117 protein-coding genes, 1 tRNA gene and 2 pseudogenes (2 of these 120 running past the window's edge) are annotated in these 112270 nt (G+C 63.5%); 82 read left to right on the top strand and 38 right to left on the bottom strand.

Annotated features, from left to right (window positions below):
* Positions 1-477: the final stretch of an HWE histidine kinase domain-containing protein gene (locus CK224_RS09880; RefSeq protein ID WP_245425863.1), read on the top strand. It extends 1512 nt beyond the left edge of the window; 477 of the gene's 1989 nt are visible here — the last part of the coding sequence; its start codon lies off the left edge, out of view; its stop codon occupies positions 475-477.
* 36 nt (positions 478-513) lie between these two features.
* On the opposite strand, the gene CK224_RS09875 is transcribed toward CK224_RS09880, so the two are convergent.
* The 3 genes and pseudogenes from CK224_RS09875 to CK224_RS09870 form a co-directional block, all read right to left on the bottom strand.
* Entirely contained in the window at positions 514-831 is a 318-nt protein-coding gene (locus CK224_RS09875) for a YMGG-like glycine zipper-containing protein (protein ID WP_095781635.1), read from the bottom strand.
* A gap of 162 nt (positions 832-993) precedes the next feature.
* A complete protein-coding gene (locus CK224_RS31245) occupies positions 994-1140 on the bottom strand; it encodes a hypothetical protein (protein ID WP_176477899.1) in 147 nt (48 codons plus the stop codon).
* 527 nt (positions 1141-1667) lie between these two features.
* Positions 1668-1874: pseudogene (locus tag CK224_RS09870) on the bottom strand (type II toxin-antitoxin system HicB family antitoxin); the annotation flags it as partial.
* A gap of 117 nt (positions 1875-1991) precedes the next feature.
* Between CK224_RS09870 and CK224_RS09865 the strand changes: the two are divergent.
* From CK224_RS09865 to CK224_RS09845, 4 genes are all read left to right on the top strand, one after another.
* The gene (locus tag CK224_RS09865) at positions 1992-3554 is read left to right on the top strand and encodes a recombinase family protein (protein WP_095781634.1); all 1563 of its coding nucleotides are present in this window, start codon (positions 1992-1994) and stop codon (positions 3552-3554) included.
* On the top strand, positions 3551-4408 hold the full coding sequence (locus CK224_RS09860; RefSeq protein WP_095781633.1) for a plasmid partitioning protein RepB C-terminal domain-containing protein: 858 nt from the start codon (positions 3551-3553) through the stop codon (positions 4406-4408). The genes CK224_RS09865 and CK224_RS09860 overlap by 4 nt, the downstream gene beginning before the upstream one ends.
* 148 nt (positions 4409-4556) lie before the next feature.
* On the top strand, positions 4557-5312 hold the full coding sequence (locus tag CK224_RS31920; protein ID WP_245425861.1) for a hypothetical protein: 756 nt from the start codon (positions 4557-4559) through the stop codon (positions 5310-5312).
* A 92-nt stretch (positions 5313-5404) separates the two neighbouring features.
* Complete coding sequence (locus CK224_RS09845; protein WP_245425859.1) at positions 5405-6166, top strand: thermonuclease family protein; 762 nt, start codon at positions 5405-5407, stop codon at positions 6164-6166.
* A 307-nt stretch (positions 6167-6473) separates the two neighbouring features.
* Here the strand turns inward: CK224_RS09845 and CK224_RS09840 are convergent, their stop codons facing one another.
* Entirely contained in the window at positions 6474-7166 is a 693-nt protein-coding gene (locus tag CK224_RS09840) for a hypothetical protein (RefSeq protein WP_141245802.1), read from the bottom strand.
* 494 nt (positions 7167-7660) lie between these two features.
* Between CK224_RS09840 and CK224_RS09830 the strand changes: the two genes are divergently transcribed.
* A complete protein-coding gene (locus CK224_RS09830) occupies positions 7661-8062 on the top strand; it encodes a hypothetical protein (RefSeq protein ID WP_095781628.1) in 402 nt (133 codons plus the stop codon).
* A gap of 823 nt (positions 8063-8885) precedes the next feature.
* Positions 8886-9692 carry a hypothetical protein gene (locus CK224_RS09820; RefSeq protein WP_095781626.1) on the top strand — a complete coding sequence of 269 codons (807 nt, stop codon included), beginning with the start codon at positions 8886-8888 and terminating at the stop codon, positions 9690-9692.
* A gap of 15 nt (positions 9693-9707) precedes the next feature.
* On the opposite strand, the gene CK224_RS09815 is transcribed toward CK224_RS09820, so the two are convergent.
* A complete protein-coding gene (locus CK224_RS09815) occupies positions 9708-10412 on the bottom strand; it encodes a helix-turn-helix domain-containing protein (protein ID WP_095781625.1) in 705 nt (234 codons plus the stop codon).
* 83 nt (positions 10413-10495) lie between these two features.
* On the opposite strand from CK224_RS09815, the gene CK224_RS09810 reads away from it, so the two are divergent.
* The 36 genes from CK224_RS09810 to CK224_RS09640 all read left to right on the top strand — a co-directional run bounded on the left by CK224_RS09810 (position 10496) and on the right by CK224_RS09640 (position 42482).
* Positions 10496-10744, top strand: a complete 249-nt coding sequence (locus CK224_RS09810) for a Cro/CI family transcriptional regulator (protein WP_095781624.1) — start codon at positions 10496-10498, stop codon at positions 10742-10744.
* On the top strand, positions 10741-11031 hold the full coding sequence (locus tag CK224_RS09805) for a hypothetical protein (protein ID WP_095781623.1): 291 nt from the start codon (positions 10741-10743) through the stop codon (positions 11029-11031). Before CK224_RS09810 ends, CK224_RS09805 begins: the two co-directional genes overlap by 4 nt.
* Positions 11009-11296 carry a hypothetical protein gene (locus CK224_RS09800; protein ID WP_095781622.1) on the top strand — a complete coding sequence of 96 codons (288 nt, stop codon included), beginning with the start codon at positions 11009-11011 and terminating at the stop codon, positions 11294-11296. The genes CK224_RS09805 and CK224_RS09800 overlap by 23 nt, the downstream gene beginning before the upstream one ends.
* A complete protein-coding gene (locus tag CK224_RS09795) occupies positions 11286-11525 on the top strand; it encodes a hypothetical protein (RefSeq protein ID WP_095781621.1) in 240 nt (79 codons plus the stop codon). Before CK224_RS09800 ends, CK224_RS09795 begins: the two co-directional genes overlap by 11 nt.
* A complete protein-coding gene (locus CK224_RS09790) occupies positions 11522-12283 on the top strand; it encodes a DNA methyltransferase (protein WP_210199653.1) in 762 nt (253 codons plus the stop codon). Before CK224_RS09795 ends, CK224_RS09790 begins: the two co-directional genes overlap by 4 nt.
* A complete protein-coding gene (locus tag CK224_RS09785; protein WP_095781620.1) occupies positions 12280-13533 on the top strand; it encodes a P4 alpha zinc-binding domain-containing protein in 1254 nt (417 codons plus the stop codon). Before CK224_RS09790 ends, CK224_RS09785 begins: the two co-directional genes overlap by 4 nt.
* A complete protein-coding gene (locus tag CK224_RS09780; RefSeq protein WP_245425857.1) occupies positions 13530-15341 on the top strand; it encodes a phage/plasmid primase, P4 family in 1812 nt (603 codons plus the stop codon). The genes CK224_RS09785 and CK224_RS09780 overlap by 4 nt, the downstream gene beginning before the upstream one ends.
* A gap of 345 nt (positions 15342-15686) precedes the next feature.
* Positions 15687-16523 (top strand): hypothetical protein, encoded by an 837-nt coding sequence (locus CK224_RS09775; protein WP_095781619.1) that lies wholly within the window; start codon positions 15687-15689, stop codon positions 16521-16523.
* A 96-nt stretch (positions 16524-16619) separates the two neighbouring features.
* A complete protein-coding gene (locus CK224_RS09770; RefSeq protein WP_095781618.1) occupies positions 16620-17216 on the top strand; it encodes a phage tail protein in 597 nt (198 codons plus the stop codon).
* 156 nt (positions 17217-17372) lie between these two features.
* Positions 17373-17963, top strand: a complete 591-nt coding sequence (locus CK224_RS09765; protein WP_141245801.1) for a hypothetical protein — start codon at positions 17373-17375, stop codon at positions 17961-17963.
* Positions 17960-19960, top strand: coding sequence for a terminase gpA endonuclease subunit (locus CK224_RS09760; RefSeq protein ID WP_245425855.1), 2001 nt, complete (start codon positions 17960-17962; stop codon positions 19958-19960). Before CK224_RS09765 ends, CK224_RS09760 begins: the two co-directional genes overlap by 4 nt.
* Complete coding sequence (locus CK224_RS09755; RefSeq protein ID WP_210199652.1) at positions 19957-21561, top strand: phage portal protein; 1605 nt, start codon at positions 19957-19959, stop codon at positions 21559-21561. Before CK224_RS09760 ends, CK224_RS09755 begins: the two co-directional genes overlap by 4 nt.
* Positions 21561-21833, top strand: coding sequence for a hypothetical protein (locus tag CK224_RS09750; RefSeq protein ID WP_095781615.1), 273 nt, complete (start codon positions 21561-21563; stop codon positions 21831-21833). The genes CK224_RS09755 and CK224_RS09750 overlap by 1 nt, the downstream gene beginning before the upstream one ends.
* A gap of 8 nt (positions 21834-21841) precedes the next feature.
* On the top strand, positions 21842-23176 hold the full coding sequence (locus CK224_RS09745; RefSeq protein ID WP_095781614.1) for a S49 family peptidase: 1335 nt from the start codon (positions 21842-21844) through the stop codon (positions 23174-23176).
* Positions 23177-23222: 46 nt separating this feature from the next.
* The gene (locus CK224_RS31240; RefSeq protein ID WP_176477898.1) at positions 23223-23999 is read left to right on the top strand and encodes a hypothetical protein; all 777 of its coding nucleotides are present in this window, start codon (positions 23223-23225) and stop codon (positions 23997-23999) included.
* A 64-nt stretch (positions 24000-24063) separates the two neighbouring features.
* Entirely contained in the window at positions 24064-25119 is a 1056-nt protein-coding gene (locus tag CK224_RS09740; protein ID WP_176477897.1) for a major capsid protein, read from the top strand.
* A gap of 55 nt (positions 25120-25174) precedes the next feature.
* Entirely contained in the window at positions 25175-25411 is a 237-nt protein-coding gene (locus CK224_RS09735) for a hypothetical protein (protein ID WP_095781612.1), read from the top strand.
* Between the two features lie 24 nt (positions 25412-25435).
* A complete protein-coding gene (locus tag CK224_RS09730; protein WP_141245800.1) occupies positions 25436-25828 on the top strand; it encodes a hypothetical protein in 393 nt (130 codons plus the stop codon).
* Positions 25829-25925: 97 nt separating this feature from the next.
* Positions 25926-26735: a hypothetical protein gene (locus CK224_RS09725; RefSeq protein WP_095781610.1), complete on the top strand. Its 810-nt coding sequence runs from the start codon at positions 25926-25928 to the stop codon at positions 26733-26735.
* On the top strand, positions 26735-27280 hold the full coding sequence (locus tag CK224_RS09720; RefSeq protein ID WP_095781609.1) for a phage baseplate assembly protein V: 546 nt from the start codon (positions 26735-26737) through the stop codon (positions 27278-27280). Before CK224_RS09725 ends, CK224_RS09720 begins: the two co-directional genes overlap by 1 nt.
* Before the next feature lie 9 nt (positions 27281-27289).
* Positions 27290-27478, top strand: a complete 189-nt coding sequence (locus CK224_RS09715; RefSeq protein ID WP_095781608.1) for a hypothetical protein — start codon at positions 27290-27292, stop codon at positions 27476-27478.
* Complete coding sequence (locus CK224_RS09710; RefSeq protein ID WP_095781607.1) at positions 27475-27867, top strand: GPW/gp25 family protein; 393 nt, start codon at positions 27475-27477, stop codon at positions 27865-27867. Before CK224_RS09715 ends, CK224_RS09710 begins: the two co-directional genes overlap by 4 nt.
* Positions 27868-27870: 3 nt before the next feature.
* Complete coding sequence (locus CK224_RS09705) at positions 27871-28734, top strand: baseplate J/gp47 family protein (RefSeq protein WP_095781606.1); 864 nt, start codon at positions 27871-27873, stop codon at positions 28732-28734.
* Positions 28731-29858 carry a phage tail protein gene (locus CK224_RS09700; RefSeq protein ID WP_095781605.1) on the top strand — a complete coding sequence of 376 codons (1128 nt, stop codon included), beginning with the start codon at positions 28731-28733 and terminating at the stop codon, positions 29856-29858. The genes CK224_RS09705 and CK224_RS09700 overlap by 4 nt, the downstream gene beginning before the upstream one ends.
* A gap of 43 nt (positions 29859-29901) precedes the next feature.
* Positions 29902-33144: a DUF4815 domain-containing protein gene (locus CK224_RS09695; RefSeq protein WP_095781604.1), complete on the top strand. Its 3243-nt coding sequence runs from the start codon at positions 29902-29904 to the stop codon at positions 33142-33144.
* A gap of 20 nt (positions 33145-33164) precedes the next feature.
* Positions 33165-34115, top strand: coding sequence for a hypothetical protein (locus CK224_RS09690; RefSeq protein WP_095781603.1), 951 nt, complete (start codon positions 33165-33167; stop codon positions 34113-34115).
* Positions 34116-34117: 2 nt separating this feature from the next.
* Positions 34118-34861 (top strand): hypothetical protein, encoded by a 744-nt coding sequence (locus CK224_RS09685; protein WP_095781602.1) that lies wholly within the window; start codon positions 34118-34120, stop codon positions 34859-34861.
* A gap of 239 nt (positions 34862-35100) precedes the next feature.
* Positions 35101-35649, top strand: a complete 549-nt coding sequence (locus CK224_RS09680; protein WP_176477896.1) for a DUF4376 domain-containing protein — start codon at positions 35101-35103, stop codon at positions 35647-35649.
* Between the two features lie 59 nt (positions 35650-35708).
* Positions 35709-37241 (top strand): phage tail protein, encoded by a 1533-nt coding sequence (locus CK224_RS09675; protein ID WP_095781600.1) that lies wholly within the window; start codon positions 35709-35711, stop codon positions 37239-37241.
* A gap of 131 nt (positions 37242-37372) precedes the next feature.
* Positions 37373-37906, top strand: a complete 534-nt coding sequence (locus CK224_RS09670; RefSeq protein WP_095781599.1) for a phage major tail tube protein — start codon at positions 37373-37375, stop codon at positions 37904-37906.
* A gap of 29 nt (positions 37907-37935) precedes the next feature.
* Complete coding sequence (locus CK224_RS09665) at positions 37936-38286, top strand: phage tail assembly protein (protein ID WP_176477895.1); 351 nt, start codon at positions 37936-37938, stop codon at positions 38284-38286.
* Entirely contained in the window at positions 38286-40235 is a 1950-nt protein-coding gene (locus CK224_RS09660) for a phage tail tape measure protein (RefSeq protein WP_095781597.1), read from the top strand. Before CK224_RS09665 ends, CK224_RS09660 begins: the two co-directional genes overlap by 1 nt.
* On the top strand, positions 40235-40654 hold the full coding sequence (locus CK224_RS09655) for a phage tail protein (RefSeq protein WP_095781596.1): 420 nt from the start codon (positions 40235-40237) through the stop codon (positions 40652-40654). The genes CK224_RS09660 and CK224_RS09655 overlap by 1 nt, the downstream gene beginning before the upstream one ends.
* A gap of 80 nt (positions 40655-40734) precedes the next feature.
* Positions 40735-41124, top strand: a complete 390-nt coding sequence (locus CK224_RS09650; RefSeq protein ID WP_095781595.1) for a response regulator — start codon at positions 40735-40737, stop codon at positions 41122-41124.
* Between the two features lie 29 nt (positions 41125-41153).
* Positions 41154-41384: a tail protein X gene (locus CK224_RS09645; RefSeq protein WP_095781594.1), complete on the top strand. Its 231-nt coding sequence runs from the start codon at positions 41154-41156 to the stop codon at positions 41382-41384.
* A gap of 81 nt (positions 41385-41465) precedes the next feature.
* Positions 41466-42482 (top strand): contractile injection system protein, VgrG/Pvc8 family, encoded by a 1017-nt coding sequence (locus CK224_RS09640; protein ID WP_095781593.1) that lies wholly within the window; start codon positions 41466-41468, stop codon positions 42480-42482.
* On the opposite strand, the gene CK224_RS09635 is transcribed toward CK224_RS09640, so the two are convergent.
* Complete coding sequence (locus tag CK224_RS09635; RefSeq protein WP_245425853.1) at positions 42479-42724, bottom strand: hypothetical protein; 246 nt, start codon at positions 42722-42724, stop codon at positions 42479-42481. The two genes, CK224_RS09640 and CK224_RS09635, sit on opposite strands and share 4 nt — an antisense overlap.
* A 74-nt stretch (positions 42725-42798) precedes the next feature.
* Here CK224_RS09635 and CK224_RS09630 point away from each other — a divergent pair, with 74 nt between their 5' ends.
* The 3 genes from CK224_RS09630 (at position 42799) to CK224_RS09620 (ending at position 44569) form a co-directional block, all read left to right on the top strand.
* A complete protein-coding gene (locus CK224_RS09630) occupies positions 42799-43650 on the top strand; it encodes a glycoside hydrolase family 108 protein (RefSeq protein WP_095781592.1) in 852 nt (283 codons plus the stop codon).
* 284 nt (positions 43651-43934) lie between these two features.
* Positions 43935-44210 carry a hypothetical protein gene (locus tag CK224_RS30720; protein WP_176477894.1) on the top strand — a complete coding sequence of 92 codons (276 nt, stop codon included), beginning with the start codon at positions 43935-43937 and terminating at the stop codon, positions 44208-44210.
* The gene (locus tag CK224_RS09620) at positions 44207-44569 is read left to right on the top strand and encodes a hypothetical protein (protein ID WP_095781590.1); all 363 of its coding nucleotides are present in this window, start codon (positions 44207-44209) and stop codon (positions 44567-44569) included. Before CK224_RS30720 ends, CK224_RS09620 begins: the two co-directional genes overlap by 4 nt.
* Before the next feature lie 486 nt (positions 44570-45055).
* Here the strand turns inward: CK224_RS09620 and CK224_RS09610 are convergent, their stop codons facing one another.
* The gene (locus CK224_RS09610; RefSeq protein WP_095781588.1) at positions 45056-45241 is read right to left on the bottom strand and encodes a DUF3606 domain-containing protein; all 186 of its coding nucleotides are present in this window, start codon (positions 45239-45241) and stop codon (positions 45056-45058) included.
* Between the two features lie 256 nt (positions 45242-45497).
* On the opposite strand from CK224_RS09610, the gene CK224_RS09605 reads away from it, so the two are divergent.
* The 3 genes from CK224_RS09605 to CK224_RS09595 all read left to right on the top strand — a co-directional run bounded on the left by CK224_RS09605 (position 45498) and on the right by CK224_RS09595 (position 47100).
* Entirely contained in the window at positions 45498-46385 is an 888-nt protein-coding gene (locus CK224_RS09605; RefSeq protein ID WP_095781587.1) for an RNA ligase family protein, read from the top strand.
* The gene (locus tag CK224_RS09600; protein WP_095781586.1) at positions 46385-46840 is read left to right on the top strand and encodes a hypothetical protein; all 456 of its coding nucleotides are present in this window, start codon (positions 46385-46387) and stop codon (positions 46838-46840) included. The genes CK224_RS09605 and CK224_RS09600 overlap by 1 nt, the downstream gene beginning before the upstream one ends.
* Positions 46841-46914: 74 nt before the next feature.
* Entirely contained in the window at positions 46915-47100 is a 186-nt protein-coding gene (locus tag CK224_RS09595; protein ID WP_245425849.1) for a hypothetical protein, read from the top strand.
* 98 nt (positions 47101-47198) lie between these two features.
* Here CK224_RS09595 and CK224_RS09590 read toward each other — a convergent pair whose 3' ends face one another.
* Positions 47199-47429, bottom strand: coding sequence for a hypothetical protein (locus tag CK224_RS09590; RefSeq protein ID WP_095781584.1), 231 nt, complete (start codon positions 47427-47429; stop codon positions 47199-47201).
* Positions 47430-48541: 1112 nt separating this feature from the next.
* Here CK224_RS09590 and CK224_RS09580 point away from each other — a divergent pair.
* Positions 48542-48742, top strand: a complete 201-nt coding sequence (locus tag CK224_RS09580) for a hypothetical protein (protein ID WP_141245798.1) — start codon at positions 48542-48544, stop codon at positions 48740-48742.
* A gap of 444 nt (positions 48743-49186) precedes the next feature.
* Complete coding sequence (locus CK224_RS09575; RefSeq protein ID WP_095781581.1) at positions 49187-49378, top strand: hypothetical protein; 192 nt, start codon at positions 49187-49189, stop codon at positions 49376-49378.
* Between the two features lie 57 nt (positions 49379-49435).
* Here the strand turns inward: CK224_RS09575 and CK224_RS09570 are convergent, their stop codons facing one another.
* The 3 genes from CK224_RS09570 to CK224_RS09560 form a co-directional block, all read right to left on the bottom strand.
* Complete coding sequence (locus CK224_RS09570; protein ID WP_082953730.1) at positions 49436-49657, bottom strand: hypothetical protein; 222 nt, start codon at positions 49655-49657, stop codon at positions 49436-49438.
* Between the two features lie 104 nt (positions 49658-49761).
* Positions 49762-49971: a cold-shock protein gene (locus CK224_RS09565; protein WP_067320803.1), complete on the bottom strand. Its 210-nt coding sequence runs from the start codon at positions 49969-49971 to the stop codon at positions 49762-49764.
* A 971-nt stretch (positions 49972-50942) separates the two neighbouring features.
* Positions 50943-51164 carry a hypothetical protein gene (locus CK224_RS09560; protein ID WP_141245797.1) on the bottom strand — a complete coding sequence of 74 codons (222 nt, stop codon included), beginning with the start codon at positions 51162-51164 and terminating at the stop codon, positions 50943-50945.
* A gap of 326 nt (positions 51165-51490) precedes the next feature.
* Between CK224_RS09560 and CK224_RS09555 the strand changes: the two genes are divergently transcribed.
* On the top strand, positions 51491-52084 hold the full coding sequence (locus CK224_RS09555; RefSeq protein ID WP_095781579.1) for an SOS response-associated peptidase: 594 nt from the start codon (positions 51491-51493) through the stop codon (positions 52082-52084).
* Positions 52085-52188: 104 nt separating this feature from the next.
* On the opposite strand, the gene CK224_RS31915 is transcribed toward CK224_RS09555, so the two are convergent.
* A complete protein-coding gene (locus CK224_RS31915) occupies positions 52189-52509 on the bottom strand; it encodes a hypothetical protein (RefSeq protein WP_245425846.1) in 321 nt (106 codons plus the stop codon).
* A gap of 19 nt (positions 52510-52528) precedes the next feature.
* A complete protein-coding gene (locus tag CK224_RS31910; protein WP_245425844.1) occupies positions 52529-52738 on the bottom strand; it encodes a DnaJ domain-containing protein in 210 nt (69 codons plus the stop codon).
* 403 nt (positions 52739-53141) lie between these two features.
* On the opposite strand from CK224_RS31910, the gene CK224_RS09545 reads away from it, so the two are divergent.
* Together CK224_RS09545 and CK224_RS09540 are read left to right on the top strand one after the other, a co-directional pair.
* Positions 53142-53462 carry a hypothetical protein gene (locus tag CK224_RS09545; protein WP_095781578.1) on the top strand — a complete coding sequence of 107 codons (321 nt, stop codon included), beginning with the start codon at positions 53142-53144 and terminating at the stop codon, positions 53460-53462.
* Positions 53459-53644, top strand: a complete 186-nt coding sequence (locus CK224_RS09540) for a hypothetical protein (protein WP_095781577.1) — start codon at positions 53459-53461, stop codon at positions 53642-53644. The genes CK224_RS09545 and CK224_RS09540 overlap by 4 nt, the downstream gene beginning before the upstream one ends.
* A gap of 89 nt (positions 53645-53733) precedes the next feature.
* On the opposite strand, the gene CK224_RS09535 is transcribed toward CK224_RS09540, so the two are convergent.
* Positions 53734-53810 (bottom strand) — tRNA-Pro (locus CK224_RS09535).
* Positions 53811-54010: 200 nt separating this feature from the next.
* On the opposite strand from CK224_RS09535, the gene CK224_RS09530 reads away from it, so the two are divergent.
* A complete protein-coding gene (locus CK224_RS09530; RefSeq protein WP_095781576.1) occupies positions 54011-55531 on the top strand; it encodes a phosphomannomutase/phosphoglucomutase in 1521 nt (506 codons plus the stop codon).
* 10 nt (positions 55532-55541) lie between these two features.
* Complete coding sequence (locus CK224_RS09525) at positions 55542-57779, top strand: AGE family epimerase/isomerase (protein WP_066997730.1); 2238 nt, start codon at positions 55542-55544, stop codon at positions 57777-57779.
* A gap of 71 nt (positions 57780-57850) precedes the next feature.
* On the opposite strand, the gene betB is transcribed toward CK224_RS09525, so the two are convergent.
* Genes betB through betI form a run of 5 tightly spaced genes read right to left on the bottom strand, consistent with a single transcriptional unit; the run spans position 57851 to position 64132 of the window.
* Positions 57851-59314 carry a betaine-aldehyde dehydrogenase gene (betB, locus tag CK224_RS09520; protein ID WP_095781575.1) on the bottom strand — a complete coding sequence of 488 codons (1464 nt, stop codon included), beginning with the start codon at positions 59312-59314 and terminating at the stop codon, positions 57851-57853.
* 55 nt (positions 59315-59369) lie between these two features.
* Positions 59370-61022, bottom strand: a complete 1653-nt coding sequence (gene betA, locus CK224_RS09515) for a choline dehydrogenase (RefSeq protein WP_066997725.1) — start codon at positions 61020-61022, stop codon at positions 59370-59372.
* The gene (locus CK224_RS09510; RefSeq protein ID WP_176477893.1) at positions 61015-62019 is read right to left on the bottom strand and encodes a pyridoxal-phosphate dependent enzyme; all 1005 of its coding nucleotides are present in this window, start codon (positions 62017-62019) and stop codon (positions 61015-61017) included. Before CK224_RS09510 ends, betA begins: the two co-directional genes overlap by 8 nt.
* Positions 62016-63545: a choline-sulfatase gene (betC, locus tag CK224_RS09505; protein WP_095781574.1), complete on the bottom strand. Its 1530-nt coding sequence runs from the start codon at positions 63543-63545 to the stop codon at positions 62016-62018. Before betC ends, CK224_RS09510 begins: the two co-directional genes overlap by 4 nt.
* Positions 63542-64132 carry a transcriptional regulator BetI gene (betI, locus tag CK224_RS09500; RefSeq protein WP_066997716.1) on the bottom strand — a complete coding sequence of 197 codons (591 nt, stop codon included), beginning with the start codon at positions 64130-64132 and terminating at the stop codon, positions 63542-63544. The genes betC and betI overlap by 4 nt, the downstream gene beginning before the upstream one ends.
* Before the next feature lie 188 nt (positions 64133-64320).
* Here betI and CK224_RS09495 point away from each other — a divergent pair, with 188 nt between their 5' ends.
* Together CK224_RS09495 and CK224_RS09490 are read left to right on the top strand one after the other, a co-directional pair.
* Positions 64321-65487 (top strand): acetyl-CoA acetyltransferase, encoded by a 1167-nt coding sequence (locus tag CK224_RS09495; RefSeq protein ID WP_095781573.1) that lies wholly within the window; start codon positions 64321-64323, stop codon positions 65485-65487.
* Between the two features lie 49 nt (positions 65488-65536).
* Positions 65537-66541 (top strand): asparaginase, encoded by a 1005-nt coding sequence (locus tag CK224_RS09490; RefSeq protein ID WP_066997713.1) that lies wholly within the window; start codon positions 65537-65539, stop codon positions 66539-66541.
* Here the strand turns inward: CK224_RS09490 and CK224_RS09485 are convergent.
* Positions 66538-67914, bottom strand: coding sequence for a TIGR03808 family TAT-translocated repetitive protein (locus CK224_RS09485; RefSeq protein WP_095781572.1), 1377 nt, complete (start codon positions 67912-67914; stop codon positions 66538-66540). The genes CK224_RS09490 and CK224_RS09485 overlap by 4 nt on opposite strands.
* Before the next feature lie 106 nt (positions 67915-68020).
* Between CK224_RS09485 and greA the strand changes: the two genes are divergently transcribed.
* Positions 68021-68503 carry a transcription elongation factor GreA gene (greA, locus tag CK224_RS09480; protein ID WP_066997710.1) on the top strand — a complete coding sequence of 161 codons (483 nt, stop codon included), beginning with the start codon at positions 68021-68023 and terminating at the stop codon, positions 68501-68503.
* An 87-nt stretch (positions 68504-68590) separates the two neighbouring features.
* Here greA and CK224_RS32485 read toward each other — a convergent pair whose 3' ends face one another.
* The 3 genes from CK224_RS32485 to CK224_RS09465 are packed head-to-tail and all read right to left on the bottom strand — an operon-like array spanning position 68591 to position 72269.
* Positions 68591-68692: a hypothetical protein gene (locus CK224_RS32485; protein ID WP_348628384.1), complete on the bottom strand. Its 102-nt coding sequence runs from the start codon at positions 68690-68692 to the stop codon at positions 68591-68593.
* A gap of 14 nt (positions 68693-68706) precedes the next feature.
* Positions 68707-70830 (bottom strand): methylmalonyl-CoA mutase, encoded by a 2124-nt coding sequence (gene scpA / locus CK224_RS09470; protein ID WP_095781571.1) that lies wholly within the window; start codon positions 70828-70830, stop codon positions 68707-68709.
* Positions 70827-72269: a methylmalonyl-CoA mutase subunit beta gene (locus CK224_RS09465; RefSeq protein ID WP_095781570.1), complete on the bottom strand. Its 1443-nt coding sequence runs from the start codon at positions 72267-72269 to the stop codon at positions 70827-70829. The genes scpA and CK224_RS09465 overlap by 4 nt, the downstream gene beginning before the upstream one ends.
* Before the next feature lie 267 nt (positions 72270-72536).
* On the opposite strand from CK224_RS09465, the gene CK224_RS09460 reads away from it, so the two are divergent.
* The gene (locus CK224_RS09460) at positions 72537-74060 is read left to right on the top strand and encodes a helicase HerA-like C-terminal domain-containing protein (RefSeq protein WP_095781569.1); all 1524 of its coding nucleotides are present in this window, start codon (positions 72537-72539) and stop codon (positions 74058-74060) included.
* A 21-nt stretch (positions 74061-74081) separates the two neighbouring features.
* On the opposite strand, the gene CK224_RS09455 is transcribed toward CK224_RS09460, so the two are convergent.
* Together CK224_RS09455 and CK224_RS09450 are read right to left on the bottom strand one after the other, a co-directional pair.
* On the bottom strand, positions 74082-74732 hold the full coding sequence (locus CK224_RS09455; protein ID WP_095781568.1) for a LysE family translocator: 651 nt from the start codon (positions 74730-74732) through the stop codon (positions 74082-74084).
* A gap of 34 nt (positions 74733-74766) precedes the next feature.
* The gene (locus CK224_RS09450; RefSeq protein WP_095777910.1) at positions 74767-75390 is read right to left on the bottom strand and encodes an FMN-binding negative transcriptional regulator; all 624 of its coding nucleotides are present in this window, start codon (positions 75388-75390) and stop codon (positions 74767-74769) included.
* Between the two features lie 29 nt (positions 75391-75419).
* Between CK224_RS09450 and CK224_RS09445 the strand changes: the two genes are divergently transcribed.
* A complete protein-coding gene (locus tag CK224_RS09445; RefSeq protein WP_348628380.1) occupies positions 75420-76895 on the top strand; it encodes a PLP-dependent aminotransferase family protein in 1476 nt (491 codons plus the stop codon).
* 11 nt (positions 76896-76906) lie between these two features.
* On the opposite strand, the gene CK224_RS09440 is transcribed toward CK224_RS09445, so the two are convergent.
* A complete protein-coding gene (locus CK224_RS09440; protein WP_095781567.1) occupies positions 76907-77725 on the bottom strand; it encodes a L,D-transpeptidase in 819 nt (272 codons plus the stop codon).
* Between the two features lie 169 nt (positions 77726-77894).
* Positions 77895-78557 carry a haloacid dehalogenase type II gene (locus CK224_RS09435; protein WP_067320889.1) on the bottom strand — a complete coding sequence of 221 codons (663 nt, stop codon included), beginning with the start codon at positions 78555-78557 and terminating at the stop codon, positions 77895-77897.
* 251 nt (positions 78558-78808) lie between these two features.
* Here CK224_RS09435 and CK224_RS09430 point away from each other — a divergent pair, with 251 nt between their 5' ends.
* The 5 genes from CK224_RS09430 (at position 78809) to CK224_RS09410 (ending at position 84675) form a co-directional block, all read left to right on the top strand.
* Positions 78809-79687, top strand: a complete 879-nt coding sequence (locus CK224_RS09430) for a branched-chain amino acid aminotransferase (protein ID WP_095777908.1) — start codon at positions 78809-78811, stop codon at positions 79685-79687.
* A 107-nt stretch (positions 79688-79794) separates the two neighbouring features.
* Entirely contained in the window at positions 79795-80397 is a 603-nt protein-coding gene (locus tag CK224_RS09425; RefSeq protein WP_066997682.1) for a superoxide dismutase, read from the top strand.
* 160 nt (positions 80398-80557) lie between these two features.
* Positions 80558-80995, top strand: a complete 438-nt coding sequence (locus tag CK224_RS09420; protein WP_066997679.1) for a cytochrome c — start codon at positions 80558-80560, stop codon at positions 80993-80995.
* Positions 80996-81004: 9 nt separating this feature from the next.
* The gene (locus CK224_RS09415) at positions 81005-81949 is read left to right on the top strand and encodes a cytochrome c (protein ID WP_095777906.1); all 945 of its coding nucleotides are present in this window, start codon (positions 81005-81007) and stop codon (positions 81947-81949) included.
* A 131-nt stretch (positions 81950-82080) separates the two neighbouring features.
* Positions 82081-84675 carry an AMP-binding protein gene (locus CK224_RS09410; RefSeq protein ID WP_095781566.1) on the top strand — a complete coding sequence of 865 codons (2595 nt, stop codon included), beginning with the start codon at positions 82081-82083 and terminating at the stop codon, positions 84673-84675.
* A 25-nt stretch (positions 84676-84700) separates the two neighbouring features.
* Here the strand turns inward: CK224_RS09410 and CK224_RS09405 are convergent, their stop codons facing one another.
* Entirely contained in the window at positions 84701-85090 is a 390-nt protein-coding gene (locus tag CK224_RS09405; RefSeq protein WP_066998147.1) for an SET domain-containing protein-lysine N-methyltransferase, read from the bottom strand.
* A 100-nt stretch (positions 85091-85190) separates the two neighbouring features.
* Positions 85191-87290 carry a S9 family peptidase gene (locus CK224_RS09400; protein ID WP_095781565.1) on the bottom strand — a complete coding sequence of 700 codons (2100 nt, stop codon included), beginning with the start codon at positions 87288-87290 and terminating at the stop codon, positions 85191-85193.
* Positions 87291-87410: 120 nt separating this feature from the next.
* Between CK224_RS09400 and CK224_RS09395 the strand changes: the two genes are divergently transcribed.
* Together CK224_RS09395 and CK224_RS09390 are read left to right on the top strand one after the other, a co-directional pair.
* The gene (locus CK224_RS09395; RefSeq protein ID WP_066997667.1) at positions 87411-87779 is read left to right on the top strand and encodes a hypothetical protein; all 369 of its coding nucleotides are present in this window, start codon (positions 87411-87413) and stop codon (positions 87777-87779) included.
* Positions 87780-88190: 411 nt separating this feature from the next.
* Entirely contained in the window at positions 88191-88619 is a 429-nt protein-coding gene (locus CK224_RS09390) for a MucR family transcriptional regulator (protein WP_067320912.1), read from the top strand.
* Between the two features lie 130 nt (positions 88620-88749).
* Here CK224_RS09390 and CK224_RS09385 read toward each other — a convergent pair whose 3' ends face one another.
* Together CK224_RS09385 and CK224_RS09380 are read right to left on the bottom strand one after the other, a co-directional pair.
* On the bottom strand, positions 88750-89178 hold the full coding sequence (locus tag CK224_RS09385) for a SufE family protein (RefSeq protein ID WP_066997661.1): 429 nt from the start codon (positions 89176-89178) through the stop codon (positions 88750-88752).
* A gap of 111 nt (positions 89179-89289) precedes the next feature.
* Positions 89290-89682 (bottom strand): DUF5330 domain-containing protein, encoded by a 393-nt coding sequence (locus tag CK224_RS09380; protein ID WP_095781564.1) that lies wholly within the window; start codon positions 89680-89682, stop codon positions 89290-89292.
* A 533-nt stretch (positions 89683-90215) separates the two neighbouring features.
* Here CK224_RS09380 and CK224_RS09375 point away from each other — a divergent pair.
* The 3 genes from CK224_RS09375 (at position 90216) to CK224_RS09365 (ending at position 93131) form a co-directional block, all read left to right on the top strand.
* Positions 90216-91958: a HAMP domain-containing sensor histidine kinase gene (locus CK224_RS09375; RefSeq protein ID WP_095781563.1), complete on the top strand. Its 1743-nt coding sequence runs from the start codon at positions 90216-90218 to the stop codon at positions 91956-91958.
* A complete protein-coding gene (locus CK224_RS09370; protein WP_066997651.1) occupies positions 91933-92715 on the top strand; it encodes a peptidoglycan-binding protein in 783 nt (260 codons plus the stop codon). The genes CK224_RS09375 and CK224_RS09370 overlap by 26 nt, the downstream gene beginning before the upstream one ends.
* 68 nt (positions 92716-92783) lie before the next feature.
* Entirely contained in the window at positions 92784-93131 is a 348-nt protein-coding gene (locus CK224_RS09365; protein ID WP_066997648.1) for a DUF1491 family protein, read from the top strand.
* A gap of 60 nt (positions 93132-93191) precedes the next feature.
* On the opposite strand, the gene CK224_RS09360 is transcribed toward CK224_RS09365, so the two are convergent.
* The 3 genes from CK224_RS09360 to CK224_RS09345 all read right to left on the bottom strand — a co-directional run bounded on the left by CK224_RS09360 (position 93192) and on the right by CK224_RS09345 (position 95692).
* Positions 93192-94187 carry a DUF2336 domain-containing protein gene (locus CK224_RS09360; RefSeq protein WP_095781562.1) on the bottom strand — a complete coding sequence of 332 codons (996 nt, stop codon included), beginning with the start codon at positions 94185-94187 and terminating at the stop codon, positions 93192-93194.
* 379 nt (positions 94188-94566) lie between these two features.
* Positions 94567-95115: a DUF1254 domain-containing protein gene (locus CK224_RS09350; protein ID WP_095777898.1), complete on the bottom strand. Its 549-nt coding sequence runs from the start codon at positions 95113-95115 to the stop codon at positions 94567-94569.
* Positions 95108-95692, bottom strand: a complete 585-nt coding sequence (locus CK224_RS09345) for a DUF1214 domain-containing protein (protein WP_095777897.1) — start codon at positions 95690-95692, stop codon at positions 95108-95110. The genes CK224_RS09350 and CK224_RS09345 overlap by 8 nt, the downstream gene beginning before the upstream one ends.
* Before the next feature lie 273 nt (positions 95693-95965).
* Here CK224_RS09345 and CK224_RS09340 point away from each other — a divergent pair, with 273 nt between their 5' ends.
* The gene (locus CK224_RS09340; protein ID WP_095781561.1) at positions 95966-97159 is read left to right on the top strand and encodes a DUF930 domain-containing protein; all 1194 of its coding nucleotides are present in this window, start codon (positions 95966-95968) and stop codon (positions 97157-97159) included.
* A gap of 56 nt (positions 97160-97215) precedes the next feature.
* On the opposite strand, the gene CK224_RS09335 is transcribed toward CK224_RS09340, so the two are convergent.
* Together CK224_RS09335 and CK224_RS09330 are read right to left on the bottom strand one after the other, a co-directional pair.
* Positions 97216-99372 (bottom strand): penicillin-binding protein 1A, encoded by a 2157-nt coding sequence (locus CK224_RS09335; protein WP_095777896.1) that lies wholly within the window; start codon positions 99370-99372, stop codon positions 97216-97218.
* 168 nt (positions 99373-99540) lie between these two features.
* On the bottom strand, positions 99541-100179 hold the full coding sequence (locus CK224_RS09330) for a TetR/AcrR family transcriptional regulator (protein WP_095777895.1): 639 nt from the start codon (positions 100177-100179) through the stop codon (positions 99541-99543).
* A 113-nt stretch (positions 100180-100292) separates the two neighbouring features.
* On the opposite strand from CK224_RS09330, the gene CK224_RS09325 reads away from it, so the two are divergent.
* Both CK224_RS09325 and CK224_RS09320 read left to right on the top strand, forming a co-directional pair.
* Positions 100293-102704 (top strand): FAD-dependent oxidoreductase, encoded by a 2412-nt coding sequence (locus CK224_RS09325; protein WP_095781560.1) that lies wholly within the window; start codon positions 100293-100295, stop codon positions 102702-102704.
* 12 nt (positions 102705-102716) lie between these two features.
* Positions 102717-104270: pseudogene (locus CK224_RS09320) on the top strand (trimethylamine methyltransferase family protein).
* Between the two features lie 2 nt (positions 104271-104272).
* Here CK224_RS09320 and CK224_RS09315 read toward each other — a convergent pair.
* The gene (locus tag CK224_RS09315) at positions 104273-105091 is read right to left on the bottom strand and encodes an NAD(P)H-binding protein (protein WP_095781559.1); all 819 of its coding nucleotides are present in this window, start codon (positions 105089-105091) and stop codon (positions 104273-104275) included.
* A gap of 260 nt (positions 105092-105351) precedes the next feature.
* Between CK224_RS09315 and CK224_RS09310 the strand changes: the two genes are divergently transcribed.
* Entirely contained in the window at positions 105352-105759 is a 408-nt protein-coding gene (locus CK224_RS09310) for a DUF3168 domain-containing protein (protein ID WP_095781558.1), read from the top strand.
* Positions 105760-105876: 117 nt separating this feature from the next.
* Here CK224_RS09310 and CK224_RS09305 read toward each other — a convergent pair whose 3' ends face one another.
* Complete coding sequence (locus tag CK224_RS09305; RefSeq protein WP_095781557.1) at positions 105877-106263, bottom strand: ester cyclase; 387 nt, start codon at positions 106261-106263, stop codon at positions 105877-105879.
* Between the two features lie 231 nt (positions 106264-106494).
* Here CK224_RS09305 and CK224_RS09295 point away from each other — a divergent pair, with 231 nt between their 5' ends.
* The 7 genes from CK224_RS09295 to CK224_RS09265 all read left to right on the top strand — a co-directional run.
* A complete protein-coding gene (locus CK224_RS09295) occupies positions 106495-106794 on the top strand; it encodes a hypothetical protein (RefSeq protein ID WP_095777890.1) in 300 nt (99 codons plus the stop codon).
* Between the two features lie 81 nt (positions 106795-106875).
* Entirely contained in the window at positions 106876-107541 is a 666-nt protein-coding gene (locus CK224_RS09290; RefSeq protein WP_067320964.1) for a response regulator transcription factor, read from the top strand.
* 22 nt (positions 107542-107563) lie between these two features.
* Complete coding sequence (locus tag CK224_RS09285; RefSeq protein ID WP_095781555.1) at positions 107564-108952, top strand: ATP-binding protein; 1389 nt, start codon at positions 107564-107566, stop codon at positions 108950-108952.
* A gap of 163 nt (positions 108953-109115) precedes the next feature.
* Positions 109116-109553 carry a hypothetical protein gene (locus tag CK224_RS09280; RefSeq protein WP_095781554.1) on the top strand — a complete coding sequence of 146 codons (438 nt, stop codon included), beginning with the start codon at positions 109116-109118 and terminating at the stop codon, positions 109551-109553.
* A 116-nt stretch (positions 109554-109669) separates the two neighbouring features.
* On the top strand, positions 109670-110806 hold the full coding sequence (gene ccmI, locus CK224_RS09275; RefSeq protein WP_095781553.1) for a c-type cytochrome biogenesis protein CcmI: 1137 nt from the start codon (positions 109670-109672) through the stop codon (positions 110804-110806).
* 3 nt (positions 110807-110809) lie between these two features.
* On the top strand, positions 110810-111253 hold the full coding sequence (ccmE, locus tag CK224_RS09270) for a cytochrome c maturation protein CcmE (protein ID WP_066997599.1): 444 nt from the start codon (positions 110810-110812) through the stop codon (positions 111251-111253).
* Positions 111253-112270 carry the 5' portion of a heme lyase CcmF/NrfE family subunit gene (locus CK224_RS09265; protein WP_095781552.1) on the top strand. The gene runs 974 nt beyond the window's last position, so only the first 1018 of its 1992 coding nucleotides appear in the window; its start codon is at positions 111253-111255; its stop codon lies beyond the right edge, outside the window. Before ccmE ends, CK224_RS09265 begins: the two co-directional genes overlap by 1 nt.

Here is a 112270-nt window from a genome sequence, read left to right as displayed (position 1 = left end):
GCCAAGGCACACGATCTCCTTACTCGGGAGAACTGGAGCGGCGCCGATCTCCAAACCCTCATTGCCGCCTCGATCGAGCCCCACGCACCGCTTGCCCGGTTCGATCTCTGCGGCGAGGAGGTTTGGCTGGCTGCGAATATAGCGCTCTCCCTCGCGCTGGCCCTTCATGAGCTCACGACCAACGCCATCAAATATGGAGCACTGTCGAATTCGACGGGATCGATCTCGATCTCATGGAAGGTCGTGGAAGGTGAGATGAGCCGGATCCTTGAACTGGATTGGCATGAGAGAGGTGGCCCGCCCGCCTCGCTTGGCAAGCGCGGGTTTGGCACGGAGCTATTGCAAAGGTTATTCGAGTATGAGACCGCCGGTGGCGTTGCCTTGAACTACGAACGGTCAGGTCTGCATTGCGCTTTTCGAGTAAGTCTCCTTCCTGAAAGGGAGACTTCTCCACCCGAGACCGACCCTGCCGGCTGATCTCCCCAGATGAGAAGATCAGCCGATGGGGCGATATCAATAATCGCCGCGGTAATACCGATCGTCGCAAGGCGCGGTGTAGATTTGGCCGTAGCGATCCCGATAGCGGCAGAGCTGCTCGCCGCGGCGCTGCGGGGTCGTGGCGCTGCCGACGACGGCGCCGAGCAGCGCGCCGCTTGCCGCGCCAATCACCGTCGACTTGGTGTTGCCGCCGATTGCCTGGCCGACCAGTGCGCCGCCGGCGCCGCCGATCAGCGCGCCGGTGGTGGCACGCTGCTGGCCCTCCGTTTGGGTCTCGCATCCGGCCAGTGCCGCGGTCATCAGCACCGCTAAGAAAACCTTCTTGATCATCATCTCCAGAACTCCTTCAAGCCCCAAAGACCAACTAAAACAGGGGCGTACCTGGCCGAAGTGGGCTCGCATTGCGGCGGAACGGCGGCGGAGCCCGCTCACGAACTGAGTCATGGTTTCCCGGCTGTTGAACAGAATGCTTTCCAAACAGGAAAGATGCGGGAGCTACATTTGCCCTTCCAGCCATTCCCGCAAATCGCGTTCCTGCTCGGTTTCGGAAAGCGGCGGCGACGGGCGCTTCCATACCTGCCAGACCATCGCCAACACTCCGGCTGCCCACAGGCCGGAGAAAACATGACTCAGGAAATTCATCCGACGATCCCGGACAGAGAAATGGAAGTTTAGCCGTGATGAATTTAGCAATCACTAAGATAATGGCAAGGCTGCGGTGACATTTGCATCCTCGCGTCGGGCGACGTGCCAGTGTCGGTCAACCCAGCGCGCAGACAATGGCTGTAAGCCACCCCTGCTTTAGAAAAACCTTAATTGCCCTATCGTAATGTTTGCAGACGGCTAGCGGGGGCCAGCCGACGTTGGGTTTGCGGCGTTGCAACGCCGGTGGGTCGGGTAACATGGAACTGGCGTTTTCCGAAGGCGAGTGCCAAGGGTGCGGCGGCACCGGCACGATGTTCGAATGTCCGAGATGGCGCAGCTCGAACGGCCATTGCTGCCCGGCAGGAACGCATCAACACAGATGTCCCGGCGTGAGCGTGCGTTGCGTGCAGTGCGACGGGACGGGCTCAGCGATGCCGAGAGACATGCGACCTTCTTCTCGGCCGACCTGCTGACCGTGTCGCAGGCTTCAGAGGCACCGAGAAAGTGGCGAGTACGTCGGTTTTCGCTGCTACCTGTTCGAGCGGCGTCGGCTCCGGAATCGACACGCCATCTTCTATGAGCCCCTCGATGTGAAAGGCGAGCGCCTCCTCGGCGAGCCGACGCACTCCGGCAATTGTCCTGCCGGCGGTGACGACGCCCGGGAAATCGGGAAAAGATAGCCCGAAGTCGCTGTCATTGTCCTTGTGGATCACCCCAACGTATCGGCGCATGCCATTCTCTACCTTGTCAGCCACGCCAGCGGGTCTATTTCCAGGGTTCCACCCTGGCCCACTGCCCTTATGTGGCGAAGTCACTGGGCTAGGAAATCGGTACGACGGCGCGAAGCGATGGACAAGTCTGCAGCGGTCCGCAGCGTTCCTCCAGGGAGGCCAAGGATCCGTGCGGCCCAGTATCTGCGCATGTCCACAGACAGGCAGATCTACTCGATCGACAACCAGAGAGATGCGATCCGCAATTATGCGAAGGTCATGGGTTACGACATTGTCGCGACCTATGAGGATCCCGGGCGAAGTGGCCTCAGCCTCGTGGGGCGCCCAGGCTTGCAGCAGCTGTTGGAAGATGTCGAAAGCCGGCGAGCCGACTTCGAGACCGTCGTTGTCTACGACGTGAGCCGTTGGGGGCGCTTCCAGAATACCGATGAAAGCGCCACCTATGAATACCGGTGCCAGATAGCCGGAGTGCGGATCGAGTTCTGCGCCGAGCTATTCGTCAACGATGGGAGCATCGGGTCCGACGTTCTGAAGGCGATCAAACGCAGCATGGCCGCGGAGTACAGCCGCATGCTGTCGAACAGGGTCTTCGCCGGTCAAAGCCGCATCGTCAAACTGGGTTTCAGCGGCGGTGGCCCCGCCGGCTATGGCTTCAGGCGCCTTCTTGTTGACGGCTCCGGAAATCCCAAGGCAATGCTTCATCGCAACGAGCGAAAAGGGCTGGCAAGCGATCGCGTCATTCTAGTGCCGGGGCCGAAAGAGGAGGTCTCCACCGTAAGATGGATGTTCAATCAATTCGTGAAGGGAAAAACGGAAGCCGAAATTGCGACTGCATTAAACGCTCGCGGCCTGGTTACTGAACGCGGCCGACCATGGACCAAAGCATGCGTGGGCACGATACTGACGAGCGAGAAGTATATCGGTAACAATGTCTGGAATCGAATATCCCATAGGCTTCTACACGACCGGGTAAGAAATCCGCCAAGCGCATTTGTTCGCGCCGACAATGTCATCGAGCCGCTCGTGACCCGGGCGCTTTTCGATCGTGCGCAAGCTATCAGGCGCGCGCGCGCTTACCTTAAGCCCGATGAGGAGCTGCTTGCCGATCTGACCAAGCTGCTGAAAGAGCGGGGGAGGCTGTCGAGCCCAATCATCGACGCCGCCCCCTTCTGTCATTCAGCCTCCATTTACGCGCACCGATTTGGAAGCATGAAGGCCGCCTACCAGTTGATCGGATACGACGCCTCGGCGAACTATCGGAAACTCGATGTCAGCAACCGGCTCAAACAGATCCGGCAACAAGTCGTCGAGGAATTGATGTCGAACATTGACAAGGTCGGTGGTTCGGCACTGTACGATCCCAAAACAAAGCTTTTGCGCGTCAATGAGGAATTCTCCATCGCGATATGGATCGCGCGCTATCGGATTATCGTCACCGGTTATCCACGCTGGATATTTTGGAACCGCGGTCTCGTTGGGCCAGATGTGACGATTTTGATCAGAATGGAGCCTGATCATCAAACTGTTCGTGACTTCCTCATTGCGCCCGCGCATGAAGCGCAATCCGCCCTTCGCATGCTCAACGCAAACAACGGCGTGCGCCTTGATGCCTTCCTCTTCGCTTCGCTCGATCCTGTCGTGGAGATGGCGAGACGAGAATCGATTTCGGCGATCCCGTGACAGTAACCAAGGCCGAGCTTCGTCGCTTCGTCGAGAACAACCGGCATGCCACCCGTCTTACGAGCAATTTGCAGGCGCCGCAGAATCCATTGCGTGGCCCGGCATTCTTGCGGACCTACAAGCGCCAATTCGATCGGATGCAGGATTTCATCAGAGAAGCCGTCGCAGCGCGGCATCAACTGGAAGTCGTCGTCAATGCCACCGGTCAGATCCTGGCCAACGCGTCGTTCCGCGCCTTGCTGCAGGCGCATGATCTCGCAACGCTGCCTTCTATCTTGACGCAAGGTTCGCCAAGCGGCGGACCGAATTCCCGTTCTGAGGATCAGCAAGCCTCGTTGTGCACAGCCGAGCCGCAGCTTGTCGGCGGTGTTTGTCTCGAGGCTCTCGACCTCCTGAACGATTTCGGCGCCCCCTTGAAGATTTTCCCCTTGTTGCGAGAGGTCGTGCCGAGCCGGCAGGTTGAAATCGTGCGTCTCATGCTAGCGTTGGACCGGGTGCAATTTCGGGTGGCGAGAGTGTTGATCGCGCTCACACCACGATCGCGGCTCACCGATCCCTTTGCGCCCAGAAAGCAATATGAGGGCATCTCCCCGACGCAATTGGCTGACATGCAAACTGACCTGGCCAAGGTCAGCCATGAATATCTGAGCGCCGCCAGAACCCATGGCGCAACAGTGCTCAACCTGATCGGCGTTACCGGTTATATTGACAGATTGCTGAACAACCCCACGCTGGTGCGGTTTATGGCGCGCAATTTTGCCGGGCACCTTGAGGTGTATCAGGAATTGCTCGACTTTCGCCAAAGTGGGTTTCAGAAACGTGCACCGATCGCTGAACGAAGCGCGTGGATTTGAGCTCTCCAATCCCCGCGAGACGATGCCGGCGTTCTAAACTCAACTCGCTTGCTACGGCTAGAACTTCAGGCCGATGCCGACGCGGAAGTCGTGAGCCTGTGCCTTGTGCTCGAGGACGCAACCGCCACCGCAATACTCGAAGCTCTTCTTGCCGAAGACGCAATCACGTCTTAGGCGGTCCGCAGCGTCCCTTCAGAACGGCTATTTCGGTTTCGTGGTCGCCACCAGACATAGACGAGACCGGGACGCCGATAAGGAACACACCCAAAGCATCGCCGGTCGCGGCCTTGTTCTGCTGATTGGTCAGAACCGCCAGACGCTCTTTGTCCGCCTGAGTGCAAGGACCAGCATTCGGCACGCCTGCTATTTTGTCCGGTGGCGTGGCGCAGCCCGCAATGCAAGCGAAAGCAGCGACGGTCAAACCAAACCGCTTCATAGTCCCCCCAATATGTCCGACCCGCTGCCAACGTTGCTTAGCCTGGCGCGAATGGCAAGCCGTCAAAGCGGGATTCGACAACAAAATGCAAATGGAGCATTATGTCAGCCGGTGTCGGGGGATGCCTCAGTGGATTTGCGATCGTATTTTGCCGCAGCGAGTGTGGTGCTGTTGTCGGGCTGTGCTGCCGACCATTTGAACAATTACGATACGATGACGCTTGCGTCCGGCGACGCAAACAATACCAATTCGCTTCTGCAAACGGTCGATCCGTTCAATCCGAACAGCAACAACACGCATATTGAACGCGACGGGCAACGCAGCGTGGCTGTGATCCAACGCTATAGATCGCCTGCATCAGGCGGAGGCGGCTACACCGGCAATTGTCCGACCGACGAAAGCAGGGCGGCGGATGGATCGCGCTGCGGCGGCCGCTCGGCCGAGAGCCGCCCGGGCGGCGCGCCGTGATCGGCATAGACAGGTCCCGTTACGACAATCGCTCTGACCAGTGGCGAGGGCGCGCAGGTTCCAAGCGCTCACGATCCGGGCGATGGGCAAGCGTGCCGCTTCGTCTTGTGCTCGTGACGGTGGCTGCGTTTTCTGCCTTGGTCACGCAATTCGTCATGCACAACAGCGGATCGCTACCGGAAATCAACCTGCAGAACATCATCAAGCCGAGGCCGGCATCAATCGCCGGCGTTGCATCGGTGATCGATGGAGACACGGTCGAGATCCACGGTGAGCGTGTGCGCTTCAACGGCATCGATGCGCCGGAGAGCCGGCAATATTGCGATGATGCCAAAGGCTTCGAATATCCTTGCGGCCGCCGCGCGGCCGAGGCGCTGGACAAATTCCTTGCGGCCTCCAAGCCGGTGCAATGCTCGTTCGTCACATGGGACCGATATGGGCGCTTTGTCGGCAACTGCACACACGCCGACGGGGCCGACGTGGCCGCATGGATGGTCGAGCACGGGCAAGCGCTGGACTGGCCGAAATACAGCGGCGGCGCCTACGCGGCGCAACAGGCCAAGGCTCAGGCGGCGAAGCTCGGCTTATGGGTGGGCAACTTCGAAGCGCCTTGGGACTGGCGGGCACAGCACAGCGACGATGTGCAGGCGCCGGCGACGCCAACCTTCGCGCTCGGCAGCGGCAGCGCCGGCTGCAACATCAAGGGCAACATTTCGGCAGAAGGCGAGCGCATCTATCACGTGCCCGGCCAGAGATATTACAGCGTCACCACCATCAACCAGGCCAAAGGGGAAAGGTGGTTCTGCTCGGAAGGCGAAGCCGTTGCTGCAGGTTGGCGGCGGTCGAAGCGATAGCACCCTGCACCATACCCTGTTAGGAAAAGTCGGCTCTGCCCAACACTGAATGTTTGCTGCTCTTTCCTGCATCAAAGGGTACGTCGCCGCTTACTTTTTGACAGATGGAAAGATTTTGACTCCCAAAACGCCGGGATGAGAGTTCAGCATGTCAAAAATCGTTGCAAGGAGCGATTCCGATAGTTGGGCGCTGAATTTCACAAGAACCTCGTTGCCGAAAGTATAAACTGCCGCTTTCCGCTCATAGGTATTAACGACCTTCTCTATTGATCCAACGATGTTTTTCTTCGTGTCTTCGCTGTAATTTCTAGAGAGGTCCACAACGAGCGCGGTACCGGTGGGCGGGTACCGCCTTAGGAAATTCGACTCCACCGGAACTGTCGCCGTATCTTAGCATCGACAGCGTCGGGCTATTCTCCACGGCGGAAAGCCTTCTGAGTATTTCGCTCAGCTGCTGCTGCAATATGGCAGTTTCCGGCGCAGCGCTTTCGACCAATTTCACCACGCCGCGGGCTCGGATAACGGGATTATCTGGTTTGTAGTCAGGCTTGAGCACAGTCTCCAAAGTTCGACGTAGATCACTTCGCGCTATCCTCAAATCGTTCGGATCTGCATAGTCATAAGTGATTGCCCTAAACAGCTTCACATCGAATGGGATCGCGTCTCCCTTCTTAACCATGTGAACGATTGGCAACTCCTTCATGTGCCTTATGCCAATTTCATAGAAAACGTTTGGATTTAACTCGGTCATGTCTGCGATTACCAAATCATCGTCCAAAAGATGACTGATAATCTGCGCGTCAATCATTCCGGGCTGGTCGATCTTGTCGGCGCGCACAAGCTCGAACTGATCATGGAAATTTGCGTCAAGGACATGCTCGATTATCTCATGCAGCAACCAGTCGGCGTGCCGCCTGGTCGGACTTGCTTCCGGACCAATGGGGCACACGACAAAACAGGACTTTTTCACCGCTGGCGTGGTTGTCTTCGTATCTGGCATTTCACCCCGTCCCTACTCCACAAATGTGCTAAGCTCGCTCGTCGCCTTTCGAAATACAACTGGTGTGGAGTTCCGTACACAGCAAAGCGATACACGGCGAACTTGCGCCGGTCGAGCAAAGATGATCTTCTGCGATCCCGAGTCGGAGGGGTCCCTTGCTGAAAACGATGTTGTCAACGCCAGCCAGCGTATTTCGGTTGGTCTGTGTTGCTGTCGTGATTCTGTCGCTGCTAGCCGTACTGCCGTGGCCATACGGCTACTATCAATTGCTCCGCGTGATTGTATTCTTCGCTGCGGTCTACTGCGCGATGTACGTGAGATCGACTGGCGGGGACGGTAAGTCGCTGGTCTGGTCCCTGTTTGCCGCCGCGTTGATTTTCAATCCATTCTTGCCCATACATTTGCCGAGGGAAATCTGGGCAATATTTAATATCGCTGCTGCCGGCCTATTCGGGTTCGCTGCGTATCGGACAAATGGTAAGTAGGGGCAACTAATGGAAGCTGCGCAGGGTTCGAAAGGTTCGCTGCTGCTACAGACTGTCGTAGCAATGGTGCTGGCTTTAGTCGTCTATCTGATCGTGGCCACAATTGCTGGCATGATTATCTATTTCACCCAGACTCTGCTTACGGTTGTCCGTCCGGGCATTATCGAGTTTTTCGCAGTGACCATCGGATCGTTCGTCGGCATGATGGCAGCGAGACGTGCATGTGACACCGTGCTACGAAGTTATTCTGGCAAAGCGGTTTTTCTTATGTTCGCTCTACTTACTGCAGCGGCGTTGGCAACGGAAATTTTCCTAGTTCCAATGCAGCTCAACCAAATAAACAGCCTAGGCCAACTGGCATCAGGCATGTTCGCGGCGTTTATTTACTTTTGGAAGAATGAAGCGCTCTGAGCTCGGGAACAAGCGTGTTGCTTTCCCGAGGACGCGCTGCCGCCATTTCACCTCTGCAAATACCCCTGCGTCCATTCGCGATCGTTCATGCCCACCAGACGCTTTGATGATCGCTTCCTCGTCGGCGCGCTCTTTGGGTGGGTGTGGAAGAACACGGCGTCCGAATCGCGTGCCGGCTGCAGATGTGGATTCACCGGGTGATGGAGCGGCTGCCTGAGCTCGCCGCGCTTCTAAAGACCGATGTCGCCTGGCTGCCCGATGGCGTCGCCCCGGCCAACAGGCGAGGATCATGAACCGCGCCAGCTGGTCAATCGTAGTTCGGGAAAGCTCTGTCCCGTTCGAACGATCGTTTGGTTTCGGCATTCGTTCAAACCACCGTTGACAACCTATAGGTTCGGATGCCGTCTTTGGATTGCGAAGGTTGGACCTAGGAAACTCTATTTTGACCGCCAAGACGCTCGAAAAGATATTGGACTCTCCCGGCTGGAAGACGCTTTTTGGAGTAGTAGTTCCTATAGCCGCCGGTGTTCTCTCAGGCACATTTATAGCGGAAATCTTCTGCAGGAGACGTGCTCTGGTCATACGTTTATATCTCAAAGAGCTTCTGTGGTCTGGTGTTGTTGTCGGCAATTACGTTCCTCTATCATCGCGCTCTTTATATCCATGAGCGCAAAATTGAGGTGTTTTTGAGTAATGATTATTGTCGCGCGTATATGAGGAGTAAGTGTCTCCCTGAGGCTGCCGACAGATACAGGGAGCTCATTCGTAGCGGGAACGTAGGCGAGCTGACGAGCGCTATGGAAGAATTCGAGAGGATCATGAAGTGAGGTTTGTCGTAACCCCCGAGTTTACCACCAAACTTACCCAAGTTTCCCCTAGCGGGCTTCGGGAACTAGGAGCTGTAATCGAGCTCATCGAGACGAGGGAAAAATCGGACATTCTTGTTGGATCTGATGGCGTCAGGGTCCGCACCCTAAGCGAGCGATTTATAACCTTCGAGGTGGGCGAGTACACCGTTTTCACGAGTCTGGAAAGCGACCAGCAGGGGGAATACCTTCTCCTGCTTGACCTTTCGTCCGAGGAATCCGAGGCAGGCCAAGCGACCGGCTTTCCCACCGCCAATGATCCAAGACGAAACATGATGCTCGACCCCAATAAGAACGTGTCGATCGATCCCCGCCGGAACATGCTGGTCGATCCAAACCGGAACATGATGATCGACCCCAATCGGAATATGATGATCGATCCAAACCGAAACATGATGATCGATCCAAACCGGAACATGATGATCGACCCCAACCGGAACATGATGATCGATCCAAACCGGAATATGTCGATCGATCCTCGTAGAAACATGATGATCGATCCGCGACGCAATCGGTATTATGGCGGCCCGTTCGTGTATGACACGAAGCTAAATCAAGAGGGATTTCTTGTTCGCGCCAATGATGAAGTGTCTCTGATTTTTGATATGTCGGGAAAGTTTGCAAAATTCATCGTCAAGAATGGCAGCGATGGAGCAAACGTTTTCGATACAAAGCGAAAATGGGTAGAATTCCTCATCAAGCCAGAAGCAGAGCTTTTCCTGAGATTCGGCCTTAACCGGAGGTGGCTGGGGATCGTGGTATGAGCCCAGTTGGCAGTGTTATCTCGCGTTATACTTTCCCACCACCCGATGACAGATCGGCCAGTCGACCCGGCTCTCTGTAAACGTCTTTGCCGGGCGGTACTGCTCCAGTGTCCACTCCCGATCGTTCATGCCGACCAGGCGCTTGATGATCGCTTCCTCGTCGCCACGTTCCTTGGGCGGGGTATGGAAGAACACGGCGTCCGAATCCCGCGCCGGCTGCAGATGCGGGTTCACCAGCGCGGTGTCGCCCGGCCAATAGGCGGGGATCATGGATTCGCCCCGCACCAGAATGCCGTAGCCGCCGCGCACATTCTGCAGCACCGCCGGTCGTTTAACCCAGTCGATCGCCTCGAAGGTGACGATCATGTGGCCTTCACCGCCCATGGCGGCGGCGTAGATCGGCAGGTCGCGGCCGCCGACCAGCTCGTGGCCGGGAATGATCGGCGTGCGCGAGGCTTTCGGCTTCGGCTCGCGCACGATCGGCACCGGTGCGGCGCCTGAAGCGTCGAGCAGCCAGGCGACATCGGTCTTGAGCAGCGCGGCGAGCTCGGGCAGGCGCTCCATCGAGGGGCGGGTGGTGTCCGCCTCCCATTGGGTGACGGAGACACGCTTGATGCCGAAGTGATCGGCGACGTCGTTCTGCGTCAGGCCTGCAGCCTCGCGGGCCTGGCGCAGGCGCTGTCCGAGTGTCGTCGAGTCGGTGCGTATGGTCGCGATCATGCCGCAGCATAGTAATTATTGCTTACTTTTTTGCAAGCGATTGCCTGTTGACAGAGTAGGTAGGTAATACCTACCATCCGCCCATGATCGAAATCGTCAGAATCGCAGCCGCCAAGGTTGGCGGATTGGGCGCGCTCGCGTCGCATCTCGGCATCCGCCACCAGGCTTTCTACTCATGGAAGCGGGTGCCTGCCGAACGCGTGCTCGACATCGAGCGCGCCACCGGCATCTCGCGCCATGCGCAGCGCCCGGACCTCTTCGGTCCCGATATTCTTGCCGGTCGCGTATCCTCCCAAGCCGTGACCGGCAGCGGCGAGGAGGCGCCGCGATGAGCCGCGCCTCCTCGATCAAAGTGCCGGAAAACGGCCGAGAAGGCCAGAAAACATCGGTCGATTTCACGCTCTTTGCGCTCTTCCTCGAAGCCCGGCGCATCCATCGCGGCAAGTCGCCGACGCGGGTTGCACGGGAGGCTGAGGTCGAGGTCGACGCGGTCTTTCGCGCCGCGCGTGGCCGCGATCCGGGCGCTGACGAGTTCCTGGCGCTCTGCGCGTGGATAGGCGAGGAGCCGGCGCTGTTTGTCAAAAAGGAGGCCAGGCATGGTCAGGCTCGCTGCCTATGATTATCGCGAGCTCGGCAAGCTCTTGCGGGCGAAGCTCGAGGAAGACGGCCGCGGCTGGCGGGCATGCGCCGGCGACATCGGGGTAAGCGCTTCCGACCTTTCCCGCATCTGCAACGGCCAGGGCGTCTCGGCGCCCAAGGTCATCGCGGTCTGCGATTGGCTGAGGCTTTCCTTCCGCGCCTTCTACCTGCCGCCCCTGCGCGATGCCGGCGCGATGTTTCACGGGAAGAGCACTGAAACAGGGAGCACCTGCGATGCTGGATAGACCTGCAAAAGCGATCTTCGGAACGCCCGGCAGCATCGACGCGGCGACGCTGTTCAAGCTGCCTGTGCCGATGCAGGCCGAAGGCGTGCGGCTGCTGTTCGAAATGGGCCAGACCGCCGAGCAGGTGCGCGCGCGCCTGGGGCTATCCGCCCGGCAGGTGCGGGCGCTGGTCGCAGCCGAAGGTCACTTCTCGCGCGGCGGCGAGGGCATCGGAAATGAGTGCGAATGAACCAGCGCGAACAGATCATAGGCGCTTGCCGTCTGATCCTTGGTGATTGCGCTGAGGCGTTACCACGCCTGCGGAGCGTTCACGCCGTCATTACCGACCCGCCTTGCGAGAAGGAGGCCCACGCCCCCGTCCGCCGAACGCAAAGAAGCATTCGCGATAACGTTCCTGCACAGTTGAACTTCGCACCAATTACAGAACAGGTTCGCCGCTACGTCCCAAATTGGGCTGCCAGCAACTGCAGCGGATGGATGCTCGCTTTCTGCCAAGTGGAGGCTGTCGCTTCTTGGCGAGATGCCATGGAAGTGGCGGGCCTGAAATACAAAAGAGGCATGGCCTGGGTGAAGCCCGACTCCTCGCCCCAATTCAACGGACAGATGCCGGCTCAAGGCTACGAGTGCATCGCTGCAGCCTGGTGTGGAACCGGTCGAAGCAATTGGAATGGCGGAGGTCGCAGGGGTGTATTCACCCATCTGACCAATCAGCCCGACCGTGATGGGCGCCACCCAACCGAGAAGCCCGTCCCCTTGATGCGCGAACTGCTTAGTTTGTTCACGAGTTCGGGTGAGACGGTGCTCGACCCATTCATGGGCAGCGGAAGCACAGGAGTCGCTTGCGCGAAGCTTGGCCGCCCCTTCATCGGCATCGAAATTGATGCCGGTTATTTCGAGATCGCCTGCGAGCGGATCCGAAAGGCCTGTGCGCAGCCAGACATGTTTGTCGAAGCACCAGCTGAGCCGAAACAGGACTCGCTGTTTTGAGCGCGCAGTCTGGCAGCTCCGTCATTGAACAGTTCGTCGAAGACGCCCGCGCCGTCTCGATCGAGGACGCTGCCAAACGGCTCGGCCTGAAATTCACCGGCCGCCGGCACGAGCACCCGCAGCCATGCCCGCACTGCGGCGGAACGGACACCTTTGCGTTCAACACCGCCAAGAACAAATGGAACTGCCGGTCTGGCAGCGCCGGCGGCAATGACGGCATCGGCATGGCTGCCCACTGCGAAGGCCTCGACCTGCATCGTCGCTCGGCGTTGCTGGAGGCGTGCTCCATTGTGCTCCAGCAGCCGATTCCCTGCGAGGCGGGCCAGGAAGAGGCCGAAGCCATCGCTCGCCGCAGCCGCCTTGAAGAGCGCCGGCGGCTGAATGAAACATGGGCGGCTGAACGCGCCACACGGCAGATCGGCTATCGTGAGCGCGAACGGCAAAATGCCCGGTCTATTTACGGGGCCGCCGCATCCGTCGGCCGATTCGGGCGGCTGGTCATCGACTATCTCGAGGCACGCGGCTGCGGGCGCATTGGCGCCTCGCAATGGCTGCGCTGCGCTTCGGAACTGGCCTACTGGCACGGCAACGATCAGCACGGTCGGCCGACCGAGCTCCACACTGGGCCGGCAATGGTCGCGCCCTTCATCAATGCCGACCTGAATGCGATCGGCTGCCACATCACCTGGATCGATCTCGGCTGCTCGCCGAAGTGCCGGCCGCTGCTCACCGATCCGGCGACGGGCGAGGCCCTGCCGACCAAGAAAATGCGGGGCTCGAAGAAGGGAGGGCTGATCCCGCTTTTCGGCGATCCTTCCGCCGCACGCTGGGTCGGCGGCGAGGGTATCGAGAACGGGGCGGCCTTTGCGTGTTGGGAGAGCTGGCGCGAGGACACGTTCTATTTCGCCGCCGGCGATCTCGGCAATCTTGCCGGCCCGGCCGATTCCGCCTCGCGGTTCGCCCATCCGGAATTGAAGAAGCCGGATTCGAAAGGCGTGCCGCGACCGGTGATGATTGCCGGCCCGATTCCTCGACCTGGTCAGGACCCCGAGGACGCCATGTGGATGGGCGAACAGGTCACCGAGCTCGTGCTGCTCGCCGATGGCGACTCCGAGCGCGTTATGACCGCGGCGGCGATGGCGCGCGCCCGTGCCCGGCATGCGCGGCCGGGAAGGGCAATCCCCATCGTCTGGCCGCGGCCTGGCTGCGACTTCGCCTCCATGGCTGCCGAAGCCGCGAGGGTGGCGTGAGCAGCAAGAAGCCCGCCATGCCGGACCAGGTGGCCGCCGTGCTCGAGGAAGCCCAGCGCCAGGCCGCCGCCTATGCCAAAGAGCCCCGATCCCCCTTTCCCGGCGCGAGTGAACCTCGGCGGCGGCCGCCCGAACAGCCCGACGAGCAGTCGGTGCTGAGCGACTGCGCCTCGGAACCGGAAACGGATATCGGCAATGGGCGCCGTTTTCTGATCCGCCACGGCTCGCGCGTGCTGCATGTGGCGCGCGTTGGCTGGCATGGCTTCGATGGCATGCGGTGGAAAGAGGACGAAGATGGCTCGGTGGTCCGGCCGCTGGCCCAGAAAACCGCCGAGTTGATCTCGGCCGAGGCCGCGCTGCTGAGCGCGACCGAGGATGAGGAAAGGGCCCTGGAGGCCGGCCGGAACGCCCGCCTGGAGCGCAAGCGCTTAGGCGCGCCGAGGAAGGACTGGGACGCTGAGAAGCTCGGCCGGCTCATGGAGCTGGAAGAGATCATCGACGCTGCCGATGAGGCGCGGAAGAGCGCCAATGCGAGGAAATCGTCGCGGCATCGTCATGCGAAAAGCTCGGCCGGTTCCTCCAAGCTGGACAACATGATGAAGGAGGCGCTGCCGCATGTTGCCAGGATGGTGGGCGACCTCAACAGGGACGTCTACGCTTTCAACTGCCGCTCAGGCACGCTGCGCTTCGTGCGGATGGAGCACGAGGAATCCGACCCGCAGGATCCTGTCTATGAGTGGCAACCGCGCCTCGACCTTCACAACCCGGTCGACCTGATCTCGAAGAGTGGCGAGGCCAAGTATCGACCGGAAGCTGCGGCTCCGGTCTTCGACGCCTTCCTGAAGGAGGTGCAGCCGGATTCCGAGATCAGGGGCTTCCTGCAACGCTTTGCAGGTTATTGCCTTCTCGGCCTCACCGTCGAGCAATGCCTGGTGTTCTTCTACGGCGCCGGTTCGAACGGCAAGTCGACCTTCGTCGACTTGCTCTGCTCGATTTTCGGCGATTTCGCCGTGACGCTGTCGATCGACAGTTTCGCCGGCGACACCAGGCGAGGGGGCAACGAGGCCACGCCGGACCTCGCGCGCCTGCCGGGGGCACGGCTGGTGGCCGCATCGGAACCCGAAATGGGCGTGAAGCTCAAGGACGCGCTGATCAAGACGCTGACCGGCGGCGAGAAGATCGCGGTGCGGCGGCTGCACCAGGATTTCTTCGAGGTGGTGCCGCAGTTCAAGATCCTGCTTTCGGGCAACCACAAGCCGCGCATCGACGACACCTCCGACGGGATCTGGCGCCGCGTCTACCTCGTGCCGTGGGAAGTCCAGATCTCGAAGGAGAGGATCGATCGTGATTTGCCCAAGAAGCTGCGCGCCGAAGCCGACGGCGTCTTCGCCTGGCTGGTGCGGGGAACGCTCGACTATTTGAACTATGGGTTGCGACCGCCGGAAAGCGTGCTTGCCGCGACCCGCGAATATCGGGAAGAGAGCGATCCGATCGGTGCTTTCCTGCGGAACGCCTGCATCGTGACGGGCAAGGAAGAGGACGAGACCTCGCCGGGTGACCTGCATCTCGGCTATGCCAATTGGGCAGCTCGCGAGGGTGCGGCCGAGTTCAAGTCGTCGACCTTCTCGCGCAAGCTCCCCGATTACACGCGGCTGACATGGCGATCGCCTGAAGGCGCGATGAAGCGCTTCTGGAAGGCGAAAAGCGGCACCACAATTTACCGGGGCATCAGGGTCAAGGACGAGTTCGTGCGGCCGCCAGGGCGCGATCCCGGCGCTTCGCCGGAGGCATGCGGCTTTGAGGGCTGACCCTTTCCCCTTTTGGGCGCCAAGGCCGCGAGGGACGGTAGATTGCGAGTTGGGGAAGGGAGCCGGACGCAAAGGGTTTGGGAAAGCAGCAGGTTAGGACGCGAGGGACGCTAGGGACGATTGTGTCGGTTTGCGCGTGCGCGCGATGAGGTCACCTCGAAAGAAATCACCGGATGGCGAGGTGTCCTCATATATGGCGCGAGATTCATCGTCCCTTGCGCCCCTTCCTTCCCGGCGCCCCGCCCATCCTGCTGATTTTGCTAGGCTCTGCATTTTGTCAGCTTGGGACGAAGAGCGGCGAGTTGGGTTGATAAGAGTGAGATAGGGACGAAGGAGAAAGTTCGGATGAAGACGGTGAACATAGAAGAGCTGTTGACCTGGGCTTTCGTCCATGAGCTGCCGAAGGGCGGTGGCGTGGAAGGTCTGGAAAATCCGCATTCGGCCTGGCGCGTGCTGCAGGCTTCCTCATGGGGCAAGATCACCAGCTTTGGCGAGTTCGGCGCGCTGATAGACGGCGGCCGCAAGGACTACGAGAATTTCTGGATCGAGCAGGGCGAGCCGCACGAGGATGCGGTGACGGTCGGCCGGGCGGTGGCCGCGCTGGCCGCTTGCGAGGTCATCATCCCGCAGGGCTGGAATGGCTTGGCCGATTGGCCGGATACGCACGGTTTGGCCGAGCTGTACGTTGCGCGGGCGGTTGAGCGCTATAGCGCCCGTTCGCACGCGCAACGCGGCGAAGGCATTGTTAGCCTGGTCGTCGGAACCGCGATCCTCGGGCGGGAGCCGGACTGGACCGCGGAGCCTGCCAGGGTTCGGCTGGCGGAGCGCGGCGGCAAGCCGGCCTGGTTCGTCATGAAGCGCGTCATCGACAATAACGGCCAGGCCTACGATATCGAGGTGCATGGCTATGACGAGCGCCTCAAGCGGCCGACGAAGGGCGCTTACCGAAAGTACGAGTTCGCGACCGATCCGAGCGGCGACATCATGGGACGCCTCGACTACCAGATCTGGGTCGCGGCGTTGCGCTGGCTCGAGGCCGAGCTCGGGCCGCAGCTGATCGCGCATCGGCTGGTGTCTTCCGACCGCTCGATGACGCCCTGGCTTGAAGAGGACAGGCCGGGCGTATGGCTCGCAGGGAGCACGGCTAACCAGCGCGCGAAAAAAATTGCCTCCGTCCGTTGACGGGCGGCAGAAACTTGACATAGACCTGATCACGGTAAGAAAGAACTCGCCCCGGCGCTCCTCGCGACCGGGGCTTTTCATTTTCGGAGTGCGAGTGTGGACGGCCTGCTGACAATCAGGTGGGCCGATCTCTCCGGGCTCAGGCGGCTCGACAACGCCCTGGGCTGCTTGAGCGAGATGCAGCGCAGTTTTGTGCTGGCGCGAGCCATCAATCATGTCGGCGATCGGTTGCGCACCAAGCTGACGCGGACGCTCGCGAATCAGACGGGCCTGCCGTACCGGACGATCCGTAGGGCGATCAAGGTCGAGCGGGCCAACTATGGCGAGCTCGCCTATGCCATGCGCACGCAGGGCGGCGACATCTCGCTCAAATACTTCAAGCCGCGCGAGACGCGGGCTGGCGTGACCGCTTCGCCTTTCGGCACGCGGCGGCTGTTTGCCGGAAATTTCACCAAGGCAGGCCGGTTCCCAAATCGCGTCAAAGTCAAGGGCTTGGGCGGCCACGTCTACGCGCCGGACCGCTCCTCGAGGAGGTGGGGCCGGCCCGTCTCATTCGTGGATTCAGGGGTCATCATCCCGGCCGAGATGGTGAAGGGCAACACGGCGCAAGAGTTCACAGCCTTCGCCAACCGAGAGCTGCCGCCGAGGGTCATGAATGAGATCAGCTTCATGCTCCCCGGCTTCTTCGACTGACCTGGCAAGGCAGCCGCGCCGCCGCCCAAGGTTATAGGGACCGTATCCCACTCCTCGACCTCGGACGGGCAGACCGGCCCCTGGATTTTCTCCAGTCGGACCATCGAAAAAGTTGGGTTGTCAGGGTTGTCAGCGGCTCGAAGGGAAGTTGTCTGGATGGCGTCTGAAGAAAACGTGATGGCGACGCCGGCCGACGTTGCGGCGCGCGATGGCGTCACGAAGCAGGCCGTGACCAAACTTGTGCGGCGACTGGTCGACGTGCATGACCTTCCGGTCGAGCGCGACGCTCGCGACCGGATCATCCGGTTCTCGCTGGCGCACTACGATCACTACCGCGGCGAGTTCGCCAGCTCCGAGAAGATTGCGGCCGCCGCTCGCAAGGACGCGCCGTCGGCGCCGTCGGCCAACTCCAGCACGTCGCGCGACGAAGCGCTTCGGCAGGAAGCCTGGCTCAAAGTCGGACGCGAGAAGCTGCGTCGGCAGGAGCATATCGGCCAGTTGGTTCGTGCCGACCGGATGCGTGAAGCCCTGACCGTCTGCGGCCGGGAGATCCAATCGAGCATCGCCCGCCTGCAGAACAAGGCCGACGACATGGCTTTGGCAGTTTCCAGAGAAGGCGCTCATGGGCTGCGCGTGCTGTTGCGCAGCATCGCTTTCGAGCTGAACACCGAGATTGCCGATCGGCTTGGCGCCATCGTCGAGAAAGCCGCCGAGCATGACGACGTGCTCGAGGACGAAGAGTTGTGAGCATCCATGTCGGGCCTGGCCATCCGGGGGCGCTCCGCCTAGCCGGCGTAGCACTGGCGGAGGCGATCAGGCCGCGCCCGCCGGCGCGCTTTCGTGACTGGCTGCCCGACAACATCGTGCTGGTCGACGGGCCTAAGAAGGGTGAACTCTGGGCGCTCGAAGACGCGCCATATCTGGGCGAGATCGCCGACTGCCTGTCGCTCGAGCATCCCTGCAATCTGGTGACGGTGCGCAAATCGCAACAGACGGGCGTCTCGATCCTCGCCCTTGCCTGGTCGCTCTACATCGCCGACACGGCGCCGGACAACACCATCTACGGCCTGCCGTCGATCGACTTCCTGCAGGACATGAACAGCCAGAAGCTGCAGCCGCTTATCGAGGCCTGGCAGGCGAAGACTGGCAAGCAGGTCATCTTTCCGGCCGTAAGCCGGTCCGGCTCGGGCTCGACCATCTACGAGAAGCGCTTCGCCGGCGGATCACTGATGCTGGCCAACGCCAACGTGGCGACGGACCTCTCGGGCAAAACGACGCGCTACGGCGTCAAGGACGAGGTCTCCAAGTGGCAGACCCATGTCAGCGGCGACGATCCGGAAACGCTCTTCTTCGGTCGCTTCACCGCCTTCCGACGCACGAAGGCTTTCAAGATCTTCGAGCTGTCGACGCCGGAGATCGACACCGGCGACGACCTGGGCGACCTGCCGGGGCATTGCCGGATCGACCGCTCCTTCAAGCGCTCCGACCAGCGTTTCTGGAACATTGCCTGCGTTGAATGTGGCGGAGAGTTCGTTCAAAGCCACGAGGGCTTCCATCTCGATCGACTGCATCCGCACAAGAGCTTCTATGTCTGCCCGCATTGCGGGCACATCATCAGCGAAACCGAGCGGGTCATCGGCGTCCGCAATGGGCGCTACATCGCCACCCTGACCGGTCCTGACCGGCACCCCGGCTTCCACGTCGATGCCTTCATCTCGCTGATGATGAGCTACGAAGCGATCGCCGAGGACATACTTAACCACTCCAAGGCCGGCGGTCTCGGCGACAAGGGTATTTTCAATCTGGTGTACGGCCTTCCCGCAAAGGTGAAGGGCAACGCGCCGGAATACGAGCGGCTGATGGAGCGCCGTGAACCCTTCGCGCAAATGAAGATCCCTGCCGATGGGCTCATTCTCGTCGCCGGCGCCGACGTGCAGCACAATGGCATCTGGACCGTCGTCGTCGCCTTTGGCGAAGACCGGCAGTGCTGGGTGCTGGGGGTCCGCTTCTTCGAGGGTGCGACGGACAACGCCGGCGAAGGCGCCTGGACGAAGCTCGGTGAGTTCTTCGCCAGGCCGCTCCATGACGCTTTCGGCGGCTGGCGCCGGATCGAGGCACTGGCCGTGGACGGCGGCGACGGCGGCCGCACCAACCAGGTCCTGGAATGGTGCCGGCGGCGCCCCAATGCCTATGCCGTCAAGGGCGTCGGCGGACGCGGTGTGCCGGCAATCAGCGTCCCGGCAAAGAAGTCGGTCACCAAGCGCGGCAAGCGCAAGCGTTTCGGCAGCGCCATGCTGTGGCCGGTCGGCACATGGGGCCTCAAGTCGGAACTGTTCGCCAATCTGCACAAGCCCGGCCTGCGTTCCGGCGAGCCGGCCGATCCGCCGGGCTACGTGCATTTCGGCGACTTCCTGCCGAAGGAATATTTCCTGCAGCTCACGGCGGAGGCCTTCGTCGCCGAGGTGGTGCGCGGCAAGTTCCATGAGGAATGGAAACGCCTGCGGCCGGACAATCACTGCCTCGACGCGCAGGTCTACGCCATGGCGATGGCGGAAATGCTCGGGCTGTCGACCAACAGGGCGGACGACTGGGCGGCGCTGCGCGAGCGGCTGAGACCGGCTTCGGAGCCGGATCTGCTTCACGGCCTGCGCCATGCCCCGAAGCCTGAGACCACGGACCCGACGGAATCGACGACGGACGAGGCCTCGCAAGCCCGTCGCGAGAAATGGAAAAGGCGCGCATGAAGTTGCTGGAGCGGCTATTCGGCAGGGGAGGCCCGTCCGCTCCGCGCCCGCCTGCAAATGCCGGGTATCTGCGCGACAGCCGTTCGCGGATCCTGTCGACGCGCGGCACCGCGCTGCGCGACCACCGCGACGAGGTCCGCACCGCCTGGCGCCGCGCGGCCGGCCTTGCCATGGACATCATCCAGAATTCCGGCCGTCTGAGAGGCGCGGTCGACCAGGTCATCGCCGACACCGTCGGAGTCGAGCTCATCCTCAATCCGATGCCGGATTTGTCCAAGCTGGGTTACGACAGGAAGGAGACGGACGATTTCATCAAGCTGTTGAAGGCCGAGTGGAAGCGCTGGGCGTGGAACGCGCGCGAATGCGACCTCAAGGGCAAATTCATCGTGCCGCAAAAGGTCGACATCGCGCTCCGCCACGACGTCGTCTTTGGCGAGGCGCTGATGCTGATGGACTATATGTCCGCCGGCGACCGCCGCCGTTATGGCATCACGTCGGGCACCAAGATGTGCCTGACGACCCCCGCCGCTTTGGTGCAGGACACCAGTGAGTTTGAGGGGCTGTATCAGGGCGTTATCCACGATCCGAACGGCCGCCCTGTCGCCTACCGTCTCGCCGAGATAGAAACCGGCATCGTCGTCAAGCGCGACCATCGGGCCTTTGACGCGCAAGGGCGCCAGATGGTCGCTCATGTGTTCGACCCGGTGGACGGCAACGACGTGCGCGGCATTTCTCGGCTCGTCGCAGCCTTTCGGGAATACCTGCAATGGGAGACGCTGGTCGACGTGACGATCCAGACCGGTATCCTGCAGACCGTCTTTGCCCAGGTGCTGACCAGCGAAAAGCCTTCGGCAGAGGCCTTCGAGGCTCTTGAGGCGCTCGGCGAGAGCCAGGACGGCAAGGAGCTGCGCGCCCAGTTCCGCGACTATTTCCTTGCCGTCATGGACAAGGCGGCCGAAAGCGAAATCTCGGTCGGCAGCGATCCGAAAATCTCGCATCTGGCGCCCGGAGAGAAACTGGACCTGATGTCGACGGGCATTCCGGGGCCGCAATTCCTGCCCGTGTCCAACGAGCTGCAGCGCGGCATGGCGCGCGCGATCGGCATCAGCGTTGCCAGCTACACGATGAACTATGAGGGCGCGACCTATTCCTCGACCAGAATGGAAGGGGCGTCCCTGCACCCGGTTGTCACCCGCCGCCGCGATCGCATCGCTTCGCCGATTTGCCAGATCGGCTTCGAGCATCTGGTGGACGAGCTGATCGGCACCGGCCGGCTGCCGTTCAAGGGTGGCTACGAGGCTTTCTCCGCAAACCGGGACAGGGTGCTTTGGGCAATGTGGCAAGGCCCGGCCAAGGCCACTGCCGACGACCAGAAGAGCGCCAAGGCGGCGAGCGAACGGTTGCTCAACGGGACGTCGACGCTTGACATGGAATGCGCGGAGATCGGGGCCGACGCGGAGGAGGTCTTCGAGCGCCGGCTCTACTGGCACAAGCGCTATGTCGAGGCGGGCATGCCGTCGCCGTTCGGTCAGGGGCCGGGCGACGCGAAGGACGACGTCATCCAGGACGAGAAGGCATCGAAGAAAAAGGTAGATGCCTAATGCCGGCTCTCGTCACCATCAACGGCGTTGCCGTCGACCAGGATGACCCCTGCGCGCTCTATCAGGCGCTCTATGCGGTCAAGCTGCGCGCGCTCGCCGGCGAGCATGTCGAGGAACTTTCCATCCAGTCCCCGGTGACCCGGGAGCAGCTTCGTTTTTTCGGCGCCGACATCAAGGCGCTCGACGCCGAACTGATGCGCCTTGCGGCCGCCTGCTCGGCAAAGAACGGAAAGCGTTCGCGCTACGCCAAGACGATGCGGTTCATCCGCTAGGAGCTTCCATGACATCGCTGATCCATATCGCCGACCGGGTGCTGAACCGGCCGCTGCTGATCACGCGTGACAAGGCCGAGGTGGTGCTTTCCGTCCTTGCCGGCAGGCTCGGCGTCAATGCGCCCGAGAGTTCGCGATTCGAGGGGGGATCGGTCGTCGAGGACGAGAACGGCGCCCGCCGCGCCGTGCCTTATCGCGTCACCGGCGACGGGGTTGGCATCATCACGGTCACCGGCTCCCTGGTCAACCGCGGCGCCTGGGTCGGTGCCAGCTCCGGTCTGACCTCCTACGAAGGGATCGGCTTCCAGCTGAAGTCGGCAGCTGCCGACCCGGCTGTCAGGTCTGTCATTCTTGACATGCATTCGCCAGGCGGCGAAGCCGTGGGCGCCTTCGAAACCGCGGCCCTCGTGCGCGATCTTGCCGCAAGGAAGCGGACCGTCGCGGTCGTCAACGGCATGGCGGCTTCGGCCATGTACGCCATCGCGTCCGGCGCGAACGAGATCGTCACCACGGAAACCGGCATAGCGGGCTCGATCGGCGTCGTTCTTCTGCACGCCGACTTCAGCCGGCAGCTGGACCGCGACGGCATCACGCCGACTCTCATCCACGCCGGCGCCCACAAGGTCGACGCCAACCCTTTCGAGCCGCTTTCCGACGCCGTCCGCGAGGACCTGCAGGCCGAAGTTGACGCCTTCTACGGCGCCTTCCTCGGCACGGTAGCCAAAGGCCGGGGCTCCAGGCTCACCGCAGCCGCCGCGCGCAAGACGGAAGCACGCACTTTCATTGGCAAGGCTGCGGTCGACGCCGGCATCGCCGACCGGGTCGGTTCGTTCGAAAGCGTACTTGCCGAACTTTCCCGCGCCTCCACGCCGAACGGCGGGCGCTCAACCCCGCAGAAAGGGAGCACATCCATGAGCGAGAACCCCGGCGCGCCCGCAGCCATTGGAGTTGCCGGCATTCCGAAAGCCGATCACGACGCGGCCGTCGCGGCTGCCGAGACCAAAGGCCATGCCACCGGCGTGGCGCATGAGAACAAGCGCCTGACGACCGCCCTTGGCGCCGAGGGCGTCAAGGGAGACGGCGGTCGCATGGCGGCGGCGCTCGACCTGGCGACCAAGTCGCCTGCCATGACGGGTGAAGATGTCGCCGCGTTCGTCGTCGGCAACGTCGCGGCGTTCAAGCCGGCCGGCGCGGACGCCGAGGTCTATGAGAAATCGCGCCTTGCCGCGGCCGGCTTGGCACAGCCCGGCGCTGGGAAGTCCGCGGCGGCATCGCAGGAAGCGGCCAACCGGATCCTGGCCAATTACCGCGCCTCGACGGGGGCACCCGCCAGGCAGGGCTGATGCCTCGCACCATCCAACCGCAACTCATCACCTGAAAGGGTCGATCATGACCAGCATTCCCTTTGCGCAGCCGGGCATGGCGGCACGTGACGTATCCGATACGTTCACCTCCGCCGAAATCTTCAATTCGGCCATACCGCACCCTGTCACCGAGGACTTTCGGGTGGCAGGGGATTTAGCGCTGCCGGCTTTCTCGGTTGTCGGCCTCGCGGCCACGGACACCCTGGCCATGGCGACTTTTGCCCATGCGCCCGGCAACAAGGCGACCGGCCGGCTGGTGTTCTCCGGTGCCGGGGCTGTCGACGACACCATCACCCTCGGCGCGACGGTCTATACCTTGAAGGCTGCGCCGACGACTGTCGCCGGTCAGATCAAGATCGGTGCGACGGCGGCGGAGACCGCCAGCAATTTGATCGCGGCGATCAACGGCGGAGCTGGTGCCGGCACCGCATACGGCTCGCTCACCACGCCCCATCCCGATGTCAGCGCTCAATCCGATGCCGCCGGCATCGTCGGTATCGTCGCCAAGGCCGCAGGAGCGCCCGGCAACGCGATAGCAACCATCGAGACGGGCGCGGCCATCGCATTTTCGAACACCACCCTCGTCGGCGGGGCGGATCAGATCGGTGTGGCGCCGCTCGGCATCACGACTGCCCCGGTGGTCGACACCGATGCCGCGCAGCGCGTCGCGATCTACCGGGCCGGCAATTTCAATCCGGATGCGCTCAATTGGGATGTCTCGTTCAACACGGATGACAAGCGCGAGGCGGCTTTCCGGAGCGCGCCGGCGCCCACCAACATCCTCATCCGCAAGCGGCTCTGAGCGCAGGGCGCAAACCCTCAACGCAATCGCGGCCCCGGCCGCATCTTTCACAAGGGCCACGACCATGGCGGATTTCGACAACTACGAACTTTGGGATACGCACACCCTGCTCGGTGTGTTCCGCGAACTCGACATCGTGCCGAGCTACTGGCTCGATCTTCTCTTCGCCCACCAGATGTCATCGACCGACGAATATATCGACCTGGAGAAAATTCCGCGTTCGGGTCGCAAGCTCGCGCCCTTTGTCGCCCCGATGGCGCAAGGCCGGGCGATCTACGAGGAAGGCGCGCGCGTCGAGCGCTTCAAGCCGGGTTATGTCAAGGCCAGCGATCCTGTCTCGCCGCTGCGGGCTCTGACTCGCCGCCCGGGCACCTTGCTCGGTCCCAATGCGCAGAGCCCAGCGGCCCGCTACGATGCGGTCAAGGCCGACATCCTGCAGTTCCATCGCGTCGCGGTCGAAAGGCTCTGGGAATGGATGGCTGCCAAGGCCGTTATCGATGGCAAGGTCGTCATCGAAGGCAAAGACATGCCGCAGCGGCTGGTCGACTTCGGTCGAGCCGCCGGACACACTGTGGTGCTCGGCGCCGGCGCGCGCTGGGGCGATTCCGGCGTGTCCATCCTGGACGATATCCAGGGCTGGGCCGACATGATGCATTCGGCCGAATTCGGCGGCGCGCCGAACCGCATCACCGTCGGCACGGATGCCTGGGGTGTCATGCGGCGCGACAGCGAGATCCTCGCCGAGATGGACTTGACCCGGCGCGGCAATGCCGACCTGACGATCAAGACGGGGCTCATGACCACCGGCGAGGTCCGCTATGGCGGCACGCTCGGTGGCGGCATCGAAGTCTGGGTCTATAAGGACTACTACACCGTCAACGGCTCGGTCACTCCGTTCATGTCGCCCAAGGATGTCGTGCTGACCGGTCCGAACGTGCAGGGCTATCGCTGCTTCGGCACGATCGTCGACGTGCATGCGCAGTTCGAGGCGCTGGCGATCTTCCCGCGCAACTACATTCCCGAAGGCGATGTGGCGATCGAGCAGATCCTCACCCAGTCGGCGCCGCTGATGGTGCCCGTCAATCCGAACGCGACGCTGAAGGCGACCGTCCTCGGCTGATTGCTCCGGTCCGGCATCGTTTCTCGGCAATTCAACACAATTGGAGAAAAGCATCATGGTCAAAGCCGTTGCTTTGAGCACCGTTCACCTGTGCAAGTCGCCAGGCGAGAAGAGCCCGGAAGGCAAGACAATCAAGCGCGCCGAAATCGAGGTGAAGGCGCCTGGATCAATCATCGACGTCGACAAGAAGCAGCTCGACGATCTTGTCGCTAAGGGTGCCGCGCGCCCAGCCAGCAAGGTTGACCTCGTGAAGGCGGACGAGGCCAGCCAGATGGACCTCGGCCAGGCCTGAGGTCTCACCTTTTCGGAGCCTTTCATGGATATTCGTGCAGCCCGATCGCGCCTTGTCCATGAGACGCGCTCCCGCATGGGCGACCTGATCACCATCCGCGCCAAGCAGCGTGGCGAGATGTCGGTGGCCGACGATCCGTCGCGCCCGGCCATGGTCGGCCTGAAAGGCCGGTTCGACATCGACCCGGACCTTGAATTCCTCGGCGGCCGCGATCGAGGCATGGCGCCGACCCGCTACGCCGGCCGCTTGTGCACCGTTTCGATCCCGCGCGCCGACATGCCCTGGCTGCCGAAGGCCGGCGATCAGTGCGAGGTCACCAGCCGCCCGGCCGAGCCGATCTATTCGATCGAGCGCGTCGTCGATGACCTGCCCGAGGTCATCGTGTTCTATCTGTCGAACCTGAAGGCGGCGTCGTGATCTCCGCCGAAGGCAGCAAGGGCGACCGCCCGTCGGGCACGTTTGGCCGGCCGTCCGCAGCGGCCGGCAAAGCCGCGGCACGCGAAGGAAAGAACGGATGAGCCTGGTTAATGCCATGCTGCGCATGCTGGCCGTCCAGGCGCTGCGCGGCAACACCATTGCCGCCGACGGCGTTACCGATTCCTCGATCGAGGCGCTGTCTTCGATCATGAGCGACCGGCAGGCGCCGGTCATCCTGGTGCGCATCGACGAAACCAAGTATGCCGCCCAGAACGAAGGCTTCTTCGTGACCTCCGGCACCGTGACCTTCGCGCTCGACCTCATCGTCGCCAGCAGCGTCACCTATCAGACGACCGACGGCCAGGCGGTCAACCAGATCGAGATCGCGCCGACCGATGCCGGTCTTGAATTCTCGCTCGACATGCTCGACCGGCAGTGGCGGCGCGTGCTGTCCGATCCCAACAATGCCTTCGCGGAATGCTTTCGCTCGCTTGTCGCCGCGATCGGGCCGGTGAAGGCCGCTCGCGGCGTCGATCCGGAGGGCGGCCGCAAGCACGCCATCCGCATGGTCGAGATTGAGATCGAGCCGGTCTGCGATCCCGCTCCGGGCGCCGAGCTGCCTCCCGTCATTGACGCGGCACTGACCAAACTGGCGACGGTCGCGGACTACCAGTCTGCGGTCGTCATCATGCGCGGCGAGTTCGCCAAGGGCGTCGACCTGATGAGTTGGCAGAAGATCCAGTCGACCCTGATGACGACGGCCGCGGTGCCGGCCATGCTGGGCGTCGCGCCGCCCGATGCCGGCGAAGTCGTCGGGTTCGACCAGGTCGGCACCGTCATCAACGGCGAGCAGACCGAACTGACGGACGATATCCTGCCGGATCCCGATCTCGGCGGGTCCGCCTGATGCATGACACGGAACTGGTGAAGGTCATCCTCGGCCTGCAAGCCGATATCGCCGCGCTGAAGCGCATGGTGGCCGGCAATCTGCGGTTCGGCACCGTCAAGAAGGTCGACCATGATGCCAAGCGCGTGCAGCTATTGCTGTCCGAGGCCAATGGCCGCGAGTTCCTGTCGCCCTGGCGGCCGTGGGGTGAGATCGCCGGCGACGAAAAGTCCTGGCGGCCGCCGACGCAAGGCCAGCAGATGATGCTGGTCGCGCCGCATGGCGACATGCGCCAGGCCGTAGCGCTGCCGATGACCTTTTCGGACCAGAACGCCGCGCCGTCTTCCGATCCCGGCACGCGGATCCTGTCGAAATTCGGCGGCGCCGCGATGTTGTTCGATGGCGGCGGCGACCGCGCCGAACTGTCGGCGCCGCGCGTCGACCTGGGCGGCGCAGAAGGCAGGAAGGTCGCTCGCATAGGCGATAAGGTTCACGTCAGTTCGGGGTCCTCGACCGGCCTTTGGCCGATCGTCGAGGGCTCCTCGAAAGTATTCGCCGCCGACTAGGAGGCCTCCATGAAACTCGTTGTCACCAAGCGCGCGCCGCACCTTGGCGTGGCCGGCACCGTCGTCGAAATGACGCCGTCGCAGGCGGCCTATGAGCGGCTGCGCGGCCATGTCGTCGAGCCCGTCGAGCCGGCGCAGCCGAAGGCTGATGGATCGGCCGACGCTCCGGCGAAGGGCAGACGCGGGAAGCGCAAGTGACGCAATTCGGCATGGACCGCTCGACCGGGCTGCGGCAGAGCGGCTGGGACAACGTCATCCAGGCGATCGAGATCCTGCTGACGACACGCTATTTCGAGCGCGTCTTGCGTGAATATGTCGGCAGTCCGGTCCCGGCGCTGCTCGGCGAGCTCGCCAACGTCCAGACCGTCATCCGCTTCCAGTGGTCGGTCGCGGCCGTGATCCTGCTTTTCGAGCCGCGCCTCACGCCGACGCGCATCTCGCCGCTGACACTCGACCGCGCCGGCGCTTCCGCCTGGGTCATCGAAGGCATCTACCGGCCGCGCGCCCATCTCGGCGACTTCACGCCGGCCGGCACCGTCTCGCTGCGCCTCGGTCAGGCCGGCGGCCAACTGATCGTCACGGGGTAGGTAATGCTCGATCTGTCCACGCTCGAGGGCCTGCCCGATCCGCAGGCGATCAGCGTCACGTCCGAGGCTGCCGCGCTTGCCGCCATCAAGGCGGTCTTTGTCGACCTGGCGACCAGCTACGGGCTCGACGTCTCCGGCATCATCGACCTCGAGGGCGAGCCGGGCAACATCCAGCTGCAGGTCGGCGCCTTCCGCGAGGTCTTGTGGCGGGCGGCCATCAACGACGCCGTCAAGGCCAACCTCCTGGCCTTCGCCGCCGGCGCGGACCTCGACCATCTCGCCGCTTTCTACGACGTGGTGCGGCTCGACGGCGAGACCGATGCCCGGTTTCGCGCCCGCACCGTCGCCGCGATCTCCGGCCGCTCCACGGCCGGGTCGGAGGACTGGTACAAGAGTGCGGCGTTCCGGGCGAGCATCCGCGTCAAGGATGTCGCCGTCTATCGCGTCGGTACCGGCCCGGACATTCGCATTGCCGTGCTTGCGACCGACAATTTCGGCGAGCCGGACGCCGCTCTGCTCGCCGCGGTCGACGCCGAGGTGCAGAAGAACAGCGTGCGGGTGATTTCCGACCGCATCACCGTCGTGTCCGCCACAAGCGCAACGGTGAACGTCGCCGCCGATATCTGGCTTCTGCCGACGACGCCGATGACCGTCTTCGAAAGCCTCGAGGCGCTGTTGCGTCAGTCGTTGGCCGACGAGGGCGGGCTCGGTTTCAACCTGACGCGCTCCTGGCTGGTTTCCAAGCTCCAGGTGCCGGGCGTCCAGAAAGTGTCGCTGACCGCTCCGGTGACCGACACGGCCGTGGATGACGGCGCCGCGGTGAAGCTTGGCACGGTGACGCTCACCTTCAACGGCCGCGACCGGTGAGCGAACGGCAGAACCTGCTGCCGCAGAACGCGACGGCCTTCGAGCGCGCGCTCTCGGAATCGCTCGACCGGCTGCCGGAGCTTGAGCCTGGTTTCGACGAGCTGCGCGGCTTCAAATTCGCGCCGGTGCAGCCCTCGATCCTGCCCTGGCTCGTCGTCGAATACGGGCTTGGCGCGATCTCGCAATACCTGCCCGACCTCGCCTCGGTCATCGAATACGGCCTGCGCTGGCAGCGGGTGAAGGGCACGCCGCAGGGTGTCGCCGAAAGCCTGACATGGGTCGGCTACGCCTTCTCGACGTTCTACGAGGCGCCGGTGCGCCGCACCCGCTGGCACCTCTACGAGCTCGAGCTCGACCGTTTCCGCGACGACGAGAACGATCTCGGCACGATCGAGGCCGTGGTGCGCCTGTCGGACCCGGTCCGCTCCGAGTTCTACCGCGCCTGGAACGGCTACAATGTGCGCGAGCACGATTGGGCCTATACCAGGTGGGGCGACGGCATCTGGGGCGACAATTCCGGCGTCTTCCTCCGCGCCGGCGGCGTCAAATGGTCCTTCGGCCGCACCTTCGATGCCGGCCAGCACGATCTGACGGAAGCCGAGCTGAGCGCGCTTGCCGCCTGGATCGAGCGGGTCGAGGGCGGGTCGATCGGCTGGGGACCGTTCCCCTGGAACACGCCCGGCCTGAAATGGGTCTCGGACGCGGCTCTGTCGCGGGCGCAGATCATCGGCACCGCGCTGCTCGCCAAGCCGTGCTGGATCGGCGTCTATCGTGAGGACGGCTCGCCGATCGGCTTCCGCAAGGCGCGCGTCTACCGGCCGGTCAACGCTTCCTTCGGCGGCTACTACCAGGCCGCCGGGCAAAGCTGGGTCGCGGCAAGCGGTGCCGGCCCGAACCTTTATGTCGAAGCCATGATGGATTTCGGCGAAGGCGAGGGCGAGACCATCCATTCCTGGAGCGTCACGCTCGGCGGCGCGCCCGTCGGCGTACACCCGGCCGGCATCCGCTGGCTGCCCGGCGCGGGCATCGCCGGCGGCGCCGTTGTCGGCGGCTTCGATATCTCGCCGGCACTTCTCGGCAAAACCTCGCGCGAACGCTTTCGCGCGCTCTTGAAGATCGCCTGACGCACGCCCGCGCGCGGCACTTCTTCTGAAAAACAGAGGCAAAATGGCTTACGAGCACGAGTCGAACCTGACCGGCGCCTATGACCGCGCCCCGCAGTTTACGCTGTGGGACAGCGTGCTAAACCGTGAGGGCAAGATCGGCCAGGCGGCCGAGATGGTCGAGGCCCAGACCATCCTTCAGCGGAAGATCCGTTCGATCGGCAATCTGATCGCGCGCGACGGCGACCGCGTCGAAGGCGCCGACATCATCATCGACGTTGCGGCCGAAACCGTCACGCTGATCGCTGGCAAGCTCTATGTGGCAGGCCGCGTTCTCGACGCGCCGGCGGCGGTGCTGACAGACGTGCCGATGACAGGTGCCGTGCACATCGGGGTGCGCCTGCTCAAAACCTATGTGACCGAACTGGAGGAGCCCGCTCTCCTCGGCCTGATGCCTGGCTCGCTCTCCGAGGGGGAAGCCGGCGCCGCCCGCGTCGTGTACGCGCTCGCCTGGGGCTTCTCCGGCGACGGCGGCGTGGGCGACCTCTACTCGGTCTACCTGTTGAAGGACGGCGTCGCGATAGACCAGACGCCGCCGCCGAACCTGACCGGCATCAACGCGCAGCTCGCGATCTACGACTTCGACGCCAACGGAAACTATATCGTGTCCGGCTGCTCCGTGTCGGCGCTGGGCAAGGATGGCGCCGACCAGGTCTTCTCGATCGCGGAGGGCGTTGCCAACATCAAGGGCCAGAAGCGCACGCGCTATGCGGCGCTGCGCCACCGCGAGACGGAAAGCTTCGATCTCTTCCGCATCCCGACCGAGGTTCACACCTTCGGCGCCAACCCGACGGTCGTCACGCTCAACCATGGGCCGATCGCCACCATTCGCGAAGTCCTGGTCGAGAAGGAGGTGACCGATACGGTCGTTCGCGGCGGCACCCGGAACGGGTCCGACGCGCTGGCCAACACTGGCGTCACCGCCATCCTCGAGGTGAAGCAAGGCGCGACGACCTATGCGACGCCGGCCGACTATACCAAGGCCGGCGACCTGGTGTCGTGGGCGGCCGGCGGCGCCGAACCGGCGACCGGATCGAGCTATACCGTCAAGTATCGCTATCTCGGCATCGTCTCGCCGACCGACATCACCGCGACCTCGATCACCGTCGCCGGCGGCGTGAACGGCGGCCAGATACAGGTCGACTATGACTTCAAGCTGCCGCGCGTCGACGTGCTCGGCTTGGATAGCGACGGCAACTCGGTCTACCTGAAGGGCGTCTCCAGCCGCACCAACGCGCTGCCGCCGACGGTGCCGGCCGACGTGCTGCCGCTCGCGCTGGTCGAGAACATCTGGACCGGCACGCCGAACGTCACCAATATCGGCGTGCGCGCCTACACCATGGCGAAGATCGACCGAATGTATAACAGCCTGGTCGACGCTCTGGACCTGATCGCGCTCGAGCGCCTGCAGCGCGACATCGACAGCCGCGAGCCGATCTCGAAGAACGGCGTGTTCGTCGATCCCTTCACCTCCGACCGCTACCGAGACGAGGGCGAGGCGCAGACCGCGGCCGTGTTCGGCGGCTTGCTGCGGCTGGCGATCGACCCGACCTTCCATGCGGTCAACCTGCCCGGCGTGACGCTGCTGAACTGGATGGAAGAAGTCGCGGTCGAGCAGGCTCTCGCCACCCGCTGCACCAAGATCAACCCATACCAGAACTTCACGCCGCTGCCGGCGTCGATGACGATCAACCCGCCGGTCGACTACTGGACCGAGAGCGCCACCGAATGGGCCTCCGACAGCGCGGCGGCTTTGTCGTCGCCCGTGGTCATCACCACGTCGAGGTCGACCACCGGCCGCACCACGACGACGACCACGATGACGCAGAAGGAGACGATCGAGAGCTCGACGCGCGAGGAGCGGCTTTCCTATCTCAGGCAGATCTCGCTGCAGTTCACTATTCATGGCTTCGGCGCGGGAGAAAACCTGACCAAGCTCGAGTTCGACGGCATCGACGTCAATCCGGGCAGCCTTTCCGCCGACGGCGCCGGCCAGATCGTCAACAGCTTCACCGTCCCGGCCAATGTGCCGGCCGGCGCGAAGGGCCTCGTCGCCGAGGGCGCCGGCGGCTCGAAGGCTGCCGCCATCTTCGTCGGGCAGGGCACGATCGACATCGAGACACTGCGTCGCGTCGTCACCACGACCGTGCACCAGACCTCGGTGACAGCGCCGCGCGAGACCGGAGGTGTCGGCGGCGGTGGCGGCGGCAATGGCGGCAGCCGGTCCGACCCGCTGGCGCAGACCTTCACGCTGACCGAGGGGCGGCACATTGCCGGCGTCAACTTGAAGGTCTGTCTGGTTGGCGACCCGGACAACCCGATCGTGCTGGAGCTGGTCGAGGTTGCGAACGGCATCCCGACGGTCAACGTCATCGCCCAGGCGTTCTACGACATGAACGACGCGGTGATCGGGCAGTGGACCGAAATCCGCTTCCCTTACCCCATCCGGCTGGCCGGCGGCATCGAATACGCCTTTGTCGTCAAGACGAACGACGGCAATCATTCGATCAAGACCGCCAAGCTCGGCGACTTCGACGCCGAATTGCAGCAGCCAGTCGCGGCGCAGCCTTATTCGGTCGGCGTCATGTTGTCGTCGTCGAATGCCGTCACCTGGACGCCGCATCAGGACGAGGACATCTGCTTCCAGTTGATCGCGGCCAAGTTCGCGCCCGTGACGAAGATGGTCGATGTCGGCACCTTCGCGGTCGCCAACATGAGCGATCTCCTGATCCGCGCCGAGGTCGAGCTGCCGACCGCCGGGGCCGCGATGCATTTCGAGGTCGAGCTCGACGACGGTTCGGTCACCCTGCTCAACCCGGACCAGGCCTGGGAACTGCAGGCCTTCTACACCGGCAATGTCGAGGTCCGCGCCGTGCTCACCGGCTCGGCCAAGGTCTCGCCGGTGGTGTTCCCGGTGATCCTGGCGATCGAGGGCGAACTGCAGACGACGGGCACCTATGTGACGCGCGCCTTCGACATGGGGACCGGCGTCGACATCCTGTCCTACCTGAAGACCAAGATCCCGACCGGCGCGACGATCGCGCTGCATGCTGACGCTGCCAACGATGTCTGGACCCCGGTTCCGCAGGTGACGCAGACGCCGCTGCAGGACGCCGGCTGGGTCGAGCGCAAATACAGTGTCGTCGGCTTCAATGCCAATCCCGTTGGGCGCATCCGCATCACGCTGACCGGCACCCCGGCGGCGCGGCCGATGGCCTACGACTTCCGGGCGATCTCAACCCCGTAACCCTCGCTTAGGACCGCCAAATGCCTGTTGAAAACAGCACGCCGAACCGCGGCTATCAGCTTCCGGACGGCAGCAACAATCTTGCAGACGACGTCCTGCGGCTGATCGCGGCGCTCTCTGCGATCGACCTCGACATTGCCGGCCTGCTCGTCTCGGTGGCGCAACGCGCGCTGCTGGTCCACAGCCACGTCATCGCCGACACGACCGGACTGCAGGCCGCGCTCGACAGCAAGCAGGACTTGGCGGAGAAGGGCAACGCGAACGGCTACGCCGCCCTCGGCGCCGACGGCAAGGTTCCGGCCGCGCAACTGCCGGCGGCGCTTTTCGGCGCGATGTCCTATCAGGGCGATTGGAACGCCAATACGAACACGCCGACCATCCCGGCGGCAGCGGCCGGAAACAAGGGCTGGTACTACATGGTGTCCGTGGCCGGCGCGACGAGCGTCGGCGGGATCACCGACTGGAAGGTCGGCGATTGGGTCGTCTCGGACGGCACCAAATGGGTGAAAATCGACAACACCGACGCCGTGGCGTCGGTGGCCGGCCTTTCCGGCGCGATCAGCGCTGCCAGCCTGAAGACGGCCTTGGCAATTGCCGTCGCCGACATCACGGACACCTCGGCGAACGGCCGGTCGCTGATCTCAGCCGCCGACTATGCTGCGATGCGGACCCTGCTTGGGCTTGTGGCCGCCGCAACGGCCGCGACCGCGAACACTCTCGCGCAACGCGATGCCTCGGGCGACATCACAACTCGCCTGTTCCGCTCGACCTATGCCAATGGTGCCGATGCAGTGACGGGCTTTTTTGGGCGCGTCTCTTCGGACGGAACCGGCGACAACTACGCCCGCCCGCAATCCATTGCACAGACAAAAGCCATTCTCGGCATCGGGACCATGGCGAGCCGATCGCTGACGATCTCGACGTCCGCGCCAAGCGGTGGCGTTGATGGCGACGTTTGGTTTCAGGTGTAGGTATGGCCGCGTTTGCGAGGGACGCCGGTATCTGGAAGCCAATCGCCCCCAAATGGACCAGGCGTGCCGGTGTTTGGCAGAAGGTGAGAAAGGGCTTCGCAGATGTCGCCGGCATCTGGAAGCCTGTGTGGAGTTCCGACATCGCGGTTGCCTACCACGGCGCGGGTGATCCGGGTTTCACCTTCTCCGGCGTTCCGCTGCCCGAGGTCGGTCAGCAACGGGTCATGGTTGTTGCTTGGGGACAATTCAACGGCGGCAGCTTCTCTTCCGGCAATGTCATGGGGGTGGCGCTTACCCCGCTTGTTGAGTTGGGGAGCGGGCAGAGCCGCGCAGGCATAGCTGCCGCAGTGGTCAATACCGGCTCGTCTGGAACGGCATCGGTCAGCCTTACCGCTGGCGCATCAGGTGGCCCTGATCTCGGAGTGTTCAGTCTGTTTGGCGCTGACATTACGCCTCTCGCAACGGCCAGTGACGCCACGTCCCCGATCAATATGTCCCTCGATGTTGCCGATGGCGGCGTGATTATCAGCTGCGCAATGGGCCGAGGAACTCTCACCGGTGGCAATGGGTGGGCATGGTCCGAGCTTGTCGAGGATTTCGAGCGAGATACGCTCAGCAACGACTATGTGACCGGAGCACACAAAGCCTACGCTTCCGCAGCAACCGGAGTGGCGATCACCGCAACGGCATCTGGCTCCGTCGCGGACAGCGCCGGCGTCGCTGTTTCGTTCAAGCCTCAGCCTTGAGGCATCTAGTCCGAACCGTCTTCGGGATACGTCTGTGGCAGGAAAGCAAACCCTATAAAACCCGCCAGAAGGATCAGAGCGATCACGATCGCTAAGATCAGGATTGCTGTGCCAGCCATTTCCCCACCCCTTCCCCGAGAGAAACCATGCAATTTCTAGTTCTACTTATCGATGGCACTCGTTTGGTCAAGGGGCATCCCGGTTGGCGGATTGGGGACACGCCGGAGACGGCTCGGCTCTTGACCGACGACGAACTTGTCGCTGCAGGCTTCGGATTGAAGCTCGTGGATCAGCCGCCGACGTTCGATCCGGCCAAGCAAACGCGGCAGCTCGCGCCGATCGAAGAGTGGGAAGTCATGGATAGCACGGCGACCGTTGGATACGTCGTCGCTGATCTGCCGTTTTCCGCCGTTCGCGACCTTAAGCTTGCCGCCTTGACTGACAAGCGCTGGCAGGTCGAGACAGGCGGAATCGTGGTCGGTGGGGCGCCAGTCCGCACCGACGCAAACAGTCAGGCCAAGATCACCGGGGCGGTCGCGCTATTCCAGAATGATCCCGAACTCGAGACGATCGATTGGGAGGCGCAACCGAATGTGTGGGTCACGCTCGACGCGCCGACGATGCAGGCAATCGGCATCGCTGTCGGTCGGCATGTCCAAGGGTGCTTCAGCCGAGCGAAAGCCCTTTCGGTGGAGATCATGGCCGCGGCTGATCTTGCCGGGCTCGACGCTATCGATCTCGAGAGCGGCTGGCCAGGTAGCCAGCTCAAGTCTCGATCTCTCATATAACCGCCCGCTTCCAGCGGGCATTTCTATGCCCGCACTTCAACCCCACAGGAGAGACTGTCATGACCGACCCCGTCTTCGGGATCACAATCCGCCGTGACACCAACGAGGCGGCCGTGCCGTCGAATGCGCTGATGAGCGTCGTCGGCATTTGCATGCCCTTCGCCAAGGCCGCGACGGCGACACAGGCCGCCTTCGACGCGGCGTTCCCGGCCGGTGTCGCCGTCCGTCTGAACTCCAATGACACGGCCAAGCTGGCGCTCTGCGATCCTGATTCGCTGTTCGTCGACGCCGTCGAGGGCATCAATGCACAGCTCGGCCCCTACCAGATCGCCGCACAGCTCGTGGTCAACCGCGTCGCCGAGGGCGCCGACATCGCCGCCACCATCGCCAACATCGTCGGCTCGTCGGTCGCCGGCACCGGCATCAACGGTTTCGTCAATGCCGGCGCCGATCTCGGCGTCTATCCGCGCCTGATCCTGGTGCCCGGCTACACGACCCAGCAATTCGGTGCCATGACCGGCCTGACGCTTACCACTCAAGGGACCAACATGACGGTGGCGCCGGCCGTCGCGTTCACCGGTGGCGGTGCCGATCCGAACAAGGTGCTGCCGACCGCGCATGCCGTGATGGGCACCGGCCCCGACGCGCAGAAGGTCGCCTCGCTGGTCATCGACACGCCCGGAAACTATCTGTCCGGCGCGCTCACCGTCACCTTCAGCGGCGGCGGGGTCGATGCCGGCAAGGTACTGCCGACCGCGACCGCGACGGTCGAGGAACTCGCCAACGCCGTCTGCGCGGCGCTGCCGGAGGTGCTGAACAAGATCCTCGCCGTGGCGATCGTCGACGGCGCCAACGGCCTGACGAACTTCACCCAGTGGCGCGAGACCCTGTCCTCCGACCGGCTGATCCCGGTGACGCCCGGCATCAAGCGCCTCGACGCGTCCGGCGATGTCGTCACCCGCCCCGCCGCGCCTCGGATCGCCGGCGTTGCCGTGCGCCGCGACTATGAGAATGACGGCCGGCCGTTCCGCTCCTGGGCCAACCAGGCGCTCTACGGAATTGTGGGGCCGGAGCAGAACTATCGCTTCTCGCTCACCGACGGCTCGACCGAGGGGCAGGAAATCCTGGCCGCCCAAGGCGGGATCATCGTGCGCGGCGACAGCGGCGACGATTTCGCCATCGCCGATGGCGGCTTCGTCTATATCGGCACCGACAACCTGTCGGACCAGACGATCTGGCAGCAGTATCACAAGGTGCGCGGCCGCGATTTCATCGAGCTCACCTGCCTTCGTACGCTGCGGCAGTTCCTGGGCAAGTTCAACCTGACCACCCAGACCATCCAGTCGGTAGTCAACACCGTGCACGATATCCTCGCCAAGGCCGAGACGAACGGCGACATCCTCGGCTTCAAATGCCGCTTCGACCCGCAGCTCAACAACGCGCAGGATCTGCGCGCCGGGCATATCTACATCGACGCGCAGTTCGAAGAGGCTCCCGTGTTCCGCCGCCTGACCATGACCAGCCGGCCCTACGCGCCCGCCCTGCAGGCGACGATCGACGAGCTTTTGGCTCGCCAAAATCTCGTTTCTTGATCTGCCTCACGCCCCGCACCCCCGGCTTCGCCGCCTGCGGCTCCGGCGGGGCGCGGCACGAGCCGCGACGCCCAGTCGGGCTTGCGGGCTTCGCCCGTACACTCTGAAACCTCTCAAAGGGAACGCCAGTCATGGCCGAGAAACTGCTGCTGCTCGAACAGGTCAACCTCTTCGTCGGCGACCAGGACCCGGAAGATTCGAACCACATCAAGCTCCAGTCGCTTGGGCTGCCGACGCTCGAGCAGGTGACCGTCGCCCATCTCGGCGGCGGCGCCCCCGGCGAGGTCGAGTTCGGCATGAACGCCATCAAGGCGCTGCAGCCGACCTTCAAGCTCGCCGGCTTCGCCAAGTCGAGTTATCGCGCCATGGGGGTCGGCACCAACCAGCCGCTGAACTTCACCGGCTATGGCGTGCTGAAGAACAAGCAGACCGGCGACGCCTTCCAGGCGAAGACCGTCATCCGCGGCATCGTCAGCCGCATCGCGCCCGACGCGTTCGATCGCGCCTCGGCCTTCGGCCACGATCACCAGATCGGCGAGGTGACGCACTACGAACTGTCGGTCGACAACGAGGAATGGTTCTACTGGGACTATTTCACCACCCGGCGCCGGCAGTTCGGCGTCGATGAGCTGGCCAAGGCCCGCGTGCTGCTCGGGATCGAGTGATGGTCGACAGAAACGCGATCGAGGACTTCATGACGGGCGCCGACGAAGCGGCGCCCGCACCGGCCTCGGCGGTGCAGGAGGTGGACGTTGAGGCGAAGGTTGAATTCGACGACGCCCTTTGCCGCTTCCTGCCATTGCGGCATCCGATCACCGTCGATGGAGAACGTGTCTCCCGCATCCGGATGCGGCCGCCTCTGCTGGAAGACGTCGACGACTGGTCCAATGCCGAGATCAGCAACCGCGAATTGATGGCGCGGCTCTGCGAGCGGCCGTCCGGCGTGTTGAAAAAGCTCGTCTGGAGTGACGCCGAGGCTTTGATGGAGATTTTCCACCAAATGGTCCCGGAATTCGTCTTCGCAGCGCCGAAGGATGATGCCTGATGTCCAGGATGTCGGCGGAGCTGATCGTCAGCCTGCTCGATCGCGTGTCGGGTCCGGCCGCCAAGGCTCGCACCAGCCTGACGGCGCTGCAGCGGGCCGAGCGCGATGTTTACCTGGCGCGCAACAACACGCGCCTGACGCGCACGCAGGTCGCGGAGGAACGGCTTCTGGCGGCGCAGGATGCCGAGCGCCAGAGCCGCATCGCGAACCTGGCGCGGTTCGGGCGCGCCGCCGGCATTGCCACGGCCGCCGCCGGCTATGTCGCGATCCGCACGGCGCGCGATTACGCGCAGCTTGAGCGCACGATCGGGCGCATCGTCATCAATGCCGACAAGCCGGCGACCGCTATCAAGCCGACGATCGCCGTGCTGCAGGAGCTTGCCGACAAGTCCAAGCTGCCGTTCGACAATGTGGTGCAGGGCCTCGAAACGCTGATCGCCTCCGGCAGGTCGCTCGAGGAGGGGCTGGCCTTCCTGCCGTCGGTCGCCCGCACGGCGCAGGCCTCAGGCTCCGAAATGTCCGACATCGCTCTCACTGCGGACGCGCTCGCCAATTCGCTCGGCATCACCGCCGACAAGATGCAGCAAGCCTTCGACATCCTCGCTTTCGAGGGCAAGGCCGGCAAGTTCGAGTTGAAGGACATGGCGGCGGAGCTGCCGGCCATCGCGCCGGCCTTCGCGGCGCTCGGCTACAAGGGCACCGAGGGCCTGAAGCGCCTGGCCGCCATGCTGGAGATCGTGCGCAACCAGACCGGATCTTCGGCCGAGGCCGCGACCAACTTCTCCAACATCCTGCAGAAGGCCTATGGCAACGAGGTCGCCAACAACTTCAAGAAGTATAACATCGACATCCGTAAGGAGCTGGACAGGACGCGCAAGGAAGGAGGCGACGTCATCCAAACCCTGGTCGCGCAGACGCAGAAGGCGCTCAAGGGCGACCTGTCGAAGCTGCCGCTGATCTTCACCGACATCCAGATGCAGCAAGGCATGCGCGCGCTGCTGACGCAGATGCCGGAGCTGAAGAAGCATCTGGATGCGCTTGGCAGTGCGTCCGGCACCGTGGCAAAGGACTTTGCCCAGATCACCGAAGATTCCGAAGGCAACTGGCAGCAGCTGATCAACAACATCCAAAAGGCCGCGACCGCGCTTGGCGACCTGTCGGGCAGGGCGCTCAACCCGGCGCTCGAAGCGGTCAACAATCGCCTGTCCGACATAATGGCCGTCGACAAGGGCTACGAGGCTTTGCGTGGAAGCGGCCGCGATCCTCTGGCTTATGCCGCCGAATTCAAGGATCGCTACAACAAGCAGCATCCCGAATTGGGGTTCTTCGATCGCTTCACAGGCGCCTCCGGTGAGAAGGCTTTTCGCGACGCCTTGGCGCAGCTCGGCCGAGGCGAGATCAAGAGCGTCTTCGATGCGCTGCAGATGAAGATTCTCGAAGACCGGCTGACGCGCGAGCCGAACACCGGCATGGGATCCTCGACCCCGGTACCGACCGCGCGCCCGAAGCGGTGGGAGGAAATGAGCGCTGCCGAGCGACAGTTTCAGGCCATCGTCGAAGGCCGTCACGCGCCGGCCAGGAGCCGGCAGACCTACGTGCCCCCGAAGCCCGGCCTTCCCGGTATCGGCGACAATGTGGCGGGCTTCGACGCCGATGAATTCGAGCACCGGCTGCAGTCCGGCGGCGCGGATGCCGGCGACAAGATCGCCGCAGGCGGCACGCAGGCAGGCCAGAATGCGGCGCAGACCTTCAGCTCCGGCGTCGCCGGGACTGGGTCAGCCTTCGGCAAGAGCGCGGCCGCAGCCTTCATCGCCGGCGTCAGCGGCTTCCTGTCTTCGGCCAAAACGGACCTGATGCGGCCGGTCGGCTCGCTGGGCGGCAGGACGACGGGCCAGCAGGTGCAGTCCGACACGCGCGGGCAAGCGATCGACTTTGGAGGGCCGCGCTGATGCTGATGAAGATCGGTCTGGTGGAATGCGATCTCGCCTTCAACATCGACACGCATGTGCGCGAGACGACGCATGACTATGCCGAGAAGCCGGTGGTCGGCGCGATGCCGCCTCTCGAAGATGTCGGCGTCGGGTTCGAGACGCTCACCGTTTCCGGCCGCCTGATCCCCTCGAAGCTCGGCGGCCTTGGCACGCTGAACATCCTGCGCAACGCCCAACTCGCGGGCACGCCGCAACTGGTGACCCGCGGCGACGGCAGCGTGTTCGGCTTCTATGTCGTCCAGTCGGTCAATGACGAGCACACCTTCCTCGATCGCGACGGCGTCGGCCAGGTCGTCGATATCACCGTCAAGATGCAGAAGTCGGCGGTACCGGCGGCGAGCGACTTCTTCGCCTCGCTGTTCTCGCTGCTCGGCTAAAAGGCGCGCGAAAACGATTACTTTCCTTGGAACCGAACCGCTATCAAGAGCGTAGTAGACCAAATGAGGGAAGGGACATTATGGGCGGCGGCACGATTCTGGTCGTTGAAGACGAACCTCTCATCCTCTTGGAAATCGAAACCGCATTAGAGGAAGCGGGCTTCACCGTGCTTAGCAGCAGGAATGCTGAAGAAGCTCTCAGCGCCTTCGATGCCAAGCCCGAAAAGTTCAAGGCGCTCATCACCGATATTCGGCTGGGACCGGGCAAATCGGGGTGGGATTTGGCGCGACTCGTTCGCGAAGCCAATCCAACCATGCCAGTAATTTATGTGAGCGGTGACAGCGCCATTCACTGGCCTGCAGAAGGCGTTCCCAACAGCATTATGATTGCTAAGCCTTTTTTCATGCCGCAGGTCATAACCGCTCTGGCTACGCTGCTTAATGAGCAGCCGCCGGTAGCCAAGAACTAGAGCAACTACCAATCTTGGAAGATATCGTCATGACAGAGACCGTCACCGTCAGGACGGAGGGCACGACGCTGTCCGGCCTCCTGGCGCGCCATTACCGCAAGGTCTTCTCCGGCATGGTGGCGAAGACCTTCGCCCTTAACCAAGATCTTGCCCGGTCCGGTCCATATCTCCCCGTTGGTCGAATCGTGACCGTGATGACACCGGCGGAAATGGCGGCTGAAGGCGCGGCCCCTAAGCCAGTAATCGATCTCTTCGAATGACAGCGGGCGAAAGCCCGCAAGCCCGCCGGGGTTGCGGCCTGTGCCGCGCCCCGCCGGAGCCCCTGCGGCGCGTGAGGCAAAATGAGAAAAGGTCATTTCCGCGTCCTGGTTGGCGGGCAGGACGTCACCTCCCGCTTCGTGCCGCTGCTGATTTCGCTGTCCATCACCAAGAGCGGCTCCGAGGCGACGCAGTCGGCGACGTTCACGCTGGATGACAAGGACGCGGCGGTCCGGTTTCCCAAGACCGGCACGCCGGTGTCGATCGAGCTCGGCTGGGCAGGCGGCGCGATGCGCCGCTTCGAAGGCGAGGTCGACACCTCCGACTGGTCTCTTGATCGCGGCTCCGGCAGCGTTCTGACGGTCACTGCGCGCTCGGCCAGCCTCAAAGGCCAGGTCAAGCAGCCGACCGACCGCCATTGGGAAAAGACAACGCTCGGACGGGTCCTCAAGGACGCTGCCGTCGACGCCGGTCTGTCGATCAAGGTGCATTCCTCGCTTGCCGGCCGGCAGCTGGAATATGAAGCGCAGGACAACGAAAGCTTCTTCGCCTTCGCCGACCGGCTTGCGCGCGAGCACGGCGCGACGTTTGCCATCAAGGGATCGCAGGCTGGCTTCGTGCCGCGTAACCAGGGCGTCTCGGCGACAGGCCAGCCGCTGCCGACCGTCGTCATCACCCGCGGCATGGTGATTTCGGCGAGCGGCCTGACGCCGGCGACCGACCGGCCGCGCTTCAAGAAGAAGAAAGGCCGCTGGTACGACTTGCATAGAGCCAGGCAGGTGATCGAAGAGGTCGAGACCGGCGACGATGTCGAGCCTGAAGACGTGCTGCGCTTCATGGAGCCGGACGCCACCGCGGCGCGGACCCGCGCCGATTCCGATCGTATCGACGCCGCCCGGCAGAAGGGCTCCGGCACGATCACCATCGAGGGCGAGCCTTCCGCCGAGCCGGAAGGCACGGCCGTGATCCAGCTGCGCGCCGGCGTCGACGGCAGCTACACGATCGCCTCGATCACCGACACGCTCGACCGCGGCAGCGGCTACACCACGCAGATCTCGCTTGGCAACCCGCAGGGCTCGGCCGGGACGGACAGCCGCTAGGTCGAGAGCAGCCTCACCATCGTCAGCCGCCGATGCGCCAGTCGGCGTGCCGAGTTCTGGAATGCTTCCCGCTCGGATTCGAGCAGGAAATCCAGCGTCATCATATCGAGCAGGAATTCGTCGACCGCCTCAGCCAGTCCCTGCGACTTATCTTTGAGCTGAGCGAGAAGCGCACGCGCCTCTCCTACCGCGTTGGCGCCGCCGGCGTCGATCAGCGCCTCGAGCTTCCTGAAACAATCCAATCCGGAAATCCCCCTGCCGCCGCGCCCCTCAATCGCCGGCGGGCAGGAAAGTTCCCAGCGCAAAGGAAAAATTCATGACCGCATCTCGCGAGCAGGAATCGCTCGCCCGCGTGCTCGCGCATGAGGGTGCCTACAGCAACCACCCGGCCGACCCGGGCGGCGCAACGATGAAGGGTGTGACCCAAAGGGTCTATGACGCCTATCGCAGGAGCAAGGGGCTGGCGCCTCGGTCCGTGAAGAGCATCACCAGCCAGGAACTCTTCGACATCTACGATCGCCAATACTGGGACGCGGTGAAGGGCGACCGACTGCCGGCCGGGGTCGACTATGTCGTCTTCGACGGTGCGGTGAACTCCGGTCCGAAGCAGTCGATTATCTGGCTGCAGCGCGCGCTCGGGCCGCTCTACAAGGGCCGGCTCGACGGCGTCATGGGGCTCGGCACGATTGCGGCCGTCCAGGCCTGCAACGACCACGATGCCCTGATCGACCGGATCTGCGATCAGCGCCTGACCTTCCTGCAGCACTTGAAGACGTGGCCGGTGTTCGGCCGCGGCTGGTCATGTCGCGTCGCGGAAATCCGCTCGATCGGCCAAGCTTGGGCAACCGGCCTCACGCCGCTGACGGCGAGCTTTGTCGACGGCGGCCAGGCGAAAGGCTTTATCGAGGATGCCAAGGCTGCCCCATCGCCCGCACCGGCCGATGCGGCAACCGGCGCCGGTGCCGGCGGGCTTGGCATTTCCGGCTATCTGTATGATCTGCAGAACCAGCTTTCGCCGTTGTCCTACACCAGCGAATGGATCGGCAAGGTGGTCGTCGTCCTGGCAATCGCAAGTGCGCTGCTCGCGATCGGCGGTCTCGCCTGGCGCTGGTATGCGAACCGCAGGGCGAAGCGGCTCGCCGCGGCTCTTGGGGCTGAGGCGACGTAATGGAGAACCTCGCTTCCGTCTTTGCAGTGATCCTCGCTCGCGCCCTGCGCACAGTCGCTGCCGTAAGCCTGGCTCTCATCGCCGGCTTCCTCATCTGGTGGCTGCTGTGAGCGTCCTGATCAGCCTGCTTGTCGGCCGCCTCGGCGCCTCGCGCCTGGTGGCCGGCGCTATCGCCTGGGCGGCCATTGCGGCGATCGTCTCGGGCGCCGCTTTCACCGCTTACGAAGTCATCAAGCACCGCGGCGCCGAAGAGGTCCGCGTCAAGATCGAAAAGGACAATCGGGATGGAATCACAAAGGGCATTGATGCTCGCATGTCTTTTGACGACTGCATCGACGCTGGCGGCGTGTACGACTTCCGGCATCAACGGTGCGCCGGCGCTGCGGGCGGCCATCGGTAACAGCCTCGCGGGCGCGCGGGGCAAGACGCTGGCCGATCAGGACAAGATCGACAAGACGATGGCGCCAGGCTGCGCGATCGGCCTTTACACGCCGGCGGAATGCGACCGCCACACCAAGGCCAGCGCCGAGCGTCGAGCTGAACTGGGGAGGGGCGAATGAGTGACTTCAATGCGAACCTTGCCTTCTTGATCGCCGTCGTCAGCGCGGTCGCTGGCCTATGGTGGCGCATCGAGGCGGCTATCAAATCGGCTCGGGACGAGGTCAAAAAGGATGCGCGCGACGCACATGCCAGGGCAGACATGGCGATCGGCTCGGTATCCCTGCTTGCCGAGCAGCTCGCCGCGCACAAGCTTCACGTTGCCGAGACCTACATCACCAAGGCCGGCCTGCGCGAATTCCGCGACGAGGTGATGACGGGCGTGCGCGACCTGAAAGGAAGCGTCTCGACGCTGCATGAGCGGATGGACCGTTTTATCGAAGGCGATAAGATCGGCCGGCTGCGCTCGTCGGCAGACTGACGCAAAGGTCACCTACAGGAATATTATAACAGAGAACTCGCCGGGCGATGCCGCTGCAACGCGACGTTGACATGGCACAGAAAGCTTTGGCGCGCTAAGAGAAATACTTGTGCCATTGTGGAACAATTGCACGGCTTATTAGTTATCAAGGAAGCGGTCGGTTCCTCAGGAATGTAGCCGTCTCAGTGGCAACCTAAAAAGGCCCGTCGCTTACCTTATGAGATGCGACGGGCTTTTTGTTGGCTTGTAGACTGTCAGCCGGCGCGCGGCGGATAGCACCGGCCTGCGAGAAGGCACGGTTCGGACCTTATGCGTCAAGTTCAAGCGGCTCGTGTGCGGGTCTTTGATGCCAAATGACTTGGCGCAAGTCGCGAAGGTCAATGGCTTGGCCGCACAGGGGGCACAGATGGAAATGATCGACCTCGGCCGCCAGCTCGCCCCCGACCCGATTTCCGACAATCGGCGGGCCCAGATCTGAAATCCTTGTCACGGCCGTAGCCTTCTGGCCTCTCGCTCCAGGGCTTTCCGGTTGTTGCCGTGCTGGCGGATCAATTCCCTGTCTGCTCCCGGCGAAATGCGGTGTCGCTTGGCGAAGTATTCAACCTCGTACTCTTCATCCGCTGACACCCGGTCGCGATCGCCGGCGCCTGGCTTGCTTTTGTCATCTGCCATTGGGCATTCCTCCTGCCCGAGACAAACCGGATCACAATGAAAATGTTCCGGCATCGTGGAACACCTCGCATTCGACTAAGTTTGGAGCGCGGCGGCGCAATTCCCTCCCGATCTGCACAGCCGCCGGGCGGAGCCTCCCCTTCTCCGCTGGCCCGCTCCATGGCATCAGGGGCGGGCCGTTATTTTAGAGTGCGCTAACGGAACGTTTGCGGCTGTTCCATATTGAGTCAAATTAGAGTTTTGCGTTGGGATTCGCATGCTTAAGCCTGCCGGGAGAACCCGGCTGTCCTTCATCAAGCCGCTCGAGCCCGTCCAGGTCGAGACGCCGCCGGTCAGCGACGATTGGCTGCACGAGATCAAATACGACGGCTTTCGCACCCAGCTGATCCTAGACTGGGCCGGCGCGCGCGCCCTTTCGCGGAACGGGCATGACTGGTCAGCGCGCTATTGGCCTGTTGTTGCCGCGGCTGAAAAGCTGCCGGCCGAATCCTTCATTCTTGACGGGGAGATGATCGCGCCGGAGCCGGACGGCACCCCGAACTTCCAGGCCATGCACTCGCGCATGACTTGGAACGCCGAGCTGCTTGCATTTGTCGCCTTCGACATCCTGCATCTCGACGGCCAGGATCTTCGTTCCGTGCCGCTGATCGAGCGTAAGGCCAAGCTCTGGAATCTGGTGAAGCCCGCCAAGCAGATAATTCAATACAGCGACCATGTTGGGGGCGGCGGCGCCGCCTTCTTCGGAGCGGTCGAGAATATGGGCCTTGAGGGCATGGTCTCGAAACGACGCGAGAGTCTCTACCGAAGCGGGAGGGTGGAGTCTTGGGTCAAAACCAAGTGTTGGGATGTCGGCGACTTCGAGCTTTTGGGCATCAAGCGAGAGCCTGGGAAGCCCGTTGCGGCGATCGTGGCGCGCGGTGGCCGATATGCCGGAACCGCTGCCGTGACGCTTCCCAGCGGCCTCAGGGAACGGCTGTGGCAGCGTGTCCAAGAGGGCAGGGCGTCCAAGCCAGCGCAGAGGGTGCCGAGCGCCTTCGCCGATGATGTCGAGTGGGTCAAACCGGGCATCACTGGCCGGGTGAAATTCCTGCGCGGCGAACACACGCTACGCCATGCGACACTGCAGGACTTTTGGGAGGAGTGATGTCAGCTGAAGTTGTTGAGATAATTCAAGGCCTGGTGGATGCAGAAACCAAAGGCTGGGACGAGAAAGACATCGAGCCGTTCCTAGCCATGATCCATCCTGACATGGCGTGGCCATTTGCGCCGAATGCAGACGCGCATGATCCAATCGACTGGTTGTTCGTCTTAGGTCGCTTCGACGAGGAAGCCTGGCGGAAAGGCTACAACGAGCTGTTTGCCGCCCATGACCTCATCCACAATCGCCGGACCACAGCCAAGATCGAAGTTGCTCCCACGGGAGATGCAGCCTTTGCGGTCGTCGATATCGACACCCTTTGGCGAAACAAAGCAACCGGCGCCGATTTTCATTGGAAGGGACGCGTCTGCAAAATCTATTCGAAGCTCCGAACGGGTGAATGGAAATTCTACTGGCAAACCAGCGCTCTCGATTTCCCTACAAAACCCAGGAGTGGCTAAGACGGGAACGCAAATGCGGCGCCCGACCTTTAGCTCGCATGAGCGCACGTGCTTTGAAATTTCTGGACCGATGGATGGCAGCACATCTGCCAAACGTGAGCACCGACGATCCAGCGGCCATTGCCGATCTTGTCATTGAACTCCTGGCTTCTGCCGGGCGTCAGGGCATCGCGCCAAAAGAGATATACGAGGAGGTCGATAGCGTGTTTCATCTTGTGCGCAAAGCGATGCAGCACCGTGGGGGCGGCTTGGCGGGTTGAGACCCAAAACAGATGCCCAGCACCCCTGGCAGGAAAGGCGGGGCGACTTCATGAACCTAATCACTCCCCGCTTGGTTACTCCCTCGCTCGTCTTTAGATCAAAGCCCGTCGGCGCTGGTCGGCGAGCTGTTTTCTTTTCCAGTCACATCGAGCAATGCGGCGAGGACTTCGGCCGGAGCTTCGACGCCAATGAAGCTGCGAACGAGGTCAGATGCATGCCTTTCCCATTCTTGGGGCGGAAGACAACTTTCTACGACCGAACGCCGGAAGGCTTCTCGGATGACGTCAAATTCAAAAGCGGAAATGAAATTTGCTGAGCGCTTGCTCATGGCTTCCTCCCTGCGGAATTGGGCGAAAGCACCTGAGTTGACTTCCAAGCGCCCGTTTGCCGTCAAAGGTGCGGGCGACGACAGTACCTTACACCCGCACTATGACGTGGTCACTCTCATTTGTTGTACTACTCTGGAAGAAGAAGACGACCGCCGAGCGGGGCGGGGGACCTGGGTGTGTTTCGACGGTCGTCGGAGGACGGGGGGCCATAGAGTCAGCAAACTGCGTTGCGATCGGCCCTGACTCAACATGTCATTGATTCAACCCGCATAAAATAACAAATGTTGTGGTTCTCTCCAAAGCCTGTCGACACACGGCGGACTTTACCCGACGCCCCCTTCTCGCGAGCGGCGGTATCTCAACAGCCGGCGTTCAAAGAGCGCCGCCCCTCTCAGGCTCCCCCGGACATAACTTCAACCCTGAGGCGCTTCATTGCTTCCCGACCTTAGAGGAGATTTTCTCGCACCTTTTTCTCGCGAGTTGCGGCAATATCTAAGCGCGGCCCTAAATGCCTCGGCTGCCAAGTCGCATTTGCGCTTGGATGGACCATTGCTCTGAATGACAATTTCGGCCTGCCTGGTTGTCAAACCGTGCTTTGCCGCGAACTCGTCTGGGTCGTAGGTTTCCGTCCAGCGCGACCGCTTCACACCTTGCATCTTACCTCCGCGGTAACGAAATCGTGAGAAGCAAACGCGGGGCCGTTCATAAGGTTTCAGATGAATGTCGGAAGCCTCAACCCGGCTGCGCACCAGAGCCGGCTTTCTCCTCGGCGGCTTATAGGGAGGTCACCACGCTCTTGGTCTCTTTTCGTTCTGCATTCTCGAATGGCGGGCAACTTACATAGCCAGGGCTATGGCCAGCTAGAACCCTGCCGCGCTCACGAGCCTGGAGGCTGTAGAACGGCCCGGCAGCCATCTTGCTTCGGGGGGAAGTGGTGACGCACCGCCGGGCCGAGGTGGTCCGGGAGTGGGTAGCCAAAACCCCGGACAGCGTTAACCATAGCGTCACGGCGGGCGATGGCAATTGTTGATTGGATCAGTCGAGCCACACTACCCGCAACTCGGGAGCGGCTCTGGGACCCAAACAGATGCCTGTCATCCCAGGCAACGGGATGGCGGGCATCTATCTAGCTGCTACCGACGAGGAAGGCCTCGCCGCACTGAGCGGTGATCATCGCTGGCCCTTGGCCATTTACGCGGTACTCATTTACTCACGAGAGATGCCCGTCACCCCGGCAACAGGGATGGCGGGCATCTATTCACTCTGCACTGCCGACGATGAAGGGACATTGCTCGCCGGCTCTATCAAATGATGCAGCGAGGCGAAAGTTTCAGCACAGGGACCAAAGCATCAGCCTATCCGACTTCGGTCGCATCGGCCTGAGGGAACCTTCCTACAGTGTCCCGGTTGAGTGTCGCGGCGTGTGTCTCCGGCACGAGGTTCACCCGCCGCGCTGGGGCGCTCCCCCACGGGAGCCCGTTCGACCCCCTCAGGCGAGCGGGCTCTTGCTTTCGCCCGACACCAGCCCGAAAGACCTCTACAAGCGGACTAACTTCCTGGAACCTTTGTCCCTTGCCTAAGTTCGGTACCTAGGCGCCGCTATTATAAGCGACGCGTCGGGACGGCTTGTCGGCCTCCCATTCGGGAGAATTGGAGCTGCTGACGCCCCCAGCGGAGGCCCCGGCAAAGAGCCCGTCCCCTCACACCGGGCGGGCTCTTTCAATGTACTGACGGCTTATATTGAAGAGCTTTTCAAATGAACAACTATACCGTTGAAACCATGTCGGGCATCGACGTGGTCACTGTTGCCTACGCGAAAACGACCTCACCGAAAGCAGCCGCTGAATGGGTGACCGGCCGAAACGTACAGGACAGGCGAGACGAGTCCGAATGGGTTCGCGTCACCGACGACACCAACCGAGCGGTCTACAAATTTGCCTTCAAATAGGGGAGACCTTCACCGCCAGAAGACAACGGAGCCGGCCAGCGCAGCCATGAGAGCGCACTATGATGCTGTGTTTTTCCGCTTCTGGACGGGTTTCCTTGGAGTGACGGCAGGCGCTTGGGATGCCTGCGCCAGCCTGGCAGCGCGCAACCGCTCTGTCTTGGCAGACCTTGCCGTCGCTTCAAGATCGACAATCTGCCGGGCGATGCGCGTGGTCGCATCGGTCTTGGCTTCTGTTCGGGATGGAACCGGCTTAAAGATACCAGCGGGAAGGGACTTCATTTTTCTCCTTAACCGAAAAGGCCGGGCAAAGCCCGACCTTCTCAAACGCGCCTCTGCGGCCAATGCCAGTACATCCGTGGTCAAAGGCCCCTAAGGCGCTGTGACTAGGCGGCTTGCAGGTTGTCGGCGGAGCTCTTGCCGGTGCGAGCATCCTTCACCACGTCAAAGCTAACCTTCTGGCCTTCGACGAGAGAACGCATTCCCGCGCGCTCCACGGCCGTTATATGAACGAACACGTCGGGCTGGCCATTGCCCTGCTCGATGAAGCCGAAGCCTTTCGTGGAATTGAAGAACTTTACCGTTCCAGTGGTCATTGCGATCTCCTTTCAAATCGACGCAAAATTAGGCTCGCTCGGCAAATGCCAAACGATGCAATTTCGAAATTGAGATGGAAGATCGTAGGAGCGCAGATTGCGCCAGAACAACGTTCGTTCAGCAAGATCGATTTAGAAGATATAACGCTCAATCCCGTCGGAGGCAAGGGCAGCGATTTAATACTGCCCGCGAAGCGACAAAGGGATTAGTCGACAGTCCGAAAGCCAATGTGACAGCGGGCTGTATGTTTCACCGTACGGACCTATGCGCGCGGTGACAGGGCTTCGGTCGTACCTAGCGGTCGGCTGTGTGCCCGAACTCGGAACGAATGGATAGAGGCACCGTTGAAAAGGGTGCCGGCAGCTCCCGCTAACGGCGGTTGAGCGCAAGCATCGGCTCCAGCGCTTGGCGGGTATGCGCTGGAGCCGTCTTGGTAGGAGTGAAGGAAATGCAAGACCCTCGCAACAGTGTCCTGGAAGCTCGTTGGCTTCTCGCCGTGCCCGCTTCGCTTGCCCTGACTGTGCTGCTGGCAGGGCTGTTGCTTTCCTGACCGCCGGCTGCCTGCCCTTCGGACCTCAGTCGGACGCTAATTGACTCGAAGCTGACTTTTATCAGGTGTATCCTCTTCCCGTTGTTGGGTATCGGGGGTAGAGGGTAAACGATGCGTGGAAGCGAGCATTATGCTGTCCCGCTCAGGACAGCGGTATACGGAATAGTCGAACCAGCCGAGGTCAGCATTCTTGCAAAGGCCGTGAGTGATTACTGCTCAAGTCACAATATTGGACGCGTGGATGAGCGCGAAAACGTCGCGATCAAAGTCATGTGCTTGTTCGGACGCGGTGTGACTGACGCTGACCAGCTACTGGCAGAGCTCGAAAGGGTAGGCTAGGGCAACCTGGCGCTACTGGGCGCGCCCGGCCGCCAAATCCTGTGTCACCATGATAGCGGTCGGGGCGCCTAGACGGCTTCATCATTTTGCGAAGTCTGTGCGCAACGGCGGCTCTTCGACGCCGAACTCGTGGACGCTGGCGTTTCTCTCGTCGACGACGCGAAACCAGCGCTGGTGGTCAGTTCGGGCAGAAATTTGGCCCCCGGTGACTGCTCTGACGGCGCTCAGCGCGTCGGCAGCACGGGTCACGTGTCTCGCGATGACAGTTTCACCGGCCATCTCTTCAACATGAAATTGTGGCATGCTCGGCTCCGTTTCTGGAGCAACCGTGCCCAGTCGGGAAGGTTCCAGCCAAGCTCACGAAAATGTGACAGCCTGGCTCGGCAGGCCGCGCAAGGCGGCTCAATGCCACCAGACGCCGCTCAGGATATTTCCCTCGTGGCTCTGATTGGAAAAAAGCCCGTCGCCGAGAGGCTTCGGGGGAACAGACGCCGGGCTGAACTGGCAGCAAGAGCGCCCGTTTCATTAGGAACTGCAAATATGCTGACCCGCGAAGCGGCCTGGGAAACTTCGGTTCGGACAGAGCGTTCCCGCGTGAAGGGGAGGTCCAAAGTTCCTGCGAGACCGGTATGTGCAACGATTACGAGCAGCACATTGCTTGGGCTGAATACTGCCGCATGATGGAGTCGCTCGCGTTGCAGATCTCCAGCCATCAGACGGAGCTCGATCTGCCGCAAGCTGACGACATCCGCATAAACGACCCGGCGCCAATAATGCGCGTTGCCGGCGATGCAATCGAGCTGGCCTCAATGACCTTCGGCTTCCCGCCGGCCGGTCCCAAAGGCGGGCCGGTTTTCAATTTCCGCTCCGAGGGCCGACAGTTTGGCAACAGCAAGCGCTGCCTGGTTCCGGCTTCCGCATTCTTCGAATCCACCGGAACGAAATATCCGAAAGCGAAACACCGCTTCACCCTCAACGGCGCGCCGTTCATGGCAATTGCCGGGCTTTGGCGCGAGGCGGTCGGCAACAAGCCGCCCAGCTTCACGATGCTGACGACAGATCCTAGTCCGGATGTGGCGCCGTATCACAACCGACAGGTAGTGGTTCTTGAGCCGGAGAACTGGTCCGCCTGGCTCAACCTGACAAAGCCGGAAGGTGAGCTCCTGCGGCCGCTTCCTGCCGGATCTCTCTCAGTTGAGACGGTCCGGCCAGAGAGACAGTGACCATTCTGGCTTTACAGCAATAGCCCACCAGCATCCCGATCAGACTGCTTGCGGCCAGCCCAACCTGCCTGTGGCGCCAGACCGGGCCAGCCTGAACTCGCGCTCTAGCCGCTGTGCGAATAGTCGAGCAGTCTGGTGGCGACGGGGGACTTGTGACGATGCTCCGAATTGGCGCGGTCGATCCCTTCAACGGTGATCGCGAACATCCCGTTTTCGATCCTTCCTATCCAGCCCTTCGCCTTGAGGTACCAGAGATGAAACTCCAGATGCTCGGTCGGGCAGCCTGACAGGCGTTCGAGTTCTTCGTCGCCTATGCCGGGATTGTGGACGTCCTGTCGGCGCTTTGCGGAAAGAAGTGACAGCACCTTCCCTTGAATGACGGAATCCCGCTCGACGGTCCTCGGGTCGGCAGCGGCGTCAGCCAACTCTCGGCGATCACTTACATTAATCCATGTATTGGATATCGTACTGGGCCCGCTTGAGCGGATCTTTGAGGGTGTTGTGCGCCTCTACGATCTCATTGAAGCGAGACTCATCGCCCGTGTCCCGATTGTCGGGATGGTAGCGCATGGCGAAATAGCGGAATATCCGTTCGACCGGCTCAGAGGTGGCCTTCGGGCTGATCTCCAAGAGCTCGTAGTAATCAGTGAACATTTCAGTGGTGTCCCCCAACTTTCACACCACACTCCCCCATGAGCAGAATCGCGCAACTTCAGAACGCAGGCAAGGCGCCCCCGGACCTATTTTGCGGAATAGTAAAAGAGGTTAGGACCCTCCTCAAGAACGCTCGCGGCGCCACAAGCGCTGGCGATTCGCAAGACGGATGGCCGAGCGATGGAGGGAAAAGTCAAAGCGGGATGTCTAAGCATCAGTTGTTGGTCGGCCGCTCGACGCGCCCAATATTAGCCTGAAAAAGCTATTGTCGCGACGCCACGTCAGGGCACGCCGCTCTGAGAGCCGCGCCCCGCATCTGGCCTTCGTGTGGGGGGCCTCTCGGGGCTAAAAGATTTCCACAGGCAATCTTGACGTTCGAGGAAAATGTTCCTTTTTTGTTCTCATGCCCGAGACCTATGGCCCGAAGCGGCGCGACTATCCGCTATCGAACCTGAACGACACCATGCGCCTGGTTCGGGTGCGGTGCGGCTATTGCAAGCGGCAGCACAATTATCATCCGTCGGATCTGATCCAGATTTTTGGTGATGTCGACGTCGACTCGCTCGCCTACCGCATGAAATGTGAGAACGGCGGCGACCACGGTATGCTTGATGTCGAAGCCTTCGTCCCGACCGGCCGCGAAGGCGTCGGCTTGCGCATCCGGCGCCTGGTGGCGATTAAGATCAACCGGGTGCCGGTTTGGAAGGAGGAAGGTCCGAAATGACGAACGACCAATTCGAACGCGCGCTTGAGGCTCTGCTCAAGGCCGAGCCCGGGCCAGTGTCGATCAAGGCCGGCGTAGCCGCGCTGCGCGCGATCGGCTCCGCGGAACCGATCGGCGACCTTCAATCTACGATCGGCACCTTCGCAGCCGAACGGGGCAGGGCGATACGTTTTGATCTCTGAAACTGGCGCTCGATCATCATCGGCTTGAGTTTCAGGTGGGATATCAGGTGGGAGACAAAATCGGGAGAAAGCTAACTAGTTGTTTTTTCTGGTCGGAGTGGCAGGATTTGAACCTGCGACCCCATCGTCCCGAACGATGTGCGCTACCAGACTGCGCTACACTCCGTGACCAGACGGCGGGCTTATAGCCGCCACTTTCCGATCCTGCAAGCGTCAATGGCTGCACTTGTGTCGCATTTCTCGGCTTTCACCCAGCTTGCCCGGATAGCATGCGATTTAGCCGTCGGATAAAGACCGGCTTAAAGGCTTTCGTGATAAGCCGCGCCCTTTACAGATCGGCATTCCGGCTCTCTGGAGTTTCGACCATTGACCTTCACGATTGTTGGCGAAGCCCGGCCCAACAGCTTCGAATTCGAGACCTCGGCGCTGATCACGGCGTCGGGCTTTCGCGAGTACGACGCGCGCTGGTGGGTCGGCCATCCCGGCTCGACCAAGGCGCCGGAGCTCAATTTGATCGGCGTCCAGGCGCTCGGCATGGGTCTGGGCACGCTGATCCGGCGCTTGGGCGTTGGGCCGGATATCGTCACCGGCCATGATTTCCGCTCCTATTCGCTGTCGATCAAGCTGGCGCTGGTCTCCGGCCTGATGGCAGGGGGCGCCCGGGTGAAGGATATCGGCCTGGCTTTGTCCCCCATGGCCTATTTCGCGCAGTTCGCGCTCGATACACCCTCGGTCGCCATGGTCACCGCCTCGCATAACGAGAATGGCTGGACCGGCGTCAAGATGGGGGCGGCGCGGCCGCTCACCTTCGGTCCGGAAGAGATGAGCGCGTTGAAGAAGATCGTGCTCGAAGCCGACTTCGACCTCCGCGGCGGCGGTGCCTACGAGTTCATCTCCGGTTTCCGGGAGCTCTATGTCGATGATCTTACCAAGGGCAAACACATCTCGAGAAAGCTCAAGGTCGTTTGTGCCTGCGGCAACGGCACGGCCGGCGCCTTCGCGCCGGAAGCGCTGGCGCGTGTCGGCTGCGAGGTGATCCCGCTCGACGTCGAGCTCGACCATGCCTTCCCGCGCTACAATCCCAATCCCGAGGACATGCAGATGCTGCGTGCCATCAGCGAGAAGGTGCTGGAGACGGGCGCAGATGTCGGACTGGGCTTCGATGGCGACGGCGACCGCTGCGGCGTCGTCGACAACGAGGGCAACGAGATCTTCGCCGACAAGGTCGGCCTCATGCTCGCGCGCGATACTTCATCGCTCCGTCCGGGCTCGGCCTTCGTCGTCGACGTCAAGTCGACGGGGCTCTTCGCCACCGATCATGTGCTCAAGGCGAACGGCGCCACAACTGACTATTGGAAGACCGGCCATTCCTACATCAAGCGCCGCGTTGCCGAGCTCGGTGCCGTCGCCGGCTTCGAGAAATCCGGGCATTTCTTCTTCAACCCGCCTATCGGCCGCGGCTATGACGACGGGCTGATCACTGCGATCGTCATCTGCCAGATGCTCGACCGCAATCCGCGGAGCTCGATGGCCGATCTCTGCCGCGCGTTGCCGCTGACCTACGGTACGCCGACCATGTCATCGCAATGCCCCGACGAGGTGAAGTACGGCGTGGTCGACCGCGTCGTGGCGGATTTTCAGACGATGCACCGCGAAGGTGCTGACTTTGCCGGCCAGAAGATCGTAACGCTCATCACCGTCAACGGTGTGCGCGTCGTTGCGGAGGACGGCACCTGGGGCCTTGTGCGCGCCTCCTCGAACAAGCCCGAGCTTGTCGTGGTGGTGGAGAGCCCGGTATCGTCCGAGCGGCGCCGGCAGATGTTCGAAGCCGTCGACGCCGTGCTGCGCCGCAGTCCCGAAGTCGGCGCCTACAACCAGACCTTCTAACAGGGCAGCCATGAGCCAGCGCATCGTCAGTTTCGTCATGAGCGGCGGCGTCGGCTCGCGGTTATGGCCCCTGTCGCGCGAGGACAATCCCAAGCAATTCCACGACCTTTCCGGCGACGGCTCGATGCTGGCCAAGACCTTGCGCCGGCTGGCCGCGCGGCCTGAAGGGCAGACGCCGATCTTTCTCATCGCATCGGAGCGCCATGCCGAGCGCGTCCATGCCGATCTTGCCGGCATTGATCTCGCCGGCGGCGGGCCGCTGTTCGAGCCCACCGGGCGCAACACCGCCGCTGCCGTGGCGCTTGCCAGCCTGCGCACCCTCTCCGAATTTGGCGACGAGCTTGTTCTCGTGGTGCCCTCCGACCACGAAATCTCCACCGCGCGCCAGTTCTGGCAGAGCGTTGAAGCGGGTGCTGCGGCGGCGAGAGCCGGTCGCCTGGTGGTGTTCGGGATCAAGCCGACGCAGCCCGAAACCGGCTATGGCTATATCGAGGTCGCGGCCGACCGCGACGGCGTGTTCGACGTCTCTCGCTTCGTCGAGAAGCCCGACCTCGCCACCGCGCGGGCTTATCTCGACGCCGGCAGTTTCTACTGGAATACCGGCATTTTCCTGTTTCGCGCCGGCGTCATGCGCGCTGCCTTCGCCGCGTTCGAGCCCAAGATCTGGCAGGCGACGGAAGCCGCGTATCACGCGGCGACCAACGATCTTTCCGGGCTTTACATGCCGCTGGAACTCTACTGGGCGATCCCGTCGACCTCGATCGACTACGCTGTCATGGAGCGGGCCAAGGACATCGCCATGGTGCCGGCCGGATTCCGCTGGAACGATCTCGGTTCGTGGCAGTCGCTGCTCGATGTCGGCCCGTCCGACAGCCACGGTAACGTCATCCTTGGCGATGTCCTGGCCATAGATTGCGAGAACTCCTACATCCGCGGCGACGGCCGGCTGCTGTCGGCCATCGGCATGAAGGACGTGGCGATCGTCTCGACGGCCGACGCCACCTTCGTGGCGCCGGTCAGCCACAGCCAGCACGTCAAGAAGATCGTCGAGCAGCTAGAGAAATCCGGTCGGCTGGAGACGAGGTTCACGCCGGCGCATGACCGCGTCATCGAGAGCGGCGCCTGGCGGCGCCGCGTTCGGCACTGGCTGTTCGAGGAGACGCTGCCGCTGTGGTCGACCGCCGGCGTCGATGAGCGCCATGGCGGCTTCCACGAGGCGCTGGGCTTCGACGCCGCGCCGTTGATGAAGCCAAAACGCATGCGCACCCAGGCGCGTCAGATCTATGCCTTCGCCGTCGCCAAGGAGCGCGGCTGGGACGGACCGGCGGATCGGCTGATCGCTCATGGCCTTGACTTCATGGCAGGCCGGGGCCGCACCGACAAAGGCGGCTGGGTGCGCACGCTCAATATCGACGGCTCGGTCGCCGATCCGGTCGAGGATGCCTACGACCATTCCTGCGTGCTGTTGGCGCTGGCGCACGCGCATATGTCGGGTCATCCCGATGCGTTGCGGCTCGCCGAGGAAACCTTTGCTTTCCTCGATGCTCATCTCGAGGACAGCCGCATGACAGGTTTCCTCGAAACCTCCGACGGCGAGGGCGAGCGTCGCTCCAACCCGCACATGCATCTGCTCGAAGCCTTTCTCGCTTGGCACAGAGCCACTGGCGAGCGCGTCTACCTGAGCCGCGCGGCGCGCGTCATAGATCTCTTCCGCAGTCATTTCTTCGATGCCGAAAGCTGGACGCTGGGCGAGTATTTCGACGACGGCTGGAAGCCCGTGGCGGGCGCGAAAGGAACATGGACCGAACCCGGCCACCATTTCGAATGGGCCTCGCTGCTCGTCGATTTCGCCGCCCGCAGCGGCCAGGCCGAACTCACCGGCTTCGCCCGCAAGCTCTATGCCTCGGCTGTCGCCAACGGCCTCAACCGCGCCACCGGCCTTGCCTATGGCGCCGTCTCGCGCCAGGGCCTTCCGCTCGACACGGTCTCGCGCAGCTGGCCGCAGGCCGAGGCGATCAAGGCTGCGATCGCGCTCGACGGCTCGGGTGGGCCGGACCTCAAACCGGAGATCGAGGCGCGCGTCGGCCACCTGTTCCGCTGGCACATCGACCCGGCGCCGGTCGGCCTCTGGATTGACCGCATCGACGAGCGCGGCCGGTCATTGGCGAGCGACGTGCCGGCCAGCATCTTCTACCATCTGGTTTGCGCGCTGACGCAGTATCTGGACGGAACGGCGGAGAAGGGGTGAGGGGGCAACTGGCGGCAACGCAGAAGCTGCCAATCTCTGCTGTCACTGCGGGCTTTTGGCCAATCGCCAAGTCAATACGGGCTCGCCACATCCCCCGTCTCGACATAGACCGCCTTCAGCTGCGAATAGTGCGCCAGCGCCGCGAGCGAGTTCTCGCGGCCGATGCCGGACTGCTTGACGCCGCCGAAGGGCATTTCCACCGGCGTCAGATTGTAGGCGTTGATCCAGCAGGTGCCTGCCTGCAACTCGGCGATCACCCGATGGGCGCGGGGCAGGTCGCGGGTGAAGACGCCCGCAGCGAGGCCGAATTCGGTATTGTTGGCGCGTTCGATCACCTCGTCCTCGCTATCGAATTTCAGCACGCTCATCACCGGTCCGAAGATTTCCTCGCACGCGATGCGCATGCCATCGGTCACGCCGGTGAACACGGTCGGTTCGATGAAGAAGCCACCTTCGAAGCCCTGCAGCGACGGCACGTTGCCGCCGCAGGCAAGCGTCGCACCCTCCTCTCTGCCGGCGGCGATGTAGGAAACAGCCTTTTCCTGCTGCGCCTTGTTGACCAACGGCCCCATCTGCGTTTCCGGATCGAGCGGATCGCCGATGCGGATTTTTTTGGTACGCTCGGTCAGCCGCTCGACGAAGCGGTCATGCAGGCCCTTCTGCACGAAGACGCGCGTGCCGTTGGAGCAGATCTGGCCGGTCGAATAGAAATTGCCGAGCATGGCGCCGCCGATGGCGTTTTCGAGATCGGCATCGTCGAAGACGATCAGCGGCGACTTGCCGCCGAGCTCCATCGTGGCGTGCTTCATTTTCGAACCGGCAAGCGACAGCACCTTGCGGCCGGTCGGCACCGAGCCGGTCACCGAGACCTTGGCCACGACATCATGGCCGACGAGGCCGGCGCCGACATCGCCATAGCCCTGCACGACGTTGAACAGCCCGTCGGGCAGGCCCGCCTCGCTGTAGATTTCGGCCAGCGCCAGTGCCGAGAGCGGCGTGTTCTCCGACGGCTTGAACACCATGGCGTTGCCCATGGCTAAAGCCGGCGCCGACTTCCAGCCGGCGATCTGGATCGGATAGTTCCAGGCGCCGATGCCGACGCACACACCAAGCGGCTCTCGTCTTGTGTAAGCAAACGGTCCGCCGAGCTCGATCATCTCGCCGTTGAAGGCCGCCACTGCGCCGGCGAAATATTCCAGGCAATCGGCGGCCGAAGGCGCGTCCGCCACCAGCGTCTCCTGGATCGCCTTGCCGGTGTCCAGCGTCTCGATGCGCGCCAGGTCGGCATTGCGGGCGCGCAGGATATCAGCGGCGCGGCGCAGGACGCGGCCGCGCTCGACCGGCTTCATCCGTGCCCAGGCCGGCTGCGCCGCGCGCGCGGCCTCGATCGCCAACTCCAGCACGTTCGGCGTCGCCGAATGCAGCGTGGCGATGGTCTCGCCCGTCGCCGGATAGATCACCGGCAGTGGCGCGCCGCCTTCGTCCTCGATGTAGCGGCCGTTGACGTAGTGCGATGCCGTTGGCTGGGCGCGCATGGTCTTCTCCGTTCGTAATCGCCGGGGCGGGGGAGGGCGCCCGCCGGATCATGCGCTATCTGTCTGCCACCTGCCAGCGCGGATTGATCCAGGGTTCCTGGTTGGATGGCGCGAGCGGCGTGCGGCCAAGGATGTGGTCGGACGCCTTCTCGCCGGTCATGATCGACGGCGCGTTCAGGTTGCCGTTGGTCACCCGCGGGAAGATCGAGGAGTCGGCAACGCGCAGCCCCTCGACGCCGATCACCCGGCATTCCGGATCGACGACGCTGGTCAGGTCGTCGGCGCGGCCCATCCTGCAGGTGCCGCAAGGGTGATAGGCGCTCTCGGCGTGATCGCGGATGAAGGCGTCGAGCTCGTCGTCGGTCCGCACATGGGCGCCCGGCGAAATCTCCTTGCCGCGGAAGCCGTCGAAGGCCTTCTGGCCAAAAATCTCGCGCGTCAGCCGGATGCAGTGGCGGAACTCGCTCCAGTCGTCGGGATGCGACATGTAGTTGAAGCGGATCACCGGTTTCGCTTTCGGATCGGGCGAGCGCAGGCTCACCGAGCCGCGCGACTTCGACCGCATCGGCCCGACATGCGCCTGGAAGCCATGCGACTTCGCCGCCGCCTTGCCGTCATAGCGCACCGCCGCTGGGATGAAGTGATACTGGATATCGGGGTAGTCGACACCGGCCTGCGAACGCACGAAGGCCGCCGCCTCGAAATGGTTGGTGGCGCCGAGGCCGGTCTTGAAGAACAGCCACTGCGCGCCGATCATTGCCTTGGAGAACGGGTTGAGCACCGAATTCAGCGTGATCGGTCTGGTCGCTTCCTGCTGGATATAAAGCTCCAGATGGTCCTGCAGATTGCGGCCGACGCCCTGCCGGTCGGCAATGACCTCTATGCCGTTTTCCTGCAGATGTGCGCCCGGACCGATGCCGGACAGCATAAGGATCTTCGGCGAATTGATCGACGACGCGGCCACAATCACCTCACGTCGCGCCTTAACGACCTGAATCTGTTTGTGAGCTTCGATCTCGACGCCGACGGCGCGTTGATTCTCGATCACCACGCGTCGCGCGAAACCCTTAAGCAGGCTAACATTTTTTCGTTTGAGAGCCGGCTTCAGATAGGCGTTGGCCGCGGACCAGCGGCGGCCGCGCCAGATGGTCTGCTCCATCGGCCCGAAGCCTTCCTGCTTCGATCCGTTGTAGTCGTCGGTGAGCTCGAAGCCGGCCTGCCGGCCCGCCTCGAGGAAGGCGCCGTAGAGCGGGTTCTTGCGCGTGCCGCGCTGCACATGCAGCGGGCCGCCGTGACCGCGCCAGCCGTCCTCGCCGCCGTCGGAATCCTCCATGCGCTTGAAATAGGGAAGCACATCGGCGAAGCCCCATCCGGCAGCACCCTGTTCGGCCCAATGGTCGAAGTCGCGCGCATGGCCGCGAACATAGACCATGCCGTTGATGGAGGACGAACCGCCGATCACCTTGCCGCGCGGGGTGGCGAGCACACGGCCGCCGAGATGCGGCTCCGGCTCGCTGGCGAAGCCCCAGTCGTAAAGGCTCATGTTGAGCGGGATCGACAGCGCCGACGGCATCTGGATCAGCGGCCCCATATCGGTGCCGCCGAACTCGATGACGATCACCGAATGCTTGCCGTCTTCCGACAGCCGGTAGGCCATGGCCGAGCCGGCGGAGCCGGATCCGATGATGACGAAATCCGCTTCAAGCATTGTTCATATGCGCCATAAAGTCGGCGAGCGAGACATTGCCGCCGGTAGCCACCACAAGGACGGTTTTGCCCGCCACATCCACCTTGCCGCCGAGCAGCGCGGCAAGCGCGGCCGCGCCCGAAGGCTCCAGCACCAGCTTCAGCCGCTCGAAGGCGATCTTCATTGCACCCCGCACCGCGGCATCCTCGACGGTGACGCCGCGAACGCCGGCAGCACTCACCGCCGCGAAGGGCGCCTCGCCTGGCTTGCGCGCCATCAGCCCGTCGCAGATCGATCTCGGTCCGATCGGCATCGTCTCGATGGCGCCATGCGCCAGCGACGAGCCCATGCCGTTGAAGCCTTCCGGCTCGACGGCGATGATCTCGGTTTTCGGCGACAGATAATGGAAGGCGAGCGACACGCCGCCGATCAGCCCGCCGCCGCCAACCGAGCAGAACACCAGGTCGGCGTGGGCCTTCTTCGCCGCCAATTGGTCGAGCGCTTCCAGCCCGGCCCCTGCCTGGCCGGCGACGATCTCGGGATCGTCGAAGGGATGCAGCAAGGTGAGCTGCTCGGTCTCGGCGATCTCGCGCGCCTTGGCGGCGGCGACTTCCTCGCGGGCACGCTCGCCATGATCGGTCAGCACCACGCGCGCGCCATAGCCGGCGGTCGCGTCGCGCTTGGCGGCAGGCGCGTCGATCGGCATGACGATGGTGACGGGAATGCCGAGCGCCTGGCCGGCAGCCGCAAGCCCTTGCGCGAAATTGCCGGAGGAATAGGCGACCACGCCCTTCCTCGCTTCGTCCGGTGACAGCCGCTTAAGGCGCCAATAGGCGCCGCGCACCTTGAAGGACCCCGCCCATTGCAGCGATTCCGGCTTGACGAACACCCGCGCGGCGCCGGCTTCCCTCGCAAGTGCGGCCGACTCCAACAGCGGCGTGACTTGCGTCGCCGTCGAGGTCACCGCATAGGCCTGCTTCAGGCGGTCGAGGGTGGGAACCAGAACGTCTGCCATCATTCGCCTCGCGGATATCGTTTGCTCTCTTCAAGGTTGTCGAGATTCATGTGATTGCGCATGTAGCGCTCCGAGGCTTTCTGCAGCGGCTGGAAATCCCAGGGGTAATAGGCGCCGTTGCGCAGCGCCGGGTAGACGACCCAGCGGCGTGCCTGGCTTTCGCGCACCGCGGCATCGAACGCGGCCATGTCCCAGCGCGCCCGGACCTTTTCCATGAACGCCGCCACCAGGGCAGCGTTCGCCGGCTCGTCAGCGAGGTTGTTCCGTTCGAGCGGGTCGGTCTCCAGGTCGAACAGCTGCGGCGCGTCGAGCTCGCAATGGACGAATTTGTATTTGCCGTCGCGGATCGCGGCCAGCGGCGCATAGGAGCCTTCGGCGGCATATTCCATGAGAACGGGTGCGGTGCGCGGCTTGCCGCCGAGCAGCGGCAGCAGCGACTGGCCGTCGGTCCACGGCGCGATTGCAGCGATATCAATGCCGGCGAGGTCACAGAGCGTCGGCGTGACGTCGAGATTGGAGACGGGCGCCTCGATGAGGCCGGCTGGCACGCCGTTGCCGGCGATCATCAGCGGCACGCGCGCCGAGCCCTCGAGGAAGCTCATTTTGAACCACAGGCCGCGCTCGCCCAGCATGTCGCCGTGATCCGAGCAGAACAGGATGATGGTGTCGTCAAGCATGCGAGTGCGCTTGAGGACGTCCAGAAGCTCGCCGAGCTTATCGTCGACATAGGAAATGTTGGCGAAATAGCCGCGCCGGGAACGGCGCACCTGCTCGGACGTGATCTCGAAGGACTGATAGTCGCTTGCCCGGTAAAGGCGCTGCGAATGCGTGTCCTGTTCGTCATGCGGGATGAACGGCGTTTCGGGATCGAGCGTCTGGCAGTTCTCGTAAAGATCCCAGTACTGCCTGCGCGCGACATAGGGATCGTGCGGGTGCGATAGCGAAACGGTGAGACACCAGGGCCGATGTCCCGCATCGTCCTGCTCGCGCGAAAGCTGGTACAGCTTTTGCTCGGCCAGAAACACCACCTCGTCGTCATACTCCATCTGGTTGGTGGTCTCGGCAACGCCGGCGCCGGTGACCGAGCCTAGATTGTGATACCACCAGTCGATGCGCTCGCCGGGCTTGCGGTAATCCGGCGTCCAGCCGAAATCGGCCGGATAGATATCGGTGGTCAGCCGCTCCTCGAAGCCGTGCAACTGGTCCGGTCCAACGAAATGCATCTTGCCGGACAGGCAGGTGTAATAGCCGGCGGAGCGCAGATGATGCGCGAAGGTCGGGATCGAGGAGGAGAATTCGGCGGCGTTGTCATAGACCCCGGTGCGCGACGGCAGCTGGCCGCTCATGAACGAGGCCCGGCCGGGCGCGCAAAGCGGCGAGGCGGTGTAGTTGTTGGCGAAACGCGCCGAGCGGGCGGCGAGCGCCTTGAGATGCGGCACGTGCAGGAAATCCGCCGGGCCGTCGGGGAAGAGCGTGCCGTTGAGCTGATCGACCATGACGATCAGGAAATTGGGTCGTTCGGTGGTCAAGGCAGGCTCCGTCCGCTGAGCTTGGTTTCGAGATAATCTTCGACGAGCGCGATCGCTGTCTGCGCACCGGGCACGCCGTCCTTCAGCGCGCGCCGGATGTAGAGTCCGTCGATCAGCGCCGCCGTCGCTTCCGCAGCGCGGTCCGCTTCGGCCCTCGGCAGAATGCCGGTCAGCCCGCTCATCAGGTTGGAATTGAGCCGCCGCGCATAGATGCGAAGCAGCCGCCGCAACTCGGTCGATTTCTGCGCCTCGACATAGAAGGCGAGCCAGGCCGCGATGATCTCCGGCTGGAACTGCTCGTCGGAGAAACTGACCGCAACAACGGCCGAGACGCGCTGGCGCGGTGTCGCGGCGACGCGAAGCGCTCGTCTTGTATCGATGTTGAGCTCGGCAAGGATGTGCCGCATCGTGGCGAAGAGCAGCTCGTCCTTGGCACCGAAATAGTGATGGGCGAGCGCCGACGACACGCCGGCGCGGCCGGCGATCTCCGACATGGTGACGTCCAGCGAACCGCGCTCGCCGATTGCCGAGATCGTCGCGTCGATCAGCGCCTTGCGGCGCAGCGGTTCCATTCCGATTTTCGGCATGCGAGGGGTCCGGTTCGAAGCGAGATTATTTTTTATTGACGCATCAATCAATAAAAAATTGGCATCGGATCAATCGATCGTATCGCTCTGGCCCCATCCCTTCGGCTGGAAAACGGTTCACTTTTGAACAATATTGAATGTCATGCCGCGACCGGACGTGCTAGGCTGCGCGGCAGATGGAGGCTGTCATGACCGCATGCATCGTCGGCTGGGCGCATTCGCGTTTCGGCAAGCTCGAAGGCGAGACGCTGGAGGGCTTGATCACCAAGGTCGCCGTGGACGCGCTCGATCATGCCGGCATCGGCCCTGACGATGTCGACGAGATCGTGCTCGGCCATTTCAACGCCGGCTTCTCACCGCAGGATTTCACCGCGAGCCTGGTGCTGCAGGCCGACGACCGGCTGCGCTTCAAGCCGGCGACGCGCGTGGAGAATGCCTGCGCCACCGGTTCGGCTGCGGTGAGACAAGGCGTCCGCGCCATCGATTCCAACGCCGCCCGCGTCGTGTTGGTGGTCGGCGCCGAGCAGATGACCACCACACCTGGGCCCGAGATCGGCAAGAACCTGCTGAAAGCCTCCTACCTGCCCGAGGATGGCGAAACGCCGGCCGGCTTTGCCGGCGTCTTCGGCAAGATCGCGCAGGCCTATTTTCAGCGCTATGGCGACCAGTCGGATGCGCTCGCCATGATTGCCGCCAAGAACCACAAAAACGGCGTCGACAATCCCTATGCCCAAATGCGCAAGGATTTCGGCTACGAGTTCTGCCGTCAGGAAAGTGAGAAGAACCCCTTCGTCGCCGGTCCGCTGAAGCGCACCGACTGCTCGCTGGTCTCGGATGGCGCCGCCGCGCTCGTGCTCACCGACACCGCGACGGCGCTGAAGATGCGCCGCGCCGTGACCTTCCGCGCCAATGAGCACGTCCAGGATTTCCTGCCGATGTCGAAGCGCGACATCCTTTCCTTCGAGGGCTGCGAGCGGGCTTGGGGCCAGGCGCTGAAGAAGGCCGGCGTCACGCTTGACGACCTCTCCTTCGTCGAGACGCATGACTGCTTCACCATCGCCGAGCTTATCGAATACGAGGCGATGGGCCTGGCGGAGCCCGGCGAGGGCGCGAAGCTCGCCCTGGAGGGCGTCACGGCCAAGGACGGCCGGCTGCCGGTCAACCCGTCCGGCGGGCTGAAGGCCAAGGGCCATCCGATCGGAGCTACCGGCGTCTCCATGCATGTGCTCACCGCCATGCAGCTGACCGGCGAGGCCGGCGGCATTCAGGTGCCTGGGGCAAAACTCGGCGGCATCTTCAACATGGGCGGTGCTGCGGTGGCCAACTACGTTTCCATCCTCGATCGGATCAGGTAGAAGCGGCCCGCATTGAAGCGGCGCCCGGCGCGCGCGTGCGGGAGGCAGCATGGCAAATCCGGTTCTGGTCGAAGTCACGCGGGGCGCGGTGGTCGAAAGCGCTCATCGCGGCGCGGTTTCTGTCTTCGACGCCGACGGCAAGCCTGTCTGGGAGATCGGCGATACGGCGCGACCGGTGTTTCCGCGCTCGGCGGTGAAGGCGATCCAGGCGCTGCCGCTGCTCGAATCCGGTGCTGCCGACGCCTACGGCTTCGGCGATCGCGAATTGGCGCTGGCCTGCGCCTCGCACTCAGGCGAGCCGGCGCATGTCGAACTGGCGCAAGCAATGCTCGCCAAGGCCGGTCTCGACAAGACGGCGCTCGAATGCGGCGCGCACTGGCCGTCGAGCCACGTTGCGACGATCGCGCTGGCGCGCACCGGCAGCGCGCCCAACCCGCTCCACAACAATTGCTCCGGCAAGCATGCCGGTTTCCTCTGTACCTGCGTGCATTCCGGCATTGCCCATGGCGGCTACGTCAAGGCCGGCCATGCGCTGCAGGAGATGGTGCGCGACGCGATGCAATCGGTAACCGGCGCCGCGCATGATGTCGACCATTGCGGCACCGACGGCTGCTCGATCCCGACGTATGCCGTGCCGCTGAAGAGCTTTGCGCTGGGCTTTGCGCGTATGGCGACGGGCAGGGGCTTTGCGCCCGAACGCGCCAAGGCGGCGAAGCGCCTGCTCTCGGCCTGCATGGCCGAACCGTTCCTGGTGGCCGGCACCGGTAAGGCGGACCTCGCGCTGATGCGGGCCGCGCCCGGCCGCATCTTCGTCAAGACCGGCGCCGAGGGCGTCTATTGCGCGGCCTTGCCCGAGCTTGGTCTCGGCATCGCCTTGAAATGCGATGACGGCGCCAGCCGCGCCTCCGAGGTGATGATCGCCGCCGTGCTGGCCAAGCTGCTGCGCAGCGACGAAGCGCTCGCGGCAAAGCTTGCCGAACTCGCCCATCCGCCGGTTGAAAGCCGTATCGGCGCCAAGGTGGGCTTGCTGCGGCCGACGGCGGCGCTGGCCTAACTGACCTTGTTCCGCTCGACAGTCAGATGCGCGTAGCCGGTAAAGGTTGATCTTGCCAGATCGCCCGTCACCGGATTGGCCCAGCGCTGGCCGATGATGGCGCCGTTCTGCGCGGCGTCGATGATATTGTCCGAAATGACAGCGCTGCCGGAACCCTCGACGACGCTGACGACGATGCCCGTGCCGGACTTGCGGATGATGTTGCCCGTTGCAACCACATTGCGCAGATAAGGTCCCCAGCCGAGCTGCATGCCGTAGAGTGGCGCGTTCTCCACGACATTGCCGCAGACGGAGGTTTCGGCCTCGGCGCTGATGCCGACGCCGAAGCCCGGCGGGTCGGCGGTGTAGGGGCCGACGGTCGAGAGGTTGCGAACGATATTGTTCGAGCACACGGCCATGCGGCCGCCTTCGTTGAAGTTTACGATCGAGATGCCGTTGGCGGCACCGTCGACCAGATTGTTGCTGAGGATCGCACCCTCGAAGGAGAATTCCGAATAAATCCCCGTCTCGCCCGAGCGCGAGCAGGTGTTGCCGGTGATCTGCAGATTGCTGGAGCTGTTGGCGCGGATCGCCGAGAAGGCGCAGTCCGACACGACGTTGGCGGAGATAATGACATTGCCGGCGCGGAAGACGTTGATACCGTTGCCGTTCTGGCCGGTGCCGCCGCTCCTCGCGCCGATGCGCTGAACGCGGTTGCCGCTGACAATGGTGCCGTCCTCCGCCTGCTGCCAGCGATGCACCAGAATGCCGCCATTGGCGCAATCTGAGACGGTATTGCCCGAGATCTCCAGCCCGCCGGCCTCGACCGAATAGATGCCGGCGTCTGCCGCGCCCGAAACATCGCAGCGCCCGATGCGGCCTGAAACATGTTCCAGCGCCAGCCCGTTCTTGCCGCTGCCTGTGACCTGGCAATTGTCGATGGCGAGATGCGCGACGCGGCGCAGATCGAGCAGCCCTTGCGTATAGTCGGCCAGCCAGCGGTTGCTGCCGTCCAGCACCAGCCCGCTGAGCTCGATATGTTCGGCCTGGTCGGCCATCATCAGGTGGCCGTTGCCGCCATAGACGATGCGGGTCGCGCCCGGGACGCCCGAAAGGCGCACGCGGGCAGGCAGCTTCAGGTTGGAGACAAGATAGGTCCCGGGCGGCAGAAACACCGGCGCATCGCGGTCGCTGGCGTCGCCGAGCATCTTGGCGAAGGCCTTGCTCTGGTCGTCCAGCGCGCCCGGCTGCAAGCCGATTTCGATTGCATTGATCGAGCCGCGCATCGTGGCCTTCTCGATGCCGGGCAGCATCTTCGCCGATGCCTTGCCGGCAAAGAGGCCGGCAGCGGCGAGGCCGGTGGTGCGGGCAAGCAGCGTTCGTCTGTTCAACATCGGCACAGGTCCTGGCGTTTCAACCGCTCCGTCGCAGGAATCGTGCCAAGGCCAGCTCGCAGGCAAACCGCTTGTGCAGTTGCCTGACCAAGCTTAAGTTCATGTTATGAGTAGAGCTTTCACCCGCGAGGAAGACAGCGAAAACGCCATTGCCGGTGTCGGCGAACGGCCGATCAGTCCGCACCGCAATTTGGTAACGGAGCGGGGACTCGCGATGATCGAAGAGAATCTCTCCGAATTGCGAGATCAAATGGCCAAGGCCGAAAGACGCGGCGATCGCGAGCGCCTCGCAATAGTGTCCCGCGACCTGCGCTACTGGACCGCGCGGCGCGAGAGCGCGGAGCTTTCGGTGCCGGAGTCCGGCAGCAATGTGGTCCGCTTCGGCATGGGCGTCACATTGGAAAACGGCGACGGCAAGAAGGTCCATTGGCGCATCGTCGGCGAGGACGAGGCCAACCCGTCGAAAGGCAGCATCTCCCACGTCTCGCCGATGGCGATGGCCCTGTTCGGCAAGAAGGTCGGCGAGGTCGTTGCCGTCAACGGCAAGGAGTGGGAGATCGTCAAGCTGTCGGACAAGGCCGAGAACTAGACCTTGAGCTTGACTGTACAGTCGCGGAAAAACGCCGCGGCTCCGATCTCATTTCACCTGCCGCGACATCCATCACGAATTCGTAGATCATGCCGTTATCAGCTGTAAGGTGGTAGCCGTTGATGTAGCACCGGCAGCGACCATCGCCGTACGCTTGTTCCCGTCCACAAAGGCACGGTTCCTGGCGATGCCGAAGATGTAGGCTATCCAACCGCCAGCAATCGATCCATCAGCCTGTCCGCCGCTTGCGGGATGACGGTGCCCGGCGGGAAGATTTCCGCCGCCCCAGCCTTCAAGACCGCGTCGTAATCCTGTGGCGGGATGACGCCGCCGGCGACGATCAGCATGTCGCCATGGCCGAGCTTCCTCAGCGCCTCCTTGAGCTCGGGGATCAGGGTCAGATGTCCGGCCGCAAGCGAGGACGCGCCGATGATGTCGACATCATGCTGCACCGCCAGCTTTGCGATCTCCTCCGGCGTCTGGAACATCGGTCCGACGGTGACGTCGAAGCCGAGATCGGCAAAGGCGCTGGCGATCACCTTCTGGCCGCGATCATGGCCGTCCTGGCCCATCTTGGCGACCAGGATGCGCGGCTTTGCACCGGACTTCTTCTCGAAGGCTTCGAGCTTGTCCTTGAGCCGGTCGACCGCCGGATTGTCGCCGAGCGCGTCGCGGTAGACGCCGGAGATGGTCTGCACGGTGGCTGCATGGCGCCCGAACACCTTCTCCAGCGCCAGCGAGATCTCGCCGACGGTCGCATTGGCCCGCGCCGCGCGGATCGTGAATTCGAGCAGGTTCTCGCCGCTTTCAGCCGCGCGGGTGAGGGCGGTTAGCGCATCCTCAAGGGCCGCGACGTCGCGCGTGCCTTTGAGTCGCTGCAGCTTCGCCAATTGCCGGGCCTTGACCTCGGCATTATCGATCTTCAGCACATCGACCTCGATATCGGCTTCCGGGCGATGCGCATTGACTCCGACCAGCACCTGCTCGCCGGAATCGATGCGTGCCTGGGTGCGCGCCGCCGCTTCCTCGATGCGCAGCTTCGGAATGCCTCTCTCGATCGCCGCCGCCATGCCGCCGAGGTTTTCGACCTCCTCGATATGAGCCAGCGCGCGGGCCGCCAGATCATGCGTCAGCCGCTCGACATAGGCCGAGCCGCCCCACGGGTCGATCATGCGCGTGGTGCCGGATTCCTTTTGCAGGATGAGCTGCGTGTTGCGGGCAACGCGGGCCGAATGGTCGGTCGGCAGCGCCATCGCCTCGTCGAAGGAATTGGTGTGCAGCGACTGGGTATGTCCCTGCGTTGCCGCCATCGCCTCGATCATCGTGCGGGTGATGTTGTTGTAGGGATCCTGCGCCGTCAGCGACCAGCCCGATGTCTGGCAATGGGTGCGCAGCGACAGCGAGCGCTCGTCCTTCGGCGCAAAATTCTTCTTCATCAGGCTCGACCAGAGCAGCCGCGCGGCCCTGAGCTTGGCGACCTCCATGAAGAAGTTCATGCCGATCGCCCAGAAGAAGGAAAGGCGCGGCGCGAACCGGTCGATGTCGAGACCCGCGGCGACGCCGGCGCGCGCATATTCGATGCCGTCGGCGATCGTGTAGGCGAGTTCGAGGTCGGCCGTCGCGCCCGCCTCCTGCATATGATAGCCGGAGATCGAGATCGAATTGAATTTCGGCATGTGCCGCGAGGTATAGGCGAAGATGTCCGACACGATCCGCATCGAAGGCTTCGGCGGATAGATGTAGGTGTTGCGGACCATGAACTCCTTCAGAATGTCGTTCTGAATGGTCCCGGCGAGGTCCTTCTGCGCGACACCCTGTTCCTCCGCCGCCACGATATAGAGCGCCATGATCGGCAGCACGGCGCCGTTCATGGTCATCGACACCGTCATCTCGTTGAGCGGAATGCCGTCGAACAGCTGGCGCATGTCGAGGATGGAATCGATCGCCACGCCCGCCATGCCGACATCGCCGGCGACGCGCGGATGGTCGCTGTCATAGCCGCGATGGGTCGCGAGGTCGAAGGCAACCGACAGGCCCTTCTGGCCGGCCGCGAGGTTGCGCCGGTAGAAAGCATTGGATTCCTCCGCCGTCGAGAAGCCGGCATATTGCCGGATCGTCCAGGGCTTCTGGACATACATGGTCGGGTAGGGGCCGCGCACGAAGGGCGGCAGGCCCGGATAGGTGTCGAGATTGGCCAGGCCCTTGAGGTCGGCCTGCGTGTAGAGGTGTTTCAGGGCGATGCCTTCCGGCGTCATCCGCTGGCCCTTGAGCTCGACCGGCGCGCGGCGCGGCGCCGACCAGCCGATCTGGCTGAAATCCGGGATCATGAGCCGGCTCCGATCGACTGATCGATGCGAACTGGAAACAGCGGCTCGCAGGTCGCCACGCCTTCTGTCAGCGCGGGCCGGCGTTCGGCTTTCAATGTCTCGACGGGGCGCTCGCTGCCGGTGCGGAACAAGGTGGTGCCGATGATGCCGCGTTCGCCGGCCCGATAGACGGCATTGCGCTTCGCGGCGGCCGTCTGCACACGGTTCTGGATATAGCCCTGCTGCAGGCTGTTGAGCACGCCGCCCTCGGCCTCGATGCGCTGGAATTCTTCCCAGGCCGCCGCGCAAAGACCGTCGGTCAGCGCCTCGACCGCTCCGGAGCCGCTGGCCGGATCGACCACGTGATGGAGATGGCTCTCATGCGCCAGGATCAGCTGCGCGTTGCGGGCGACGCGGCGCGCAAAACCGGCCGGCAGTCCATGCGCGATGGTATGCGGCAGGATCGAGACGGAATCAGCGCCGCCGGTCGCCGCGGCAAAAGCGGCAATCGCGGTGCGCAGGATGTTGGTTTCCGGATCCGCCATCGCCATCATGCGATAGGAGGTCTCGGCGTGGACGTTCGCCGTCGAGGCCGGGATCGAGCAGGCTTCCTGGATCCGCGCCCAGAGCTTGCGCAACGCCCGCACCTTGGCCATCGACAGGAACTGGTCCTGGTCGACGCTGAGGGCAAAGCCGATATAGGGCGCGGCATAGACCAGCGGCTGGCGCGCCTTCTCGAACATCCTGAGATAGGACACGGCGGAAGCCATCATCGTGCCGAGCTCCTGCGCCTCGGTGGCGCCGGCATTGTGGAAGACGCGGCCGTCCGCTTCGAGCAGCACGCCGGGCACGCCCATCGAGAAGAAATGCGCCAGCGATTGCGGCATTGACTCCTGCAGCGCCTCGATCGAGGTGCGCAGCCGTCCGGTGCCGGCGAAGATCGCCGCCGGGTCGATGCCGAAGGAAAGGTTGAGCTTCGCCGGATCGGAGCGGCGCCGGGTCAGGAAGGCGAGCAGCCAATCCGCCACGGCGCGGCTCCACGGATGCGCATCGATGCGCACCTGGACCCGGTTGAGCGGCACGCCGTCGAGCACCGTTTCCAGCGCCTCCGCGGTTCTCGGCAGCCCGTAGCCGAACGCATTCGGCGCGCCCTCGAAAACCAGCGACAGGCCGGTCGCGCCCTCAGCGATGTCCTGCAGCGCCTGGGCGCTGGCGCGGGCGATATCCGGATCGTCGATGCGCTGGCTGACGATCCATGGCGACTTCGGATTGGTGCGCACCACCGGCTCGGCTGTCGTCGAACGCTCGCTGAGCGGCTCGATGCGGATGCCGTCATCGGTGTGCGAAACAAGCTTCTGTTCGAAAGCGCCGCCGGCAAGCGCTTTTTCCGCCAGCGCCAGCCAGCGCTTGGCGTCCGGGTCTGGAAGGTCGACATCCCTAGTCAAGGCGCCGGCGCCCATCGCACTCCTCGTCTATCGGCCGCATCAGCCACCAGTCTATGGTCCCCCGCCGCATATCACAATGCGACATCCGTCGCGGTTGTTCCGGCAGCCGCTAACCGATTGCCAAACATGCGCAAAATCCGCAAGCTTAGTAAGGTGGTTTCGCTGCCAGCGTCAAATCGAGTAGCGCCAAATTTGATGGTGGGCATTGTCGCCCGCCGATCGCGTTACTATCCTCCATGAGGCCGGGCGTTTTTGGCGGAAGAGATTGCGGAGACCGGACATATGGCTGACCACACCAGCATCTTCATCGGCGCCAGCCGCAAGCCTGATGATTCCTACCAGCGCGCCGAGGAACTCCTGCTGCGCTACGGCAACCGCCACGGCCTGATTACCGGTGCTACGGGTACCGGCAAGACGGTCAGCTTGCAGATCTTGGCCGAGGGCTTCTCAAATGCCGGCGTCCCGGTCTTCTGCGCCGACATCAAGGGCGACCTTTCCGGCATCGCCATGATGGGCGAGGCCAAGGATTTCCTGGTCAAGCGTGCAGAGCAGGTGAAGCTCGATCCCTATCAGTTTCAGGAATACCCGGTCATCTTCTGGGATCTGTTCGGCGAGCAGGGTCACCCGATCCGTGCCACCATCTCGGAAATGGGGCCGCTGCTTTTGTCGCGGCTGATGAACCTCACCGAAGCGCAGGAAGGTGTCATGAACATCGCCTTCCGCATCGCTGACGAAGAGGGTCTGCTGCTGCTTGATCTCAAAGACCTGCAGGCGCTGCTCGCCAACATCGCCGAGCGAGCCGACGAGCTCAGCGCACGCTACGGCAATGTCACCAAGCCTTCCGTCGGCGCCATCCAGCGCACGCTTCTGGTGCTTGAGCAGCAGGGCGCCGCGAACTTCTTCGGCGAGCCGGCGCTGCGCATCGCCGATTTGATGCGCACCACCCGCGACGGCCGCGGCGCGATCAGTGTTCTGGCCGCCGACAGACTGATGATGAATCCCAGGCTCTATGCCACTTTCCTGCTCTGGCTGATGTCGGAGCTGTTTGAGGAACTGCCCGAGGTCGGCGATCTCGAGCGGCCGAAGCTGGTCTTCTTCTTCGACGAGGCGCATCTTTTGTTCGAGGACGCGCCGAAGGTGCTGGTTGATCGCGTCGAGCAGGTGGTGCGGCTGATCCGCTCCAAGGGTGTGGGCGTCTATTTCGTCACCCAGAATCCGCTCGACATTCCGGAAAAGGTTTTGGCCCAGCTCGGCAACCGCGTGCAGCACGCGTTGCGCGCCTATACGCCGCGCGAGCAGCAGGCGGTGCGGACGGCGGCCGACACCTTCCGGCCCAACCCGGATTTCGACTGCGCCACCGCGATCACCCAGCTCGCCACCGGCGAGGCGCTGGTCTCGATGCTGGAGGACAAGGGCGTGCCGGCCATGGTCCAGCGCACATTGATTCGTCCGCCGTCGTCGCGGCTCGGGCCGATCACACCTGACGAGCGCCGCAAGGTCCTTGCCGAGAGCCCGGTCGCCGGGCAGTACGATCAAGCGGTCGATCGCGACTCGGCCTTCGAGATACTGCAGAAGAAGACCAGGGAGGCGCAGGAAGCCGAAGCGCAGGCGCAGCAGGCGGGCACCGGCGGCTCGCGCTGGACAATTCCGGGCTTCGACGATGTGTTGGGAGGGTCGGGCCGCCGGTCCTCCAACCGCCAGACAGTGGCCGAAGCCGCGATCAAGTCGGTGGTGCGTTCGGTGGGCTCTTCCGTCGGCCGCGCGATCGTGCGCGGGATACTAGGCAGCCTGGCGCGCGGGCGGTAGCGCCCAACTGAGGCGCGGCTATCATAGGGCAGGGCGCTTGGCTACGGCGAGCCCGATGCCCAGCGCGATCATCGCGCCGCCGGACGCCTCCCGCATCCGGCGTATGATGCCGGAACGGCCTGCCGCGCCTTCCCTGATGCGGCCGGCCGCGAAGGCGACCACGATATCGGCCAGCGTGTTGAGCGTCACCGACACGAAGCCGAGCACCATGAACTGCAAGGCGACGTGGCCGGCGCCGAGATCCACGAATTGCGGAATGAAGGCCAGGAAGAAGGCGGCCGTCTTCGGGTTCAGAGCCTCGACCAGCACCCCTTCGCGAAACGCTCGGCCAGCGACGACCGCAGGCGTCGGCGCGCCACCTTCCAGCATTGCCTTTGCCTCGCGGCGGGCGGACTGGAAGGTGCGCAAGCCGAGCCAGACGAGGTAGACGGCGCCGATCAGCTTCAGCGCCGTAAAGAGTTCGGCGCTCGCGAGCACGAGGGCGGAAACGCCCAGGCTTCCGGCAAGCACATGAACCATGCCGCCCAGGCCCGTCCCGAAACTGGAGGCGATGCCTTCAGCGCGGCCTCCGGCCAGGGTGCGCGCGGCGACATAGAAGATGCCCGGTCCGGGCGTGATGGCGAGCAGCAGCGCCGCGGCGAAGTACAAGGCGAATTGTGTCAGGTCCGGCATGATCGGCTCGCTGGCAATTGGACTGGGTCGGATGTCAAGACGGGATCAGTTGGGCGACGTCGCGATCCGAAGGCCGGTCGCTCGCTGCTAGACCGGTGGCGACACCGGCGCGATCGGCCGCGTTGCGGTTCTGGCTCATCTTGCGCTTGCCTTGGAGCCGCGTGATCGGCATGCGCAAGCCGACAATGCCTTTGAGTTGCGCCTGGATGAAATCCGGCGGCGCATCCGATACGGACCAAGGCGAGGGGCGTCCGCCTTCATGCAGATTGGTCAGACGCGTGACGATCTCGAGCAGCCTGTCGGCATCCTCGAAGAATTCGATCGGCCCATAGGCATGAACGGCCAGGTAGTTCCAAGTCGGCACTACCTTTCCGGTCTCTTGCTTGGTCTGATACCAGGCCGGCGTCACGTAGGCGTCGGGGCCCATGAAGATCGCCAGGCTTTCGCCCAGCACCGGTGCGCGCCACTGCGGATTTGCCTTCGCGACATGGCCGTAGATCGTGCCATGCTCGCCCTCGCTCTCGTTGAGCAAAAGCGGCAATGGCGTCGCCTGCGGTCCTTCCGCCGTGGCGGTGACCAGCGTCGCCAGCCGTGCCGCGCGGATCGTCGCCATGAGGCTCTCCCTGTCGTCATCGCGGAAGGCGGGCGGAATGTACATGGCGAAAACTCCTTGCATTGCATGGAAAGATGCAGGAAAGCTGGCTTGCTTGGAACATCCAGTTTTGCAGGTTTTCGATGGTCCAGTTGGAGCAGAAAGGCGTGGCGCGCCGGATCATCGCGGCGATCAAGGCGCAGATCCACAGCGGCGTTTACCGGCCCGGCGATCGGCTGCCGTCGTCGCGGGCCTTTGCCGCCGAATGGGGCGCGTCGCGAACCACGGTGACGGCGGCCTACAACCAGCTCGACGCCGAAGGCTATCTGATCATTCGGCAGGGCGCGCGTGCCATTGTGGCTCCGGGACTGGAGAGGCCGTCAGGGGCGGCTTCCATCGCGGCCGCCTCGCCACGCAACCTCTCGACGTTCGCGCGCAGGCTGCTGGCTTTGCCTTCGCCGGCGGAACAGCAGCCCGCCAAGGTTGCGGATTTCCGCTATGGCGACCTGTCCGGGGCGGACTTCCCGGTGCTGGCTTGGCGAAGGGCCTCGAACAAAGCCATTCTGCGGCGCGGCGCGCGGCTGCGTTATGGCGACCCACAGGGATCGCTTGTTCTTCGCAGCGCCCTGCAAACCTATCTCTGGCGCGCTCGCGGCATCAACTGCGCGCCGGACCAGATCGCCATCGTCAACGGCTCCCAGCAAGGGCTCGACCTCTGCGCGCGGCTGCTGCTCGACTCCGGCGACCCGTTCGTGATCGAGAATCCGGGCTATCTGCTGGCCCGCCATGCCTTCACGGCCGCGGGCGGCGTCGCCGTGCCAGTTGCGGTCGACGCTGACGGGATAAGGACGGATGCGCTGCCGCCGGCCCGTCTGGCTTACGTCACGCCATCGCACCAGTTTCCGCTCGGCGGCGTGCTTTCGGCGACGCGGCGGCATTCCCTCCTGGCCTGGGCCACGGCATCAGGCGCCTATGTCGTCGAAGACGATTACGACGGCGAATACCGCCACGACATCGCCCCCATCCCGCCTCTGCAGACGCTCGATCCAGGCTCGGTCATCTATGTCGGCACGCTGTCCAAAACGCTCTCGCCCACCTTGCGGCTCGGTTATCTCGTCGTCCCCGCCGGCCTGCGTCGGGCCTTCAGCGAGGCAAAGCGCCTGACCGACCGGCATGCTCCGATGCTGGAGCAGGACGTGTTGGCCGACCTGCTGACGAGCGGCGCTTACGAGCGCCACGTCCGCAGCATCCGCAGGAAAAATGCCGAGCGCAGAGAGGTCCTGCTGCGGGCGCTGGCCGATCATATCGGGCCAAAGGTGACTGTTTCTGGGGCCGACACGGGCCTGCACGTCGTGGCCTGGTTGAACGGCATCGATTCTGGATGCGAGCCGGCGATCATAGCCGACGCACGTACTGCGGGGATCGGCCTCTATCCGGTATCGCCGCTCTATGATCCGGCCGAGCCGCGGCCCGAAACGACGGGCTTCATCATGGGATATGCTGGTCTCGACGCGGAGGCGTTGCGACGCGGCGTTGCGGTGCTGGCGGATATCGTCGCCAAGCACCGCTGACGAACGCCGGATCAAAAGATCTCGCTGCTCTCCTGCGGCACCGGCCCCAGCAGGACAGAGTCGTCCGGCACGCCGTTGTCGATCGGAATGGCCCGGCGCTCGGGCATGTCGGCCATCGGCTGGCCGACATCTAATGTGACCACGACCGGCGTCTTGTTGGGCACGCGGTCATAGAGGTCGATGATATCCTGATTGATCAGGCGCACGCAGCCCGACGAGACCGACTTGCCGATCGACCACCATTCCGGCGACCCGTGCAGACGATAGAGCGTGTCCTGGTTGCCTTTGAAGAGGTAGAGCGCACGCGCCCCGAGCGGGTTCTTGAGCCCGCCGGGCATACCGCCGTTCTTGGCGCTGTATTCCGTCAGTTCCGGCTGGCGCGCGACCATCTCGTCCGGCGGCGTCCATTTCGGCCACTTCTGCTTCCATTGCACGACCGCATCGCCCGACCATTCGAAGCCGGCGCGGCCGAGACCGACGCCGTAGCGGATCGCCTGGCCACCCTCACGCACCAGATAGAGGAAGTGGTTGGTGGTATCGACGACGATGGTGCCCGGGCGCTGTCCGGTCGGATCGGGAACGATCTGGCGCAAATATCTGTGATCGATCTTGTTCACCGGGATGGCCGGCAGGTCGAAGCCGTTGTCGGACATCGGCCCATACATGGTGGCGTAGTCGCCGAGCGGCGGCTCGACAGAGGCCGGCGGTGGCGGCTGCACGGCTGCCGGGCGAGGACCGGCGGTCGAGCAGGCGGAAGCCGCCGAAGCAGCTCCAAGGGCCGTGAGATTGAGGAAGCCACGGCGGGTGATGCGGAAGGAAGCGTCTGACATGGTTGCCTTTTCTAGGTCTTAATCGCAAGAATGCATGAATCCGCGGGCCGGCCGCCGGCAGCTGTTAACAGTCGGCGGTGATAGGCGGTTCCAATTCTGGCCTCAGGGTGGACAAACAAAGGCGAAGCTGTGACTGCGACACATCTGTTGCACTGCAGCAACAGCACCCTCAAACCCCTGCCAGAAGGCCTTCGAGCGAGGGCAGGATGAGCCCCGGCGGAAAGTCCCGGTATTCGTCGGGCTGATTGGCGCGATTGATCCAGACGGTGCGGAAGCCGAACCTGGCGGCGCCCGCGACGTCCCAGCGGTTGGAGGACTGGAACGACACCGCCCCCGGATAGAGCCGCCAGCCGGTGACCACCATGTCGTAGACCGAAGGATCGGTCTTGAAGCGCTTGATCTCGTCAACCGAGAAGACGTCGTCCAGGATCTGGTCGAGGGCGGCCGATTTCACCGCCGCCCGCAGCATTTCCGGCGAGCCGTTGGACAGGATCGCGAGCTTCGCTCCCGCGGCTTTCAGCGCCTTCAATACCGCCGGCACTTCCGGATAGCAGTCGAGCCGCCAATAGGCTTCCAGCAGCCTTGCCCTGAGCGCCGGATCGGCCGACGGCACCTTGCGCAGCGCGAAGTCCAGCGCCTGCTCGGTCAGTTGCCAGAAATCGGCATAGGCGCCCATCAGCGTCCGCACCCAGGAGTATTCGAGCTGCTTGGCGCGCCAGATTTCGGAGAGAAGCTGGCCGTCCGGCCCGATCTCGCCCGCATGGCGGCGCACCGCGGCGTGCACGTCGAACAACGTGCCATAGGCGTCGAAGACATAGGCTGCATGATGCATAGGAAGAGTTTTGCGGCGCCCGGCCTTGCCGCGCAAGCGCTGATTGCGGTTAATGCATGTCGCCCAAAAGTGGGCAGCGGTTTTCGGAAAGGATCGCATAACACAAAAACCCAACACACATGGCCCATCCCTTTTCGTGCGCCGTGCTTTAAGTGCCTCTGGCCTCAAGGATTTTTTCCGATGTCGGTTGACGCCGGCCGTCAAAGCATCGTCCTATGGCGGCCGGAACTCATCCATACGGACGGCAAACGATGACACTGGCGGCGGCGGCGCAGTCCGCGACATGGACCTATGTGGACGGCGACTGGTACGAGGGCAATGTCGCCATTCTGGGACCGCGCAGCCACGCCATGTGGCTGGGCACCAGCGTCTTCGACGGCGCTCGCTGGTTCGAAGGCGTGGCGCCCGATCTCGATCGTCACGCAGCGCGCGTCAACGCCTCGGCGATCGCGCTCGGCCTGAAGCCTTCCATGACGGCGGAGCAGATCGTCGGGCTGACCTGGGACGGCCTGCAGAAATTCGATGGCAAGACCGCCGTCTATATCAGGCCAATGTACTGGGCCGAGCATGGCGGCTATATGGGCGTGCCGGCCGACCCGTCCTCGACCCGCTTCTGTCTCTGCCTTTACGAGTCACCGATGATTCCGCCTTCGGGCTTTTCGATCGGCGTCTCGCCGTTCCGGCGGCCGACCATCGAGACCATGCCGACCAACGCCAAGGCCGGCTGCCTCTATCCCAACAATGGCCGCGCCATCCTCGAGGCCAAGATGCGCGGCTTCGACAACGCGCTGGTGCTCGATATGCTGGGCAATGTCGCCGAGACCGGCACCTCCAACATCTTCCTGGTCAAGGACGGCCATGTGATGACGCCCGCCGCGAACGGCACCTTCCTTTCCGGCATCACCCGCTCGCGCACGATCAACCTGCTCGGCGACTATGGTTTCAGGACCACCGAGAAGACGCTGTCGATCCGCGATTTCCTCGAGGCGGACGAGATCTTCTCGACCGGCAACCATTCCAAGGTGGTGCCAATCACGCGCATCGAGGACCGCAGCCTTCAGCCAGGACCGGTCGCCAAGAAGGCGCGCGAGCTCTATTGGGATTGGGCGCATTCGACTTCCGCCGCCTGAGCGGACAAAAAAGGCGTTCGGCGCTTCGTTCCGGAGTTGTCCCAACCCATTCCAGACCTATCTTAGTCCGGTAGTTTCACCGGACTTTTCCTGAGGGAGTACCATCCATGGCTTTTGAGTTGCCCGCTTTGCCCTACGACTACGAGGCCTTGCAGCCTTACATGTCGAAGGAGACGCTGGAGTATCACCACGACAAGCACCACAAAGCCTATGTCGACAACGGCAACAAGCTGGCCGCCGAGGCTGGAATGGGCGACCTGTCGGTCGAAGAGGTCGTGAAACAGTCCTTCGGCAAGAATGCCGGGCTCTTCAACAATGCCGCCCAGCACTACAACCATATCCATTTCTGGAAATGGATGAAGAAGGGCGGCGGCGGCAACAAGCTGCCGGGCGCGCTGCAGAAGGCCGTCGATGCCGATCTCGGCGGCTACGACAAGTTCAAGGCGGACTTCGTCGCCGCCGGCACCACCCAGTTTGGCTCCGGCTGGGCATGGCTTTCGGTCAAGGACGGCAAGCTCGCGATCTCGAAGACCCCCAATGGCGAGAACCCGCTGGTTCATGGCGCTTCGCCGATCCTCGGCGTCGACGTGTGGGAGCACTCCTATTACATCGACTACCGCAACGCGCGGCCGAAATATCTCGAAGCCTTCGTCGACAGCCTGATCAACTGGGATTATGTCCTGGAACTCTACGAGAAGGCGAAAGCTTGATCGACCTTTCCGAAAAGCCCCGGCATGACCGGGGCTTTTCTTTTGCCGGCGCAGGAGGGCAATTCCAGTCAAGAAAATCGTTGCGGCGCGGAGGGAATAATTCCACTGCAACGCCCGTTAACGTCTAGTCGCGAACTCTCTTCACCATGGAGCCAATTGAATGAGAAAGCTTGTCATCGCCATCTCTTTGCTCGCTTTTGCCGGTTCGGCCGCTTATGCCGACCCGATCAAGGATCGCCAGGCCCTGATGAAGGAACGCGGCAAGCTCGCCGGCCAGTTGTCCAAGGTCGTCAAAGGCGAGGAGGCTTTCGACGCCGCCGCTGTGCTGACGGCGCTAAAGGCGTTGGAGGCGAACGCCGAAAAATTCGATGCCGAGAAACTTTTCCCGGCCGGCAGCGACAAGGGCGACACCACGGCGGCGCCGAAGATCTGGGAAGACATGCCGGGCTTCAAGGCGGCCGGGGACAAGTTCCTGGCCGACGTCAAGGCGGCAGTGGCTTCGCCGCCGGCCGATGTCGATGCGCTCAAGGCGCAGCTCAACACCATCGGCGGCGACTGCGGCGCCTGTCATGAGACCTACAGGATCAAGAAGGGCTGATCGCCTGATATGGCGTGGCTGAAGAAGCTCGTCGGCGCCGTCATCGTGCTGGGCGGCGCCGGCGCGGTCGCCGGCTGGGCGTTGTCAGCGCCCGTCAGGCTTGATGCCGCGGCCGTCGCGCAGCTCAGCCCCGGTGATGCTGCGAAAGGCAAGCGCATCTTCTTTGCCGGCGGCTGCACATCCTGCCACGCCAAACCGGGGTCCAAGGGTGATGCCCGCCTAGAGCTTGCCGGCGGGCTGGAGCTGAAGACGCCGTTCGGTACCTTCGTACCGCCCAACATCTCACAGGATCAAAAGGACGGCATCGGCGCCTGGAGCGAGGAGGACTTCGCCAATGCGATGCTGAAAGGCGTTTCGCCCTCCGGCGAGCATTTTTATCCGGCCTTCCCTTATGCCTCTTATGCTCGCATGAAGCCGGCCGATGTCGCCGACCTCTATGCTTTCATGAAGACGCTGCCGGCGGTCGCCGGCAAGGCGCCCGGCCACAAACTCTCCTTCCCCTTCAACATCCGTCGCGGCATTGGTCTCTGGAAGCGGCTTTATGTCAGCCCTGAACCGGTCATTGCCTTGCCCGGGGGCGCGCCCGACAAGGTGCTGGCCGGCCGCTATCTGGTCGAGGGCCCCGGCCATTGCGGCGAATGCCACACGCCGCGCGACTTTGCCGGCGGCGTCAAGAAGGCCGAATGGCTGGCGGGAGCCGTGGCCGCCGAAGGCTCGGGCGTGGTGCCCAATATCACCCCGCAAGGCGGCACGAAGGACTGGTCGGAGGCCGACATCGCCAACTATCTCGAAACCGGCTTCACGCCGGATTTCGATTCCGTCGGCGGTGCCATGGTCGACGTGCAGCGCAACATAGCTCAGTTGACGGCCGACGACCGCGCCGCGATCGCGGCCTATCTGAAGGCCGTCCCGCCGCATCCCAACGGCTATCCGGCGCGCAAGCCGGCGAGCTGACCGATGCATATCGGCTGCGCGACACCATCGATGCGATCTGCCTGTGATGTCTCAAGTCCATATTAGTTGACTTTAATTGTCATGTATCATACGCGCTTCGGCCAGTTTCCAGGCGGACTGAAGCCTTGCCCATGCACTCTCTCGACCTTGTGTCTGAATTCGCCCGTGGCGAGCAGCGCGCAGCATTTCTCTTCGCCGACGGGCGCAGCCTGTCTTATGCGGAGCTCGACGACCTTGCGCAGCACTTCGCCACGCGGCTGGGGGATGAGGGAAAGCAGCTCGTCGCTATCTCAGCGGAACCCTCCGAGCATGCGGTCGTCGCCTATCTTGGAGCCCTGCGAGCGGGTCATGCGGTGGCCATGCTGCCGCCTTGCGACAAAAGGGTCTGGGACGATTTCCTGGCGGTCTTCCAGCCGGATTTCACCTATCGCCGAGCCGATGGCCGCTGGCGTCTCGTGAAGGAAGCTCGGCCCGCGAGGGACATTGAGCCGCTGCATCCTGATCTCGCGCTGCTGCTGATGACGTCCGGCAGCTCGGGCGCCGCCAAGGCGGTCAGGCTCTCCTATGCCAATCTCGAAGCCAATGCGCGCGCCATCACGACTTATCTCGAACTCTCGTCCGCCGACCGGGCCGCTCTCATGCTGCCGCTGCACTATTCCTACGGACTGTCGGTTCTCAATTCGCATCTGATTGCCGGCGGCAGCATCCTCTTCCCCGGTGTTTCCGCGATGGACGGCGATTTCCTCCAGATAATCGCCGACGGTGGCTGCACCAATCTGTCCGGCGTCCCGTATTCCTACGAACTCCTGGAACGGATGCGTTTCCGCGACGCTAAGCTCAAGGGTTTGCGCATGATGACGGTGGCGGGTGGACAGCTCAGCCCCGACGTCATCCGCCTGTACAGGGATCATTTGCGCGCCGTGGGCGGGCGTTTCTTCGTCATGTATGGTCAAACCGAGGCGACGGCGCGTATCGCTTTCGTGCCGCCAGAGAGCCTGTCCGACCGGGAGGAGCGGATCGGCGTCGCCATCCCAGGCGGCAGCCTCGGCATTGTCGACGACAAGGGGGAGCCGGTCAGCCGCTCGGGCATCCCTGGAGAACTCGTCTATCGCGGCCCGAACGTCATGATGGGTTACGCCGAGCAGCGTTGCGATCTGGTGCGCGGGGCTGAGGTCGAGATCCTGAACACCGGCGATATTGCCGTCCAGGACGAGCAAGGTTTCTTCCGCGTCGTCGGGCGCAAGAGCCGCTTTGCCAAGATTGCCGGCCTCAGGATCGGCTTCGATATCATGGAGCAGGCGCTAGAGCGGGCGGGCATTGCGGCCGCGGTGCTCGGCGACGATCGAGGCCTACAGGCCTATGTGACCGGCCCCGGCTCGGCAGGCAGGGCACAGCGTATCCTGGCCGAAGTCAGCCGCTTGCCCGCCAATCTGGTTCGAGTTTCGACGCGCGGCGACTTTCCCAGGCTAGCCTCGGGCAAGATCGACTATAGCTGCCTGCAACGCGAGATGTTGCTGGGACGGGCGGAAATCCGCGAACGTGGCGGCGTGCCCGGAGCCTATGCCCGCGTGTTCTATCCGCTTCCGGTCGGCCGCGCTGACAGCTTTGTGTCGCTCGGCGGAGATTCCCTTCGCTTTTTGCAATTGGCTCTGGAACTCGAACGGCTCGGCTTGGAACTGCCGGACGGCTGGGAACGACTAAGCGTTGGAGACCTGACAAATCTTCATTCGGCGAAACGGTCTTTCATGCCGGACCAGGCAAACGAGACGCCTGTCGATATCGTGCTGAGGGCCTTCGCCATCCTGCTGGTGGTCGTGCATCACGAGACGCTGTGGCCTATCCCGGGCGGCTCCGGCATCATGATGCTGCTTGTCGGCTACAGCCTTGCGCGGTTTCAGTCGGTCCATTTGTTTGCCGGTCGGATCCGGTACGCGCTGAAACCTGCGGTCGGCGTCCTGATCCCTTATTTTCTCATAGTCGCCGCTTACTCCCTCGCCTGGCAGGCGATCCCTTGGGCCTCGATGACCCTTACCGGCAACTTCGGCTATGCCGAACCGGAACGTCACGAGATGATCCCGTATCTCTACTGGTTCATCGAGGCCTATGCGCAGACGCTGTTGGTCTTCGCCCTCGCGTTTGCCGTTCCGGTTCTACGCAAGCTCGCCCAGGCTCGACCCTTTGCCTTCTCGATCGGACTATTGGCGTTTGCCGCCGCTGCGCGCTTTGCAGTCCCATTGTTCGTGGACTTAGGCAGCCGCCAGATCTTCGCGATCTACTGGGTCTTCCACCTTGCGGTCTTCGGCTGGTGCGCCGGTTTGGCTGACACTCCCGCCAGAAAACTCCTCGTGACCGCATTTGCCACTGCCGTATTGGGGTATCTAGCTTTTTGGGAGTCGGTCTGGCTGGGTACGACGGTCAAGTATTTGACGATCTTCGCGGCGCTCTCGGCTCTTCTTTACCTGCCGCGTGTTCGCCTGCCTGCTGGTGTGGGGCAGGCGGTTATGCAGGTAGCCGTCGCGGCTTTCCCGATCTACCTGGTCCATCGCTTCGTCCCGGAGCTTTTGATGGCATCCGTCGCAGGCTGGCTGCCGGCTCCAGGCTTCCAACTGCTTGCGATCGCCGGCGGCGTCGCTTTGGGCGTCATCGCCGGCAAAGCCTTGGCCGCCATCCGACATCTGCGCGGCAGATTGGCCATGGAGCGCTTGCCGGAATTGCTCTCGGCGTGAGACGCCTCGTCCGCGGTCGCTCCGATTACGCGTGGCGGTCGCCCAAAAAATCGAAGCCGTTTTCGAAGAAGTGGTTGTAGTCGCAGGTCAGTTCCTCGCCGGGCGCGATGTCGCGCAGCGCGTAGGTTTCCTCCGGCGAGGAGACGTCGCAGTTCGGCTCGTCGGCATGGTTCATGTAGCGCGCATCGTCCGCCTCGAAGACGATATAATTCCGGTCGCGCCTGTCCGGATAGGAGTACCGATCGAGGTAGGACTTCACCGGGCCGCTTTCGTTCTCATAAGTGTCGACCGAAATGCGCCGGTCGAATCTTGGATCGAGCTTCCAGATCAACGTGCCCTTTGGAATGCGGTGTTTGGCGAAGACACCGATGCCCTGGATGGGCGATTTGTCGAGATAGACGTCGACGAGCAGCATGACGAACCCTGCGAATGACGGATGGCGCGGCCCGAACCGGCCGCGACCAAAAACGAGGCGCATTGCGTAGCGCGAGGTGCTCGCGATTGCGAGGGAAAAATCAGGCCTTGCCGGTCACTTTCAACGCAAAGGCGTAGATATACGCGATCTCCTCCAGGCGCGAGAACCGGCCCGAGGCGCCGGCATGGCCGGACTCCATGTTGATCTTGAACAGCACCGGATTGTCGCCCGCCTTGCGGTCGCGCAGCCGCGCCACCCATTTGGCCGGCTCCCAATAGGTGACGCGCGGGTCGGTCAGACCTGCCAGCGCCAGGATCGGCGGATAGTCGAGCGCCGCGACATTGTCGTAGGGCGAATAGGCAGCGATCGTCGCGTAGTCCTCGGCCGAGGCGATCGGATTGCCCCATTCGGGCCATTCCGGCGGCGTCAGCGGCAGGCTGGCGTCGAGCATGGTGGTGAGCACGTCGACGAACGGCACCTCGGCGACGATGCCGCCGAAGCTTTCGGGTGCCATGTTGGCGATCGCCCCCATCAGCATGCCGCCGGCCGAGCCGCCCTGCGCGACGATGCGATCGTGCGACGTGTAGCGCTCGGCCACGAGATGGCGCGCCGAGGCGATGAAATCGGTGAAGGTGTTCAGCTTGTGCCGGCGCTTGCCGTCGTCATACCAGCCGTAGCCCTTGTCCTTGCCGCCGCGCACATGGGCAATGGCGTAGACGAAGCCGCGGTCGACCAGCGACAGGCAATTGGTGTTGAAGGCGGCGGGAACCGTGATGCCATAGGAGCCGTAGCCGTAGAGCAGGCAGGGCGCCGAGCCATCAAGCGGCGTGTCGCGATGGTGGATCAGCGAGATCGGCACCAGCTCGCCGTCGGCAGCCGGCGCCATCAGCCGGCGCGTGACATAATGCTCCGGATCGTGGCCCGATGGCACCTCCTGCGTCTTCAAGAGAACGCGCTCGCGGCTGCGCATGTTGTAGTCGAACACCTGTGCCGGTGTCGTCATCGACGAATAGGTGAAGCGCATGACTTCGTTGTCGTATTCGTAGGAGCCGGAAAGGCCGAGCGAGAAGGCCTCCTCGTCGAAGGCAATGAGGTGCTCCTCGCCGTTTGCCCGATCGCGCACCACGATGCGCGGCAGGCCCTCCTTGCGTTCCAGCCTGACCATGTGGTGCCTGAAGCCGAGCACCGACAGGATCAGCCGGCCGGGCTCGTGCGGCACCAGTTCCTTCCAGTTGGCCTGCACCGGATCTTCGACCGGCGCGGTCATGATCTTGAAGTCCTTGGCGCCGTCGGCATTGGTGAGGATGAAAAAGACGTCACCACCTTCCTCCAGGTCATATTGCAGGCCGGTCTCGCGCGCCGCCACCAGCTTCGGCTCGGCGAACGGCTCGTCGGCGCGCAGAAGCCGGTATTCGGAGGTTTCATGATCGTTGATGCCGATCATGATCCAGTCGTTGGAACGCGTGCCGCTGACATCCATGAAGAAGCCGGCATCCGTCTCTTCGTAAATCAGCCGGTCGTTGTCCGGATTGTCGCCAAGCGCGTGGAAGAACACTTTTGACGGGCGGTGGCTGTCGTCGAGGCGGGTGTAGAAAAAGCCGTCGTCTCCGGCATTCCACACGCCGCCGCCACCTGTATCCGGAATCTGATCGGTGAGTTCTTTCCCGCTGGCGATGTCCCGCACGCGCAGCGCGAAGAACTCCGAGCCCTTGTCGTCGAAAGCCCAGAGCAGCTTGCGATGGTCGGCCGAATGGTCGAATCCGCCAAGACGGAAATAGGGCTTGCCTTCGGCTTCCGCATCGCCGTCGAGCAGGATCTCCTCAATGCCGCCATCGCGCGGCGTGCGGAAGTAGCGCGGTTGCTCGCCGCCGAGCTTGAACGACGAGCCATAGGCGTAGGGACCGTCCTTCATCGGCACGGTGGAGTCGTCCTCCTTGATGCGCCCCTTCATCTCGGCGAACAATTTGCGGCGCAGCTCGGCCGTGTCGGCCATCAGCGTTGCCTGGTAGGCATTCTCGGCCTCGAGATGAGCGCGGATCGCGCCGTCGAGCAGTGCAGGGTCCCTGAACATCGCCTGCCAGTTGGCGGCCCGCATCCAGGCGTAATCATCGGTGCGGGTGATGCCGTGATGAACGTCGAAGATGGGGCGTTTCTCGGGCCGCGGCGGGATGGCGGTCGGGAAGACGGAGGTTCTGGTCATTGCGTCTCGCTATGGAATTGCCTGAAATTTGCTTGAATGGCGAATGAACGCGTCGCTCAGCAGCGGTTCAAAGGGCGGGGTTTAAGGTGGTCTACACAAGGTAAGTCGAAAGGGGAAAAGATGAAATCCTATGTTCGAGCCGCCGTGGCTTTTGCTGTCGCTTCGGCGGTCCTGGCCTTTTCCGGCCAGTCTCATGCAACCGTGTTCGCGGCCTGGCAAGTGGCTGGCGTGCCGTTCGGCGACACGCTCAACGCGCGCAAGTATCCGTCAAACACATCGCAAAGACAGGCGGCCTATCCGAATGGCACTGTCTTGCAGATGACCGGCCGTTGCACGGGCGGGATAGATCTGCTCGACATTGCCGGCCAACCGCACTGGAAGCAGCGGCAGGCGATCCGCTACCGCTGGTGCGAGGTCTGGCACGATCCGGCGCAGAACGGTGATTTTGTTACCGGCTGGGTCTACGGCAAGTACATCAAACCCCACTGAGAGGTTCGTCGAGGCGACTTGGCTGTTTGACGCGAGGATGAATGTCCGCGCCATGATCCATAGGATTCTTCGCCCACCGGGCGGCCAAACATTAGTTTAGCCAAGCATAAAGAACCTGTTTTGACGCGACCAGAGGTGTAAAAGCGTGCTTGGCGCCACGTCAGGCTGCACTGGTCCGGCCAAAAAAATCTCGCTGCGTTACACGGCACACGAATTTTTGAAGCTGAACGGGCAATATTTGATGAATATCGCCGAATATAATTCAATAGGTGAATTGACTTACTTGCAGCACAGGGTCATTAAGATGACGCGACGCGAATCGCAGGGCTTGCCTGCATGAATTTCGCGCGATGCCCGATCCAGAAAAAGGGCGCAGTCTAGAAAACAAACTCTCGTTGGGGCCTGAGCACAATGGATATCGTCGAAACACCTTCAAGGAATGGGGACGCGCTAATCGAGCTGACTGCCGATGTCGTCGCGGCCTATGTCAGCAACAACCCGGTGCCGGTCGGAGAACTGCCGAACCTGATTGCCGACGTCCATGCCGCGCTCGGCCGCGTCGGCGGCACGACGGAGCAGCCTTCGGCCGAGAAGCAGAAGCCGGCCGTCAACCCGAAGCGCTCCGTGCATGACGACTACATCGTCTGTCTCGAAGACGGCAAGAAGTTCAAGTCGCTGAAGCGCCACCTTATGACGCACTACAACCTCACCCCGGAAGAATACCGCGAGAAGTGGGGCCTGGACGCCAACTATCCGATGGTTGCTCCCAACTACGCAGCCGCCCGTTCGCAGTTGGCCAAGAAGATGGGCCTCGGCCGCAAGCCCAAGGGTCGCCGGTAGCAGCTTCCGCAAGTCGGCAAAAGCGACGGCGCCCGCGGGGCGCCGTTTTGCTTTTGAGGTATTTCACGGATGTCTTGCTGCGAACGGGTGAACCCGCCGCAGTGCGGCTTGTTGCCGGGCTTGGGTAGAGTCAGGCGGTTTGCTTCAAGGCGGCTTCGGCGTCGCGCTTGATGCGCTTGACCATTGAGCGAAGGCCGTTGGCGCGCTGCGGCGACAGATGCTCGTCGAGGCCGAGTTCTTTCAGCGTCACTTCCGCATCGGTGTTCTGGATTTCACTGGCCGGCCGGCCCGAGAACAGCGCCAGCATGATGGCGACAAGGCCGCGCACGATGTGGGCGTCGGAATCGCCGCGAAAGCTGACCACCGGATCGACGCCTTCTCCCTGCTCGGTGGTCAGCCACACCTGGCTGACGCAGCCCGGCACCTTGTTGGCCGGTGTGCGTTCCGCCTCGGGAAACGGAGGCAGCGCCTCGCCGAGCTCGATGACATAGCGGTAGCGGTCCTCCCACTCGTCGAGCAGGGAGAAATCGTCGCGGATCGTTTCGATCGAGGTCGTCATTGCCCGCATATAGTGACCCGGCGCCGCCACGTCACGGAAAAAGAAAGACGCCGCGGGCGTCGAGAGGTCGGGCGGGCCCGCGGCGTTAGAGCATTTCCAGAAAAAGGAATCTCAGTTCTTCGCCGTCAGCATCACCGGGATGTTGACTTTGGCGGGCAGGACGATGTCCTCGGCGACGCTGCCGGTGGTCTCGCCAGACGTCTCCGCTACCTTCGCAGCGGGCGCGGCCGTCTTTTCCGACTGCTGGTCATCAAGCATGGCGGCAGCGATCTTGGCTGTCTCCTTGGCGCGCACGGTGATGGTGTGCATGGCCGATTTGCCGGTCTCGCAAACATCCGGCTTGCGCTCGCAGATGCCGGCAATGTCGCCGACCGCCTCGCGCGCCGCAAACAGCGCCTGGATCGGCCCGACCGCCTCGCGGCCATCCTCGTCGGGGCCGACGCTGAGCGGCAGCGCCAAGAGCACCAGCGAAAACCAGAAAGCCATCCTGATCAGAAAGCCCATCTCGATGCCTCGTCGTGATCGGATCATGCATCCATCGGCATGACCTCTTTTTATGGACGTGACAATGGCACGAAGGCGCGAAGCGTGGCTTGCGCCGAAGCCGCGAATTTTCTTCAAATTTTAGATAAAGTCGAAAGGATTGGTTTTCACGCTATTGATCTAACTCAAATCTGATCCACTGTATTAACTTTGAAATAACCATCTATGCGGCTGTTTCAAAAGAAAAACTTTGGAAAGGGCGAGCATCGGCACTGGGTTTTCGGGAGGCCAGGCGAGCCGGGCTGTGGCTAACGCTCCATTTACCATGGCGGCAGATCGACGGGCTTTGGGGTGCCGGCGTCCCGATATTTGCCGCGGGCGGGGCGCTCGCCTTCCCTGCCTTATCCATTCCTTAAACGCTGGATGCGACTTTCAGTCCAATCAAGAGTCACCTGCAGAAGCAGGGCAATTCACGACCGGGTCCGAGTGCGTTGAGTTCGATTACGGCCAGATACGTTCCTCTGCCTGGCGCGGTTGCCGCCGGCTGCGAACGCATGGTTCATCCGACCGTCACGGACGAGGCTGAGCGCCAGCGCCAGCGCCGCTTCATCGGCGTCATGCTCGCTGCTCCCTTCCTCGCCGCGGGTGCGGCGGTGACGCTGGTCACCTCAAGCCTGGGTGCCGCCGTTACCGTGGCTGCGATCTTCGGCGCTTTCGGTCTGTGCTGGTTCGCAGCGCTTCTGGTTGCCGCCACCGGCCGCATGACGCTCGCCGGCCGTGCCTCGGTGGCGACGGGCGGCCTCGCGCTTGCCGGCGCAATTGCCGCGGCGGGTGGTCTGGCGTCGCCCGTCGCGCTGCTTGCCGTGGCTTTGCCGGTCGAGTCTCGGTGGATCGCCGGGTCGCGCCGCGCAGCAATTTCGGGCGCGCTGGCGGCATTCGGCGCCATCCTGCTGCAGCCTTTCGCAAACCAGTTCCTGCCGCTCGGCGAGGCCGCGATCGCCGGTTGGCACTGGCTGCTGCCGCTTGCCTGGGCGCTTACGCTCCTGCCGCGCGCGGCGGCCTTCGCCAATCCCGCCGATGCGCGTCAGGTTGAGCCTGCGGTGGACCGTCTCGAAGAGACGATCGATGCCGTCGTGCTGCGCGTCGGCCGCCAGGGCGAGGTACTCGACGCTTCGGCCAAGGCGCGTTCCATTCTGAAGCTGGCGCCGGAGCTCCTGCTCGGTACCGGCTTGTTCGAGCGCGTCCATCTTTCCGATCGCGTCGCCTATCTCACCGCCCTCGCGGACATGCGCGACGGCGCGCCGAAGCGCCGGCTCGACCTGCTCATCCGCTTGCCGCGCGACGGTGGCGGCTCGGCCGACAATTTCCGCCCGTTCCGCCTTGAATTGCTGCGCGGCGCGCGGGAGCAGGACATCTTGACCTTCGTCCTTCGTGAGAACGACGAGGTCGCTGCGCTCCGCGAAGAGCTTGCCACGGCGAGGGAGGCTGCGGCTGCCGCCGAAGTGGCCAAGGGGCGTTTCCTGGCGGTGGTCAGCCACGAGCTGCGCACGCCGCTCAATGCCATCATCGGCTTCTCCGACATGCTGCTGCACGAGATGTTCGGCGCCTTCCGCGATCCGCGCCAGAAGGAATATGTCGCCCTGGTCAGGGAGTCCGGCCAGCATCTTTTGTCCGTCGTCACCTCGATCCTCGATGTCTCGCGCATAGAGGCAGGCGCCTATGCCACCGAGCTCGAGCCGTTCCGCTTCGCCGATGCGGCCGACATGTGCCGCTCGATGATGCGGCCGCTGGCGGAGGCCAAGAGCATCGCGCTCGGCGCCCAGATCGCGCCTGACGCCGGCGAGATCAATGCCGATCGCCGCGCCGTGCAGCAGATCTTGATCAATCTCGTTTCGAACGCCGTGAAGTTCACGCCTGACGGCGGCAGCGTGGTGATCGGCGCCAAGCGGGTCGGCTCGCGGCTGCATTTCTGGGTGAGTGACACCGGCATCGGCATCGCCGACGAGGATATGGCCAACCTCGGCAAGCCGTTCATGCAGATCCAGAACGACTATACGCGCCGCTTCGAGGGAACCGGGCTCGGCCTGTCGCTGGTCAAGGGGCTGGTGGCGCTGCATGAGGGCACGATGTCGATCGAGAGCGCCCCGGGCGAAGGCACGACGGTGACGATCAGCCTGCCGGTGAACGGACCGAAGCGGCGCTCGGGCGCGCCGGCCGACGTGCTGCCGGTGCCGATTGCAAAGCCGAAGGGGGATGCAAATGGGGACAGCAATGGCTCGCTCCGCAAGACGGCCTAAAGTGGTCGAACCCGAGCGTGGCTTGCTTGCCGAGAGCGCTGCGGCGGTTGGCCAGATGATCTCGCGCAACCCGGTTCTGGTCGGCGGCTCGACCGCCTTCCTGGTGACGCTCTTCTACGTTTCGGCCAACGCGCTCTGGTACCAGCCTTTTCCGCACACGAGCGCCTTCTTCGCCACCAGGAGCATCGAGAATTTCCCGCATGCCGTCTCGGATGAGCCGGAGACCACCATCAACATCGTGCGGCAGGCGCAGCCCACTCCCAAGCCCGATCCGGTCGTCCAGCAGGTGCAGGGCATATTGAAGGACCTCAATTTCTACGACGGCACCGTCGACGGCCTCACGGGCCCAGCCACGCGCAAGGCCATCCAGGCCTATCAGCTCAAGGTCGGGCTGCCCGCCTCCGGCGATATCGACGGCGCGCTGCTCGATCAGCTTGGCGCCAGGCAAACTACTGCGGCCATTCCGCATCCGGCCCCGAGACCGGCCGACAGGGCTGCGGCCCAGGCCGCCGGACCGGCGGCCATTCCGGTCTCCTCTCCGGCCAACGGCGCAACGCAGGCCCCCGACGCCCGCATCGTCAAGATCCAGGCTGGCCTGAAGGCCTTCGGCAATGACGATATGCAGCTCGACGGCGTCGTAGGCGCCCGGACCAAGTCTGCGATCAAGGAGTTCCAGGCGCTGTTCGGCCTGCCCGAAACCGGTGAGCCGGACGAAGTGGTCTATGCCAAGATGCGCGAGATCGGCCTGACAAACTGAGGGCTGCCGGCTTTTCGGTTCCATTGCCGATGCTGTAAGGAACCGCGCATGCCATCCGGAACCCTGCCATGCGCGTGACTACCGATCTGTGGGTATCGGCCCTTCTGCGCCGTGTCTTCACCGCCGGCGGTTTTGCTGCCGTGGTCAAGCGCGGCGCGACCGAGGCTGGCGCCGTCTTCGTGTTGTCGCGCGGCCGGCTGGGCGAGGTGGCTCTGTACGGACCGGCGCCGCAAACGAGCTACGATTCGGCCAAGCCCGACGAGCGCTTCTTCACCTTGCTCGATTCTGGCGACGATAGCTCGGCATTCGATGCAAGGCTGGAAAAGGAAAAGAGATTCGATCCCGACATCTGGGTGGTCGAGATCGAGGCCGGCTCCGTTCCGGTCGAGGAGCTTGTGTCCGTGAAGGCGGAATAGAGGCGGCGGCCCGGCGTCCCGACCGGCCACGGAAACGCTGTGCACTTCCCTGGAATTGGGTCAGGACGCCTTGCGGCCGGCGGCCTTGTCATCGCTGTTCGATGCGTGGCGCCCTGTCTCGATGGCGTTGCCGCGGATCGCCCGAGACATCGTTTCGGCCTTCCAGGCCCGCACCATGTCGAGCGCTGCCTCGCGATGCAGCAGCCGATAGCGGTCGAGGAACAGACGGATTGCCTGGGGATGCGGGAACTCGCCGGGATAGATCGCGACCGCGATCAGGAAGGCCCTGTCTTCGCTGAGGTCGAGCGCCTTGAGTGCCGCAAGCAGCGCTGCGTAGCCCGATTGCTCGGTAATTGAGCGGGCCGCGGCAAAATCGATGTCGAGCGCATCGGCAAGCGCCGTCTGGAAGAAAGCAAGGTTGCCCGTCAGCGCCGTCTCGCGCAGCTTTAGATAAGTCGGCTGTCCGAGGAATGGGTTGACAGCGGCACTTTCGCCGGCGGGCCGCATCATCGAGCGCAGGCGTCGCCGCGCGCTTTCCTCAGACACGCCGGGATCCGGGCGGCTGTCTTCTGTTGCGGAAGCGGCCGGTTTCACCGGCGCGAGTTTCGTGACCGTCTCCGGCGGCCGCGTGTTGACCAGCGTCGGCTTCTCCAGCGCGCGGATCAGGTGGGCGATGGTTGCGTTGAGTTCCTTGCGGCGAGCGATTGCGCGCGCGTGCGGCAGGCCATGGCGGCCGATCAGCGCGATGAGATCGATGTCGCTCAGTGCGTTCGAGCGGGTAAGCAGCGGCGCCGCGATCTCGACCGGCTCCTCGGCCAGCCGCCGCACCAACGCGGCCGGCGCATATTCGCATTCGGAAAGGGCGGCGGCGACATAGCGGCGCGATTCGACCGACACTTCGTCGAACAGCGGCAGCGTCAGATCCTCGAGTTGGGCGATTTCGCGCCGCGACGGGCGCGTCAGCGAGCAGAAGGCCGACACGGCGGCGCGGAACAGCCTTTCGGCTTTTCCCGCTTCGGTCCGGATAGCGATGTGCCTGAAATCCGAAGAAGACACGGAGGATACGCCCGATACTCGACACAGACCCGGCCCCGCGCCTCCGGCCGGGCCGGTTTCGCGTCTCCAGGGAACAAACATCAAATTAGCCGCGATCCGTTAGCGCTCCGTTAACCCTCTGCCCGCCTTAATCGACTTTGGAGGCGTTGCGTTGTGCTCCGGTCAAACCGAGAGGAATACGCGAACCATGGGAATGGTCTTGTCTTTCGTGCCGCGAGCGGCACCCGTCAATCGAGTAACCCACGACACCGACACGGCAGCGGCTGTCATCATCTTCCCCGGCGTCCGCTATGAGCCACAGCCGCAGGTTGGCGCGGCGCGTCCGGACGGCCCGGACAAGCCTGGGTCGCCACTAATGCCGCATCACTGAGCTGACTCTTCAGTATTCCTGCAGCTCGCAGGCACTCTGTTCGAGAAAGCGCGACACGATCGGCTTCCAGCTATCGTCCGGCACGAAGGCGCGGACGACAAAGATGCCCTCCTCGATCGGCGCCTCGACAAAGATCGCGCCCTGCAAGTCCTCGGGAAGATCGCGCCGCACGTCGATCATCTGCGCCGGTGTCAGCACCACGGCATCGAGCTTTTCGCTGTTCGCATTGTGGTCGTTGAAGGAATAGATGTTATGGCCGCTGCGGTCATAGACCGAGGCCGACCAGAACGGCACGTCGCCCGGCGCCCGGATCCGTACCAGCCCGTCGGCGAGATTGAAGCGGCAGGCGGCCGCGTAGAACATGGGGTCGACCGACTTCACCACAGGCGCACCGCCAGCCTCCGCGTCCAGGCGCGTCATCTTGTAGAGGTGGGAGGCCATTGCCAGCCGCGACCAGGCATCGCGCTCGGAAAATTCCGGCACCAAAAACAGCACCGCGATATGCACGATGCCGGCGCCGAGCAGGCCGAGGACCAGGGCGTGCAGCAGGCTACGCATGGCAACCCGCCTTCAGAATGCGCGGCAGCGCCACGTCGGAAAGCCCAGTGCTGCTCGCGATCGGCGTGTCGTAGAAGGTCAGCACGAAATACATCTTGCCGAAGCCGGCCGTCAGCAGCCAGTTGCCCGGGGCAGGGCGGTCGCCGACGGAGATGACGACCGAATTGTCGGGCCGGCGCAGCACTTCGTAGGATTGCAGCGCCGCCTGTCTCGCCTTGCCGGTGTCGATGACGCCGAGCGACTGGTCGGCGGCATAAAGCGTCCAGAACCGGGCCGTCGGGTAGCCGCCCTCGATCGAATAGGCGCATTCCCGCTTCAGCGGCTGGCCGGCTTCGTCGCGCTCGGCGACGAAGGATAACCCTTCCGCCCGGCCGAGCGCCAGCACGCCCTCACGCGCCACGCGCGCCTTGGAGTAGGGGTCGGAGCCTTCCGTGCCGATTTCAGGAAAAGCTGTCCATTGGCCGATGCGGATCGCACCGACCCCGTCCTGCGCGTTGAGCGCGTACCAGACACTGCCGCCGCCAAGGCCGATGGCCATGGCAAGCGAAAGCAGCGTGAGGGAGACGGTCTTGAGCATGGAAGGCCGGAACTGAGAGGGTTGCCCGGGATATCGCGGCGCGGGGCCTCGTGGCAAGCCGGCTTGCCTTGGGCATGGCGATATTCAGGTGGTTGCGGCCTGCAGTAGTATGACGTTCCCATGTCGGCGACCGGCCTGTCACGGACAAAGTCCGGACCGCGCCGCTCCTGATTCTCGGCGGCGCTGCACGTGGCCATCCAATCACTGACTTGTCAGGCGCCGATCCGATGCCTGTGCTTGCAGCCGCCGCCATTTCGTTCCACATCGGTCGGGATGAAGGGCGAGACCGGAGAGCGGCGTCGGAATTTGCCGTGGGCTTTGCCCGCATCGCTGATGCTGCATGCGCTCATCGCAGCGTTTCTGGTCTATACCTTGCCCAAGCCCGCCCAACAGCCGGATGAGGAACAGCCGGTCAATGTCGCGCTTGTGCCTCCGCCCGAGCAACCTAAGCCGAAGCCTCCGCCCGCACCGCAGCCGAAGGAACTCAAGGCCGAGAAGCCCCCGGAACCGAAAGCCGAAAAACCGCCCGAGCAAAAAGTCAAAAAGCCGCCAGTGCCGGAAAAGCAGCCGCCGAAGCCACCGCCGATCGCGGTGCTAAAGCCCGTTTTCCAGTACGGCAACAAGGACACCGGCCCCAGGAAATCCCTGGATGGAGCCGGCAACCGGGACAACACGCCGTCGCCGGCCAACGATAGCGATACTAAGCCGCCCGCCGTGGCGAAGCCTGCACAGAAGCAATCTGCCGCGCCGGCAGATGCCGATCAGCCGGCGGATCAAAGCACGGCTGACGAGAAGCCGGTAATCGCCGCGACGGACGCCGAGCCCACGCAAAGTGAGGAGAAGGCAGCCCAGGACACGGATAAACGGCAGGCTGCCGAGCAAGAGGCAGGAGCGCCAACCGCCGAAAAGCAAACAGCCGCGGCGCCGACGCCGATGGATGCCAAGAGCGGCGATAAGGTCGAGCTTCCGGCCGCGACCGAAAAGCAAAAGCCCAAGCAAGCAAATGCGCTGAAGTTCAGGCTCGCGAAGGTCTCGAAGTCCCGAAGCAAGAGCGCCGGGACGCCAGGTTCCACCAACGCCGCCGTTGCTGCGTCGCCGATCTATTCCGGCCTTCCGGGTGTTCGAAAGCTCTATTCGCAGGGCGCTACCGGCGATGCGCTGGCCACAAGCTCTATGAGCGAGGTGCCTCGCGACCAGCGGGTTGCCAACCTTTGCGGCAGCGTTTTGAACGAGGAATTGCAGGGCGCCTCCTATTCTCCCAAATGGCTGCCATCCATTCCGCTGAAGGTGGGCAATGTTCTTAACCCTCCGGTGGCCGCCTTCAGCACGGCAACCACATGGTACCGCCTAAGCTTCCGGTGCGAGGTCGACGCCGATGCGACAAGGGTCTTGTCGTTCAACTTCCGTGTCGGGGCTGAGATCCCACCCGGCGAATGGGCCGGGCTCAGATTGCCTAGTCTCCGCTAAGCTTTCCCGCGAAAGTGGGACCGGTTTCGGGGCAAGCGCATGCGTCGAACGAAGGTTCAAAGCGCGGACAGCGTCTCCGGCAGGGTAGGAGCGTTGAGAACCGGCGCGGCCTGGAAGGATTTGGTCATTGCCCTCAGCGTCTGCGTGGTGCGGCTGGAAAGCACCGGCGGGCGCTCGGCCTCTGCCTGCGCCGCGGCATCGGCAGCCTCCTTCTTCGCCTCTTCCTCGGCCTTGGCCGCGACCTCCGGGTCGACCCAGGGATGATCGAGGCCAGGGATCGGCTTCAGATCGATATTCTGGTGTGCATAGGCCATCAGCCGCTGCCAGACCATCGCCGGCAGCGACCCGCCGGTCATGTTGTTGGTCGGCGTGAAATCGTCATTGCCGAGCCAGACGGCGGCCGTGTAGTTGCCGGTGAAACCGACGAACCATGCGTCTCGGTAGGACTGCGTGGTGCCGGTCTTGCCCGCGACGACGATGTTGGGAAGCTGCGCGCGCCGCGCCGTGCCGATCGCCGGCACCGCGGCCAGCATGGTGTTCATGTATTTCAGAGCTTTTTCCGACAGCACACGGTGCGGCGGCGGCGCGTCCTTGGCCCAGTCATAGACGACGTCGCCGGTGCGGGTAACGAGCTGCGTGATGCCGTGCCGGGAACCGACGAAGCCGTTCTGCGCGAAGACGCTGTAGCCTGTCGCCTGGTCCATCACCGTCATGAGGGACGTGCCGAGCACCATGGTCTTGTGCGATTCCAGCGGCGATTCGACACCCATGGATTCGGCCATCGCCTTGATCGGGCCGATACCGAGATAGTCCTTGGCAAGCCGCACCGGCACGGTGTTGATCGACTTGGCGATTGCCGTGAGCAGCGTGACGTTTCCGGCCGAGCCGCCATTGTAATTGTGTGGCGACCAACTGCCCCAACTGACGGCGCCGCCGGAAACCACCGAGTCCGGCGTGAAGCCGTGCTCCATCGCGGTGGCATAGACATAAGGCTTGAACGACGACCCGGTCTGCCGCAGCGCCTTGGTGGCGCGGTTGAACTGGCTGGCGCCATAGTCGCGGCCGCCGACGATGGCGCGCACCGCGCCGTTGGTCTCGATCACCACCACCGCGCCCTCGGTAACGTTGTATTCCTTGCCGAACTGGCGGAGATGGAATTCAACCGACTCTTCGGCCGCTTTCTGGATATTGGCGTCGAAGGTCGTATGGGCGACCAGCGAGTGTTGGCCGGGCTTGGCGATCTTCTTGACCTCGTCGAAGGCCCAGTCGAGGAAATAGTCAGGGCTCTTCTGCTCGCCGCGGTCGACGACATCTGCCGGATGCAGCCGCGCCTGCAGCACCTGGCCCTCGGTCATGAAGCCGGCGTCGACAAGGTTGGAGAGCACCACATTGGCGCGCGCACGGGCGGCCGGCAGGTTGATGTGCGGGGCGTATTTGGTGGGCGCCTTGAACAGGCCGGCCAGCATTGCCGCCTCGGCGAGGTTCAGGTCCTTGACGCTCTTGCCGAAATAGAAATCCGCCGCCGCCTCGATGCCGAACGTGCCGCCGCCCATATAGGCGCGGTCGAGATAGAGCTGAAGGATCTCCTTCTTGGAGAGATTGGCCTCCAGCCAGAGCGACAGGAAAGCTTCCTTGATCTTGCGCTCCAAGGTGCGCTCGTTGGACAGGAACAGGTTCTTGGCCAACTGCTGGGTGATGCTGGAGCCGCCCTGGACCACCGAATTGGCGCGCACATTCTCGAAGATCGCGCGCGACAGGCCGAGAACGTCGATGCCGTAGTGATCGAAGAAGCGGCGGTCCTCGGTCGCCAGCACCGCCTTGATGACGATATCCGGCATCTCGTCGACCGGCACGGAATCGCGCTGGATGATGCCGCGCTGGCCGATCTCGTTGCCGTAGCGGTCGAGGAAGGTGACGGCGAAATCGCCCTGGTTGCGCCAATCGCCGGCGGTGATCTCAAACGCCGGCATGGCCAGCGCCAACAGCACCACGAAGCCGCCGGCTCCCATGGTGAACCCTTCGCTCAGCACCTCGATGATGGCGCGTCGCCAGCCATGCAGGCGGAAGCGGCGGGAAAAGATAGTTGCCGCCTCCCAGAATTCGCGCGCTTTGAAGCTGATCTCGTAGAGCGAGGAATCGAGCCACGCATCGACGGCAAGAGCCGCCGAGGCGATCCGGCCTCTTCTCTTGCGTGGTTTCGAAGGAGTTGGCATTCCAGACTTCCGCCCCAATGCGCTTTCGCCCGAAAACAGCATGCGGGCAGTTTCAGGTGGCACCCTGCCAAACTATTCGACCATTTTATCACTGCTCACAAGGGCAGCGAAGCCACAGCACAAGCTTTGTTGAATGGAGGTCAATCGGCCGTGAACGGCGGGTAGTTATCACCGCGCCGCGATGAAGCGCATGAAATGCGCCACATCCGCTTCGGTCGGCTCCTGGCCGGTGAAGGAGCGCAGATAGGCGGCGAGATGGCTGACGCGGGCCTCGACCGGTTCCTTGAGGTCGAGAACGTAATAGCCGATCTGCATGTAGTAGAGCACACGCGCTCGGATGAAGGCGTCCTCGTCGTCGTAGCCGTGCCGGCGGTACATGTCGCGGATGGCGCTGAGGCGCTCGTCGTCGGCCTGGTCGATCATCTGCCGCACGTCGGCCGAGCGCCTCGCCCATTCGCGTACGGCGAAATCGAGCCTCGGGTCGAACAGTCGCTCGTCGGCCCAGCATTCGAATACGTTCATCACGCCCATGATGATGGTTTCGGCGGGGCGCCGGGCGCGCTCGACGATCGCAGTGGTGTTGGTGTCGTGCCAATGCTTGAGCAACTGGTCGAGCAGATCCTGTCGGCTTTCGAAATACCAGTAGAAGCTCGAGCGCGACACGCCGAGCTTCTGGCCGAGGGTGAGCACGCGCACGCTCTCGATACCGTCTGAAATCAGTGTCTCAAGCGCCAGATCGATCCAGTCCGAGCGCGTGACCTTGATGTTGCCGGGAACCGGTTCGGCCTGCGGGGCGGTCATGATCATGGCCGCACAATAGGCATGGCGGGAAGCGGCGCGCAAGCGACCTGTACACTTGTGTCTAGACACTTGTGTACAGGAGGTGTATCGTAAGGCTCTCTAACGAGAGGGAGAGGCTCGTGAAATCGCATTACCGGGCGGTCGTCATCGGGGGAGGCGTGGTCGGCGCCTCGGTGCTCTATCACCTGACGCGCTTCGGCTGGAGCGACGTGGCGCTTATCGAGCGCGCCGAGCTGACGGCCGGCTCGACCTGGCACGCGGCGGCCGGCTTCCATGCGCTGAACGCAGACCCCAATGTCGCGGCGCTGCAGGATTACACGATCAAGCTCTACCGCGAGATCGAGGCCGAGTCCGGCCAGGATGCCGGGTTGCACATGACCGGTGGCGTCAACATGGCAAGCGATCCGCAGCGCTGGGAATGGCTGAAATCGGCCTGGGCGGTGTTCCAGTCGGTCGGCATCGAGACGGCCCGCCTGGTGACGCCCGAGGAGATCAAGGAGATCTGCCCGATCGTCGACGTCAGCGATGTGCTGGGTGGCCTTTACGATTCCAACGAAGGCCATCTCGACCCTTACGGCACGACGCACGCCTATGCGGGCGCCGCAAAGAAGCGCGGCGCCGATGTGATCCTGCGCAACCGCGTGATCGAGCTCAGGCAGCGCGCCGACGGCGACTGGGATGTGGTTACGGAGAAGGGCGCGATTGTCGCCGAGCATGTCGTCAACGCCGGCGGCCTATGGGCCAAGCAGGTCGGCCTCATGGCAGGCGTCGACCTGCCGGTGACGCCGATGGAGCACCATTATTTCGTCACCGAGGACATTCCGGAGGTCGCTGCGCTCGACAAGGAGCTCGGCCTTGCCGTCGATCTCGACGGCTTCTCCTATCTTCGGCAGGAGCGCAAAGGCGTGCTGCTCGGTGTCTACGAGCAGAACCCAAAACATTGGAACATGGACGGTGCGCCCTGGGACTACGGCATCGAGCTGATCCCCGAGGACATCGACCGCATCAGCCCGGAGCTTTCGAAGGCGTATCAGCGCTTCCCCTGCCTGGCCAAGGCGGGCATCCGCAAATGGGTCAATGGCGCCTTCACCTTCACCCCCGACGGCAATCCACTGGTTGGCCCGGTGCGTGGCTTGAAGAACTACTGGGTCGCCTGCGGCGTCATGGCCGGCTTCAGCCAGGGTGGCGGCGTCGGCAAGTCGCTGGCCGAATGGATGATCTACGGCGAGCCGCAGGCCGACATCTTCGGCATGGACATCGCCCGCTACGGCGCCTTCGCCGCCAACCGCGAGTATCTCAGGCAAACCACGCGCCAGTTCTACGCCCGTCGCTTCGTCATGACCTTCCCCAACGAGCGGCTGCCGGCGGGCCGGCCGCTGAAGCGGCCCGGCGCCTATGACGGCATGAGCGCGGTCGGCGCCGAGTGGACGGCCTCATGGGGGCTGGAAATCCCGGCCTATTTCGCGCCAATGGGTTTTCGCGAGGAGACGACGCTGAAGCGCTCCAACGCCTTCGACATCGTCGGCGATGAGGTGCTGCAGGTGCGCCGCGCCGCCGGCCTCGTCGACACCACGGCCTTCTCGCGCTACGCCGTGTCCGGTCCCGGCGCCGAGGCCTGGCTCGACCGGCTGCTTGCCTGCAAACTGCCGAAGCCTGGGCGCGCGAAGCTTGCCCCGATGCTCGGCCATGACGGCAGGCTGAAGGGCGACCTTACCGTGCTCAACTGGGGCGGCGGCGACTACTGGATCATGGGCTCCTATTACCTGCGCGAATTCCACATGCGCTGGTTCGAGGCGCACATGGCGGACGGCGTCTCGGTTAACGACATCTCGGACGCGATGTCCGGCTTCCTGGTGACCGGGCCGAATGCAAGGAAGGTCGTCGAACGCACCACGCACCAGGACGTCTCCGCCAAAACCCTGCCGTTCATGGCCTGCGCCGAGTTCGACATCGGCATGGTTCGCGCCCGGGTCGCCCGGCTGTCGATCGCCGGCGAGCTCGGCTTCGAAATCAATTGCCCGGCCACCCTGCACGGGACGCTGCGCGAGACGCTGCTCGCCGCCGGCGAAGATCTTGGTCTCGCCGAGATCGGCTACTACGCGCTCAACGCGCTGCGGCTGGAGAAGAGTTTCGGCATCTGGTCGCGCGAATTTACCCAAGGCTACACGCCCGGCCAGACCGGGCTCGATCGGTTCGTCGACTTCGACAAGGGCGATTTTGTCGGCCGCGAAGCAGCTCTCAAGGAGCGCAAGGCGGGCGTCGCCCGGCGGATCGTGACCCTGGAAGTCGATGCCGTCGACGCCGACGCCAGCGGTTTCGAGCCTGTCTGGCACAAGGGACGCCGCGTCGGCTTCGTCACTTCCGGCGGCTACGGCTACACGGTCGGCAAGAGCGTCGCCCTGGCGTTGGTGGATGACGATTTCGCCGGGGAGGGGACGCAACTTTCCGTACACATTGTCGGCGTCGAACGGCCGGCGCGTGTCATCGCGGCCTCGACCTATGACCCCAAGGGCGAGGCAATGCGGCAATAGGGAGGATTGGGCATGATTGACGAAGCCGCACGCGATCAGAGGCGCGAACGCCGGCGTGGACGTACCGGCGAGGCCGGCAGCGAGTCGAGCCGCCGCCCGAACTATCGTTCGCTGAAGAATCCGTTCCTGCCGCAGCCGGTCTTTTCCGACGATCAGGCCGCCGCGATCCACGACACGGCGCTGCGCGTGCTGGAAGAACTCGGCATCAAGGTGCTGCTGCCGGAGGCGCGCGCCATTCTTGCCAAGGCCGGCGCCCTGGTCGACGAGGACAGCCAGATGGTGCGGATCGGCCGCGACATGGTCGAGGCAGGCTTGGCGTCCGCGCCGCGCTCAATCCCCGCCTATGGCGGCGCCCGCTCCCGTGACCTTATCCTCGAGCTTGGGTCCATGACATTCCTCGCCGGCTCCGGCGCGCCCAACGTCACTGATCTCGAGCGCGGAAGGCGGCCCGGCACGCTCGCCGCCTTCGAGGAATTCATGAAGCTCCTGCAGCATTTCGACGTGCTGCATATGCTCGGCCCCTGCATCGAGCCGCAGGACGTCGACACGCGCTTTCGCCATTTTGCCACCGGCCGCGCGCAGCTCACCTTGTCCGACAAGTTCCCCTTCGTCTTCGCCCGCGGCACACCGCAGGTCGAGGACAGCTTCGAGATGGTCCGGCTGGCGCGCGGCCTCTCGTAGGAGGAATTTCGTAACGGCGCCTACTGCTACACCGTCATCAACACCAATTCGCCGCGCCAGCTCGATATCCCGATGGCGCAAGGCATCATCGACTTCGCCAGGTTCGGCCAGGTGTCGATCATCACGCCCTTCTGCCTGGCGGGCGCCATGGCGCCGATCACGGTCGCCGGCGCGCTGACCCTGCAGCATGCGGAGGCGCTGGCGGGGCTGACGCTCGCCCAGATCGTGCGCCCCGGCGCTCCGGTGGTCTATGGCTCGTTTTCCTCCAATGTCGACATGAAGTCGGGCGCGCCGGCCTTCGGCACGCCGGAGCACATCAAGGCGACCTTGGGCGCCGGCCAGCTCGCGCGCTTCACCGGCTTGCCTTGGCGCTCCGGCGGCGGCAGCGCCGCCAATGTCTCCGACGCGCAGGCAGCGCATGAGACGCAGTTCGCGCTATGGGCCTCGGTGCTTGCCGGCGCCACGGTCTGCATCCATGCCGCAGGCTGGCTGGAAGGCGGCTTGAGCGTCTCCTTCGAAAAGCTGATCACTGACATCGAGGCGCTGCAGACCGTCGCCGAGCTTTGCGCCACGACACCGGGTGATGCCGACGCCATCGGTTTCGACGCTATTGCCGAGGTGCAGCCCGGAGGCCATTTCTTCTCGGCCGCCCACACCATGGCCCGCTACCGTACCGCCTTTTATGAACCGCTGGTGGCCGACTGGTCGAATTTCGGCAACTGGACGCAATCCGGCGGCAAGACCGCGACGGAGCGCGCCACCGGCATCTGGAAGCGGATTCTTTCCGATTTCCAGCCGCCCGCATCCGCTGCCGCCACCGCCGGCGTGCTCGACGAGTTCATCGCACGTCGCACCGAAGAGGGCGGCGCGGCACCGGTGTCGTGAGGTCAAGGCAGCAGGGCAACCGCTGTACGCGAATAGGTCTTGTCGCTGACTTGATCGAGCATGAAGGCCGCCACGTCGGCGCGCGCCAGCGTCGGCAACAAGGATCTGGCCCGGATGCCGTGGCCGTGGCGGAACCGGCCGGTGGCTGGACCGTTGCCGAGCTTTGGCGGTCGCACGATCGTCCAGTCGAGGCCGGACTGCGTGATGAGCCTTTCCTTCGCTTCGTGATCCGCCGCTTCATGGCGCAGCACGAGCGGCACGACGATGCCGCCGAGCAGCGGCCCCAATTGCCGCCGGCTGTCGCGGACGCCGAGGAAGGACTGATAAATGAGCCGGGTTGGCCCGCTCCGTTGCATCGCCTCGACGATGAAGCCGATACCGGCAATCACCGCCGCGTCGTGCTTCAATGGCACGCCGACACCGAGGCAGCTCAACACCGCGTCGTGACCCGCAATCGCGCCCTCCACCGCCTTGCAGTCGGCGACGTCTCCGACGGTCACGCTCAGACGGTCGTGGCTGATGGCGAGCTTGCGCGGCGTGCGGACGAAGGCGGTGACCAGATGGTCTTCCGCCAGCGCCCCCGAGACGAGAGCGCGGCCGGTCGCGCCCGAGGCGCCAAAGATCAGAAGTTTCATCTCCGGCCTCCCTGGCCAGTCTGCCCCGCTCGTCAGCCAGGCTTGCGCCCTGCGGCGAAAGCGACTGGCGCCCCAGCCGGGCAGCAGCCTTGTGTAGACGTAGTCGCATTGCTCCACCAGACCCTGCGCGGCGCCTTCCTCAAAAACCGTGTCGCCCCACATCGTGACACGCGTGATGCCCTGCATGCCCGCCGAACCGGAACCGCGGATGGTGCGGCTCGCCCCCGAAACTCTCGGCAGCCGCCCGGTTTTGCTTGTCTATCGCCGCGAGATCGGTGATGAGGCGCCTGTGCGCCGTCATCCGTTTCGTAACTGTGGTGATCAGGGATCAGGCAACGGTGATCAGGCTTGATGGCATTGCCTCAAGCCGCCGCCTGACGATCTGGCGAAACGGGTGCAAGGCGGCTACGCTGCGATGAGGACAAGGCAGGCGAGAGGAAGCACATATGACGGCGCCTGGCGATTTGATGCAGGCCTTGTTCCTGCGACTGAAGACCGATGCGTCGCTGTCGGCGCTGTTGGGCGGCGCCGGCCTGCTCGAGCGCGCCGACGCCAAGGCCGCATTTCCGCACGTCACCTACGGTCGCACCAGCGCCTTCGACCTGGACACCGGCGCCGACGACAACGACGACCAACTCATCACGCTCCACATCTGGTCGAAGGCGCAGGGCGAGGCCGAGACGCGGCTCATCATGGACAGCATCAAGGCGCGCCTCGACGGCGCGGCCCTCTCGATCGGCCCGCGTGGCCAGACGCGGCTGTCGCTGGAATTCGCCGAGGCGCGCTATGACGACGATCTCGCGGTGCACCACGGGCTGCTGCGCTTCCGCGCGCTGACGCAAGAAGGTGCCTGAGAGACCAGCTTTTCCTTCAGCAATTCCAGGAAAGGTGCGTAGCGGTTTTCCGTCCGGAAGTACGAAAAAAACAAAGAGTTAGAGCAATTCCGCGTTTCCTTGAAACGCTGGACTTCTCTAGAGCTGGCCCTGGATGGCGGCCTTGTCGATGACAGACCAGACCTCGCGTATTCGCCCGTCCTGGATTTCATAAAAGACGTTCTCCGCGAAGGTGACTCGCCTGCCGTTCACCGCCAGGCCGAACAGCATGCCCTTGGGCCTGCAGTCGAAATGCAGACGGGCCGCCACGCGTGGTGGCTCTGAAACCAGAAGCTCGATGTTGAAACGCAGATCGGGAATGGCCTGAAAATCGCCTTCCAGCATGCGGCGATAGCCCGAAAGCCCCACCGTCTCGCCATTATACTGCACCTCCTCGCCGACAAACTGGCCGAGATTGTCCCAATCCTGTTCGTTGAGGCAGGCAATGTAGCCCTTGTAGAGACTGGCAAGGTCGTCATGGCTCATGGCATTCTCCCCGTCCTCAACTGCTTCACGGCGCAAATTAGAGCATATGCTAGCCGCGAAAACCGTAGCCGCGCCCGTGATTTTCCGGCTATCAATCCATGCTGGTCCTGATGAGCCCAGGCAGTTGGACTCGCATTTGTTCGTCTCGCGGGTAGGGGGTATGGCGGGCATGGATTTTCGGCCGTTCACCGTTCATTTCATGTTCAGCACAAATGCGTTAGTACCGTGATCATGAAAACGTTCCGCTCCCTTACTCGCGCCGCGACGCTGGCGCTTGCCGCAGCCGGGATTTTTGCGTCGCAGGCGACGGCGATGCCGCTCGTCGAGCCATCGGTCGATCAGCCGCTCGTGCTTGCTGCCAGCGACTGCTATGCAATCGGCCAACAGATCGCCGCGCAGAACGGCGGCACGCTCGCCAAGGCCTCGCAGGCCACGCGCGGCGGACAGCAGGTCTGCGTGATCGTGGTACTGGTCCCGGGCAAGGAGGGCCAGCGGCCGCGCCGTACCGAGATCGTGGTGCCGCTGGACTGACGCCCAATTCCCTTTAACAGGCTTAAGTTTCCTGGCCGGCGGAATCGGCCTATACCTCCACCCTTCAACAGGCTACGAACCATGCGCGTGCTCGTCGTCGAGGATGACAAGGATCTCAACCGGCAGCTTACGGATGCGCTGGTCGATGCCGGCTATGTGGTCGACCGCGCCTATGACGGCGAAGAGGGGCATTTCCTCGGCGACACCGAGCCTTACGACGCTGTCGTCCTCGACATCGGCCTGCCGCAGATGGACGGCATCAGCGTCGTCGAGCGCTGGCGCCGCGGCGGTCGCAAGATGCCTGTGCTGATCCTGACCGCGCGCGACCGCTGGAGCGACAAGGTTGCCGGCATCGATGCGGGCGCCGACGACTACGTCACCAAGCCTTTTCACATCGAGGAGGTGTTGGCCAGAGTGAGGGCGCTGATCCGCCGCGCCGCCGGCCATGCCTCGTCCGAGCTCACCTGCGGGCCGCTGAGGCTCGACACCAAGGCCTCCAAGGCCGACGTCAACGGCGTGCCGCTGAAGCTCACTTCCCACGAGTTTCGGCTGCTTGCCTATCTGATGCATCATATGGGCGAGGTGGTATCGCGCACCGAATTGGTCGAGCATCTCTATGACCAGGACTTCGACCGCGACTCCAACACCATCGAGGTGTTCGTCGGACGGCTTCGCAAGAAGATGGGCATCGACATGATCGAAACCGTGCGAGGCATGGGCTATCGCATGCGAGAGCCGGAGGCGTGACGCGGAACCGCTGAAGCCGACGATGAGAACGTGGCTTTCAAAGCTGCGGCTCTGGCCGCGCTCGCTGACCTTCCGCGTCATCGCCTTTTCCACGATTTGGGCGATCCTGACGCTCGTCGTCATCTTCACGCTCATAACCACGCTCTACCGCCAGGCCAGCGAGCGCGGCTTCGACAGTCTGCTTTCGGCGCATCTGTTCAACCTGATCGGCTCAGTCGGCATTTCCGACAATGGCGCGCTCATCGGCTCGCCCGACCTTGGCGATCTGCGCTTCTCGGAGCCGAATTCCGGCTGGTACTGGTCGGTCGAGCCGGCCTCCGAAGACGTTCACGGCGAACTCCATTCCTCCTCGATGACCTCCTCGATCCTGTCGCCGAGCGTCGCCGAGGTGCCGTTCAACGCGAACTTCCAGCGCAGCTATTCGACCGAGGGCATCAAGGGCGAGGAGTTGGAGGTTTTCGAGAGCGAGTTCGTGCTCGATGCCAAGAACCGCGCCGCGCGCTTCCGCGTCATGGGCAATCACAGCGAGCTCGAGCAGGAGATCGCGAGCTTCCAGCGCCGGCTGCTCACCTATCTGTCACTGTTCGGCGTCGGCATGATCGCCATCAACGCCATCGCCATCCTTTTCGGCTTGCAGCCTTTGCGCCGCGTGCGCAACGCGCTGGCCATGGTGCGCGAGGGCACGGCGCAGCGGCTCGACGGGCGCTTCCCGGCCGAGATCGAGCCTCTGGCCAGCGAGACCAATGCGCTGATCGAGAACAACAGGCGCATCGTCGAGCGCTCGCGCACCCAGGTCGGCAACCTCGCCCATTCCCTGAAGACGCCGCTTGCCGTGCTGATCAACGAGGGCCGCGCGCTCGGCGGCGCCAAGGGCGAGCTCATCGCCGAGCAGGCTGCCTCGATGCAAAAGCAGGTCGACCACTATCTGCAGCGCGCCCGCGTCGCCGCCCAGCGCGACAGCGTCGTCTTCCGCACGCCGGTGGCGCCGCTGGTCGAGCGCATGGTGCGCGTGCTGCGCAAGCTCAACCCGCAGACACAGCTTTCGCTGTCGCCGCCGGCCGCCGGGATCGTCTTTGCCGGCGAGCGCGAGGATCTTGAAGAATTGCTCGGCAATCTCCTCGACAATGCCATGAAATGGGCGAAAAGCGCCGTTGCCGTCTCGGTCGCTACCGTTGCCGGAAGCCCCAACCTGTTTGAAATCGTCATAGAGGACGACGGCCCCGGCATTCCCGAGGACAGCGCGCGGGAAGTGTTGAAACGCGGCAAGAGACTCGACGAGACGAAGCCGGGAACGGGGCTTGGATTGGCCATTGTCGCCGACCTCGTCAACGAGTATGGAGGCGCCCTGGCGCTGGAACGGTCCAGCATGGGCGGCTTGAGGGCGGTGGTAAGATTGCGGAGCCTTCAATAATGTCTTTATCGGTTTCCGTGCGGCCGCTTGCGGCCAAATTTCCGACAAATATCAATACTATGGGCTCGCTATCCTTCCCGCTGGCGCGGTTCCCGATCCATCTCGCTCCAGAAGTGCTTTTCGCCCAAGAAGCCCATCCCGCTCAAGAGAACCGGTTGCTGGCATGAAGATTCGCGTTGCGCTCGTTTCCGCCCTGATGGCCGTGTCGGGCTGCACCACGCTGGGCAGGACCGGCCCGACCTCTCCGGTCACGCCCGTCGCCACGCCGCCGGCCGCCGGTAAGGTGGGAGTCGGCATCGTCGCGGCCATGAATGGCGGGCTCATCGGCGGATCGATCGGTTCGGGTCTGAGCGAGGCCGAAAAGCGCAAAGGCCTCGAGGCCGAGTACAAGGCGCTGGAATACAACGCCAGCGGCCAGAAGGTGACGTGGAAGGGCGACAGCTCGACCCATTATGGCGAGGTCGTTGCCGCCCAGCCCTACCGGGTCGGCTCGCAGGACTGCCGCCAATACACCCACACCGTTTACACGAGCGGTTCGGGCGTCACGGCGCGCGGCACCGCCTGCCGCAATGCCGACGGCAGCTGGACGCCGCTGACCTGAATTAGCAACGATCGGCGCAATTTGACATTGATCAAGGACGGCCGGCGCGTCTGCCGCCAAAGCGTCGCAGGGCGTCCGTGTTGGCAGGGCAGGGCTCTGCCTTTATTGGAATAGCCATGCTGTTCTGGGTCATAGCTGCAATCCTTACGCTGGGCGCCAGCCTGGCGGTGCTTTTGCCGCTGGCCGGCGGCACGAAAGCCGCATCGACCGCCGGCGATCACGATCTCGAAGTCTATCGCGACCAGCTTTCGGAACTCGACCGCGACATGGCGCGCGGTCTCATCCAGCCGGGTGAGGCGGAGGAAGCGCGCGCCGAGATCGGCCGCCGCATTCTGCGTCTCGGCTCGGACAGCCAGCCAAGCGCGCGAGCGCCGCGCCCTTCGCGCGCCGCAAGGCTGGTCGCCACCGCCGCCGTGCTGGCGGTGCCGCTGGTCAGCTGGGGGCTCTACGGCTCACTCGGCTCGCCTGATCTGCCCTCCCAGCCGCTGGCCGAACGGCTGGCCAAGAACCCTGCCGAGTCCTCGGTCGACGAGCTGGTTGCCCGCGCCGAGGCGCATCTCGCCGCCAACCCTTCGGACGGCAAGGGCTGGGACGTGCTTGCGCCGGTTTATCTGCGCCTGCAGCGCTACGCCGACGCGGTGACCGCCTATCGCAACGCCATCCGCCTCGACGGCGACAGCGCCGTGCGCCAGGCCGGCCTTGGCGAGGCGATCGCCAACGCTGCCGGCGGGATCGTCACGGCCGAGGCTCAGGGCGCCTTCGACGCGGCCTTGAAGCTCGATCCCGCCAACGCCAAGGCCAATTTCTATCTGGCGATGGGCCTGGCCCAGGAAGGCAGGAAGGCGGAAGCCGCCGCCGCCTGGCAAAAGATGCTCGGTCAGCTTGCGCCCGATTCGCCCTGGCGCAGCGCCGTCCAGCAGGCGCTCGCCGAAACGGCCGAGCCGCCGGCGGCGGCAGGCAAGCCGGCGACCGGCCCGGATGCCGGGCAGGTCGAGGCGGCGCAGCAGATGGCGCTGCAGGACCGGCAGGCAATGATCGAGACCATGGTCGCCAGCCTCGACGACCGGCTGAAACAAAATCCGCGCGACGAGGAAGGGTGGATGCGGCTCATTCGTTCCTATGTTGTGCTCGGCAAGGCCGACCGGGCGCGCGACGCGCTCGGTCGCGCGGTTGCCGTCTTCGGCGCCGACAGCGAGCAGGCCAAGAAATTCACCGCCTTTGCCGCCTCCCTCGGCGTGACGGCGACGGAGTAGGCCATGACGCGCAAGCAGAAGCGATTGTCGGTGATCCTCGCAGGGCTGGCCTTCCTCGGCGCTGCTGCCGGTCTTACCTTCTACGCGCTCGGCCAGAAGGCTTCGTATTTCTACATGCCCGCCGACCTCGCCGCCGCAACCGTCCAGCCCGGACAGCGCATTCGCCTTGGCGGACTCGTCGAAAAAGGCACCATCGTTCGCGGTCAGGGCGCGACCGTCGCCTTCTCGGTCACCGATGAGCAGAAATCGGTCAAGGTCACCTATACCGGCATCTTGCCCGACCTCTTCCGCGAGGAGCAGGGCGTCATCACCGAGGGCGCTTTCGGCCCGGACGGCGTCTTCGTCGCCGATAGCGTTTTAGCCAAGCACGACGAGCGCTATATGCCCAAGGAGGTCGCCGACGGCTTGAAAGCCAAGGGCGTCTGGCAGGAGAGCAAGAGCCAATAATGGTTGAGACCGGACATTTCGCGCTCGTCCTCGCCTTCGCGCTGTCGCTGGTGCAGATGCTGGTGCCGTTGGTCGGCGCCCGCGCCGGCAACCAGCGGCTGATGGCGGTCGGCGGCCCGGTCGCGGTCACCGGCTTTGCGCTCACCGCGCTGTCCTTCACCGCTCTTGCCACCGCCTATGCCGGCTCCGATTTCTCGGTGGCGTGCGTTTGGGAAAACTCCCATTCGCTGCAGCCAATGATCTACAAGATCACCGGCACCTGGGGAAACCACGAAGGCTCGATGCTGCTCTGGGTGCTGATCCTGACCTTCTTCGGCGCGCTCGTCGCTGTCTTCGGTTCCAACTTGCCGGCGACGCTCAAAGCCAATGTTCTGGCCGTGCAGGGCATGATCGGCGCCGCCTTCTTCCTGTTTATCCTGGCGACGTCCAATCCCTTCATCCGGCTGAACCCGGCGCCGATCGAGGGCCGCGATCTCAACCCGATCCTGCAGGACCTCGGTCTCGCCATCCATCCGCCGCTGCTCTATCTCGGCTACGTCGGTTTCTCGATCTGCTTCTCCTTCTCGGTCGCAGCCCTGATCGAAGGCCGCATCGACGCCTCCTGGGCGCGCTGGGTGCGGCCCTGGACGCTGGTCGCCTGGATGTTTTTGACCGGCGGCATCGCCATGGGCTCCTACTGGGCCTATTACGAGCTTGGCTGGGGCGGCTTCTGGTTCTGGGACCCGGTCGAGAACGCCTCCTTCATGCCCTGGCTGGCCGGCACGGCGCTCCTCCATTCGGCAATCGTCATGGAAAAGCGCTCGGCGCTGAAGATCTGGACGCTGCTGCTTGCCATTCTCACCTTCTCGCTGTCGCTGCTCGGCACCTTTCTTGTCCGCTCTGGCGTGCTGACTTCCGTGCATGCCTTCGCCACCGATCCGGCGCGTGGCGTCTTTATCCTCTGCATCCTGACGCTGTTCATCGGCGGCTCGTTGGCGCTGTTTGCGCTGCGCGCTTCCACCCTGACCGCAGGTGGCC

The organism is Mesorhizobium sp. WSM3862, from assembly GCF_002294985.1.
In the GTDB taxonomy this organism is placed as follows: Bacteria; Pseudomonadota; Alphaproteobacteria; order Rhizobiales; family Rhizobiaceae; genus Mesorhizobium.
Note: the sequence above shows the minus strand (reverse complement) of the source record. Positions and strands in the feature narration are given on the sequence as shown.

Coding starts and splice junctions, on each gene's coding strand:
- CK224_RS09875 (WP_095781635.1), bottom strand. CDS start 831: ATGATGATCAAGAAGGTTTTCTTAGCGGTGCTGATGACCGCGGCACTG.
- CK224_RS09720 (WP_095781609.1), top strand. CDS start 26,735: ATGCATGACACGGAACTGGTGAAGGTCATCCTCGGCCTGCAAGCCGAT.
- betA (WP_066997725.1), bottom strand. CDS start 61,022: ATGCTTGAAGCGGATTTCGTCATCATCGGATCCGGCTCCGCCGGCTCG.
- CK224_RS09575 (WP_095781581.1), top strand. CDS start 49,187: ATGAACAACTATACCGTTGAAACCATGTCGGGCATCGACGTGGTCACT.
- CK224_RS09525 (WP_066997730.1), top strand. CDS start 55,542: ATGAGCCAGCGCATCGTCAGTTTCGTCATGAGCGGCGGCGTCGGCTCG.
- ccmI (WP_095781553.1), top strand. CDS start 109,670: ATGCTGTTCTGGGTCATAGCTGCAATCCTTACGCTGGGCGCCAGCCTG.
- CK224_RS09570 (WP_082953730.1), bottom strand. CDS start 49,657: ATGAAGTCCCTTCCCGCTGGTATCTTTAAGCCGGTTCCATCCCGAACA.
- CK224_RS09330 (WP_095777895.1), bottom strand. CDS start 100,179: ATGATCATGACCGCCCCGCAGGCCGAACCGGTTCCCGGCAACATCAAG.
- CK224_RS09450 (WP_095777910.1), bottom strand. CDS start 75,390: ATGTACATTCCGCCCGCCTTCCGCGATGACGACAGGGAGAGCCTCATG.
- CK224_RS09440 (WP_095781567.1), bottom strand. CDS start 77,725: ATGTCAGACGCTTCCTTCCGCATCACCCGCCGTGGCTTCCTCAATCTC.
- CK224_RS09315 (WP_095781559.1), bottom strand. CDS start 105,091: ATGCAGGGCATCACGCGTGTCACGATGTGGGGCGACACGGTTTTTGAG.
- CK224_RS09465 (WP_095781570.1), bottom strand. CDS start 72,269: ATGGGCGCCGGCGCCTTGACTAGGGATGTCGACCTTCCAGACCCGGAC.
- CK224_RS09540 (WP_095781577.1), top strand. CDS start 53,459: ATGACGAACGACCAATTCGAACGCGCGCTTGAGGCTCTGCTCAAGGCC.
- CK224_RS09285 (WP_095781555.1), top strand. CDS start 107,564: ATGAGAACGTGGCTTTCAAAGCTGCGGCTCTGGCCGCGCTCGCTGACC.
- CK224_RS09510 (WP_176477893.1), bottom strand. CDS start 62,019: ATGATGGCAGACGTTCTGGTTCCCACCCTCGACCGCCTGAAGCAGGCC.
- CK224_RS09560 (WP_141245797.1), bottom strand. CDS start 51,164: ATGCCACAATTTCATGTTGAAGAGATGGCCGGTGAAACTGTCATCGCG.
- CK224_RS09335 (WP_095777896.1), bottom strand. CDS start 99,372: ATGCCAACTCCTTCGAAACCACGCAAGAGAAGAGGCCGGATCGCCTCG.
- CK224_RS09665 (WP_176477895.1), top strand. CDS start 37,936: ATGACGGGCGCCGACGAAGCGGCGCCCGCACCGGCCTCGGCGGTGCAG.
- CK224_RS09620 (WP_095781590.1), top strand. CDS start 44,207: ATGAGTGACTTCAATGCGAACCTTGCCTTCTTGATCGCCGTCGTCAGC.
- CK224_RS09725 (WP_095781610.1), top strand. CDS start 25,926: ATGAGCCTGGTTAATGCCATGCTGCGCATGCTGGCCGTCCAGGCGCTG.
- CK224_RS09415 (WP_095777906.1), top strand. CDS start 81,005: ATGGCGTGGCTGAAGAAGCTCGTCGGCGCCGTCATCGTGCTGGGCGGC.
- CK224_RS09865 (WP_095781634.1), top strand. CDS start 1,992: ATGGACAAGTCTGCAGCGGTCCGCAGCGTTCCTCCAGGGAGGCCAAGG.
- CK224_RS09605 (WP_095781587.1), top strand. CDS start 45,498: ATGCTTAAGCCTGCCGGGAGAACCCGGCTGTCCTTCATCAAGCCGCTC.
- CK224_RS09695 (WP_095781604.1), top strand. CDS start 29,902: ATGGCTTACGAGCACGAGTCGAACCTGACCGGCGCCTATGACCGCGCC.
- betB (WP_095781575.1), bottom strand. CDS start 59,314: ATGCGCGCCCAGCCAACGGCATCGCACTACGTCAACGGCCGCTACATC.
- CK224_RS09365 (WP_066997648.1), top strand. CDS start 92,784: ATGCGCGTGACTACCGATCTGTGGGTATCGGCCCTTCTGCGCCGTGTC.
- CK224_RS09715 (WP_095781608.1), top strand. CDS start 27,290: ATGAAACTCGTTGTCACCAAGCGCGCGCCGCACCTTGGCGTGGCCGGC.
- CK224_RS09595 (WP_245425849.1), top strand. CDS start 46,915: ATGGCAGCACATCTGCCAAACGTGAGCACCGACGATCCAGCGGCCATT.
- CK224_RS09735 (WP_095781612.1), top strand. CDS start 25,175: ATGGTCAAAGCCGTTGCTTTGAGCACCGTTCACCTGTGCAAGTCGCCA.
- CK224_RS09380 (WP_095781564.1), bottom strand. CDS start 89,682: ATGGGCTTTCTGATCAGGATGGCTTTCTGGTTTTCGCTGGTGCTCTTG.
- scpA (WP_095781571.1), bottom strand. CDS start 70,830: ATGATCCCGGATTTCAGCCAGATCGGCTGGTCGGCGCCGCGCCGCGCG.
- CK224_RS09750 (WP_095781615.1), top strand. CDS start 21,561: ATGCCGGCTCTCGTCACCATCAACGGCGTTGCCGTCGACCAGGATGAC.
- CK224_RS09775 (WP_095781619.1), top strand. CDS start 15,687: ATGAAGACGGTGAACATAGAAGAGCTGTTGACCTGGGCTTTCGTCCAT.
- CK224_RS09495 (WP_095781573.1), top strand. CDS start 64,321: ATGACCGCATGCATCGTCGGCTGGGCGCATTCGCGTTTCGGCAAGCTC.
- CK224_RS09660 (WP_095781597.1), top strand. CDS start 38,286: ATGTCCAGGATGTCGGCGGAGCTGATCGTCAGCCTGCTCGATCGCGTG.
- CK224_RS09295 (WP_095777890.1), top strand. CDS start 106,495: ATGAAAACGTTCCGCTCCCTTACTCGCGCCGCGACGCTGGCGCTTGCC.
- CK224_RS09590 (WP_095781584.1), bottom strand. CDS start 47,429: ATGAGCAAGCGCTCAGCAAATTTCATTTCCGCTTTTGAATTTGACGTC.
- CK224_RS09810 (WP_095781624.1), top strand. CDS start 10,496: ATGATCGAAATCGTCAGAATCGCAGCCGCCAAGGTTGGCGGATTGGGC.
- CK224_RS09370 (WP_066997651.1), top strand. CDS start 91,933: ATGGCTCGCTCCGCAAGACGGCCTAAAGTGGTCGAACCCGAGCGTGGC.
- CK224_RS09790 (WP_210199653.1), top strand. CDS start 11,522: ATGAACCAGCGCGAACAGATCATAGGCGCTTGCCGTCTGATCCTTGGT.
- betI (WP_066997716.1), bottom strand. CDS start 64,132: ATGCCGAAAATCGGAATGGAACCGCTGCGCCGCAAGGCGCTGATCGAC.
- CK224_RS09675 (WP_095781600.1), top strand. CDS start 35,709: ATGACCGACCCCGTCTTCGGGATCACAATCCGCCGTGACACCAACGAG.
- CK224_RS09765 (WP_141245801.1), top strand. CDS start 17,373: ATGGCGTCTGAAGAAAACGTGATGGCGACGCCGGCCGACGTTGCGGCG.
- CK224_RS09430 (WP_095777908.1), top strand. CDS start 78,809: ATGACACTGGCGGCGGCGGCGCAGTCCGCGACATGGACCTATGTGGAC.
- CK224_RS09400 (WP_095781565.1), bottom strand. CDS start 87,290: ATGACCAGAACCTCCGTCTTCCCGACCGCCATCCCGCCGCGGCCCGAG.
- CK224_RS09800 (WP_095781622.1), top strand. CDS start 11,009: ATGGTCAGGCTCGCTGCCTATGATTATCGCGAGCTCGGCAAGCTCTTG.
- CK224_RS09280 (WP_095781554.1), top strand. CDS start 109,116: ATGAAGATTCGCGTTGCGCTCGTTTCCGCCCTGATGGCCGTGTCGGGC.
- CK224_RS09610 (WP_095781588.1), bottom strand. CDS start 45,241: ATGGCAGATGACAAAAGCAAGCCAGGCGCCGGCGATCGCGACCGGGTG.
- CK224_RS09555 (WP_095781579.1), top strand. CDS start 51,491: ATGTGCAACGATTACGAGCAGCACATTGCTTGGGCTGAATACTGCCGC.
- CK224_RS09705 (WP_095781606.1), top strand. CDS start 27,871: ATGCTCGATCTGTCCACGCTCGAGGGCCTGCCCGATCCGCAGGCGATC.
- CK224_RS09640 (WP_095781593.1), top strand. CDS start 41,466: ATGAGAAAAGGTCATTTCCGCGTCCTGGTTGGCGGGCAGGACGTCACC.
- CK224_RS09310 (WP_095781558.1), top strand. CDS start 105,352: ATGACGGCGCCTGGCGATTTGATGCAGGCCTTGTTCCTGCGACTGAAG.
- CK224_RS09580 (WP_141245798.1), top strand. CDS start 48,542: ATGGCGGGCATCTATCTAGCTGCTACCGACGAGGAAGGCCTCGCCGCA.
- CK224_RS09350 (WP_095777898.1), bottom strand. CDS start 95,115: ATGCGTAGCCTGCTGCACGCCCTGGTCCTCGGCCTGCTCGGCGCCGGC.
- CK224_RS09600 (WP_095781586.1), top strand. CDS start 46,385: ATGTCAGCTGAAGTTGTTGAGATAATTCAAGGCCTGGTGGATGCAGAA.
- CK224_RS09340 (WP_095781561.1), top strand. CDS start 95,966: ATGAAGGGCGAGACCGGAGAGCGGCGTCGGAATTTGCCGTGGGCTTTG.
- CK224_RS09460 (WP_095781569.1), top strand. CDS start 72,537: ATGGCTGACCACACCAGCATCTTCATCGGCGCCAGCCGCAAGCCTGAT.
- CK224_RS09565 (WP_067320803.1), bottom strand. CDS start 49,971: ATGACCACTGGAACGGTAAAGTTCTTCAATTCCACGAAAGGCTTCGGC.
- CK224_RS31240 (WP_176477898.1), top strand. CDS start 23,223: ATGACCAGCATTCCCTTTGCGCAGCCGGGCATGGCGGCACGTGACGTA.
- CK224_RS09730 (WP_141245800.1), top strand. CDS start 25,436: ATGGATATTCGTGCAGCCCGATCGCGCCTTGTCCATGAGACGCGCTCC.
- CK224_RS09815 (WP_095781625.1), bottom strand. CDS start 10,412: ATGATCGCGACCATACGCACCGACTCGACGACACTCGGACAGCGCCTG.
- CK224_RS09485 (WP_095781572.1), bottom strand. CDS start 67,914: ATGTTGAACAGACGAACGCTGCTTGCCCGCACCACCGGCCTCGCCGCT.
- CK224_RS09645 (WP_095781594.1), top strand. CDS start 41,154: ATGACAGAGACCGTCACCGTCAGGACGGAGGGCACGACGCTGTCCGGC.
- greA (WP_066997710.1), top strand. CDS start 68,021: ATGAGTAGAGCTTTCACCCGCGAGGAAGACAGCGAAAACGCCATTGCC.
- CK224_RS09290 (WP_067320964.1), top strand. CDS start 106,876: ATGCGCGTGCTCGTCGTCGAGGATGACAAGGATCTCAACCGGCAGCTT.
- CK224_RS31245 (WP_176477899.1), bottom strand. CDS start 1,140: ATGAATTTCCTGAGTCATGTTTTCTCCGGCCTGTGGGCAGCCGGAGTG.
- CK224_RS09655 (WP_095781596.1), top strand. CDS start 40,235: ATGCTGATGAAGATCGGTCTGGTGGAATGCGATCTCGCCTTCAACATC.
- CK224_RS09830 (WP_095781628.1), top strand. CDS start 7,661: ATGGAAGCTGCGCAGGGTTCGAAAGGTTCGCTGCTGCTACAGACTGTC.
- CK224_RS09405 (WP_066998147.1), bottom strand. CDS start 85,090: ATGCTGCTCGTCGACGTCTATCTCGACAAATCGCCCATCCAGGGCATC.
- CK224_RS09390 (WP_067320912.1), top strand. CDS start 88,191: ATGGATATCGTCGAAACACCTTCAAGGAATGGGGACGCGCTAATCGAG.
- CK224_RS09345 (WP_095777897.1), bottom strand. CDS start 95,692: ATGCTCAAGACCGTCTCCCTCACGCTGCTTTCGCTTGCCATGGCCATC.
- CK224_RS09385 (WP_066997661.1), bottom strand. CDS start 89,178: ATGACGACCTCGATCGAAACGATCCGCGACGATTTCTCCCTGCTCGAC.
- CK224_RS09690 (WP_095781603.1), top strand. CDS start 33,165: ATGCCTGTTGAAAACAGCACGCCGAACCGCGGCTATCAGCTTCCGGAC.
- CK224_RS31910 (WP_245425844.1), bottom strand. CDS start 52,738: ATGTTCACTGATTACTACGAGCTCTTGGAGATCAGCCCGAAGGCCACC.
- CK224_RS09425 (WP_066997682.1), top strand. CDS start 79,795: ATGGCTTTTGAGTTGCCCGCTTTGCCCTACGACTACGAGGCCTTGCAG.
- CK224_RS09490 (WP_066997713.1), top strand. CDS start 65,537: ATGGCAAATCCGGTTCTGGTCGAAGTCACGCGGGGCGCGGTGGTCGAA.
- CK224_RS09410 (WP_095781566.1), top strand. CDS start 82,081: ATGCACTCTCTCGACCTTGTGTCTGAATTCGCCCGTGGCGAGCAGCGC.
- CK224_RS09375 (WP_095781563.1), top strand. CDS start 90,216: ATGGTTCATCCGACCGTCACGGACGAGGCTGAGCGCCAGCGCCAGCGC.
- CK224_RS09435 (WP_067320889.1), bottom strand. CDS start 78,557: ATGCATCATGCAGCCTATGTCTTCGACGCCTATGGCACGTTGTTCGAC.
- CK224_RS09745 (WP_095781614.1), top strand. CDS start 21,842: ATGACATCGCTGATCCATATCGCCGACCGGGTGCTGAACCGGCCGCTG.
- CK224_RS09670 (WP_095781599.1), top strand. CDS start 37,373: ATGGCCGAGAAACTGCTGCTGCTCGAACAGGTCAACCTCTTCGTCGGC.
- ccmE (WP_066997599.1), top strand. CDS start 110,810: ATGACGCGCAAGCAGAAGCGATTGTCGGTGATCCTCGCAGGGCTGGCC.
- CK224_RS09445 (WP_348628380.1), top strand. CDS start 75,420: ATGCAGGAAAGCTGGCTTGCTTGGAACATCCAGTTTTGCAGGTTTTCG.
- CK224_RS09795 (WP_095781621.1), top strand. CDS start 11,286: ATGCTGGATAGACCTGCAAAAGCGATCTTCGGAACGCCCGGCAGCATC.
- CK224_RS09420 (WP_066997679.1), top strand. CDS start 80,558: ATGAGAAAGCTTGTCATCGCCATCTCTTTGCTCGCTTTTGCCGGTTCG.
- CK224_RS09840 (WP_141245802.1), bottom strand. CDS start 7,166: ATGCCAGATACGAAGACAACCACGCCAGCGGTGAAAAAGTCCTGTTTT.
- CK224_RS09455 (WP_095781568.1), bottom strand. CDS start 74,732: ATGCCGGACCTGACACAATTCGCCTTGTACTTCGCCGCGGCGCTGCTG.
- CK224_RS09305 (WP_095781557.1), bottom strand. CDS start 106,263: ATGAGCCATGACGACCTTGCCAGTCTCTACAAGGGCTACATTGCCTGC.
- CK224_RS09740 (WP_176477897.1), top strand. CDS start 24,064: ATGGCGGATTTCGACAACTACGAACTTTGGGATACGCACACCCTGCTC.
- CK224_RS09630 (WP_095781592.1), top strand. CDS start 42,799: ATGACCGCATCTCGCGAGCAGGAATCGCTCGCCCGCGTGCTCGCGCAT.
- CK224_RS09395 (WP_066997667.1), top strand. CDS start 87,411: ATGAAATCCTATGTTCGAGCCGCCGTGGCTTTTGCTGTCGCTTCGGCG.
- CK224_RS09805 (WP_095781623.1), top strand. CDS start 10,741: ATGAGCCGCGCCTCCTCGATCAAAGTGCCGGAAAACGGCCGAGAAGGC.
- CK224_RS09685 (WP_095781602.1), top strand. CDS start 34,118: ATGGCCGCGTTTGCGAGGGACGCCGGTATCTGGAAGCCAATCGCCCCC.
- CK224_RS09755 (WP_210199652.1), top strand. CDS start 19,957: ATGAAGTTGCTGGAGCGGCTATTCGGCAGGGGAGGCCCGTCCGCTCCG.
- CK224_RS09545 (WP_095781578.1), top strand. CDS start 53,142: ATGCCCGAGACCTATGGCCCGAAGCGGCGCGACTATCCGCTATCGAAC.
- CK224_RS09650 (WP_095781595.1), top strand. CDS start 40,735: ATGGGCGGCGGCACGATTCTGGTCGTTGAAGACGAACCTCTCATCCTC.
- CK224_RS30720 (WP_176477894.1), top strand. CDS start 43,935: ATGGAATCACAAAGGGCATTGATGCTCGCATGTCTTTTGACGACTGCA.